The 115,343-nt window shown below is 43.2% G+C and carries 105 protein-coding genes (2 of these 105 only partly in view); 64 read left to right on the forward strand and 41 right to left on the reverse strand.

Annotated elements, in window-relative coordinates; translation table 11 throughout:
* The 4 genes from A0128_RS05790 to greA form a co-directional block, all read left to right on the forward strand.
* Positions 1 to 213, forward strand: the 3' end of a protein-coding gene (locus tag A0128_RS05790; protein WP_069606638.1) for a hypothetical protein. Its footprint begins 624 nt before the window's first position; 213 of the gene's 837 nt are visible here — the last part of the coding sequence; the start codon falls outside the window, past its left edge; it ends in the stop codon at positions 211 to 213.
* 285 nt (positions 214 to 498) lie between these two features.
* Positions 499 to 1,218, forward strand: a complete 720-nt coding sequence (flaA2, locus tag A0128_RS05795) for a flagellar filament outer layer protein FlaA2 (protein ID WP_069606639.1) — start codon at positions 499 to 501, stop codon at positions 1,216 to 1,218.
* Between the two features lie 22 nt (positions 1,219 to 1,240).
* Positions 1,241 to 2,188 carry a flagellar filament outer layer protein FlaA1 gene (gene flaA1 / locus A0128_RS05800; RefSeq protein ID WP_069609149.1) on the forward strand — a complete coding sequence of 316 codons (948 nt, stop codon included), beginning with the start codon at positions 1,241 to 1,243 and terminating at the stop codon, positions 2,186 to 2,188.
* A gap of 211 nt (positions 2,189 to 2,399) precedes the next feature.
* Complete coding sequence (gene greA, locus A0128_RS05805; RefSeq protein ID WP_069606640.1) at positions 2,400 to 5,177, forward strand: transcription elongation factor GreA; 2,778 nt, start codon at positions 2,400 to 2,402, stop codon at positions 5,175 to 5,177.
* Positions 5,178 to 5,275: 98 nt separating this feature from the next.
* Here greA and A0128_RS05810 read toward each other — a convergent pair whose 3' ends face one another.
* On the reverse strand, positions 5,276 to 5,527 hold the full coding sequence (locus tag A0128_RS05810; RefSeq protein WP_069606641.1) for a hypothetical protein: 252 nt from the start codon (positions 5,525 to 5,527) through the stop codon (positions 5,276 to 5,278).
* A gap of 196 nt (positions 5,528 to 5,723) precedes the next feature.
* On the opposite strand from A0128_RS05810, the gene A0128_RS05815 reads away from it, so the two are divergent.
* The 16 genes from A0128_RS05815 (at position 5,724) to A0128_RS05890 (ending at position 18,148) form a co-directional block, all read left to right on the forward strand.
* Positions 5,724 to 6,086 carry a MerR family transcriptional regulator gene (locus tag A0128_RS05815; RefSeq protein ID WP_069606642.1) on the forward strand — a complete coding sequence of 121 codons (363 nt, stop codon included), beginning with the start codon at positions 5,724 to 5,726 and terminating at the stop codon, positions 6,084 to 6,086.
* A gap of 459 nt (positions 6,087 to 6,545) precedes the next feature.
* Positions 6,546 to 7,070: a phage neck terminator protein gene (locus A0128_RS05820; protein WP_069606643.1), complete on the forward strand. Its 525-nt coding sequence runs from the start codon at positions 6,546 to 6,548 to the stop codon at positions 7,068 to 7,070.
* Positions 7,067 to 8,446, forward strand: a complete 1,380-nt coding sequence (locus A0128_RS05825) for a DUF3383 family protein (RefSeq protein WP_069606644.1) — start codon at positions 7,067 to 7,069, stop codon at positions 8,444 to 8,446. The genes A0128_RS05820 and A0128_RS05825 overlap by 4 nt, the downstream gene beginning before the upstream one ends.
* A gap of 11 nt (positions 8,447 to 8,457) precedes the next feature.
* Positions 8,458 to 8,868 (forward strand): phage structural protein, encoded by a 411-nt coding sequence (locus A0128_RS05830; protein WP_069606645.1) that lies wholly within the window; start codon positions 8,458 to 8,460, stop codon positions 8,866 to 8,868.
* On the forward strand, positions 8,865 to 9,254 hold the full coding sequence (locus A0128_RS05835; RefSeq protein ID WP_156781779.1) for an LIC_12613 family protein: 390 nt from the start codon (positions 8,865 to 8,867) through the stop codon (positions 9,252 to 9,254). Before A0128_RS05830 ends, A0128_RS05835 begins: the two co-directional genes overlap by 4 nt.
* Before the next feature lie 43 nt (positions 9,255 to 9,297).
* Positions 9,298 to 9,516 carry a hypothetical protein gene (locus tag A0128_RS05840; protein ID WP_069606646.1) on the forward strand — a complete coding sequence of 73 codons (219 nt, stop codon included), beginning with the start codon at positions 9,298 to 9,300 and terminating at the stop codon, positions 9,514 to 9,516.
* A gap of 43 nt (positions 9,517 to 9,559) precedes the next feature.
* Complete coding sequence (locus tag A0128_RS05845) at positions 9,560 to 11,371, forward strand: LIC12611 family phage tail protein (protein ID WP_069606647.1); 1,812 nt, start codon at positions 9,560 to 9,562, stop codon at positions 11,369 to 11,371.
* On the forward strand, positions 11,371 to 11,985 hold the full coding sequence (locus A0128_RS05850; RefSeq protein ID WP_069609151.1) for a phage baseplate protein: 615 nt from the start codon (positions 11,371 to 11,373) through the stop codon (positions 11,983 to 11,985). The genes A0128_RS05845 and A0128_RS05850 overlap by 1 nt, the downstream gene beginning before the upstream one ends.
* A gap of 16 nt (positions 11,986 to 12,001) precedes the next feature.
* The gene (locus A0128_RS05855; RefSeq protein ID WP_069606648.1) at positions 12,002 to 12,340 is read left to right on the forward strand and encodes a phage baseplate plug family protein; all 339 of its coding nucleotides are present in this window, start codon (positions 12,002 to 12,004) and stop codon (positions 12,338 to 12,340) included.
* Positions 12,337 to 13,155, forward strand: coding sequence for a phage protein (locus tag A0128_RS05860; RefSeq protein WP_069606649.1), 819 nt, complete (start codon positions 12,337 to 12,339; stop codon positions 13,153 to 13,155). The genes A0128_RS05855 and A0128_RS05860 overlap by 4 nt, the downstream gene beginning before the upstream one ends.
* Positions 13,152 to 13,835: a Gp138 family membrane-puncturing spike protein gene (locus A0128_RS05865; RefSeq protein WP_069606650.1), complete on the forward strand. Its 684-nt coding sequence runs from the start codon at positions 13,152 to 13,154 to the stop codon at positions 13,833 to 13,835. Before A0128_RS05860 ends, A0128_RS05865 begins: the two co-directional genes overlap by 4 nt.
* A complete protein-coding gene (locus tag A0128_RS05870; RefSeq protein ID WP_069606651.1) occupies positions 13,832 to 14,176 on the forward strand; it encodes a contractile injection system sheath initiator in 345 nt (114 codons plus the stop codon). The genes A0128_RS05865 and A0128_RS05870 overlap by 4 nt, the downstream gene beginning before the upstream one ends.
* Complete coding sequence (locus A0128_RS05875) at positions 14,176 to 15,390, forward strand: baseplate J/gp47 family protein (RefSeq protein WP_069606652.1); 1,215 nt, start codon at positions 14,176 to 14,178, stop codon at positions 15,388 to 15,390. The genes A0128_RS05870 and A0128_RS05875 overlap by 1 nt, the downstream gene beginning before the upstream one ends.
* The gene (locus A0128_RS05880; protein WP_069606653.1) at positions 15,387 to 16,361 is read left to right on the forward strand and encodes a phage tail protein; all 975 of its coding nucleotides are present in this window, start codon (positions 15,387 to 15,389) and stop codon (positions 16,359 to 16,361) included. Before A0128_RS05875 ends, A0128_RS05880 begins: the two co-directional genes overlap by 4 nt.
* Before the next feature lie 147 nt (positions 16,362 to 16,508).
* Positions 16,509 to 17,342: a hypothetical protein gene (locus A0128_RS05885; RefSeq protein ID WP_069606654.1), complete on the forward strand. Its 834-nt coding sequence runs from the start codon at positions 16,509 to 16,511 to the stop codon at positions 17,340 to 17,342.
* Positions 17,339 to 18,148, forward strand: a complete 810-nt coding sequence (locus A0128_RS05890) for a hypothetical protein (protein ID WP_069606655.1) — start codon at positions 17,339 to 17,341, stop codon at positions 18,146 to 18,148. The genes A0128_RS05885 and A0128_RS05890 overlap by 4 nt, the downstream gene beginning before the upstream one ends.
* A 306-nt stretch (positions 18,149 to 18,454) precedes the next feature.
* On the opposite strand, the gene A0128_RS05895 is transcribed toward A0128_RS05890, so the two are convergent.
* From A0128_RS05895 to A0128_RS05950, 12 genes are all read right to left on the reverse strand, one after another.
* Entirely contained in the window at positions 18,455 to 19,333 is an 879-nt protein-coding gene (locus A0128_RS05895; protein ID WP_069606656.1) for an alpha/beta fold hydrolase, read from the reverse strand.
* A 22-nt stretch (positions 19,334 to 19,355) separates the two neighbouring features.
* The gene (locus A0128_RS05900) at positions 19,356 to 20,657 is read right to left on the reverse strand and encodes an adenylate/guanylate cyclase domain-containing protein (protein WP_069606657.1); all 1,302 of its coding nucleotides are present in this window, start codon (positions 20,655 to 20,657) and stop codon (positions 19,356 to 19,358) included.
* A gap of 84 nt (positions 20,658 to 20,741) precedes the next feature.
* Complete coding sequence (locus tag A0128_RS05905) at positions 20,742 to 21,902, reverse strand: carboxylate--amine ligase (protein ID WP_245667205.1); 1,161 nt, start codon at positions 21,900 to 21,902, stop codon at positions 20,742 to 20,744.
* Positions 21,823 to 22,347, reverse strand: coding sequence for a hypothetical protein (locus A0128_RS05910; RefSeq protein ID WP_069606658.1), 525 nt, complete (start codon positions 22,345 to 22,347; stop codon positions 21,823 to 21,825). The genes A0128_RS05905 and A0128_RS05910 overlap by 80 nt, the downstream gene beginning before the upstream one ends.
* 132 nt (positions 22,348 to 22,479) lie before the next feature.
* Positions 22,480 to 23,070, reverse strand: coding sequence for an energy transducer TonB (locus tag A0128_RS05915; RefSeq protein ID WP_069606659.1), 591 nt, complete (start codon positions 23,068 to 23,070; stop codon positions 22,480 to 22,482).
* A 3-nt stretch (positions 23,071 to 23,073) separates the two neighbouring features.
* Positions 23,074 to 23,490, reverse strand: coding sequence for an ExbD/TolR family protein (locus A0128_RS05920; RefSeq protein WP_069606660.1), 417 nt, complete (start codon positions 23,488 to 23,490; stop codon positions 23,074 to 23,076).
* A 1-nt stretch (position 23,491) separates the two neighbouring features.
* Entirely contained in the window at positions 23,492 to 23,911 is a 420-nt protein-coding gene (locus A0128_RS05925) for an ExbD/TolR family protein (RefSeq protein ID WP_069606661.1), read from the reverse strand.
* 26 nt (positions 23,912 to 23,937) lie between these two features.
* The gene (locus A0128_RS05930) at positions 23,938 to 24,753 is read right to left on the reverse strand and encodes a MotA/TolQ/ExbB proton channel family protein (RefSeq protein WP_069606662.1); all 816 of its coding nucleotides are present in this window, start codon (positions 24,751 to 24,753) and stop codon (positions 23,938 to 23,940) included.
* A 333-nt stretch (positions 24,754 to 25,086) separates the two neighbouring features.
* Complete coding sequence (locus tag A0128_RS05935; protein WP_069606663.1) at positions 25,087 to 28,047, reverse strand: TonB-dependent receptor; 2,961 nt, start codon at positions 28,045 to 28,047, stop codon at positions 25,087 to 25,089.
* Entirely contained in the window at positions 28,044 to 28,664 is a 621-nt protein-coding gene (locus tag A0128_RS05940) for an LA3241 family PerA/PerB upregulated protein (protein ID WP_069606664.1), read from the reverse strand. The genes A0128_RS05935 and A0128_RS05940 overlap by 4 nt, the downstream gene beginning before the upstream one ends.
* Before the next feature lie 51 nt (positions 28,665 to 28,715).
* The gene (lipL48, locus tag A0128_RS05945) at positions 28,716 to 30,104 is read right to left on the reverse strand and encodes an oxidative stress response protein LipL48 (protein ID WP_069606665.1); all 1,389 of its coding nucleotides are present in this window, start codon (positions 30,102 to 30,104) and stop codon (positions 28,716 to 28,718) included.
* Positions 30,105 to 30,266: 162 nt separating this feature from the next.
* Positions 30,267 to 30,581, reverse strand: a complete 315-nt coding sequence (locus A0128_RS05950; protein ID WP_069606666.1) for a hypothetical protein — start codon at positions 30,579 to 30,581, stop codon at positions 30,267 to 30,269.
* Positions 30,582 to 31,468: 887 nt separating this feature from the next.
* Between A0128_RS05950 and A0128_RS05960 the strand changes: the two genes are divergently transcribed.
* Together A0128_RS05960 and A0128_RS05965 are read left to right on the forward strand one after the other, a co-directional pair.
* Complete coding sequence (locus A0128_RS05960; protein ID WP_069606668.1) at positions 31,469 to 32,074, forward strand: TetR/AcrR family transcriptional regulator; 606 nt, start codon at positions 31,469 to 31,471, stop codon at positions 32,072 to 32,074.
* A 37-nt stretch (positions 32,075 to 32,111) separates the two neighbouring features.
* Positions 32,112 to 33,224 carry an alkane 1-monooxygenase gene (locus A0128_RS05965; RefSeq protein ID WP_069606669.1) on the forward strand — a complete coding sequence of 371 codons (1,113 nt, stop codon included), beginning with the start codon at positions 32,112 to 32,114 and terminating at the stop codon, positions 33,222 to 33,224.
* A gap of 73 nt (positions 33,225 to 33,297) precedes the next feature.
* Here the strand turns inward: A0128_RS05965 and A0128_RS05970 are convergent, their stop codons facing one another.
* From A0128_RS05970 to A0128_RS05995, 4 genes are all read right to left on the reverse strand, one after another.
* Positions 33,298 to 33,537: a hypothetical protein gene (locus A0128_RS05970; protein ID WP_069606670.1), complete on the reverse strand. Its 240-nt coding sequence runs from the start codon at positions 33,535 to 33,537 to the stop codon at positions 33,298 to 33,300.
* Between the two features lie 978 nt (positions 33,538 to 34,515).
* Positions 34,516 to 37,041, reverse strand: a complete 2,526-nt coding sequence (gene pepN / locus A0128_RS05985) for an aminopeptidase N (RefSeq protein ID WP_069606673.1) — start codon at positions 37,039 to 37,041, stop codon at positions 34,516 to 34,518.
* A gap of 15 nt (positions 37,042 to 37,056) precedes the next feature.
* Entirely contained in the window at positions 37,057 to 38,313 is a 1,257-nt protein-coding gene (locus tag A0128_RS05990) for an MFS transporter (protein ID WP_069606674.1), read from the reverse strand.
* Between the two features lie 3 nt (positions 38,314 to 38,316).
* On the reverse strand, positions 38,317 to 38,895 hold the full coding sequence (locus tag A0128_RS05995; protein WP_069609153.1) for an NUDIX hydrolase: 579 nt from the start codon (positions 38,893 to 38,895) through the stop codon (positions 38,317 to 38,319).
* A gap of 899 nt (positions 38,896 to 39,794) precedes the next feature.
* Between A0128_RS05995 and A0128_RS06010 the strand changes: the two genes are divergently transcribed.
* Genes A0128_RS06010 through A0128_RS06025 form a run of 4 tightly spaced genes read left to right on the forward strand, consistent with a single transcriptional unit; the run spans position 39,795 to position 45,076 of the window.
* Positions 39,795 to 41,819, forward strand: a complete 2,025-nt coding sequence (locus tag A0128_RS06010) for an ATP-dependent helicase (protein WP_069606677.1) — start codon at positions 39,795 to 39,797, stop codon at positions 41,817 to 41,819.
* Between the two features lies 1 nt (position 41,820).
* Positions 41,821 to 42,468 (forward strand): tetratricopeptide repeat protein, encoded by a 648-nt coding sequence (locus tag A0128_RS06015; protein ID WP_069606678.1) that lies wholly within the window; start codon positions 41,821 to 41,823, stop codon positions 42,466 to 42,468.
* 23 nt (positions 42,469 to 42,491) lie between these two features.
* On the forward strand, positions 42,492 to 44,693 hold the full coding sequence (locus A0128_RS06020; protein ID WP_069606679.1) for an LIC_12586 family protein: 2,202 nt from the start codon (positions 42,492 to 42,494) through the stop codon (positions 44,691 to 44,693).
* Positions 44,663 to 45,076 (forward strand): hypothetical protein, encoded by a 414-nt coding sequence (locus A0128_RS06025; protein ID WP_069606680.1) that lies wholly within the window; start codon positions 44,663 to 44,665, stop codon positions 45,074 to 45,076. The genes A0128_RS06020 and A0128_RS06025 overlap by 31 nt, the downstream gene beginning before the upstream one ends.
* A gap of 160 nt (positions 45,077 to 45,236) precedes the next feature.
* On the opposite strand, the gene lpxB is transcribed toward A0128_RS06025, so the two are convergent.
* The 9 genes from lpxB to A0128_RS06075 all read right to left on the reverse strand — a co-directional run bounded on the left by lpxB (position 45,237) and on the right by A0128_RS06075 (position 55,315).
* Entirely contained in the window at positions 45,237 to 46,502 is a 1,266-nt protein-coding gene (gene lpxB / locus A0128_RS06030) for a lipid-A-disaccharide synthase (RefSeq protein WP_083244068.1), read from the reverse strand.
* Complete coding sequence (locus A0128_RS06035) at positions 46,456 to 47,304, reverse strand: LpxI family protein (RefSeq protein ID WP_069606682.1); 849 nt, start codon at positions 47,302 to 47,304, stop codon at positions 46,456 to 46,458. The genes lpxB and A0128_RS06035 overlap by 47 nt, the downstream gene beginning before the upstream one ends.
* Positions 47,305 to 47,311: 7 nt before the next feature.
* Entirely contained in the window at positions 47,312 to 47,554 is a 243-nt protein-coding gene (locus tag A0128_RS06040) for an FmdB family zinc ribbon protein (protein WP_069606683.1), read from the reverse strand.
* A gap of 42 nt (positions 47,555 to 47,596) precedes the next feature.
* Positions 47,597 to 49,030 carry an SH3 domain-containing protein gene (locus tag A0128_RS06045; protein WP_069606684.1) on the reverse strand — a complete coding sequence of 478 codons (1,434 nt, stop codon included), beginning with the start codon at positions 49,028 to 49,030 and terminating at the stop codon, positions 47,597 to 47,599.
* 19 nt (positions 49,031 to 49,049) lie between these two features.
* Positions 49,050 to 50,627 carry a TolC family protein gene (locus A0128_RS06050; RefSeq protein WP_069606685.1) on the reverse strand — a complete coding sequence of 526 codons (1,578 nt, stop codon included), beginning with the start codon at positions 50,625 to 50,627 and terminating at the stop codon, positions 49,050 to 49,052.
* Between the two features lie 45 nt (positions 50,628 to 50,672).
* Positions 50,673 to 51,548 carry a succinate--CoA ligase subunit alpha gene (gene sucD / locus A0128_RS06055; RefSeq protein ID WP_069606686.1) on the reverse strand — a complete coding sequence of 292 codons (876 nt, stop codon included), beginning with the start codon at positions 51,546 to 51,548 and terminating at the stop codon, positions 50,673 to 50,675.
* A 12-nt stretch (positions 51,549 to 51,560) separates the two neighbouring features.
* Positions 51,561 to 52,733 carry an ADP-forming succinate--CoA ligase subunit beta gene (gene sucC / locus A0128_RS06060; RefSeq protein ID WP_069606687.1) on the reverse strand — a complete coding sequence of 391 codons (1,173 nt, stop codon included), beginning with the start codon at positions 52,731 to 52,733 and terminating at the stop codon, positions 51,561 to 51,563.
* A gap of 411 nt (positions 52,734 to 53,144) precedes the next feature.
* A complete protein-coding gene (gene ruvA, locus A0128_RS06065) occupies positions 53,145 to 53,786 on the reverse strand; it encodes a Holliday junction branch migration protein RuvA (RefSeq protein WP_069606688.1) in 642 nt (213 codons plus the stop codon).
* A gap of 482 nt (positions 53,787 to 54,268) precedes the next feature.
* The gene (locus A0128_RS06075; RefSeq protein WP_162274097.1) at positions 54,269 to 55,315 is read right to left on the reverse strand and encodes an MBL fold metallo-hydrolase; all 1,047 of its coding nucleotides are present in this window, start codon (positions 55,313 to 55,315) and stop codon (positions 54,269 to 54,271) included.
* A gap of 329 nt (positions 55,316 to 55,644) precedes the next feature.
* Here A0128_RS06075 and A0128_RS06085 point away from each other — a divergent pair, with 329 nt between their 5' ends.
* The 6 genes from A0128_RS06085 (at position 55,645) to A0128_RS06110 (ending at position 60,605) form a co-directional block, all read left to right on the forward strand.
* Positions 55,645 to 55,914, forward strand: coding sequence for a hypothetical protein (locus A0128_RS06085; RefSeq protein WP_069606691.1), 270 nt, complete (start codon positions 55,645 to 55,647; stop codon positions 55,912 to 55,914).
* A gap of 417 nt (positions 55,915 to 56,331) precedes the next feature.
* Entirely contained in the window at positions 56,332 to 57,261 is a 930-nt protein-coding gene (locus A0128_RS06090; protein ID WP_069609155.1) for a fatty acid desaturase family protein, read from the forward strand.
* A 74-nt stretch (positions 57,262 to 57,335) separates the two neighbouring features.
* On the forward strand, positions 57,336 to 58,262 hold the full coding sequence (gene pyrB, locus A0128_RS06095) for an aspartate carbamoyltransferase (RefSeq protein ID WP_069606692.1): 927 nt from the start codon (positions 57,336 to 57,338) through the stop codon (positions 58,260 to 58,262).
* Between the two features lie 6 nt (positions 58,263 to 58,268).
* On the forward strand, positions 58,269 to 58,634 hold the full coding sequence (locus tag A0128_RS06100; RefSeq protein ID WP_069606693.1) for a DUF2203 domain-containing protein: 366 nt from the start codon (positions 58,269 to 58,271) through the stop codon (positions 58,632 to 58,634).
* Positions 58,618 to 59,844, forward strand: coding sequence for an LL-diaminopimelate aminotransferase (locus tag A0128_RS06105; RefSeq protein ID WP_069606694.1), 1,227 nt, complete (start codon positions 58,618 to 58,620; stop codon positions 59,842 to 59,844). Before A0128_RS06100 ends, A0128_RS06105 begins: the two co-directional genes overlap by 17 nt.
* A 452-nt stretch (positions 59,845 to 60,296) precedes the next feature.
* Entirely contained in the window at positions 60,297 to 60,605 is a 309-nt protein-coding gene (locus A0128_RS06110; RefSeq protein ID WP_069606695.1) for a hypothetical protein, read from the forward strand.
* Positions 60,606 to 61,009: 404 nt separating this feature from the next.
* On the opposite strand, the gene A0128_RS06115 is transcribed toward A0128_RS06110, so the two are convergent.
* The 4 genes from A0128_RS06115 to A0128_RS22025 form a co-directional block, all read right to left on the reverse strand.
* Positions 61,010 to 63,406: a right-handed parallel beta-helix repeat-containing protein gene (locus A0128_RS06115; protein WP_069606696.1), complete on the reverse strand. Its 2,397-nt coding sequence runs from the start codon at positions 63,404 to 63,406 to the stop codon at positions 61,010 to 61,012.
* A 371-nt stretch (positions 63,407 to 63,777) separates the two neighbouring features.
* Entirely contained in the window at positions 63,778 to 64,830 is a 1,053-nt protein-coding gene (locus A0128_RS06120) for an LVIVD repeat-containing protein (protein WP_069606697.1), read from the reverse strand.
* Positions 64,831 to 64,840: 10 nt separating this feature from the next.
* A complete protein-coding gene (locus tag A0128_RS06125) occupies positions 64,841 to 68,335 on the reverse strand; it encodes a TPR end-of-group domain-containing protein (RefSeq protein WP_069606698.1) in 3,495 nt (1,164 codons plus the stop codon).
* Positions 68,336 to 68,797: 462 nt separating this feature from the next.
* On the reverse strand, positions 68,798 to 68,968 hold the full coding sequence (locus A0128_RS22025; protein ID WP_156781781.1) for a hypothetical protein: 171 nt from the start codon (positions 68,966 to 68,968) through the stop codon (positions 68,798 to 68,800).
* Positions 68,969 to 69,864: 896 nt separating this feature from the next.
* Here A0128_RS22025 and A0128_RS06140 point away from each other — a divergent pair.
* The 5 genes from A0128_RS06140 to A0128_RS06160 all read left to right on the forward strand — a co-directional run bounded on the left by A0128_RS06140 (position 69,865) and on the right by A0128_RS06160 (position 73,897).
* Positions 69,865 to 71,037: a DNA-binding transcriptional response regulator gene (locus A0128_RS06140; protein WP_069606701.1), complete on the forward strand. Its 1,173-nt coding sequence runs from the start codon at positions 69,865 to 69,867 to the stop codon at positions 71,035 to 71,037.
* A 145-nt stretch (positions 71,038 to 71,182) separates the two neighbouring features.
* Positions 71,183 to 72,637: a transcription termination factor Rho gene (gene rho / locus A0128_RS06145; protein WP_069606702.1), complete on the forward strand. Its 1,455-nt coding sequence runs from the start codon at positions 71,183 to 71,185 to the stop codon at positions 72,635 to 72,637.
* A gap of 20 nt (positions 72,638 to 72,657) precedes the next feature.
* Complete coding sequence (gene rpmE, locus A0128_RS06150; RefSeq protein ID WP_069606703.1) at positions 72,658 to 72,861, forward strand: 50S ribosomal protein L31; 204 nt, start codon at positions 72,658 to 72,660, stop codon at positions 72,859 to 72,861.
* 59 nt (positions 72,862 to 72,920) lie between these two features.
* Positions 72,921 to 73,712, forward strand: coding sequence for a pentapeptide repeat-containing protein (locus tag A0128_RS06155; protein WP_069606704.1), 792 nt, complete (start codon positions 72,921 to 72,923; stop codon positions 73,710 to 73,712).
* A complete protein-coding gene (locus A0128_RS06160) occupies positions 73,709 to 73,897 on the forward strand; it encodes a hypothetical protein (protein ID WP_069606705.1) in 189 nt (62 codons plus the stop codon). Before A0128_RS06155 ends, A0128_RS06160 begins: the two co-directional genes overlap by 4 nt.
* Before the next feature lie 448 nt (positions 73,898 to 74,345).
* Here the strand turns inward: A0128_RS06160 and A0128_RS06165 are convergent, their stop codons facing one another.
* The 3 genes from A0128_RS06165 to ispG all read right to left on the reverse strand — a co-directional run bounded on the left by A0128_RS06165 (position 74,346) and on the right by ispG (position 80,016).
* Positions 74,346 to 75,626, reverse strand: coding sequence for a FecR family protein (locus A0128_RS06165; RefSeq protein WP_069606706.1), 1,281 nt, complete (start codon positions 75,624 to 75,626; stop codon positions 74,346 to 74,348).
* The gene (locus tag A0128_RS06170) at positions 75,623 to 77,428 is read right to left on the reverse strand and encodes an adenylate/guanylate cyclase domain-containing protein (protein WP_069606707.1); all 1,806 of its coding nucleotides are present in this window, start codon (positions 77,426 to 77,428) and stop codon (positions 75,623 to 75,625) included. Before A0128_RS06170 ends, A0128_RS06165 begins: the two co-directional genes overlap by 4 nt.
* A 596-nt stretch (positions 77,429 to 78,024) precedes the next feature.
* Positions 78,025 to 80,016: a (E)-4-hydroxy-3-methylbut-2-enyl-diphosphate synthase gene (gene ispG / locus A0128_RS06180; protein WP_069606709.1), complete on the reverse strand. Its 1,992-nt coding sequence runs from the start codon at positions 80,014 to 80,016 to the stop codon at positions 78,025 to 78,027.
* Between the two features lie 184 nt (positions 80,017 to 80,200).
* Between ispG and A0128_RS06185 the strand changes: the two genes are divergently transcribed.
* The 7 genes from A0128_RS06185 to A0128_RS06215 all read left to right on the forward strand — a co-directional run bounded on the left by A0128_RS06185 (position 80,201) and on the right by A0128_RS06215 (position 92,426).
* Positions 80,201 to 80,509, forward strand: coding sequence for a hypothetical protein (locus tag A0128_RS06185; RefSeq protein WP_083244069.1), 309 nt, complete (start codon positions 80,201 to 80,203; stop codon positions 80,507 to 80,509).
* Between the two features lie 1,076 nt (positions 80,510 to 81,585).
* Positions 81,586 to 82,887 (forward strand): hypothetical protein, encoded by a 1,302-nt coding sequence (locus tag A0128_RS06190; RefSeq protein WP_069606710.1) that lies wholly within the window; start codon positions 81,586 to 81,588, stop codon positions 82,885 to 82,887.
* A gap of 368 nt (positions 82,888 to 83,255) precedes the next feature.
* Positions 83,256 to 87,746 carry a glutamate synthase large subunit gene (gltB, locus tag A0128_RS06195; RefSeq protein WP_069606711.1) on the forward strand — a complete coding sequence of 1,497 codons (4,491 nt, stop codon included), beginning with the start codon at positions 83,256 to 83,258 and terminating at the stop codon, positions 87,744 to 87,746.
* A 149-nt stretch (positions 87,747 to 87,895) separates the two neighbouring features.
* The gene (locus A0128_RS06200; RefSeq protein ID WP_069606712.1) at positions 87,896 to 89,500 is read left to right on the forward strand and encodes an OpgD/OpgG family glucan biosynthesis protein; all 1,605 of its coding nucleotides are present in this window, start codon (positions 87,896 to 87,898) and stop codon (positions 89,498 to 89,500) included.
* Entirely contained in the window at positions 89,484 to 89,915 is a 432-nt protein-coding gene (locus A0128_RS06205; RefSeq protein WP_069606713.1) for a hypothetical protein, read from the forward strand. Before A0128_RS06200 ends, A0128_RS06205 begins: the two co-directional genes overlap by 17 nt.
* Positions 89,912 to 92,053, forward strand: coding sequence for a glucans biosynthesis glucosyltransferase MdoH (gene mdoH / locus A0128_RS06210; protein ID WP_069606714.1), 2,142 nt, complete (start codon positions 89,912 to 89,914; stop codon positions 92,051 to 92,053). Before A0128_RS06205 ends, mdoH begins: the two co-directional genes overlap by 4 nt.
* A 40-nt stretch (positions 92,054 to 92,093) precedes the next feature.
* Positions 92,094 to 92,426 carry a hypothetical protein gene (locus A0128_RS06215; protein WP_069606715.1) on the forward strand — a complete coding sequence of 111 codons (333 nt, stop codon included), beginning with the start codon at positions 92,094 to 92,096 and terminating at the stop codon, positions 92,424 to 92,426.
* A 12-nt stretch (positions 92,427 to 92,438) separates the two neighbouring features.
* On the opposite strand, the gene A0128_RS06220 is transcribed toward A0128_RS06215, so the two are convergent.
* The 5 genes from A0128_RS06220 to A0128_RS06240 all read right to left on the reverse strand — a co-directional run bounded on the left by A0128_RS06220 (position 92,439) and on the right by A0128_RS06240 (position 97,788).
* Entirely contained in the window at positions 92,439 to 93,566 is a 1,128-nt protein-coding gene (locus A0128_RS06220) for a sugar kinase (protein ID WP_069606716.1), read from the reverse strand.
* The gene (locus A0128_RS06225; RefSeq protein WP_069609157.1) at positions 93,563 to 94,396 is read right to left on the reverse strand and encodes a TrmH family RNA methyltransferase; all 834 of its coding nucleotides are present in this window, start codon (positions 94,394 to 94,396) and stop codon (positions 93,563 to 93,565) included. The genes A0128_RS06220 and A0128_RS06225 overlap by 4 nt, the downstream gene beginning before the upstream one ends.
* A complete protein-coding gene (locus A0128_RS06230) occupies positions 94,393 to 95,271 on the reverse strand; it encodes a class I SAM-dependent methyltransferase (protein ID WP_083244071.1) in 879 nt (292 codons plus the stop codon). Before A0128_RS06230 ends, A0128_RS06225 begins: the two co-directional genes overlap by 4 nt.
* Positions 95,249 to 96,412, reverse strand: a complete 1,164-nt coding sequence (locus tag A0128_RS06235) for a class I SAM-dependent rRNA methyltransferase (protein WP_427854343.1) — start codon at positions 96,410 to 96,412, stop codon at positions 95,249 to 95,251. Before A0128_RS06235 ends, A0128_RS06230 begins: the two co-directional genes overlap by 23 nt.
* A gap of 86 nt (positions 96,413 to 96,498) precedes the next feature.
* Positions 96,499 to 97,788, reverse strand: coding sequence for a citrate synthase (locus A0128_RS06240; protein ID WP_069606719.1), 1,290 nt, complete (start codon positions 97,786 to 97,788; stop codon positions 96,499 to 96,501).
* A gap of 240 nt (positions 97,789 to 98,028) precedes the next feature.
* On the opposite strand from A0128_RS06240, the gene A0128_RS06245 reads away from it, so the two are divergent.
* Together A0128_RS06245 and A0128_RS06250 are read left to right on the forward strand one after the other, a co-directional pair.
* A complete protein-coding gene (locus A0128_RS06245) occupies positions 98,029 to 98,274 on the forward strand; it encodes a DUF4160 domain-containing protein (RefSeq protein ID WP_069606720.1) in 246 nt (81 codons plus the stop codon).
* Entirely contained in the window at positions 98,255 to 98,518 is a 264-nt protein-coding gene (locus tag A0128_RS06250) for a DUF2442 domain-containing protein (protein WP_069606721.1), read from the forward strand. The genes A0128_RS06245 and A0128_RS06250 overlap by 20 nt, the downstream gene beginning before the upstream one ends.
* Here the strand turns inward: A0128_RS06250 and A0128_RS06255 are convergent.
* Positions 98,515 to 100,767 (reverse strand): lytic transglycosylase domain-containing protein, encoded by a 2,253-nt coding sequence (locus A0128_RS06255; RefSeq protein WP_069606722.1) that lies wholly within the window; start codon positions 100,765 to 100,767, stop codon positions 98,515 to 98,517. The two genes, A0128_RS06250 and A0128_RS06255, sit on opposite strands and share 4 nt — an antisense overlap.
* Positions 100,768 to 100,825: 58 nt before the next feature.
* Between A0128_RS06255 and A0128_RS06260 the strand changes: the two genes are divergently transcribed.
* From A0128_RS06260 to A0128_RS06295, 6 genes are all read left to right on the forward strand, one after another.
* Positions 100,826 to 102,130, forward strand: coding sequence for a tetratricopeptide repeat protein (locus A0128_RS06260; RefSeq protein WP_069606723.1), 1,305 nt, complete (start codon positions 100,826 to 100,828; stop codon positions 102,128 to 102,130).
* A gap of 691 nt (positions 102,131 to 102,821) precedes the next feature.
* Positions 102,822 to 103,592, forward strand: coding sequence for a hypothetical protein (locus tag A0128_RS06275; RefSeq protein WP_069606726.1), 771 nt, complete (start codon positions 102,822 to 102,824; stop codon positions 103,590 to 103,592).
* A 123-nt stretch (positions 103,593 to 103,715) separates the two neighbouring features.
* Positions 103,716 to 104,156 (forward strand): bactofilin family protein, encoded by a 441-nt coding sequence (locus A0128_RS06280; protein ID WP_069606727.1) that lies wholly within the window; start codon positions 103,716 to 103,718, stop codon positions 104,154 to 104,156.
* Between the two features lie 58 nt (positions 104,157 to 104,214).
* Complete coding sequence (locus A0128_RS06285; protein ID WP_069606728.1) at positions 104,215 to 105,186, forward strand: PdxA family dehydrogenase; 972 nt, start codon at positions 104,215 to 104,217, stop codon at positions 105,184 to 105,186.
* Between the two features lies 1 nt (position 105,187).
* Complete coding sequence (locus A0128_RS06290) at positions 105,188 to 105,631, forward strand: hypothetical protein (protein WP_069606729.1); 444 nt, start codon at positions 105,188 to 105,190, stop codon at positions 105,629 to 105,631.
* Positions 105,632 to 105,650: 19 nt separating this feature from the next.
* A complete protein-coding gene (locus A0128_RS06295; protein WP_069606730.1) occupies positions 105,651 to 106,151 on the forward strand; it encodes a tetratricopeptide repeat protein in 501 nt (166 codons plus the stop codon).
* Positions 106,152 to 106,572: 421 nt separating this feature from the next.
* On the opposite strand, the gene A0128_RS06305 is transcribed toward A0128_RS06295, so the two are convergent.
* Entirely contained in the window at positions 106,573 to 106,875 is a 303-nt protein-coding gene (locus A0128_RS06305) for a helix-turn-helix domain-containing protein (protein WP_069609158.1), read from the reverse strand.
* 190 nt (positions 106,876 to 107,065) lie between these two features.
* Here A0128_RS06305 and A0128_RS22030 point away from each other — a divergent pair, with 190 nt between their 5' ends.
* On the forward strand, positions 107,066 to 107,206 hold the full coding sequence (locus A0128_RS22030) for a hypothetical protein (RefSeq protein WP_156781782.1): 141 nt from the start codon (positions 107,066 to 107,068) through the stop codon (positions 107,204 to 107,206).
* A 525-nt stretch (positions 107,207 to 107,731) separates the two neighbouring features.
* On the opposite strand, the gene A0128_RS06310 is transcribed toward A0128_RS22030, so the two are convergent.
* A complete protein-coding gene (locus A0128_RS06310) occupies positions 107,732 to 108,763 on the reverse strand; it encodes an MraY family glycosyltransferase (RefSeq protein ID WP_069609160.1) in 1,032 nt (343 codons plus the stop codon).
* A 94-nt stretch (positions 108,764 to 108,857) separates the two neighbouring features.
* Between A0128_RS06310 and dapA the strand changes: the two genes are divergently transcribed.
* The 11 genes in view from dapA to pyrH are tightly spaced (at most 22 nt apart) and all read left to right on the forward strand, a layout consistent with a single transcriptional unit that may run on beyond the window.
* Positions 108,858 to 109,742: a 4-hydroxy-tetrahydrodipicolinate synthase gene (gene dapA, locus A0128_RS06315; RefSeq protein ID WP_069609159.1), complete on the forward strand. Its 885-nt coding sequence runs from the start codon at positions 108,858 to 108,860 to the stop codon at positions 109,740 to 109,742.
* 2 nt (positions 109,743 to 109,744) lie between these two features.
* Positions 109,745 to 110,554: a 4-hydroxy-tetrahydrodipicolinate reductase gene (gene dapB / locus A0128_RS06320; RefSeq protein WP_069606732.1), complete on the forward strand. Its 810-nt coding sequence runs from the start codon at positions 109,745 to 109,747 to the stop codon at positions 110,552 to 110,554.
* A gap of 15 nt (positions 110,555 to 110,569) precedes the next feature.
* Entirely contained in the window at positions 110,570 to 111,388 is an 819-nt protein-coding gene (gene cdaA / locus A0128_RS06325) for a diadenylate cyclase CdaA (protein ID WP_069606733.1), read from the forward strand.
* Positions 111,389 to 111,396: 8 nt separating this feature from the next.
* Positions 111,397 to 112,449, forward strand: coding sequence for a CdaR family protein (locus A0128_RS06330; RefSeq protein WP_156781904.1), 1,053 nt, complete (start codon positions 111,397 to 111,399; stop codon positions 112,447 to 112,449).
* Complete coding sequence (gene acpS, locus A0128_RS06335) at positions 112,446 to 112,826, forward strand: holo-ACP synthase (RefSeq protein WP_069606734.1); 381 nt, start codon at positions 112,446 to 112,448, stop codon at positions 112,824 to 112,826. Before A0128_RS06330 ends, acpS begins: the two co-directional genes overlap by 4 nt.
* A gap of 3 nt (positions 112,827 to 112,829) precedes the next feature.
* Positions 112,830 to 113,051, forward strand: a complete 222-nt coding sequence (locus tag A0128_RS06340) for a tetratricopeptide repeat protein (protein WP_069606735.1) — start codon at positions 112,830 to 112,832, stop codon at positions 113,049 to 113,051.
* 8 nt (positions 113,052 to 113,059) lie between these two features.
* A complete protein-coding gene (locus tag A0128_RS06345) occupies positions 113,060 to 113,437 on the forward strand; it encodes a bactofilin family protein (protein ID WP_069606736.1) in 378 nt (125 codons plus the stop codon).
* A 22-nt stretch (positions 113,438 to 113,459) separates the two neighbouring features.
* Positions 113,460 to 113,720 carry a hypothetical protein gene (locus tag A0128_RS06350; RefSeq protein ID WP_069606737.1) on the forward strand — a complete coding sequence of 87 codons (261 nt, stop codon included), beginning with the start codon at positions 113,460 to 113,462 and terminating at the stop codon, positions 113,718 to 113,720.
* Positions 113,721 to 113,723: 3 nt separating this feature from the next.
* Positions 113,724 to 114,647, forward strand: coding sequence for a 30S ribosomal protein S2 (rpsB, locus tag A0128_RS06355; protein WP_069606738.1), 924 nt, complete (start codon positions 113,724 to 113,726; stop codon positions 114,645 to 114,647).
* Positions 114,648 to 114,660: 13 nt separating this feature from the next.
* Positions 114,661 to 115,257 (forward strand): translation elongation factor Ts, encoded by a 597-nt coding sequence (gene tsf / locus A0128_RS06360; RefSeq protein WP_069606739.1) that lies wholly within the window; start codon positions 114,661 to 114,663, stop codon positions 115,255 to 115,257.
* 3 nt (positions 115,258 to 115,260) lie between these two features.
* Positions 115,261 to 115,343, forward strand: the beginning of a protein-coding gene (gene pyrH / locus A0128_RS06365) for a UMP kinase (RefSeq protein ID WP_069606740.1). It continues 664 nt past the right edge of the window; the window shows 83 of its 747 coding nt (coding positions 1–83); it begins with the start codon at positions 115,261 to 115,263; its stop codon lies beyond the right edge, outside the window.

Consider the following 115,343-nt stretch of genomic DNA (forward strand, 5'->3'; position numbering starts at 1 on the left):
TCCTTATACACCTACTATAAACTCGCAGTGCAAGAAGCAGGTAAGATCTATAAGTTTCCGATTGGAGACCGTCCAACCATCTTTCGCCCCATAGCCGACCCGGAAAAAAAGCTGGTTCGAGCGGGACTTTACGGGCTTTCGGGGCTTTTCTTCCTAAATTATTCCTGGTTTGTCTGCATATTTCTGGGTAAATTCTTCGGAAAAGGGAAATAATACGGGAAGAAAAAAATCTTCAATTCCCTAAAAAACTTTTTCGTTTGCTAATTTTGATCCTTTATCTTCCGATATTTATACAGAGACGGGTAGTAGAATCAGATTTTCCCTTTCTTCCGTGATACCTTTGAAAGAATTCAAAGAATGGAATATAAAGGCGATTCGGATCCTCGTGATGGCTCGGCGCTTCTCTTTCCTTTACGGATCGTGAAGCAGTTAAAAGAATCGGACCTAAGTCTCTAAACGATTTTTTATTTTCGTATTTTGTAACCAGGAGAAATTCTCATGAGGAAGAAGATCATCTTACTTGCCGGACTGCTCTGCATTCTTGCTGTACCAGGTGTCTATAGCCAGCAGACCGGAAACAATCAGGCTGGTGGAAATCAGCAAACAGGCGCGGCCCCAGACCCTCTTGAGAAACTCATTCTCGAGAATTTCGAAGAGGCCGAAGACTGGAGAGCTAAGTCAACGACTCCTCTTGGGGAAACCAAGGTTCTCAAAATGGTTCAACGCGGTTTGATGAGAGACGTATTCGACGAGAATACCGTCCCTGATAACGGCGGAGATCAGATCGAAAAGAATCACATCCTCGGAGTCAAAACTCATTATACCAACAGAGGTTTTGACAGAGTGGAAGTGTTTCCTCCTCACGAGTATATCGTAAAAGGAAAAGCTCGTCAGCTTTCGATTTGGGCTCTGGGAAGAAAATTCCGTCACACTCTCTTTGCAAAACTGAGAGACTACAGAGGAAATACTCATAACGTTCGCTTGGGAAGATTGGATTATTTCGGTTGGAGAAAACTGACTGCGACGATTCCGGGTTACGTTCCTCAAAGCACAAGATTCGCTCTTCTTGATAAGAATCTTCACTTCGTTTCTTTGTTCGCGGTAAGCGACGTGCACGAAGTGGGCGGACAATTCTACTTTTATGTGGATGATTTGGAAATTCGCGCCGATAAATCTGATGCGAAGTATCCCGGATCTGAAATTAAAGATAACTGGTAATTTTCGGAGAAAGGAAGCAGGTATGGGAAGATTCATGAACTCGTTCAAAATTACAGCGATCCTAACAACTATTCTCGGAGGAGCAATTCTTCTGGGAATGGTGAACGGACAAAACATCATCAAAGGCAAACGCGGACTCGATACTGCAACCGGAATCGACGTAAGCGGAATGGAACTCAGGTCCATCACCGTAGAATCCTGGGATAACCCGGCTTCCAGTGCGGCGTATGGTTGGGAAGTAATGACAGATAAGGATACGCAGCCACCGCAAAACGGACAACAACAAGCGTACCAAGCAACTGCTCAAAACGCTCAAGCACTTCGAGAAGTGAAATTGATTTCCGGAAAACCGGGAGATATCAAAAACGTGGATTCCGGAACTGCGAAAGTTCTCGGGATAAAATTCCAATTTACTTTTCCAGGAGAGAATGCGGTAACGATTCGTCCTCCGAGAGTTCCGGAATACGAAGTGCTTCGTACAAAAGCGTATCTGGATGCTAACAACCAAAGAAAGGTTTCTAAAATCTACGGCGTAGAATTTCCCGGCGTGAGTAAAGCGATCTCGGTTTGGGTTTGCGGAAGAGGAAACGAATACAATCTTGAAGGTTGGATCGAAGACTGGAAAGGAGATACTCATATCCTTCAGTTCGGATCTCTGGATTTTATCGGATGGAGACCACTTACCGTTTCCATTCCACAAGGAGTTCCACAGGACGTGAATTCTTATCCTCAAGTGAAGACGATCGTCTTCAAACAGTTTAAGATTCGTTCTCGCCCTGATACAAGCGGTGAAACCGTTTATCTTTTCTTTGACGAGCTTCGAGTTCTTTCCGACGTGTTTGAAGTTCACTTTGACGGAGCTTCCATCGACTTCGATGACGAGGATTGCAAGAGCAAACACAAACTCGATAAGATGCTCAAAACAAAAGTGGATAAGGAATGTAGTGGCGGCGGCAACGCGAATAAGTAAGACTTTCATCAACGGGATGCTCTAAAATCCCGTTTCTTCCTCTCGGCACGGTCAAAACGACGGCTTTGCCGGGAAATCCTCCTCTCTTTAAATTCTGGTTTACGGATAAGCCAACTTAGCTATAATTGATAAATACAGGGCTGTCAGAGAGGAATTTTACCCCAAACGTCCCAATTTTCATCAAGCCGAGACTCAATCGGTGGAGTATCCTATGTCTAACGAAATATCAGCAACTACGGAATCCAGACCGGCCAGCGATCTGGATAAGCTGACATCTCTTTTCAACGAAGAAATTTATGTTCGCACGGATGCGAATTCAATTCCAGCTTCCAAGTTCAAGATTTTCGACGATCTCATCGAATTTTACAAGTCTGCCGGAAAAATAGACGAAGCAAAACAAAAAATAGAAGAGTATCTTGCCGAACACGAGGACAGTATTTCCGCGCGTTATCTGCTTGGGATCCTTTCCTTGGAAAGAGGAGAGATCAGCGATTCCGGTTTATTAAAAAATCTATTAGAATCTTTTAAAGTTGCGGGTAAATGGGCGATCATCGAGCACATTACCGATCAAATTCTAAAATACGGGGACCAAAGACTCGCTCTGAAATACAAAGCGGAAGCCCTGGAAAAATTAAAGAAGAATAAAGAACTCAAAGTAGTTCTCGAAAAACTTGCGAAACACGATCGTAAGAATCCCGAAATTCTAAAAAAATACGCTCTTTCGATCTTAGACGAAAACAAAGAAAGAGCGATCACTTATCTCAAACAGGCGATTGAAACTTTTGCTAAGACAAAAGATTATCCTCAACTGGAAGAGATTTGGCCGATCATCGTAAGTAACAACCACGAAGATATTCAATTTTTCGAAAGAATTGAAAGAATCATGCTCGGTCACAGAGAGAGAACAAGACTCGTCGGTTATCTTTATCCGATCGTTGAGCCTTACAAACAACTCGAAGACTGGGACAAGGTCATCTATCTTTTAAAGAAGATTCTCGAACACGAAGCTTCTTCCAACAAAGCAAGAAACGAACTCATCCGCGCTTACAAAGCGAAGTATGCAAATCATTCTCTCTTGGAAGATTTTCTCAAGATGTCCGAGATCGGAAACAACCGCAAACCGATCAAGGTCTGCATTGCAAACTTCGAAAGAAACATCGTATTCGACACCAATAACTACGTTCTTCATAGAAACTGGGGAGTGGGTAAGATCACTTCGATTTCGCCTAACGGAGATTCTATCTTCGTCGATTTCAAAGACAAGAAGGATCATAAACTTTCCATTCAGATGGCGATTACGAGCTTAAAACCTCTGAAAAAAGATCATATCTGGGTGAAGTTTTACGAAAACAAAGAGGATATCGTTGATCTTTTCAAAAACAATATCCCCGACTTTTTCAAGGAACTCTTAACTTCTTTTGACAACCGAATGGTGACCGCGGACATCAAATCGGAAGTCTCCGGAAAATTCTTACCCTTAGCGGAATGGTCTAAGTGGTGGAACAAAGCAAAGAACGTAATCAAAAAAGAACCGAACATCGGTTTTGATCCTAAGAAAAAAGACGAACTCGTCTACAGAGAGAAAGCGATTTCTCTTTCCGAAGAACTTTCTGAAAAATTCACTCACCAAGCCGACGTAAACAAAAAACTCGATATCGCTATGGAAGCCCTGGACAACCGAGAGGATGCCGAAGGTGCGATCGAAGCTTTTAATCACTTTTACTTCGAGGAAGAAGAAGCCGCGGATCCGGTTCGTAAGTTAGTCGCTTATTTGTATCTTCAAGCGGCTTCCGAAGAACTCGGAGACGAAGAGATTCCCCGTCATATCACCGAAGCAAAGATCGCGGAGCTCATCAAGTCGCTTCCTACTGCAGCTCTTGTTGAAATTTCCACAAAGATCGGAAACGTAGAAATCAAAAAAGGTTATGTAAACCTTCTTCGTAAACACGCAAAAAATCCTGACGAAATTCTTACCGGAATTCTTTTTGAAGTTCCGATCAAGGTAAACAAATACATTTTCTCTATCTTGGAAGAAGAGGGGAAATTCGATCTTCTCAATGCGTTTATCAAATCTTCGGCTACGAGAGCGAAAGAAGTTCCGGAAGTTTTTATCTGGATTGCAAAATCCATTCTTACCAAAATTTGGGAAGGAGAATGGTTGGCGGCTGCGAAACAAGAAGAACGTCTGGATCTGATTCTCAGAGTTTTCCGTATGTTCAAACCTCTTGCGAAGATCGAAGACAAAGGAACCAAACTCAAAAATGCGTGTAAGGAAATCCTACACGGAAACGAAGACGAGGTTCTTAAAGAAGCGATTCACGGAGGAGATTCCGAATACATCCGTAAACTTTTCGCACTTTACAAAGAAGTTCCATACTTTACCGATCTCGAAAAGGATCGTCTCTACGCACTGATCATTGAGTTGAAACCCGACGTCGCTTGGGAAGAAGACGAGGATGAGGACGAAGAAGAAGACGATATTCTCACGAGAATTCCTGAAGGCGCGATTCTGGTTACAAGACGAGCTCTCAATCGTAAGAAAGACGAATTCGAACATTTACTCAACGTCGAGATGCCGGAAAACTCCAAAGATATCGGAGAGGCTCAGGAAAGAGGGGACTTGCGAGAAAACGCGGAATACAAGGCCGCTATGGAGAAACAAGTTCAGCTGCAAGCCGCTATCAAAAGACTGGAAGCTGAAATCAAGAGCGCGATCATCTTGGATCTTACCAACGTCAAAACCGATAAGATCAATATCGGCGCAACGGTGAAGATGAAAAACGAGTCTACGGGCGAAATCGTTACCTATTCCATTCTCGGCGCTTGGGACGCGGATACTGAAAAACACATTATCAGTTATCAGTCTCCGTTGGCTAAATCGCTTCTTAATAAGAAAGTGGGCGACTCTGCGGTTCTAAACCTCACCGGTGCGGAAACCAAGTTTACCGTTCTTGATATCGGACGATCAAACCTCAATCAAGAAGATTGAAATATTCAAATTTTTGAATGTGAAAATCCCGAATTGCCTGTGCGATTCGGGATTTTTTTTGCCCTTAACCTTGGGCGCGTTTTTATCAGTTTTTAAGTCTATGCCGATTTGGAATCGTATTCATTTTTTTCTCTTTCTCGATTTGCGTTTAGAATTTCGTTCGGAAGAAGATGTCTCTGAATATAGAGCGATAATTCTTCTGCGTTAAGTTTTTGTATCAACGGATCTGGAATTTTTTCCCAACATCGATCAAACGTCGTGATCGCATTTAAACCCTTTTCTTTGAGACTTCCAACTTGATCACAGAGAAATCGAATTCGGATTCGATCTCGTTTTGTTGTGTTCGCCATTCTTTCTTGCTCCTGATGTGATCTCTTTTCTTCTGAGGATCTATATTAACCGACACCCCTGACAAAAAACTTGGTTGCAGATTTTTTTTCTAAAACGTGGTCCCTTTTGTATTTAGAGTTTCTCTGAAATTTAGTTCAAAAACTTTGAATATACGTTCGGACTTGACAAAATCGAATTCATTCTTTCGTTAGGGTCATGCTTCAGAAAAGGGAAAACAAAGATCAAAACATTTCTCAGGAAAATAAAACAAAGACGATTACGGGTTATGCTCAAGATGGGTCCCTTTATAAAACCTCTTTGAATCAGAATTTGAAATCCGGTAGAACGTATCAAGGTCTTCCTTCGGATCCGGCGGTCCCAAAAGATCCAAAAGACACGATGACTCCGAAAGAGGTGGCCGCTCTTTTAAAAAGGACCATCCGAAGAGTCGGCGATTACAGAAGAGAAGGTTTGCTCGGTAAGTTTTGGAGACTCCGAGACGGAAGCGTCTTGTATTCCAGAATCGGCGTGGAAGAATTTTTTAGAAATCATTTCGTGGAAGTCGAAGAGGATCTATAGATCTTTTTTCTCTTTGTCTTTTATCAAAAGATATCCTTTCAGAGGTTTGGTTTTTTGATTCCTTCGCCAAGCCTTGACTAACAAAATAAGAACTTCCTTCTTGCGATCTGTTTTATTTTAGAATTTGTTCTCAATACTTTCGATTCTTCTTTTTTAAATGTCATTATAAATTATTAATATTCCTATATGATTTATTGAGGCTGGAATTGTTAGCCTCAACTGATTTATATCTATTAGTTCTCTTATTCTTTCTTTTCGCATCTTATCCGAATTCTATTTTAAGAATTCTCAAATTTTAAATTACGATATCTCGTTCGTATCTGGGACCGATAGGAAATTTCGTCCGATTGCGTTCATTTCAGACGTAGAATTTCAATCTTATCCGTTGTAAACTCACCGCAGTGAATGGGAGAAATCCGATTTGGATGTTCCTCCTCACCAAGGAAGTATTCGTATTTTATGAAATTTGAATATATTGAATCCGTAATGAACAAGATGGTCTTGGAAATTCTAAAACCGGATCCTCCGATTTCAATGATTTTGGCGGATCAGATTGTGACTTCTCCCGTCTATCCGTACGGAACCTATAAGGTTCTCGAATTGACTCAAGATTCTTCTAAAAACGCATCCAAATGGATTCAAAAAATCGATTCGGAAAGTTTTAAAGAGATCAGCCGCAAGAATCAAAAAACTTTAATCAGCGTTTCCTTTTTGCACGACGATTCTATCGCCACGTGCTGGGACCTCTGTGAAAAAGCGATGGATTGGTTTGATTCTTTAGACGGGTTGATCGAATGCGAAAAATTCGGAGCAACACCGGATGTAGTTTCGATAAGCGTTCAAGACAAAACCGTTTTAACGGATGCAAACGTCTACGAATACAAGGCCGGGTTCGATCTCCTTTTGAAATCGAGGAAATACAGTGAAAAACAAGGCGAATCAACTGCAAGCGCACCAACGGTTGAATTTCAGGAGGAAGCATGAGCGCACAAACAATCTCAAAAATAGAACCGATCAGTATCAATCTATTTCTTAGAAATACACCGGTCTCTCAAATGGGGTTCGGACTACCTTTGATTCTTGGAATCAAAGCTCCGACCTATTCTCTACAAGTCTCGAACGGTTCCGCAGGGCTCATTTGGAAATCCGCAACGAACGGAGTCGTTTTCATCCAAGTGATTTACGTTGTCGCAGGTAACAATACGGCCCTAAGCGTAGTTCGTAGCGGTACCGGAACTTCAAACGATCCCTATGTAATTACGGTTAACGTAGCTACGGATGCTTCCGGTTTGGCTACTTCGACTGCGCATCAGATCAAACTTGCGGCGGAAGCGGTTTCCAATATCGCCGGCGCAACCAAGATCGTGGACGTCGTCGAAGTCGCAAGTGCAGGCTCAGGTGTCGTTTCGTCTTTTGCTCAAGCCCCCTTGAATTACGAACGTTATATGGAGATCACTTCGACCGACGATCTTTTAGAACTCGGTTTTATTTCAACGGATAAAGAATATCTGCAAGCATTGAACGCTTTCAGACAAACTCCGAGACCTAAGACCATCGCCGTCTTTTTGTTAACCTCTTGGTCCAATGCTTCGGTCGAAATTTCGGATCTTAGAAACGGAGGAAAGGACGCTTGGTTTAAAACCACCGCGACCACTCACGACAAAACTGAATTACACGCGTTAGGTGACTATCTCGCTTCGATCGAAAAGATGTTTTTTGGATGCACGGACGACCCCACTACGTTGACCGGGAGAAATTCCATCTGGGAATACATCATGCTTCATAAGAATCCGAATTCTTTTCCTGAAGCGGCGTGGGTTGGAAATTCTTCCCCTCGAAGAGTCGGTTCCTATAACTACGCCTATCTTCCGTTAGACGGCGTTGAAAACTCGGGATACAGCAACTCACAGGTGAGTTCCATCTTTGCGGATAACGGTAATTTGATCGTGGACTTCGGCGGCAAACAAGTTCCTTATCCCGGAATTTCCACGGGCCAGGTTTATGCGGATGTTGTGGAAAATCGCGCCTGGTTGAAAGCTCGTTTGAAAGAAAACATCACAAGTCTCTTTCTAAATTCGGACGTTGTTCCTTATACGATTCAAGGAATTCAGATGATCGAGTCCAGAATGCGCGAGGTATTTGCGCAAGCCGGAGTTCAAGGGATCATCGCTCCCGTGGAAACGGAAACCGATAAAACACGATCTGATCTCGGCGACTATCAATACAAAATCAACTTGCCGGAAACGATCGATGAAATCCCAACCAACGATCGAAACAATCGAATCCTTCCGAACATCACCTTCTCATGCCGTTTGAGAGGAGCTATCAACGAAGTGGATATCGACGGCGAACTAACCTAAGGAGTAATGGAATGAATGGCATTTGGGATCCAAAGAAATTAAACGTTAACTGCAACGGACGCGACGTGTCCGGGATGAGTCAAGCGGACGGGTATTTTAAAATCGAACCGGTAACAAAAGAATACATCCTTTCGCAAGTTGGCATCAAAGGAGATTGGAATATCTCCGAGATCTACGACGGAAGAGTTAAACTCACGATCACCCTTTTGGGTGATTCTCCCGAGAACGAATTCTTTTTCGCATTGGGAGAAGGTCGACTTCCTTGCGTGTTTACCATGAAAGATAAGAGCGACGGCGGGATGCTCGGATTCTCGGCGCAAGGAAGAGTTTGGGAAAGACCAAACATCGAAAGAGGTAAGGAATACAAAGATCGTTCTTGGGTCTTTCTACTTCCTGATTACAAAGGAGTTTTGACAGCATGATCAACGAGACTACTCAACTCGATTCTACAAATAAGGAAAAAGCTTCCGGTAAAACGATCGTTTCGGAATCGGATGTTTCGGTTTCTCCAAGCGAACCGATTTTGGAGACAGTGGATGACGACGCAAGAGTTGCTCAGATTCATTTCGTAGACGGACGGAAATACAAACTTCAACATCCGGGGAATCGTAAGGCTCTTCGTTGGAGACAGGAATCGATTTCTCTAACGGAAGGACTCAATCAAGATAAACTCTTGGATAAGTTCTTTAAGTTTTGTGTGAAGGGTGTAGGGCACAGTTTCGAACCTACGTTAGACGTCATTGAGCCGAACCACGTGGAGGTGTGGCTGCATTTAGCGAATCGATTTCTTAAGTGGGAGTTGGAATAGTCGATTTCCTGAATTTGACGAGGCTCCGGCCGCCGAAGAATGGATGAAGTGGATCGATGAAGAAGTGGACCGCGAACTCTTTTTTTGGAAACCCTTCATCCTCGGTGTAGCGCATTTTACGAGTAAAGAACTCGAAAATGCCTCCACCGTCCTCTATATGAAGATGATGGAAGTAGTGGATCGTAGAAAGAAAAGAGAAGCCGAAGAGAAGGCGGAAGAATTGAAATTCTTAGCGAGGCTGATTCAAGGCTCGAGTCTTTGAGTTTTTGAAAAGAATATGATAAGGTTGGGGAAAGATTAAGAATATGGCTGCAAGAGAATTGAACATAACGATTAAAATCGGCGTGGATCCGGACGATCCCTTTTCGGGCATTCGAAAAGAATTGGAAGATTTGCGTTCTAAGCTAAAAGAATTTTCCGATTCAACAAATTTCATCTCCGAATCGGGAATTAAGGCTTGGGAATCTTTGGGTAGCTCTATGGCGGATTCGATTCGAGGAATGTCCGGTTTGGCTCTTCTTTCCGAAAGATTAGGAACAACGGAAGGTTCTCTTCGAAAATTGTATGCGAGTACGAAAGGGAATCCTCAACTTGAAAAAGAATTTTTCAACGTTGCGAAGGCCGCCGGTTTTACGGAAAAAGACGTCGCCAAGTTAAACTTTCAATTGAACGCAACGAGCAAAATCGCGGCTTTCGCCTCGGCCTCTCTCAAAACTCTTTCTTCGATCGGGTCCTTCGCCTTTAAGACAGTAATCGGACCCTTTTTGGAGGCGGGAATCGCATTAGAAAAACAGAATGAAGTTCTAAAAACCCTTTCCGGATCCGCATATCCAGGACTTCAATCCTCGATTGAGAATACGATTCGCAGTTCCAAAGGTTTGGCGACTCAAAATGATCTGACCGAAGCCGCAAATCAAGCGATCAAAGCCGGAGCCTCGGTAGACTTTATTTCGAAAAATCTTTCCGGTCTTCAGAAAACATCCAGACTCGCAGGAAACGATCTATCCTCTTCCATGAAGGAAGCTTTTGAGGCGATCAACGACGGCAATGGAGAATTTTTAAAAAAGAACGGAGCTTTGTTTTCGGATTATTCTCAAGAATTCAATCGGATCAATCAATCCGGCATGTCGGCCGCCGACAAAAGAATCGCAAGGGAAAAGTTGATTTCCTCAGCGTTGAATGAAAATAGTAAATTACAAAATTCTTATGGACAACACGTAAGGACCACTTCGGCGATTTTAGATCGATTCAGCGGAACGATACAAAATTTGAAAGAGAAGTTCGGTCTTTTGATCCTGGACGCACTCAATCCTATTTTAAATCTTTTTGTGGATCTATTTGAATATTTTACCGAAGGCGAAGAGGCCGCCGATAGACTGGAGGTCGCGTGTATCGTTTTGGGGAGTGTGTTAAGCGGCATTGTCGCGGCGCTAATCGCCGTGGGAGTGAACATGTTAATTACTTCCGGGTTTACATTTGCTTCCATGATTCCTGCTTTGATCGGTATGGCTACGGCCGGATGGGCGGCGATCGCTCCTTGGCTTCCATTTATCGCGATTGGAGTCGTCGTTGCAGTTGTGTTAGGCGGCATTGTCCTGATTATTCGAGATCTCTTTAAATGGATGAAAGGAGGAAAATCCGTCATAGGAGATTTTCTCGACGTCTTCGGTCTCATCAAAGCTAAGTTTGATAACCTGATGGATACGGTTCGTTCGTTCAAGGACGGCATCTTTCAATTCTTCAGCGACCTCGGACCAAAAATCCGCCAATTGATAAGCGACATGGTTCCTGCGGGTGTTTTAAAATTTTTAGGAATCGCTCCTGAAATCAAAGAACCTCCGACGACGGTGCAAGATGCCATTATCACCAAACACGGAAAAGTCATTCAATTTCATCCGGATGATAATATCGTTGCGGTAAAAGATTTGGGCATCTTGGGCGGATCCAAGGCCGGAAGCGGCAAAGGAATTTCCGTCAATATCGCCAACGTGACGTTAGGCTCCGGATCCACTCAAAAGGACGCTCAGATGTTCGGCGCCTACTTAGAAAAAGAACTTGAGAAGATTGCGCTGAGGATCGGTCTTCAATCCGGACTATCCCCGGAAGGAGCTGCATGATGGGAACGTTAACGAGTAGAGATACAATCGCACTCACAGACGGAGATACGGAAGTGGAAATGAACGTTTCCTTTGATATCCAGTATTCCTATCCTGCGGAGGTTACGGGGCATCCCATCGAGAGAGAGAAAGGGAAAGCTTCAATCGCGGATTATGTTATTCCCGGACAAAGGGGAATTACGTTAAGCGCTCTTTTATCCTCGTCTTCTTCCGTCCTGACCCTTTCAAGAATGTCAGTGGATGAGAAACTCGATACGTTGATCCGTTGGCAAACGAGTGGAACGTTTTTGACCTTATTGGGTTATGGGACGGGAGGTATTATCAACCGGATATTATCGATGCTTCCCTCCTTTTTTCGTTTTGTGGAACCGGATGATCCCGATCAAAGATATCTCGGAAGATCGGTGGACGAAATTCCGAATCTACTTCTCGGAGATATTACATTTTCTGAATCAAAGGAGAATGGAAACGACGTTCCCATCAACCTCTCGATCGTTCCGATTCTGGTTGCGGAGGCGAAGACAAGAGATGTAAAAGCTGTGAAATCGGGCGGTAAAAAGTCGACCCAAGAAGTCAATAAGTCGAGTAATCCTAATCCGGCAAAACAAAAGTAAAATAGGTTATTAGAATATGCCAATATTTAGATATTTACCAGTCGATGTCGATTCTCTTCCGATTCGAAATACATATCAGATCGGATCGAAAGAATTTGAATTCGAATTTACATACAACCAGGTCGGGGACTTTGTAACTGTTCTTGTGAGAGATCAAGACGGAATAGACTTGTTCTCCTCCTGTTTGATCTACGGGATTCCTTTGAATCATGTCGTGGTGGACGAATTTCCTGTTTCCGTCTCGCTCAAACCCTTGGACATCGATGATCTATATCGTGAAGAATTTGTCGAGATCCCGGTGAATCCGCAAACTCTCGGAGCCAAAGTTCAGATCTACATAGAAGGTGAAGAATGAGCGGAAATCCTAAACTTTTCGGTAGAGTGGTGTCCCTTGAGATTCTTCCGAAAGGTGGAATCGCCAAGGAATTTACTTATCCTCCGTTCGATATCGAATTTGAATCGGAGTTGAGTCCCTTGAATCTTACAACGGTGACGATGTATAACGTCAACGAGGACACGATGACTTTGGTTGGAGCAAAATCGCAAGAGGCCGGTTTTCAATACCCAAGCGTTTTTTTAAACGCGGGTTATAAGGATGAAAACGGCTTGGTTGCTTCCGGGAATGTCATTCGTCCTAAACTCAAACAGGATGGAGCGAATCGAATTTTAGAATTTCAGATCAATGCAAATGCAGGTTCTTGGTCTCGTTCTTATATAATGAAAACATATAGTAAACTTCCGGCTATGAGCGTGATTTTAGATATCTTAGAAAGAGGAAACGTTAAGCCCGGAAAAATTGTTCTCGGTGAAAACAAGGTGATCAGCTTTAGCGCAAACAGATCGTTAGGCGATTCTATTAAGAAATTCTGCGAGCTTACAAAATCTCAATATTGGTTTCAAGACGGCCTTTTGCACATTGATTCTCTAAAACCTAAGCAAAGACCAGGCGTCCTCTTTTTGGATAACACCTCCGGTCTGATCGGGATTCCGGAACAAGGTCAAAAAACTTGGAAGATAACAAGTCTGTTTCGACATAAGTTTAAGCAGAACATGGTCATCTCGATTCACGGAGGAAACTTAAACGGAGATTGCAGAATCGTCGGCGGAAAGCATAAGTTCTCAACGTTCCAGTCTGAAAATTATTCCGAATTGGAGGTCGTTCCTCTATGAACTTAGACGAGGTCATTCTTGCGGCGATGAACAACTCCCTCTCAAAGGTTCAGGTTGGTCTGCCGGGAATTGTAGATTCTTTTAATCCGAATGATATGACGGCTAACGTTAAAATTCCGTTTAAACAAAAAGACGGATCCGGAGAGGAAAAATTATTCCCCATTCTTTCAAACATTCGAGTGGGAACATTGTGGGCCGGTGATTTTTACATAAAGCCCGATTACAAACGTGGAGATAATGTTTGGATTTCTTTTTCCACATACGATACGTCGGATGCGGTAAGAGGAGTCAGTTCTTTGGTTTCGGATTCGTTATTCGATCTACAGAGCGCATGTGTCGTCTGCGGATACAAAGGTGATGAGGATTTACCCGCTGTGACCGCGAATCGTCCCGGTTTGCTGATCGGTAACAAAGAAGGAAAATCTTTTATTCAATTCGAAGACGATACGATTAAAATTCAAGGCGGTTTGATCGATCTCTCCGAAGCGGCGGTGTTAGGAGATACGCTTGCGCAGTTGATAAAACTAATCTTGGACGTTTTTATAAACAACGCCGCTTCCTTTACGACGAACGCAAATCCGGGCGTTCCTTCAGGCTTGGCCGCCGCGGTCGTAACTCAACTCAATTTGAGAAAGGGTGAAGTGGATCAGATTCTTTCAAAGAAGGTAAAAATAGGATGAAGGGTTTTAAAATTGAGAACGGGGACATCGTAAAAGTGAAAGGGCGGTCCGTAGTCTTGGAAGATTTAGAATACTATGCCCAAAGAATCAAACACGCGATTCGATTGTCCCTCGGAGAATCCGTTTATGAACCTCTGACCGGGATGGATTGGTTTACGATTTTTTCCACAAAAATTCCAAGGGAGAGGGTAGTGATTGAAATTAAGAAAATCCTTTTAAAGGATCCGGAAACGATCTCGATCGAAAAAATTGAAGTGATAGAGACGAACGATTCAAGCCGAAAAATATACATTCAATATTCTGCAAATACTAAATTTGGAACCGTCGTGGAGGAAATATAATGGCTGGAGTGACAGAACAAGGTTTTATTCGTAAGACTAAAGATCAGATTTTTTCCGACTTGGAAGAGAAATATAAAACAAATCTTGGTCAAGATATCGATTTGTCGATTTTGAGTGAGGACGGCATTCGGATGAGGATTCTTGCCGATGAATTGGATCTGATCCATCAGTTGGCCGAATCCGTATTCTATTCTAACTTTGCGCATACTGCAAGAGGTGTTTCGTTGGATCGGGTACTCAATCCTTTAGGAGCGGAACGTCAGCCCGCGAAACGATCGATCGTCGCATTAAAATTTTCGGGTTTGGATGGATCCTTTATAGAGGTCGGCACAATTTGCCAGACCGGAAACGGATACCAGTTTATTTCTATAGAATCGGGGACGATTGCGGGTGGCTTCGTAATTTTGAATGCCCAGGCGCTGAGTATCGATTATGGGATCAACGGGAATGTGGCAGCTAACACCATTAATACGATCAATACTGCGATTGCAGGAGTTGATTCGGTGATTAATCTCGAACCCGCGAGAGGAGGAAGAACGATTGAAACCGATCTTGAATATTTAAATCGTTTTATGGCTGAGGGAGTCAACGGAGGTTCATCTGCTGCGAATGTTCAAGGAGTTTTGAATCAGATCGAAGCGGTATTGAGCGCTGTAATTTATGAGAACAATACCGATTTTGCTGATATCGACGGGAGGCCGCCGCATTCTATGGAGGCTGTGATTGAAGGCGGTAGTTCGGAAGAAATTGGAGAAGCTTTTCTAAGAAATTGGCCGGGTGGTATCGAATCCTTCGGATCCGTTAATACGACGGTCATCGATAGCAAAGGAGTTGCTAGAACTTATTATTTCAATCGGCCGACCGATGTAACTATCTATGTAAAGATCGATATCGTTCAAGACTTAGCTCTTTGGGTTCCTGGGTCCGAATCCGTCGTGAAAACAAATTGTATCAAGGTAATAGGCGGAGTGGACACGATCAATACGATTTCAAAAACTTTTAAGGGAGACGGAACGGGCGCGGACGTATTTGCTTGGAAGCTTATCGCCGCTCAGAGCGGATTGAGTGAATACGAATCCATTAAGGTTTTAGGAATCAAATCGATGTCTGCGAAGGTAGGTTTGTCCGCTCCAGCAACGTTAGACGAACTTTCTATGAATAGTCGTCAGAGAGCGAAGTTAATTACTGCAAACATTCAGGTAAATTTTGTATGACAGAATTAGAAGTAGTTCTACAAAAATATCCTTCCTCACTTTTTACGCGCGCTTCGGAGTCTCAGATCGGGAAGCGATGGAACGCTGAAATAGAATTGTTAAACGAAGCCCGTACGGTCTTGGAGTCGATACGAGGAATCACCGATTTTCGAGTTCAAGAGGGCGCGCTTCTCGACTTGATTGGAAAAAATTTAAAACAATCAAGAGAGGGAATGGATGATTTCCGTTATCGAATTTTTCTCTCGATCGCGAGACAAAAAAGAAAATCTAAGGGCGATATTCATTCTATGAATGAAATTGGATCTCAAATTCTGGCCGGCACAGGAACCTTATATGAAATTCAAGAACTCTGTTATGGAGGAGTTCCTGAATTGCTCGACGGCTCCTTAACCTTAAATGGAGAATTTCCTCTTTCCGGCAACACGAAAAGACCGGCGACGATTCGAGTGATCTTTTCCGGATCAACGGATACTGTCGTGGTAACTCCCGAATTCAACAAAGCCATCGCACAGATTCGTGCAGGCGGAGTGAATGCGATCATCAACTATCGTTTCGAGACCTCTACCTTGTTTGGTCGTTTGTATGGTTCGGCAATTAGAACTTCATTCTTAGATGGAACCTGGGTATTCAATGGATTTACTCTATTTGAAGATTCTAATATTAGAATTTTACCCTATGAGATTGCATTTGGAATCGGAGGGCTGGTTTCAGGGGAGCCTCGGGTTCCTCTGCCTAGCGATACCGGGTTACAAAATGAAATTCTTAGAAAGTTAGTCGAAATTCAAGACAACCCAGACGGGACGAGGAACTTTAAAGTTACGATCAAACAATCGGAAGCGATTGGAGCCTCTATCAATGAACTCGGCTTATTTGACAACGACGGAAATCTGATGTTCCTCAAAACATTTCCTTCCAAACCGAAGGACAATTTGATTGTTTATGATTTTGTCATCAAGGAAGAGTTCTTATGATTTCCATATCGAATTGGGAGGAACATGTTTTATCGGATTGCAGACTTCAAGAAGATTGAGGGATTGTTTGATGTGGTCTTTGGCGGTTAACAATCGCTATAAATATATGAAATTTTATAATATTGGAATGGATTTTAAGGAGTGACGATGGCAGTATTCAACGCGACGAAAACAAGAACTTGGACGAAAAACACCCCGGCGGACGGGGATTTACTTGACGATGAGATTGATCGACAATATGCGAACGACCAATATCTAAAAGATCGGATTGATCAGACGGATTTAAATCTTTCCGGAGCTCAAGTTCCGCTTGGTGGTATTATAGAAGACAATTTGGATCAAGCAAACGTGTCCCTATTTAAAGAGGCGAATGCACAAGCGATTTCGAGAACTACATATTCGGTGCTCTGGAATCTGATTCACCGAAACGTAAGCGGTATCGCACCTTCTACAGACCGAGTCAGCGTAACTGCACACGGTCTTTTGGAAGGGAAGTTGGTTAAGTTTGCATTTACCGGAGGAGGAGTTACTGCCCTTACAAAATACTATGTGAGGAACCCAACTGCAAATGATTTTCAGATTTCATCCACGCCGACTGGGAGTATTTTAGATCTTACGTCTTCGCAGACGGGAGAGATGATCGTAAATACAGAATACGGATTTGGAGATGGTGCTACGACATACAACCTACCGGATCGAAGAGGGATTTTTGCAAGAGGTGCTGGAGTTCATGGAACAAGGACTAAGGCTGCCGGAGCGAATTATGATGCGGGTGCAATCGGATTCGAGGGACAGGACCAACTACAAGGATTTGTTATTCAAGCAGTGAGTAATGGTGGATCAGCAATTACTCCTGGTGGAAGTATTGGAACTGGAGGGCCTCAAATTCCTTCTAACGACGGGACTAATGGCAGCCCTCGTCTTGGAAGTGAAACAACTCCCGCGTACGTCGCAGTAAAATATAAAGTGAGGGTCGCATGAACTATATTATAGAAAAAGAAAGTAGCAAAGTTGTCTGGATAAACTCAGATTCTCAGAGATTAAGTGGAAAGGACGTTTGGTATCAGTTCGATCCGGATCAACATGAAATTGTTTACGCGGTAAATTACAACCCGCAGATTCAGGATATTTTTCAAGCGCCAATAGTGGAAGGAGTCGCCAAAAATTTTCAACCGAAGTCAGTCTATCGCAAGACAACGGGACAGGAAAGAGTTCTTCATGACTGGAATGATGATATCGATTCGGAAAATGAAACCGAGGAAAGACCTCTTCACGATGGAGAAGGAAATCAAATTCCTCATCAGATCTATACAAACTCAGGATGGAAGTTGGATCTTGATCAAAAAAGGAAAGAAACGATCGATCGAGTCAATCGAATCTGCGAAACGAAGATCGTAGCGAGTTTGACATCCGGTGCATTGGGCTCTTTGCATCTTTATAGCTTCGATCGAGACGATCAGCTCAACTTACTCGGCGCCGCATCTTTGGAAACGAATGTTTACTTTAAATGCAAAGATCTCTCCGCGATGGAAGATCTCTCCGCGATGGAAGATCTCTCCGCGATGGAAGATCTCTCCGCGATGGAAGATCTCTCCGCGATGGAAGATCTCTCCGCGATGGAAGATCTTAGAGTCCACACTCCATCTCAAATTCGCCAAGTCTTGGCTGATGGTATGAATCGAAAGGTGTATTTGCTTCAAAAGGTAAGGGAATTCAAAGCCAAGATGAATGCAGTCACTTCGATAGAGGAACTCCAAGAAATCGACATAAATTCTGGATGGGATTGAGAATAGAACTGAAGTAGTATTCAGTTGCGCGCGCCTATCTTAGGGGAGGGCGCACGCAACGGGACGGCTCGATCAATGGATTATTAAAATATTCTGATTTATAAATATTTTCACCAATAAATTCTTGCTTATTCATCGCTTAAGTTCGAAAGGAGAATGTTTTTAATCGGCTCCAATTTGTGGTTTCTGTATAAAATGCCTCTATTTATGATTCGGACCGATATGATTTCTTGAATGGGACAAACTTATTTTGAAATCTTACATTCTCTTTATGGATTTAAGTATCATCTGAAAATTAAAAAAAAATCATAAAAGGAATTCTAAAAGTGTCTTTCGTATTAAATCTTTTTGTGTCCAAGGGATGAAATGATTTTCGTCTTCCAAAGAAATCGTTTTGAGAAGTGTGTTTGAAAGTTGAGTCTGAAAGAATTCTAAATTTTGATAAGGAACGAGGGAATCTTTTTTTCCGTGGATGATAATCGTTTTGCAACGAATGTTTTTCCAAAAAGATTCGAGCTCTAAAAGTTGTTTTTTGAGCGGAAGCATTTCGGCGTTACTGTGATTGATCTCCGACGGAAGTAAGCTTTTGACCCATCCCCAATCCGCGATTCGATTGTACCACTGAATCTCTTCGGCATCCGCGCTGAGGGGGGCCGCTAAAAGTAGAAGTCCGTCGATTTTTAAATCACGCAAAGAGGCGATTCTTGCTGCAATTGGACCTCCATAGGAATGTCCTACTAAGATAATTTTTCCTTTGCCGGTCGCAGAGATCGATTTTTGAAATTCGAGAATGGCCTTAGCTAGAATGGAAGCCTGCCTTTCGACATCGGGAATACTGAGCTCAGCGTTTGATTTTCCAAATCCGGGTCTATCTATGGAAAGAATACAAAAGGAAGAAGTGAGAACTTTGTCTCCTAGATACCAGGAATAATTCTGCCATCCGCCGGGAGAACCGTGGATAAATATTATAATATTCTGATTTTCTGATCCACAACCGCTTGCGACTCCGTAAATCTGTATTCCTTCCGCCAAAAGTTGGATTTCTCGAGGATCGGCTCCTTCTTCTTTTAATTGTTGTAAACTTTCTTCCGGTTTTTTCTCTAGATCTTCCGGAATTCTACACGAAGATAAAACAACGAACACGAAAAGAAGGATTATGTTAAAGCGAAAAAGAGGAAGTGTCATGGAAAGTTCTTACCGAGTTTGTTTAAGAAACCGGAAATTCTCCCCTTTGCATTTGCCCATAAAAACGTAGGAATGTTTGATTGGGTAGAAAGGGATCGACAACGTCGAAGAGGCCTTCTCGAATTCCTTTAACGAGATACATATCGATTTCTCCTTTGTTCTTGGCTTTGATTTTTCCCCTGTGTTCGCAGATAAAAAAATCTTTGATGTGTTCATAGGTTTCGCTAGATATATTCACCTCGCCGGGAATTCCGGAACTTTCCATTCTACTCGCAGTGTTAACCGTATCTCCCCAAATATCGTAGGCAAACTTATCGGTCCCAACAACTCCCGCGACCACAGAGCCCGTATGGATTCCAAGTCTGAGTTCCCAGAAAGGAAGATTCTTACTTTCTCTTTCTTTTCTTTTGAGTTGCATAAATCTCTGAAACTCCAATCCGCAAAGAACCGCATCTACAAAGTGAGTTTTATTTTTTACCGGAAGGCCGCCCGCAGCCATATATGCGTCTCCGATCGTTTTTATTTTTTCCATACGATGGTTTTTAATGATAGAATCGAACTTACGGAAAAAAAGATCCAATTCGCTTAACAATTCTTCTGGAGACATCGTTTCTGCGATTTGAGTAAAACCGGCCATATCCGTAAAGAGTACGGTCACGCTTTCAAATCGAACCGGCGCCACGGAATCGTTTCTTTTTAATTCTTCCGCTACCGTTTCGGGGAGAATATTCAAAAGTAAAGAATCGGATTTCTTTCTTTCAATATTCAAATTTCGAGTAAGAATGAAGATTAAAAGTCCGGTAAGAATCTGTACAAAGAGATAGTTTCCTCCTGCGTCCAGATATCTTTCCGTTTCATTTGGATAGGCTTTGATCCATTCTCTATTAAAGAATTCGGTCGCATAGAGAAACGATGTCGCGGCCGCGTATACCAGATACACCATCCATACGTTATGATTTCTCAAAAGAATCGTAGCGATAACAAGGGCCGGAATGAAGTAATAGTGGTTTCCTCCGATGGACCCGCCGTTAAAAAACCACATAGAGGAGAGATAGAGGAGAATCGTAAGATTGAAAGGCCAAAAAAGAGCATAGTAAACACTTTTCATCCGAGAAACCAGATACATTCCCATCAGAAGAATTCCGGAAACGAAGTTCAAGAGGAAGATTACCATGAAATTTTCCAGATAGAACGAAGAGAACGCTCCGAAAATATTGAGAGCTCCATTCACAAACGCTACGGTGTTAAATAACCTATGTTCCAAAGAATTTTTCTTTGGATCTCCGAACATAAAATAAACGAACTTAAGAACTTGATCGGTCATGGTCGATATCCTAGATTTCCTTGGAATGGAAATAAATCATTTATTGCCATTCTGTTTACAAAAAGCAAAATTCTTTTCCCGCTATCAATCGGACCGATCGTTTACTTTTCGATCGCCCGCGTAGAATTGAAACAAAACCTGAACGATCTTATATAGGCTCGTTTTGGGAAATCCCAACTTCCGATTTTCGGAACCAATCCGGAAGAGAAGACTCCATTGCGCGAAAAGAATCGAATACATTTCAAAGAGTGAAAATTTCGGATCGTAGAGGTTTGTTGATTCCGAAGTGATTCCGTTCAATTCTACGATTCCAAAGTCTTTTCCTTCTTTTAGTTTTTCATCCGATCGATAACGGACGTCGTATCTTCCAAAGTAAAAACCCGAAAATGTCTGCGAGATCTGATCGATCTTTTCAATCAACGCCTCCGTGATGAGATCGCTCCCGTCCGTGAAGAGAGTTCCTTGACAGTGATTTCCCGCTTCCGCGAGTCTCATTCTTTCTCCTTTGGAAAGAATTTTTTTCCAATGTTCGGAATGCCTTTCCCTAAAAACTTTCCATTGATATCGAAACCTCGGATGATTCCAGATCAATTCTTCTAAGGAATTTTGGCCGTTTCCTTCGATTACGGGAAAGGTCTTTCTCGTGATCGAAAAGATCCGTCCTTTTTTTTCTTTCGGGAGACGATAGTAAAAGATTCCTGCTTCTTCAGGTCCGGGATGATATTCTTGTAATACGACGTCTATGTTTGTTTTCCGCAGATAGAGTAGGGCATCTTCTTCCTTTCTGATCAGTTTTACCCCGGATCCTCTTTGTCCTGCGTCCGGCTTTAGTATATAAGGATACTTGAATCTATTCTTCAGAAACGATTTTTTTAAGTTTTGAAAATCCGTTTCAGTATCGATTCTTAGTAATTTATGGAATTTTAATATACTATCCGATCGAATATTTTTAAGAATTTCATCCTTCGATTCTCCTACCAAACCTCCTAAGTAGATTCCGGGGTTGGCCGCGCAGATCGTACCAAAACCTTGATGACGAATCGTCAAATAGACGATGTATGGAACTAAGGGAATGTAAAAAAGCCAAGCCGGCCAAAACTCGGGTCGTAAAAATTTTCCGAGTGAGATCCTCCAGTAGGAAAATTCCCTCTTGGATTCCTTTTTATTACGCTTCTTTGTAGCTTGATTTTTTCTGGAATTGAAGGGTTGATAAGGCAACTCCAAAGTCTTTCGATAGAGAAACATTTTGTAAAAAGCACTCCGCGTATATTTTGATGATCGCCATGTGATGGATCGTGTGGTCCTGAACGTATAAGAATTCTCTTTTGAGATTGCTGATCGTTTTTCCTTCGAGTCCCGTTTCCGGATCCATAAGAAAAGAAAGCTCGATCATCTTATTCTCATCTATCAATTCGAGCTTGCTTAACAATTCGTAAATTTTGTCTCTTCCTGCGAGTGGGGAAGTTTCATAGAGGGAATTTCTTTTTCTTTGATCATAGGAGACGCTGGAGACTTCCATTCCGGAAACCAGATTCTCCAAAACTTCAATACAATGACGTACATGTTTCCCAATACTTGAGCCTTTGACCTGAGTAATTTCTCGAGAGTATTCGTTTTCTTCGATTATGGAAAGTAGGTCAGCGAGTTGATTGAATGTATGTTCTATATTTTTGAACTGAATGTGTAACATCGCAAAGTTCTTCGGGATAAAACTTTCGAAGTTACAAAGGAGATTCTATTTTTTCTAAATTGCAACTAAATAAAACCTAAAAAAGGAGACAGAGCCGCGAGCGGCCCTGCAGTTTTGCTTTTTAAGCGGGTATTAATAAAGGCTAAAGCGAACCGGAATTAGAACCTTAACAGTGATCGCTTTTCCTTCTAAGATGGAAGGAGAATATCTTTTTTTGTAAAAGGCTTCGATTGCTGCCTCATCCAAACCGAATCCGAGAGGTTTGCCAACAGAGCGCACTCTCAAAACCTGCCCATTTTCTGCGATGATCACTTCCAACGTAGTTGTGCCCGTTATTCCGGCGGATCTTGCCTCTGAGGAATATTCAGGAGTGATATTCGGAGTTAAATCGACGGGCGCGGTAGCACCCGAAATGATCGCGTCTTGCGCACCTGCGATCCGCGGATCTTCTTTCTTTTTAATCGTATCGGTAACTTCGAATTCTCCGTCGTCTGCCGCTTCTCCCACATTTGGATCTTGAATTACTAAATTATCGACAAATGCAACTTCGTCAACGAGTCTATCCAATCTGTTGAATTCGATGGAAGGTGTGTACCAGAAAAAGAGGATCAACATTTGAATTACGAAAGATGAGGATAGAAAAAATTCCATCCTGTAACGATCGATAAATCTTCTTAGTTTTCCTCTTTTAATTATTGTTAGTAGGGTGTTGGGTTGGTCCATTGTTCAAAGACCTCCGCCTTGAGTCGTCTTCGTTACGAGCGAAACCTTCAAAGCGCCCGCCTCTTTTAATAGTTCAAATGCACCATCTAAATCCGCGTAGGGAAGATCCTTGTCAGCATGAATCAGAACTTTGAGATCCGGTGTAGTGGTAAGCTTTGCTCTAACGTTGTTGATCGCCTCGTTCATAGGCATTCGAACCTGATTGAAATAGACTGCCTTGTCTTTATCGGCACTTAGGTATAAATTCGCAATTTTCTTATTTAGCTGTTCCCCTCCGGGAACATCCGGAAGCGCGATCGGTAAATCCGGATCTGTATCAAGCACGGAAGTGACCATAAAAAACACTAAAAGTAAAAAAGCGATATCGGCCATCGAACTAACAGGAATGGAAGGGGGATTCTTTTTCTTTTTTAAACTCATACTATTTCAGCCTTTTTACTGAGATCTGTTTGAATCCCCGGATTTGAACTGCGGATAACGCGTCTAACATGTTTCCGTATTTCGTTTCTCCGGTCGTTTTTATTAATGCGACTTTGTTTTCGATGTCTGGAATTTCCATCAGATTGAGTTGTTCTCTGAAATCGACCAGGTTGCGATAATCCTTTGTTCCAATGGATTTGTTCTTCATCTTAATCAAATCGCCTGTGACAAGAATCTCGTAGATATTGTCCCTAAGCACGAGAGTTGGATTAGAATTCTTTCTCGGGAGTTGAATATTCAATCCTTCCTTTACAAAGAATACCGCGGTTACCATGAAAAATACAAGAAGAAGGAATGCAATATCCGACATCGACGATGCCGAAATCTCTTCCAATACGCGTTTCTTTTTGATACGGATCATAATGATTCCTTCATTAAGAAAAGCAATTATGCTTTTTTAGAATTTCTTTTTAAGAATTCTTTATAAATTCTATTGGCCGCTTCTTCGATTTCGGAAGTAAAGCCGTCGATTCTGGAAGTAAGGTATTGGTGGAAGGTCATCGCAGGGATCGCGACGATCAAACCGGCCGCAGTCGTGATCAAGGCTTCTTTGATACCACCCGCCACAACTTTTGCGTTTACTTGGTCTGCGTTTGCAATTGCGTCGAATGCGTTGATCATACCGGATACGGTTCCTAAGAATCCGATCAAGGGTGCAATCGTTGAAACCGCCGCTAAGATGACGAGTCCTCTTTCGAGAACCGTGATCACTTCAGCTGCTTCCCGTTCTACACCTTTAGAAAAAATCTCAGCGTCTCCGGACGATACGTCGATTCCACCGGCTAACACTTGGGTGATCTTGTATTCTTTTCTTTCGTCCAAGAAACCTTGTACTGCGTCGAGGCCTTTTGTATCCATCGCTTCGCCGAGGTCGATATTGTAACCTTTAGGAAGCAGTTTTGCCGTGGCTAGGAAATAAAGTCTCTCGAATATGATTCCTAAAGCAATGATAGAGGAAAGCGCGAGCGGATACATTGTCCATCCACCGAGGAGAAAAAGGTCTACGAATCCCCAGCTTTTTTCAGTCTTTGCGGGGGTTGCGGTTGGCGTTTCTGTCTTCGCTTGCTCGGTGGTTTCCGCCTTGGTCGGCTCTGATACTTTGTCCTGCGCAAATATTACAGTGGTGGAAAGGGAAATTAGTCCCGATAGGATGAGCGCTGTTGTCACCCATTTGAATTCTTTTTTTAGGGAAGAAAATTTCATCGATATCTCCGATTAAAATATTCTTGTAATATACTTTTTAATTGTTACCGAATGATTACAAAGAAGTTACGGATCTAAAACTTCCATTCAAGTCCGAACGGATTTTTCTTCAAAATCAGAGTGATAAAATTTTCAAAAAAGGAATCTTCGAAGTTGTGTTACAATTGATTCTTAAAATTTCCCTATTTTAATCGGCGAAGTAAGCAAAATTCGAATCGGATTATGGAAAGTTCCAAGGGAACATGCGAAAGACGGAATGTGATGTAGGATCGAAAGAGTGGTCCAAAGGAACACGGATCCATTTCGATAACCGAAATCGATCCGTGTTTTTTGTTAGAGTTTATACGTAGCAGAGAAAGAAATATCCAATCCGGTTCTATATTTTTGGAACACATATTCCTGTCCTGTGAGAGGATCAGTTTGTGTTATCTTAAACTGGCTGTTCATTAAATTTCGAACGGAAGATCGGAAATCTAAACGGTCGTTGTGCTTGTAAGTATAGACGACATCCGAGGTTCCGGTTCCTTTTTGAATCGCGTTCGGAACTCCATCGGATCCGACCAAAGCGATTCTATCGCTAAAATAATTATAGTAGAATCCAATATTGTGCTTTTTGCTTTTTGTCGTGAATACGTCGATTCTAAGGTTTGCTACGAAGTCAGATTGACCTTGCAGCGGACGATTCAAGGTAGTAGGCGCATAGGCCGCATACGTCGAAGTCGGATCCACTTGTCCTGTCGCGATAAAGCCGTAGATGTTCGCGTCGATCACGTCTACTCTCGATTTGATAAAGAAGACGTTGGTTTCTACTCTCAACCACCACAACAATTCTTTACGATAATCCAATTCGATTCCTCGGATCGTGGCTTGCTGTGCGTTTGCATATTTGTAAACTAAGCTCGCGCTTCCCGCGACCGGTAAACCGATGAGCTCGATCGGGTTCGAAAGATTCTTAAAGAACGCACCCACTCCGATGTAATCAGTGTTGGTTAGGTAGTATTCCCATCGAACGTCGTAGTTGTGAATGTAAGTTCTTTGAAGGCTCGCGTTACCGAATATTCTATCAGCTTGAAAATATGCGGAAAATCCGAACGGAGACAATTCTCTCAAGTCGGGTCTTGTAAGCGTTTGAGAATATCCCAGACGAAGATTCATGTCTTTTGCAATTTCCCACGCGACGTTGGCCGAAGGAAGTTTGTCTTTTGTCCTGAGTTCCCCGATCCCGAGGTTATTTACGTCGCAAACATTAGATCTTACTAATAAAAGTCTTTCTTCTTCTGAGTTCGTTTTACAACCGTAGCTCGCATTGTATCCGCTCCAGCTGTTTTTGAGATCGTATGTTTGAGTCTTTTGGTAACTGTCTTCGTAACGGACCCCGACGATCGTTTTTAATTTCGCCATAATTGGGATCTCCGCCTGTGCGAACGCGGCTTTAAGGGCTTGTGTCGCATCATACGCATTGTTCCCGGAAGCGCGTTCGAAAATCTTTCTATCACCGTTCGCATAAGTTAGAGGATTATAGATGATTTCCCCTGGAACCGGATAGAGATAATCTCTATCGCTTCCGTTGAAGTTTCTTTGGGCGAATTCCCTAAATTCAAAGTGTTTGAAACGATCAAGATTACTAATTCCGAATTTTAATTTACTCTGAAGCCCGTCCCACTGACTGAATGGAATTTCATATTTAAGGGATTGGCTTCGAACAGTATCCGCAGTAGTCGAAAAGTATCTAGTTCCGTCGGGGTTGTTTCCTAATCTTCTAAATCCGTTTGCTAAATCATTTCCACCCTGGGACCAAGCTTGGTTTCTTGCATCGGGTTCGTCTCTTTCGGCGAGGGCGTAATTTAGATTCCATTCGACTTTATGAGGCCTCGCGCTGAAGGTTCTCAACTCGTGTTCGCCACCGAGAGTGTTGTTAAAGATCGTTCGACTGATATAACTCAAGTTAGTCGATTTAAAATTAAAATTGTCGATGTAGTTTGTTCCTTCACCTTCGCGAACTGTCTTATCCGATTGTGCAGAATAAAGGGTCTTGATAAAGAATTGCTGCCCAATTTTTGGTTCATACGCTAAGTTGAGGTTGTTTCCCCATAGAACTTCTTCAGTGTATAGTTTTAAGTTGTTCTGATTTAAAGGGCGGAGCATATTATAATCTTTTAAATAAAGCGAAACCGGGTTGCTTGCTTGAAAACGTGAATTCGTTTCTTCGCGATAGTTATAACTCCGGTTATATGTCGTTCCCGCTAAAACTCCGAATCTTCCCCATTTTTCCGAACGGAAGGAATTTCCTGCGGACAAACTGAAAGATTTGTTATAAGGAGAATCCGTTTCATTCGGAGACCATTGTTGATTGAAAGACAAGGCGCCGACTTTCATAAGATTGGTTGGTATTCCTCCAAATCGATCCCCCTCTACGAAAGGTATTACTTTCGGTAAACCTCCAATGAGATCCGGAAGTTCCTGTTTTTTTGAGACCAATCCGAAATCGTTATTCATATCTCCTTGGTTGAAAGTCTTGAATTTGTGACCTGCAACTTGAGTATTTTTTCCGACTCCCAAGGAAACGGATAGCAAGAGATTATCCGGATATTCTTTGGTTTCAATCTTTACGATTCCTCCTGAAAATTCAGCGGAGTCTTCCGCGGATGCGGTTTTTATTACCCGAATATTTTTGATTACACCCGCCGGAAACAAATCCAGTGGAACGATTCTTTTGTCAGGTTCAGGCGAAGGTATAAAGGAATCATTGAGGATCGTATTGGAATATCTTTCGCCGAGTCCTCGAACGAAGATGAATTTACCTCCGACGAGCGTGATACCAGTGACTCTTCGAAGGACGTCTCCAGCGGAAGAGTCCGGACTTTTTTTGATGGATTCTTCGCTGATTCCATCGGACACTACACCACTTTTTCTTTGCAGAGCCAATAAAGCAGACTCAGAGTTTTCGAGTCCGCGTCCCTTGACTTCCACAGTGTCCAAAACCTGAGCACCCAGAACGATGTTCATGGAAAGTTGTGATCCGGAGGTGATCGTCACCTTTTTGAATTGTGTCGCAAAGCCGATCATTTGATATTCCACATTATGTTCGCCAGGCGGTAGGTTTAATTCGTATTTTCCATCAAAGTCGCTTCGAGTCGCGGCCTTGATCGATCGAACGATCACGACCGCTCCAAAGACCGGATCTCCCGATTCCGAATCAACGACTTTTCCTCTGAGCTTCCCAGTAGCTTGTCCGAAGACCGGACTTGCTACGATTGAGAAGAAGAATAATAAACTAATTGTCTTGTTTTTCATGTTCCGTACGTACAAACTTTAAATTGATTTTTGTGTTCTATAATGAGTTTAATTTCATCGATATCGATGGTTCTTCGTTCCAATTGCACTTTAAATTCCTTTATAATGTAACCGTTGATGTTCGTGAGCTTTCTTACGTTGTAAGGTTTTGGAAGGGGAAGAATTTGAAGCGGACCTTTTGATCCTCTGAGATTTTGTCTGACTTTATCGATACCGGCTTTTCTTCTGATGAGTAAAAGATACATTGAATCTTCAATCTTAGAATTCGCGGTGATGTTATTCTGATCTATGTTGTTCGGGAGATAGATCTCTCTGATCTCTTTCGGATTGCACGAATATTTGAGCTGGTCGTCGTCTTTATCAGGAGAATCCCTGATTTCATTGATCGCCTTCGATAACGCTTCTTCAACGGAATGAGACGAGTTTAGTATTACGTAAGAATTTTTTATTTCCGATCTAAGGATGTCTTTGTCTTTTTGAATTTCTAAAGCGATTTTGGGATCCATGATTTCCTTGTCGAAATCCGGCCGCTGTCCGCTTTTTTTACATTCGAAAATCGAAAAAGATAAAAGAATAAAAAGAAGAATATGTAGAAATTTGAATGTGTTTTGGGACATGTTTAAGGTTCATAAGAGGATTCTCAAGCGAAGAGAATCCTCTTTTTTTAATTATTTCGCTCTATACACGGTCCATCCTGAAGCCCAGTTAGAACCGGAGATCATACCACCATAGGTAGTGTTATCGGTAAAAAATGAGTCAGAGGATTGTGCAGTTAGCGCAGATCCAGCTGCTGCGGCCGCTTCACCCGAAGGTTGATAATCAGGCTTGGTCGCGAAAGCGCAATTGTCTGAATCGCCGGAACCCAAAGAAACTACGGGAAGCGCTGTTAAGCCAGTAGTTGGAAGCGTACAGGCGGCAGTGTTTCCATTGGTTTTTGCGGCTTCTACTAAAACGTTAGCAAGAGTCGGAGCTGTTGCAGGACCGCCACCGGTTGCGTTTAATACGCAGTCGATATTTCCGGATTGGAATCCGTAAATAAGTCCATTGCTAAATTTTCCTTGAAGACCTTCTCTCAATCTTGCGCCAAATCCGTTGGAAACGTTTTTACCAAGAAGTGTGAAGTTAGAGAGTTTTACGTTAGTAGTAGTTTTTGCAGTTGCAGAAGCGGTTCCTGCACTGTGTGTTCCATCCATTTCAAATCCGTGAGGATCAGTGGATGCTGTTCCACCGCATGTAGTCGCGTATTTGTGGGAGATAACGAATTGAACTTTTCCTGTATAGGCTTCATCTAAATCCAAATCATCATCCATTCCACCGGTCATAAGGAGATATTTACCAGTCCAAGCTCCTCCCCAGGATTCAACGCCGTCATCTAAGTGTCTATGGACTTGAACGTGATCTAATGTAGTTCCGTTTCCTACAACATACATTGAAAGTCCGTTCAACTCGTCTCCGGTAGAAACTTCGTTTCCGGCGAATTCAACGATCGTGTAAGTAAAACTTCCAGAAGTTCCGTTATCATTCGCGCCGCTGTTATATTGAAGACCGGTTCCACCTTCCGTGTTCTGAGCGGCCGCTCTGGAACCAACACCGTCTCCTACGATCAAAATTCCACCCCAGTCTCCTGGAGCTCTGTTTCCGGAGGTTTTAGAAGAAGTAAAACAAACAGGAGCAGTCGCGTCCCCTTTGGTTATGATCTTTGCACCTTGCTCGATAATCAGAGCTGAACCAGCAGTTCCAAACACAACCGCGCCTCTTTCAAAAGTGAGCGTAGCGCCGGTCTTAACACGAACGATTCCACTGAGAGAAGTGGAAGAATACGTAGCAAAGCTTTGGCTTGAGGTAATGTTCCCAGTAAGAACAGTGTTTCCGCCTATGATAGAAGCACCGTCGCAAATTGCAGAACCGGCGTTTGAGTTACCTGCTCCCGATAGTAATGCGATTGCGAGCAATGCGGTGTTGTCTTTCTTGTCTTCTTTGCAATTTGCAAAAGAAGAAAGTAGTAGAGTGGCGCTTATGAATAAAAGCGTGACTCTTTTTGAATAAGTCGATTTCATCTTATGACTCCTTGAGAATAAAACCTTAAAAGGTTTACGGATAATGTAAGCGCAAGGCGTTACACCCGAGTTACAAACTGATTTAATTCCCGTAACTTTCATTTGATCTTCTGCGAGTCTCTTTGTGACATTTAAGGTATAGTTTCTGAATGCATCCGTTCATTAAGGAAGAGCGAAGAATAGAATTAAGAGAAATCCTAAAGAACCGAACGCGAAATAACGATCTCCCTTTGTTTCCTCTTTAGGTTCCTCTCCCTTTGTCCAAGCTACGTCTTTTTTCTCTATGGACACGACGTCCTTTTTGAAGCCTCGTTTAGTTCCATCCTCATACTCAACAATAATACCTTGTTCGTTTTCTGAAGTTTTTACGTTCTCTATTACTTCGCTCGTTTTAGTATTTTTAACTATGTCCGCAAACATTCCGGTAGGTGAGAATAATAGGAAGAGTAGAAGGGCTATCGATATTCTTGTTATCATTTTGTAATCATTTTCCTTTTGGAATGTCTACCGCATCTCATTGTTACATTTTCATACAAGACTAAAAACAAGAGAATTGTTACAATCGTGTTAAAGATTTGATTCGAAATGAAGGGAAATTAGATAAACTTAGAATCCCTATTAAAGAACATTGATAAAGATTAATGTTCTTTAATGATGGAAGCGCAAATAGTTTCGCACCCGTTCCCCCAAGGGTGGCGATCAAGGCGACGAGTAAAGTCCGAATGATCGTCTTTACGTTGTAGCCCGTGTTGATTACGTAATAAACGGATAAGGTAATCAAAGGAACGTGTGTTCCCGAGAAACGTTACTAAGAGAATTTTTGCAGTATAAGTTTTAAGCGGTTTAATTTTGGAAAGAGTTTCGTAAAGTCCAAGATTTCAGTTCAGTCATTTTTTGTTCCGTTTAGATTTAGAAAATTCTATCGCCTGTTTTTATCTCGACTCTGTCGTGCTTTGACTTTTTCGAGTTCGATGTTTGAAGATTTTTATTTTAAATAACGGCGTCTTTTGTTTCAGCTTAGAAATGGTGTTGTTCGCTTATCAATTTCTAAACCCGTTTTTAGAGACGAGCAAATCTTTTGATGTAAGCTTTGAGAAAACGAAAAAAGAATTCAAATTCTTAAGTTTTGTTTTGGATCCTTTCTCGAGAAGGGAAATCCAAACGAAAGTTTTAGATCCAGGGACCAACTCATTCTCTGTTTTGTCAAAGGTCTGAAAGGATGTCAGGGAACTGAGGACTTAGAATCGGGACTTTCCGTCTGAAAAACAGAATTCTTCAGATTTTTTTCTTGCCATTTCCCTGAATATTTTATATAATAACTGTTGTTCTATAAAAACGTTTGTTCGAAATTGAGGAGAATTGCCGTGCCCAAGGTTGTGGATCACGAAGTTTACAGAATTTCCATTCTAACAAGATGTTTGAGCCTTTTTGCCAAAAAGGGCTATGCGGTGGTTACAATGCGAGAGATTTCCAAGGAGCTTCGGGTTTCTACGGGGTCCCTCTATCATTATTTTCCGACCAAGGAAGTTTTGTTTGAGGAAATGGCGAAGTGGGTGGTTCGAGAGGACGCGAAGCAGTTGGTCGAAATCCGAGATCGAAATCGGGACAAAAACCCGGCTGAAAGACTCGAGCTGCTCTTTGAGTTCGTTCGAGAAAGGGAAGGACATTTTCAGGATTTGATTTTGCTCGCTTGCGATCTTTACAGAAGAGAAGACTCGGAGCCTGCAAAAGCGATTTTGAAAGAATGTTCGGTGATCTTTCGGGATGCGATCGAAAGCCATCTCGGTTTAAAAAATCCGGAGATAGAAAACCTTTTTTTCAGCGTTCTGATCGGAACCATTTTTCAAAGGATGATGGACGAGGGAACGGTCGACTTCGAAAAAACTTTCGGGATCGTAAGGGTCTTTGCTCCGTTTCTAACAAGCGCTCCGTTTATGGAATCGAAAAAGGTCGGAAACGATTCAAGATAGAATCGATCAATCAAAGAAAAATAGGGAGAGAAGTGATATGACCAATTTGAAACGTTACTCGTTCATTGTTTGTTTTTTAGTTCCCGCGTTTGCGGTGTTGGGTTTTTATTTAGGCGGAGCGTATAATTTTCTTACCTTCGCGATCGTGTTCGGAATATTACCGATTTTGGATTTAGCCGTCGGTTCCGATCCGTCGAACCCGGTCGAAGAGGAAGTTCCTTCTTTGCAGAACGAATTTTATTTTCGATTTCTTACTTATATGTGGGCCTGGGTTCAGATTGGCTTAGTTATTTGGGCTCTTTATGAAATTCAAAACAAGGAACTGACTGGTTTGGAATGGTTCGGCTTTGTTCTCGCGATCGGAATCAATACCGGAGGAATCGGAATCACCGTTGCACACGAGTTAGGTCATAAGAGTAAGAAGATCGAGCAGTGGTATTCAAAATTTATTCTGATGACCGTTTGTTATATGCACTTCTTTATCGAACACAATCGGGGACACCACGTAAACGTTTCGACTCACGAGGATCCGGCCTCTTCGAGAAAGGGAGAGTCCTTCTATCGATTCTATCCAAGAACCGTATTTGGTTCTTATTTCTCCGCTTGGAAGCTGGAAGAAAAAAGGCTTTCCAAACAAGGAAAGTCGGCTTGGTCTCTGGAGAATGAGATGATTTCTGCGAGTTTAATTACGCTTTTGTTCATCGGAGTTGTGACCGCGGGGCTCACTCTTTATACTGGAAAATTTTCTTGGGAAGTTCCGGCATTCTTTTTTGTTCAGAGTTTTATCGCATTCTCCCTTTTGGAATTGGTGAACTATATCGAACACTACGGCCTTCAGAGAAAGGAAATCGCTCCGGGAAAGTTTGAAAAGGTTCTACCGATTCATTCTTGGAATCAGAATTTTGCGGTAAGCAACGCATTTCTATTTCATCTTCAAAGACATTCGGATCACCACGCTAACGCGGGAAGACGTTACTCGGCATTGCGTCACTTTGAAGAGAGCCCTCAACTTCCTTACGGTTACGAAGTGATGGTTCTGGTGGCTCTGATTCCTCCTCTCTGGTATAAGATCATGGATTGGAGATTGGAAGACTGGAAGAAAAAATACTATGGGAATGCGAATTCCGAAGCGGTTAGAAACGCGGTATAAAAAAGTATTCAAAAAGTTTCATATAACAAAGCCCGGGTTTTTTCCGGGCTTTTTGTTTTTCGATTCTTAATTCTTAACGTTTTCGTCTTAATTCTATTCTGAATCCTAAGGGAACGTTACGCGAATCCGCTCCTAAGAGAATCTTTGGAACGCTGAGATCGGTATTGGCCGGATTTGTATCGATTCCGTTTGAGAGATCGAAACTTACGTTGATTTCGTAGTTTCGCGAAGCGTATCTTTTCTTTGATTCGTCGCTTTCTCCGTTGAACGTAAAAGTAAACGGTCCTTCATAAGGAACTAGAACTAAATTCAAATAATGTTTTCGTCTTGTTCCTTCTTCTACGAGAGAGAGAGGATAAAATTCGATTCCTCAGTAGATAAGGAACGGCTCGTGTTACCGATGGAAGGAATCGTATTTTGTTGGTTCCATTGGATTTCTACATTGACCGCGCTTGTCAGGATATCGTTTCGAATAAAGATCACGTGTATGGTGAAGTGAATCCTGTGAACGTAGGCTACTCTGTGTTATAAACGATTCCGGTGTGGAACATTGCGATTTCGAAAGGTCGCTTTCAACGTCTCGACCATTTTAGTTTTCTATAAGTTTTTTCTTTTCCGTGTTACTTCCGATTTTCAGAGGAGATGTGTGGCAAGTTTTCGGTTGGCCTCTGGAAATTTCTTGATAAGGAGGAGGAAAAAAGAAAGAATCTTGGGCGGATAAGGGGAGTGTAGGAAAAGGAAAAACGACGGAAGAATTATTTATGAGGTCGGGGCTTTTGAGAAAAATCGTTAAGAGTGCTTTGTCTGAGTTCCGACGATCCACCGTTCCTTGTTGCATAAACTTGCCCACAAGTTGAGGGGAACTTAAGAAAAACTGTCGGAACTACGACAATTTTTCCGTAAAAGTCGCGCGCCCCACTCAAATTTTGGGCGGAGGGGCGGGGTGGTGGAAAAATTTCGGAAACTTTCCTATATCACAAAATTCTAATTTTGCAAGTAAAAAGTCCCACGTAGGAACTCCTAAAAAATCCTTCCTTGTGGCTAAGGTTATGCCCTTATTGGATGAAGGAGGCGAGGCTTGTGGGGATTCAGGGCGAATTTTTTATATTAGAAAAACATTCTATTCTCAAATTCCAATTCGATTTAAAAATCTTAGTCGGAACTCCGACAAGGTCGTCCTAAAACTCCGTCTTTCAAAAGACGGAGTCCGTTTTCTCTGAGAAGTACTTTTTCGTATTCGAGAAGTGCGGGTTTTTCCGAAATGTTCGCTGACTCGGCTGAACCCGGCGGCTCATTGTTTGGAAAGAATTCTCACCGTCCTTTCTAAATCGTCTCTGTGTTGTTTGAGATCTTTTTTTAAAAGCGCAGGAATTTCTTTTTCCTCTTTTAGGAATCGATTTGTCTTATCGACTAAGCCTTGATTCGGTTCCACGCCTGGAAATAATATATTTCCAAATGCGGAAGAGAAATGAGAATCTCTTTCTTTGTAAACCTTGATAACGTTCTGAAAATATTTATCTTCGTAAGTTTTTAGAATCTCTTCTTGATGGTCCCAGTAAAAACCTCTCATTCCGTAACGAAGCATGTCTGTGGAATATTTTGTTTTCGGGTTATTAAATTCGTTCCAAGCGGACGCTTTTGACTTTACATCCGGAAACGCAACTTTGGCTCCGTATGCTTTTTTAGCGCCAAGATCCGAAGTATCGGATCTTTCTTCGTTTTCAATGAGAGATAACGCGTCTTTGATTCCGAAGGCGGAAAGCCTCGTTAATATACTCCATCTTCTTTCTTGATCGATTTTGATTCCGGGGATGTTGACTTTCCCGTCCAGAAGTTCTCGTAGATAGTTCAATTGATTTTGAGTTCGAGAAGTTCCTTCCAACATTCGATACCAAACGATTTTTTCCTCATCTTTTGTTTTGGAATCTAAGAGTTCTTTTTTCGCGAGGTCGTTGAGCTTTGTGGACCATTCTTCTCTATTTTCTTTTTTGAGATAACTAGCGGCGATCGAAGTGGCTTTGGTAAGAATATGACTGCTTCTTACTGAAAGATCCTCTTCTTGGATTCCTTGTGAGAATACGATTTCCAAAAAATCCTTCGGTGAAATTTCCGCGTCCCGCGTCATCTGCCACAGAGAACCCCAGAAGATTCTTCTGGCAAATCTGTCTTTTAGTTTGTTAAGCGAAGTCTTTAATAAAGCGATGGAATCCTTTGGTAGATACGTTTTAGCATACGCGTGGTCGTTTGTGTTTAATACGACGATCTCCGAATTTTCCGGATTGTGTTTATAAGGAAGAATCGTCTCTTTTCCTTTTACTACGATCCTGTTTTGCCAAACGCTCTCGAAAGAATCTCCTTTGAGAGAAAAGATCGTAACTTCCAACGCGTGAGTTCGATATAATCCGTTCTTTTCAGAAGGAAGTTGTCGAATCAGAATATGATCTTCTTTCCATTCTGGGAGGAGAGTGTTGACCCCGGTTGTGTCGAGCCATTCTTTGCTCCAGCCTCGGATATCGATCCCTGAAGTTTCGGACATCGTATCTAAGAAGTCGTTTTGAACCGTGTTCGAATTGGCGAACTTCTGAAAGTATTTCCGCATCGCTTTTCGAAAGGATTCTTCTCCGATATAATACATCAACTGACGCAGGACCGAAGCCCCTTTGGAATAAGAGATCCCGTCGAAGTTGCTGATCGCGTCTAACGTGTTTTCTGCGGTTCCCGCGATCGGATGTGTGGTAGAAAGTTGATCCTCTCTATAAGCCCATTCTTCCCTTACATAGAAGTGTTCGAGCGCGTCCGGAAAAAGTTTTCCGTGAGACATCGCGTAATAAGAAAGATAATCCGCAAAACTTTCGTTTAACCAGAGATCGTTCCACCATTTCATCGTGACAAGATTTCCAAACCACATGTGAACCATCTCGTGATAGATCGTATTGGCTCTTCCAAGATATTCGGAATAGATTCTCGGGCTTCTGAAAATATAATGTTCCGAAAACGTAACGGCTCCTACGTTTTCCATCGCTCCCATGTTGAATTCGGGGACAAAGATCTGATCGTATTTTCCATAGGGATAGGGAACTTCGAAATAAGATTCTAAGAATCCAAAGGATTCTTTCGTGATCGCGAAGATATTCTCCGCGTCCATAAACTTTGCCAAAGATTTTCTACAAAGAATTCTCAGAGGAATGTTTTTGTATTTGTCTTCCCAGACTTCATAAGGCCCGACGATCAACGCGAACAAGTAGGTGGAGAATAACGCAGTCTTTTGAAATTGAATTTCAATTCTTCCGTCTTTGGTTTCTTCTTTCGAAGCAAGGGTGTTGTGAATGTATTTCCATTCTTTCGGACCGCTCAGAGAAAGTTCATAGGTCGCCTTAAGATCGGGTTGATCAAAACAAGGAAACATTCTATGAGCTTCAAAGGGTTCAAAGTCCGTGTGTAAGTATTCGGAACCGTCGGCCGGATCTTGGAATTGATGAAAGCCGGATCCACTGTGATTGTATTCGTTTGTATATTTGATCTTAATTTCATTCTTTCCGGGTTTGAGTGATTCGCCCGGTAAGTCGAGGGTGGCGTCCGTCTTTGTATAACCTGAAAATTCTTTTCCGTTTAAAAAAATCACTTCGATCTTCTTTGTAACAAAATCGATCTTGAGCTTCCCCTTTCCTTTGCCCGTATAAAAAAATAGAATTTTTGTTTCTCCCTGATACGTCGGAGATCCCGCTTTCAAATCTAAATGGATAGAATAGCTGACTTGATTGACGAGACTTGCTCTTTCTAAAGCTTCTGTTTGCGTGAGTACGTTCGGAGCATCCATTCTATTACTTTTCCTTTACATGATGTCTTTGAGTTCCATCTTCCGGAGTCGAGGAGCGATGGCTCCCACAAAACCGACCGTCAAGAGCGTGAGCGCTCCGCCTGCTATGATGGATCTTCGGATTCCTAACAATTCAGCCGTAACACCGGATTCAAATTCTCCGATCTCATTGGAAGAACCGATGAAGATATGATTCACCGCAGATACTCTTCCTCTCATGTGATCCGGAGTATGCATCTGAACGATCGTATGACGGATCACGACGCTCACCATGTCAAAAGCGCCCGCCGCCATTAGACAGAGAAACGCAATTCTCCAGTCCGTAGAAAAACCGAAAAGAACGATACAAATTCCGAAACCAAAAACGCAGGAAAGTAGAATCCAACCCGAATTTTTTTTAGGAGGTCTCGCCGCGATGAAGAACGCGCACAAAACGGCGCCCACACCTTGAGCCGAACGAAGAATTCCAAAAATCTCAGGGCTCTGACCTAAAATTCTTTCCGTAAAAGAAGGGAGAAGTGCCACCGCTCCTCCAAAAAGGACCGCAAAAAGATCCAGAGAAATCGCTCCGAGAATGATCTGATGACTGGAAACAAATTTCCAACCAGAGCTGAGACTCTGCCAGATCGTTTCTCCGATCTCCGGTTTTTCAGGAACAGGTTTGTTTTTTACGAGAAGCATCATCAAAAATCCGGAACTCATCAAGATAAGATCCACTGAATAGGCGAAGTAAAGACCGAGGACGATCAACATTCCACCGGTGAGAGGACCGAGGACGAGAGACGTTTGCCAAGCGATTCCGCTCCAAGTCGCTGAGTTTGGAAACGTTTCCTTGTCCACGAGTTGGGTTTGAAAAGCTGCAACCGCGGGATTGAGAAAACCTCTTGCGATTCCCGAAAGAAAGATCACTCCGTAGATCGGATAAACCCCGAAGTCTTTTAGGATCCATTCCATATTCGGAACTACTAATATAAGAAGAAGAAGGGAACAGATGGAGAGAAGTCCGAGCGCCGAAGAGACGATTCTCTTTCTAGGAAAAGAATCGATGATAAGACCGGAAAACAAAGCCATTGTGATAGAAGGAATCGCTTCGGTAAGACCGATAAAACCTACGTGAAGATTGCTTCCGGTAAAGTGATACATCTGCCAGCCGACGACGGTCGTCTGGATACTGATCGAAAGAGTCACCATAAACTTTCCAAGAAGAAAGGAACGGAAGTCGGCGATTCTCAGGGCCTGAAAGGGATCGTGTTTTTTTTGAGTTTGGGTCATCGTTTAGTTTTGAATCGGATGTTTGATAAAATACATTCCCAGAGCCGCGACCATCATCCCGTGATGAAGGATGTTCTCCGAAATGAGTTTGGGAATATTCTCGAGAGGAGTTTCAAAGATTTCAATTTGTTCGCTTTCGTCCAAATCTTGCTCGTGGAGTTTACGAACATTTTTCGCCACAAATGTATGACACCAGTTGTTTAAGATCGCTGGATTGCCCGTGACCTTTCCGAGATATTCCCATTCTTCGGAAACGTAACCCGTTTCTTCCACGAGCTCGGCTTGGGCCGATTCCAAAAGTGTGGTTTTTTCCGCGATTCCTCCGGGGATTTCCAAACTAAAACGATGGATTCCGTGGCGATACTGATCGATGAGAAGAATTTTGTCTTCCGGAGTGAGAGCGATTACGTTGACCCAATCGAGAGATTCCAGATGAAAGAAATCTTTCGAAACTTTTTTATCAGGAGACGTGGTATGCCAGGAAACGAGTTTGAAAATGGGGGTCTGAATCAAATCTTTTCGATTTTTTTTGGACCAAAGATGGGAGAGCGGATCGTAAGATTCAGGATGAAAGGGTTTCATTGTTTTCCAGTTTTTCGGAATTGTTTGTGTGGTCGGAATTCCGACAAGATTTTTAGTTCTGAGTTTGATCTTGACAATATGCTGTTTTTCTGATAGAGGAATGTTGTCGTAAATTCCCACAAGGCCCGCCTCCTCCACCCAATGAGGGTGGGGGCAATCACGGTGGATCGTCGGAATTCCGACGAGGTTGAGGGGGCGTTTGTTTTCCTTGATATCATTTCAGCTTTTTGGATAGAGAAGGTTTTGCCGATTGTTTCCGCCAGACGATCCGCGGAGATTGGGATGGATCTTTGTAGGAGTTCCTACAAAAGAAGAGAAGAGACTTTTTGCTTGCAAGATTACGGTTTTCTGATATAGAAAAATCTCCCAAGTTTTCCCACCCCTCTCCCCACCACCCAAGATCAGGGTGGGGGCGCGCGACTTTCACGGAGGGTTGTCGTATTTCCGACAGATTTTTCAGGTGATTCCAGCGGCTTATTGATAAGAATCCAATCCCTCTGTCTATGCACACGCATGCGTTAGAAGATGTTTCAAAGAGCCCTTTTTTGTAGGAGTTCCTACAAAAAAAGAGGGGAGACTTTTTGCTTGCAAGATTACGGTTTTCTGATATAGAAAAATTTCCCGAGTTTTCCCGCCGCCACTCCCCACCACCCAAACCAGGGCGGGGCGCGCGACTTTTACGGAGGACGTCGGAATTCCGACAAGGTTTCCGTTGGTCATGTTTTTCCGGTGAAAACGGTTTCATCCTCGCTCCATTCTTTTCAGGGCGCTATTTTTCTCCAAGAGAGAAATCCGTCGAAAAGCGAAGGTCGGAACTCCGATTCTTTGCAATCGTTTTAACAATTCCAAACGTACAGGATTGACAGAATCTTTCCCACTCTAATTATGTCACATGTCCCATGAAGCTCAATCCTGAACAGGAAAAGGCGGTCCGCCACGTAGACGGTCCGATTCTTATATTTGCCGGCGCCGGATCCGGAAAGACCCGTGTTATCTCCAATCGAATCGCGCATTTGATCGAGAACTCGGGAGTTTCCGCCGGAAAGATTGTCGCGCTTTCTTTTACAAACAAGAGCGCGAGAGAAATGGAAGAACGGGTTCGGAAGATGATTCCGAGACAGAAGTTAAAAGGAATCGTTCTTTCCACCTTTCATTCCCTCGGTCTCAACATCCTTAAAAAACATATCGGGCTGATCGGTTATAAACATCCTTTTCTTCTTATGAATCAAAACGATCAGGAAGGTTTCGTAACTACATTACTGATCGCTAATAAAGTCGAGCTCAAGAAAACAAAGGTTTCCGAAATTCTTGGAAAAATTTCCCGGATCAAAAACTCGGGTCCAAGTTACAGAGAATATCTGGATTCTTCTCTTGTGGAATCGGATCAAATCGCGAATCTCATTTTTGACAGTTATCAGAATTCTCTCAAAGAGATGAATTCTTTAGACTTCGACGATCTCATTCTTCTCCCCGGAGTTTTGTTAAAAGAATTTCCGGAAGTAAGAGAAGAATATCATAAGAAGTTTCAATACTTCATGGTCGACGAGTTTCAAGATACAAACCAAACTCAATACGTATTTTTAAGAGCCCTCATGGGGGAAAATCGAAATCTCTGCGTGGTAGGCGACGACGATCAGTCCATTTATGCGTTTCGAGGATCGGATCTCAGTTTGATTTTAAACTTCGAGCAGGACTTTCCGGAAAGTAACGTTGTGCGTCTTTTGGAGAATTATCGTTCCACTCAGGTTATTATCCAAGGTGCGAATTCGCTTATCAAAAACAATCTTTCGAGAAGATCGAAGGAACTTTTCTCTTCCATTCCCGGTGGAAGAAAAATTCGTTATATAGAAAGAATGGACGAGAAGGACGAAGCTTCTTACGTCGTCGATTGTATTCGAGAAGAGATCATCAAGGACGCAAGAGTCGGAAGTCAGATCGCGATTCTATTTCGAACGAATTTTCAGACCAGGCCCTTTGAAGAAGAACTCAGAAGTAGATCGATCCCTTACAAACTCATAGGCGGATATAACTTCTTTGATCGAAAAGAAGTTCGAGATATGATCTCTTACATACGGCTCATCGCAAACACAAGGGACGACGCTTCTTTGCTAAGGGTTTTGAATTATCCAAAACGGGGAATCGGTCCGGGAAGTATTTCCTTGATCCACGAAAAAGCCGGAAACATGAAAGAATCCTTATACGAGATTCTTTTTCGAGTCTGCGAATCTCCCGATTTCATCCCAGGCTTACAAAAAAAGATCCAATCCGAAATTTATAATTTCGTAAACCTCATCGAACGGACCAAAAAGAAATTCGCGACGATGCCGAAGATGTTTCTGGCCTTCCGAGAATTCATTCAGGAAGTAGGAATCGAAAAGGAAATTCTTCTCGAGGAAAAAGACGAGAAGATCGCGAAGGCGCGGACCTTCAATCTTTCCGAACTCGTAAACATGATGTCCTATTTTGAGGAGAATCACGATTCTCCCGAGAAGCCGACGCTTTTTGATTTTATAAATCGACTCAATCTTCTTATGGAAGACGAAACTCCTTCCGATGACGACAAGGAAGACAATCGCGTTCAACTCCTTACGATTCATCAGTCGAAGGGTCTCGAGTTCGATTCTGTTTATGTCGCTGGATTGGAAGAGGGGATCCTGCCTAACTCTAGAGTGCTCACGGAAGAATCGTCCGTAGATGAGGAGAGACGCCTTCTCTATGTGGCTATGACCCGCGCGAGGAAGCATTTATGCTTGACAGGGGCCGCAAATCGACGCAAATTTGGGGAGCAAATGGCTACCCAGGCCTCCCGGTTCTTGACTGAAATCGATCCGGAAACATTGGACTGGGTTTCCAATGAAGAATCCAGAGAGCAGGAGACGGCAGACTTCTTCGCTGAGCTGGAAAAATTGAAAACAGGATCGTAGAATGGCTTTAGATAAAAAAATACTGACTCTGGTAACAATACTTGTTCTTACCGCCTGTGCAAGCGGTCAGAAATCCGTGGACAACGGCGTTTCTCAGGAATCGGCGGTTCGCGCGAAAATTCAAGGAATCGATTCCCAACTTTCCATTTCCTCTTTGGACGAAAAAAAACGTTCTTCCCTTCTGATGGAAAAGGCAAAACTTCTCCTGCAAATTGAATCTTATAAAGAAGCGTCAATCGTTTTAAAAGAGATCCAAAATTCTAAAGAAGGAAAGGGTCTGGAACACTTAGACCACTACCTCGGAACGGCATATCTTGGAATCAACGATACCGAGAATGCAATTGTTCACTTTAGAAAATCGGAAACAGTGGATAAGAATTACGAATCCACAATTCGCAGAAAGATGTATGCAAAGGCTCTTTACCAAGAGGAAAAATACGGTCTCGCTCTTGGGATTTTGGGACGCGCTTCGAGAGAGAAGGATTTTGAAAAAGACATTCTCTTTTACGAAACCGTAGCCAATAGTTTTATGAGAATCAAGGAATTCAAGAGATGCCAGATCGTTCTGGAAGAGGGTCTTCAGAAATTTCCGGAAAGCCCGGCTCTGAAAGAGATCCAGGAAAAACTTTCTCAGGTTCTTCCCAGATAATCCGTTTTCTTAACCTAACCACAATGAACCGGGTTTGGCAAAAGGCAAAGTCCTTGGCGCCCGGCGACTCCCTCCGTTTTCTCGGATCCTTTTTTGTTTTCTTAAAAGAAAATAGAAGAATCAGATTTATCCTCATCGCCTTTATTCTACTCCTGAGCGTTCACGCGATCGTGGTAGAATCGGTAGGTTACTACGTGCGAACCCGTCTTTTGGATCTCCGGGGTTTAAAAGAACTTTCTCGCAATTTTATCAATCAGGAACTCGGGCGTGCCGTAACACTCGGCGTTGTGGAATATGACTTTCCAAACGCGGTCGTCTTCGAAGATTTTCGGATCTCTTCGGAAGAAGACTTCGCGCTCAATCACATTCTTTTTCGAACCAATAAGATTCAATTTCGCCTCGGCGGTCTCTGGAAAGGACAACCTTATATCAAAGGAATCGTGGTCAAAGATTCTTCCATCAATCTGGATCTTCAGGACGCGATCGCGGGAGAATTGATCGGATACGTTCAAAAGATCAATATTCCCGAGATAAGATTGCTCAATACTACGATTACGATCTCCAAAGGCGGAGAAGAAGTTTTAAATGCGATCAAAGGAATCGACATCGTCATCACCAAACAACCCGAAGGTGTCATCGTAAAGGTAAGCGATTCTTTATTTCCGTTTCCGTATTCCAGGTTTATACAAGGAACCTTCGAAACAAAATTCAACTCCGAAGAATCGAAAAGTATATTCCGTTTTCAGAATGTAAAAGCCGAGAAAATACGAGGCCTCTATTCCTTATTTGGAAAGATGCTTTTGACCTCCGGCAAAATTTCAGGAGAATATGAAATTCTTCTCAACGGAAAAAAACTTTCGGTAACGGGAAAAAATCAGTTCACAAACGTTTCCGGTAAAATCCAACACGAGCTTCCTCTGGGATTGAAAATTCCAGATCTAAAAGACGCGGATCTCATACACGAGATGGATCTTAAACTCGATGAGACCGGAGAAAAACAGATTCATACGTTTACCAAAGAGGAGAATGTATTTCGTGTAACATACGGACTCAATCTCAAAAAACTCGCAACCTGGGAGATGAATGCGGATCTGAAAAATATCCGGGAATTAAAATCCATCTTTCAACTTCCGGGCGATTTGGAAATTCTCGAAGGTCAACTCAATCTAAAAGGAAAATGGGAAGAAACCGGAAATTACAACGACTGGATCAAGAGTAACGTTGTTTTTAGTCTTTTGGGATTTCACTGGAAGGATCCCTTTTTTGACGTTCGATTGGATCAGGTGATCGCAAACATTCTTCCCGGAAATCTTTTGGAGTTTAGCGCGAAAGGAAATCTCTTTCAAGAAACTCTCGCGACTCGAATCACCGGAAAAACCGGTTGGAAAAAATCTCCTCGTGCGAACGGCGCTTTCTTTTATCCTTTTTACAACGACTGGAAATGGGAATTGGAATTGGACCGAATCTCCGTAAAGGATTTTCTTCCGATCTATCATTCTTGGAAGAATTGGATACGAACCGATATCCGAACGAGACAGGAAAAACTCATTCCTGAAATTCGCTGGACCCGAACTCCATTTTACAAATATCTTTTGGAATATTTCACCGCCACGATTCACTGGAAGCTCAAGTCCTTTCGTTTTAAGGAAAAGGATTTGGGAAGGGCAACACTCGACGGCAAGATCGTTCCATTCTTTTCCAGATTGGATCTAAAAGGTTATCAGAGTGAGGCTCCGTATGTGGAAGGATTTGCGAACTTTACGTTCGGTCAGGACAATCCTTATATGGATTTGAGAATGAAAGTTACTGGAATGCCTTGGGAAGAACCGATCAACGGTTTCTGCGGTTCTTGGATCATTCCGGAATCCGTGACTTCCGATACTACGATTCGACTTTTTGGAGACGACTTTCTGGCTCTTCACAATTCTTTGAATGTTTTGCATAACGTGAGTTTTAACCGTTCCCGATTTCAAGACAAACGTTCTCTACCTCTGAATCTGAGAGAGCCCTTCGACTTCGGTTACGAACAAAATCTGCTTCCTACTTTGTCCTATTATAGAAATATTTTTTGGAAGAATGAGTCCGCGGATCTTACCGGTTACGGCGCCGTTGAAAACAATCGGATCCGAATCAGCGCGAACGGAAAACTCAACGAAGCTTTTATCAGCCGTAAATTTAGGGAGGAAGCAGGGGAATGCAAACTGGAATCAATCGGAGACAGATAATTCTCATTTCTTCCGGGGTCGCGCTTGCGATCCTTTTGTGTTTTGGAATCTATCTTTATTTTTTCGGATCCGCAAAGAAAGAATTCGGAGCTAAGTCTTCTTCGAAGGTAGATCTGATCGGAACCTGGAGAGTCGCGCCGATCCATCCGTTAGTTCAAATTCGATTCTTGAGCGAAAAGGAAGCGGTTCTTTTAGAAGAGGAAAGAGAAACAAAATTGTATCTCTTAGAAGACGGAGAAGGACTTCAACTCAGAAGAAGGGGAGAAGAAACCCCGAGCGGTTATTTTTTATTTCGCGAACTCAAATCCAATACGTGGCAAGGGCTCTGGGGAGAAGACCTCGTCGTCTTAAAAAGAATCTCCGCCGAAAACAATTCGCGTTAGTCTCGCAAGTTTATTTGTGAAGCGCTTTTGTTGTTATGACACAAAGGATTTCATCGTAAAAAAGATTTGTAACGGACTTTAAGTCCGTTTTCAAGTAGAATTACTGCGGAATTTTCTCTTTCGAGTTTTTCGCCTAAGACGGGGTGAACGAACTTCCGTTTTATTTTCTCGGAATTCCTTTGATCAGTTTTGTGATTTCTCTCGCCGCGTGACGGGAAGAATTTTCACTTCCAAGAGATTCTTTAACTTTGCGAATATCTTCAATCGTTTTGTTTCGATATTTTTTATTTTCTAAAAGTTGAATCGATTCTTCTACGATATGAGTCGGAGTACATTCCGCTTGAACCAATTCTCTGCAAATTTCTTTTCCGGATAAAATGTTTACGAGCCCGATGTTCGGGGTTCGGATAAAAAGAGAACCGATTGTGTACGTAAACATACTCACCTTGTAAAGGATGACCATCGGTTTTTCAAAATAAGCGACTTCTAAAGTGGCGGTCCCTGAAGTTACTAAAACGAGATCGGAGGCTTCGATGGCCCTCAGAGATCGATCGAAAAGATATTCGATGTTCAAGTGGGAATACTTCGTCTTTGCAAGTTCGATCCGTTCGAGAATATATAATTCTTCTTTTTGATTGATGTTTGGAAGTAAGAAACGGACTTTCTTTTTTTCCAGCTCATAGTGTTCGGAAAGTTGTCCTGCGGTTTCTAAAAGATCGTTTAAGATTCTTCTGATTTCTCCGCTTCTGGATCCGGGCATCAAAGTAACGATTGCGTGAAAATGAGTTTTGTCTTCCGGTTCCGAGATCGGAGCTTCTTTTCTTATTTTTTCTCGAAGACGAACCGCGAGCGGGTGCCCCACAAATTCGCAGGGAACTCCATAACGATCATAGATTTCTTTTTCAAAAGGAAATAGAACGAGCATCAAGTCGATCGTTTCACGAATTCCATAAATCCGGTTGAACTTCCAAGCCCAGAGTTGAGGAGAAACGTAAAAGACGACGGTGATTCCGAGCTTTTTCAATTCCTTTGCGAGTCGAAGATTGAATCCGGGATAATCGATGAGGATCGCGTGCGTGCAATTTTTTTCAACGGCGACGTCGAGAAGTCTTCCGATCAGAGCTTTTAAAAATCTATATTTGAAAAGGATTGCGGAGAAGCCGATGATGGAAAGTTCTTCCATGGATTCTATGGAATGAAATCCTTCCTCGAGCATTCTTTCCCCGCCGACTCCGAAGGTTTCCAATTCGGGAAAATTCTTTTTGAGCTCCCGAATCAATTCCCCGCCCAAGAGATCGCCCGAATGTTCTCCGGCGAGCATTAGAATTTTCGGATCTTCCCTTTTGAGAGTCGCGGTTTCGCGTTTGGGCGCGGGTTGGCTACTTGATTTTTTTGGTTGTAGAGTTGATTTTCGTAAGGTTGCCACTGCCGATACTCAAGATGTGAATTTTCAGTTTTTCTGCAAGGTTTATAAATTCTTTTGGATGGACGATGATCGTTTCTCCGGTTCTCAGAGCCAGAGTTCCACAGTTGCTCTCGTGCATGATTCTGAGAGTTTCTTCTCCCACCGTGGGAAGATCAAAACGATCGTCTTGGTGAAGTTTAGAACTCTTGCACACGATCGCTTTTCCCTTTCTTGCAAAAGATCCGCCTCTGCGAATCGCGAGGTCGGTTCCTTCAACGGCTTCGACGGCAAGAACCGATTTGTCCAGGACGACGACGGTTTGTCCGATATCGAGTCCCGCCATCTTTTCCGCGTATTCCATTCCGAAGGCGACGTCTTCCAATTCCTTTTTGTTTAAAGCCTTTTTTGTAAATCTTCCTTCGGGAAGAAAAAGAGATTTTAAGAAAGTCTTTTGAGAAATGATCGTGATCTTTTCTTTTGCGAACTCGTCCGAAACGGTCTTAAAGATAGAATAGTCGTGTTTGTTGACCATTCTCGCGAGAAGACTGATCGCCTTGAGATCGAATTTGAGATTTTTAAAGATGATTTCTTTTTTGACTTTCCCCAAAAGAAGAAGACGATCTATATTATGTTGTTTGCATATCTTCATCAAAGTCCCGATTTTTACGATATGAATCGGGAAATTGCGATCCGCGTATTCTCCGACTTCGAACTCGGATTCAATGATGGAGAGCAAAAGAGGATCCTCACCGGCGGAGAGGGCCTCTTTCATTCCGATATGCGGGAGTTCTCCAGCGCCGGCAAGAATTCCTAATCTTCCCAAGATAAACTTAGTCCGAGGAAGAAGCGGAGGAAGTTGTGGAACCAGAGGATTCTCCGGAGCCGCTTTTTTTGTAATCGGTTACGTAGAATCCGGTTCCTTTGAAGATAATTCCGGAACCGTTGGAAATCATTCGATCGACTTCTCCTTTTTTTCCGCAGAGGGGACAATCTTTGATCGGATCGTCCTTCATGGAATGGAATTCCTCGAACGTTTGTCCGCAGGCTTTACATTTGTAGTCGTATGTCGGCATTTTGATTCTCTCTATTAGAATTTTCTAATCTATGATTGCTCGTTACGGAACGAACTTGAACTGAAAAACGCTCACGCTCGAATCGCCGTTCTCTCTCGCCATGGGAAGACAAAGTCTCCACCGAATTCCGGAACTCGAGTCGATCGGTTCCAGGGAATCGATTCCCGAAAGAACTTTTTTTTCCGAAAGCGTAAGCCCGCTGTTAAAACTCGAACCCGTGCTTTGTATATTTAGACGGAATCTCTTTTTAGAAAAATTATCTCCGGTGATATAACGGTTTCGATTGATGGAAATACTTTCCTTATCGATTGAAATTTCAAAGGCTTTGTTTAGATCCCCGGGGGAACCGGCGAACAACGTGAAGACGGGAATACTTTCGTCCCCGCCCAAAAAGGAAACGTAAAATTCCAAATCGCGAAAAGGTTCCTCTACGGAACGACAAATAAAATCGTATTTGTTTTTAGAAGAATGAAGAACGATTCCCGTATCACCGTCTAACGCGATCTTTTCGGTGGGATGATATTCTCCCTGAAATCCGAAAGGAGGAGAGGATTCTTTCCAGGTTTCAAAATCCCAGACGGGAGCCCTGTCCATAGCGCGAAAAGATTCCTCCATCGTTTGAGAGATGGTTAGATCGGGAGCCAAGGTTTTTAAGAATCCGGAGAAGATCCAGCCGACCGCGCCGTTTCTGAGATCCAAAACTTGATTCCAGTTTCCACGTTTTCCGGCGATCGTTTCGGTCCGAGAATCCCGGTCCAAAATGAAAACGGTTTCTCCACCCTTGAATTGAAACGCGATCGGGTTTTCGGTTCCCGGACCCGTTCTTACGTTTAAATTCTTTCCTTCGATTTCCGCCTTACTCGCGCTAAACGGAGAATCTTCTCTTCCCGAAAAGTATTCGAGAATTTTGGAAAGTTTGGCTCTTCCATTCTCATCCAATTCTCTCGCAGAACCCGACGCGAGCGATTTGAGAAGGGCTTGGTTGTATTCGTTGTAAAGCGGAAGAGGGTTGGATGAAATCAGTTTTGTTAAATAGCGGGAAAGAATGTCCGAGGTTTCGTATTCTGCGCCGAGAGTTAATTTTTTACAAAGGGCTCTTGTTTTGAGAAAAGAGCCGTCCGGAAGAAAGGAAAAAAATCTGTCTTCAAACGTATAGATCGTTCTTCCGGAAACTTCCCGTTTGGAAAATTTGAGCCCCGATTTTTCGGAGAATTTCTGTGTGAGTTTTTCTTTTTTTTCGGCGGGAAGGACCAGCAAGGAAGAATTGAATTCCGCAAGCGCCATCGAAGCAAAGGAATAGTCTTCTAAATCCGGGTCTTTCTTTTTTAAGACCTCTAAGATCACGTCTTCCCAGTTTCCTTTGGAAAAATTCTTATAAACCGAATCGGTTTTCCGTGTCAGGAATTTCCAAGTAAGAAGACCGACGAGAATGGAAACAAAGACAAGGCCGAGGAAAACAAAAAAACTCTTTCTCAAGTCCTACCCCGGCTTTTGATTAATTTAGATCCGGAATCAGCTTATCTCGGTCCACTTGAAAGCGTTCGAGAAGCGCATTCTTCGCGAGATAATAACGCAAAAGATCGATGTTAAAATTCACTCTTGCTTGAGTCAGACGAAGCTGATCTTGCACATGAGTGTCTAACGCGTTTTTCACGGAAACGGCGTCGGCTCTACCTTGACGGAAACTTCTCAAAACTCCGTTGTAGTAGTTTTCAGTTTCTCTTTCCGTAACGATATTGTTTTTATAAATTCTATGGCTTGCTTCCAAAGCTTCGATTCTGGTTTTTACGTCGTCTCTGACTTCGTTTTTCAGATCTTCTTCTTTGAGAGTCGCTTGGCGCATGGAGATGTTTGCGTCTCTGACTCCCGCGTAGATTCCTTTGTCGGCCAATGGATAGACAAAATTCATTTGTCCTGTCCATTCTTTGTATTTCGCGCTTTGAATTCCTTGGCTGGTATCCGTGTAGTTTTCTTGCGGTGAAATGATGTTCTGAGACTGACTTGCGCCGGTTCCGGAAATCGTTAGAGTCGGAAGTCTGTCGTTGTTTGCGTTTTTCAGAGCCGATTCCGCGATTTCTTTTTGTTTGAGTGCGTTTAAAAAATCCGCTCTGTGTTTATAAGCATATTCTAAATCTTTTGGATAATCCGGTTTTTCAGTCAGTTCTTCTAAAAGATTGGTTTCTTCCGAGAGAGAAGTTCCGTCCGGAATTTTTAGAGAACGAACGAGTTTTCTCTTCGCTTCTTCTTTTTGAACCGTTGCCGTTTCCAATTGGTTTTCAGCCTGCGCGAGAAGTGCGTTCCACTGATTGACTTCGAAACTTTCGGAAAGTCCGAGTCCTTGTTTGCGGATGGTAAGATTGCGGATGTTTTTTGTATTCTCTACGAGTTGTTTGTAAGTTTTGACCGCTTGCGTTTTGATCGAGTAGTCCCAGAAATCAACGAGAGAATCTACGATCACTCCGGAGATTTGTTGAGATACTTGGTTCTTCGCCATTTCGGCTTGCGATTCTAAAATTTTGACTTCGTTTCTTCCCTTATAACCAAAAGAGTTTTTGAGAAGATCCTGGCTGATGGTCGCTCTTACAAATCCTGTATAAAGAGGAGGAATTCCTAAAGAAGAGAATCCTGCAGGAGTTGTGGATGCGTTTTCAAATGCGTTCGAGTCGAATCTTCTCGTTCCCGCTTCCACCTTAAAATAAGTTCCGGTTGTTTGGAGCGTCTTTTCGATCCCACCCTTGATGGTATCGTCGGAGATTTTAGTTCCTGAGAGGAGGTTCGCTTGGTTGAAAGGAAGAATCGACTGGCTGGATTTTCCATCGGCTACCAATCTCCAAGAATACTTCGAATCGTTTTTGAGGAAGTTCGTATCGGACTTCGCCAATTCGTAACGAAGGTTTTGTAAGCTATAATTACTTTCTAAGGCTCTCTTTACGGTTTCTTCCGTCGAGAGTCTGAGAGTCTCTTCCGCTGCGAGGGAGAAGGTTTGAAGAAGAACGAAACTTCCCAAGAGAATTCTCCCGAGGTTTTTTGTTCGTAGAATCCTTTGTTTCGAGTTTTGTACTTTTTGATCCATTTCGTTTCTCCTTCTGTTTTGGAACCCTTGTAAGATAGACCCTGGTTATCCCAGAGCCTTCTTCATTTTTTCTCCAACTTCTGCAATGGATTGGCAAACGTGGATTCCCGCTTCCTGCATCGCTTTCATTTTGGAAGAAGCTGTTCCCAGTCCCCCGCTGATGATCGCGCCCGCGTGTCCCATTCTTTTGCCCGGAGGAGCCGTTTGACCAGCAATAAAGCCTACAACCGGTTTTTTTACGTAATTCTTGATGTATTCAGCAGCTTCTTCTTCGGAAGTTCCGCCGATTTCACCGATCATTACGATTCCTTTTGTTTCAGGGTCTTCGTTTAAAAGTTTGATCGCTTCCGTGTGATTCATACCGGGAACTGGGTCTCCCCCGATTCCGATACAAGTGGACTGACCTAAACCTTGTTTTGTGATCTGTGCTACGGATTCGTAAGTCAAGGTTCCGGAACGGGAAACGATTCCCACAGAACCCGGGCTATGAATAAAACCAGGCATAATTCCCAGTTTTTGTTTTGCACGAGGAGTGATCACTCCCGGACAGTTTGGTCCCACGAGTCTGGTTTTAGAATTTCTAAGAACGCTATAAACTTTGAGCATATCGTGTGTAGGAATTCCTTCCGTGATACAAATCACGAGAGGAAGTTCTGCGAGAATTCCTTCGATGATCGCATCCGCCGCAAAAGCGGGAGGAACAAAAATCACAGCCGCGTTTACGCCTTCATTCTTAACGGAATCATGGATCGTGTTAAAAACGGGAACCTTGTCTTCCCATTTTGAACCGCCCTTTCCCGGGGTAACTCCGGCAACCACTTTGGTTCCGTAAGCTAACATCTGAGTTGCGTGGAAAGAACCTTCCTTACCGGTGATTCCTTGAACTACAACCTTTGTATTTTCATCAACTAATACTGCCATGTGTGTTCTCTCTTATTGAATCAGTTTGGCAATGGTATTTGCCGCTTCGCGGAGGTCGTCGACTCCGGTAATTTTGAGTCCGCTTTTATTGAGGACTTCTCTTCCGAGTTCCGAGTTGGTTCCTTGAAGACGAACCACGAGAGGAACTTTGAGATCCACAGCCTTCGCAGCTTCGATGATTCCTTCCGCGACCATGTCGCAACGAACGATTCCACCAAAAATGTTTACGAAGATTCCTTTTACGTTCGGGTCACCGAGGATGATTTTGAATCCGTTGGTAACGGTGGTCTTGCTCGCTCCACCTCCTACGTCGAGGAAGTTTGCAGGTTCCGCTCCTGCGATCTTAACGATGTCCATAGTCGCCATTGCAAGTCCGGCTCCGTTTACCATACAACCGATGTTTCCGTCTAACTTCACATAGTTGAGGTTGAACTCGGAAGCTTGCACTTCGAGAGGATCCTCTTCGGTTACGTCGCGAAAAGACGCGTTTTCCGGATGACGATAGAGAGCGTTTTCATCCAGATCCATCTTGCAGTCGCCCGCAATGATTTCATTCTGTTTGGTAAGAATGAGAGGATTGATTTCTAAAAGAGATGCATCTTCTTTGATATACGCGTCGTAGATCGCGAAAAGAAGACTTTGAAATGATTTATGAGATTCGATAGGAAGTCCAAGTTCGAAAGCGAGTTGTCTTGCTTGGTTAACTTGTAGTCCGATTCCGGGATCCACTGCTAGTTTCAGGATTTTATCCGGATGAGTTTCCGCAACTTCTTCGATTTCCATTCCACCTTCCGTAGAAGCCATGATGATGGTTTTACGAATGGAACGATCGAGGAGAATACTCAGATAGTATTCTTTTGCGATATCGATTCCTTGCTCCAGATATACTTTTAGGACTTTTTTTCCTTCGGGTCCGGTTTGAGGAGTAATGAGTTGCATGCCGAGGATTTTGTCGATTGCGGCTAATGCATCGTCTTTTGTTTTGGTGACCTTAACTCCGCCGCCTTTTCCGCGTCCACCGGCGTGGATTTGCGCTTTTACAACTACTACGGAACCTTCCGTTGCGTAGGTAACTTCGTCGTGGGCTTTGGATCCGTTTTCTTTACTATCGATAACGACCCCAAAAGGTACGTTGGCTTTATGCCTTCTCAGGATTTCTTTTGCCTGATACTCGTGAATTTTCATGAATTAACCTTCATTGAACTTAGTTCAGTGCTTTTAGTAGGAGGAACAGTTTTCTCTAAATTTATAATGTTTTCGGCGGGAACTTTGGTGTCAGTAAAAAATTCAGGAGAAGCCCGGCTTCTTTAGGGCTTTGGGAAAGGTCGGTTTTCCAACTTTCAGGAATTCTTTTGAAAGGAGAAGAATTGGGACGGAACTCCGTGAGTTTTCCGTAATACTTGAAAAGTATGAGTTCCTACTTTTCAGAGGTTGGCCGATAGGACCAAGGCGAGAAGGGGAAGTAAACTGAAATGGTAGTTCTTCAGAGAATTCTTTGTAAAACCAAGAAACGTAGGAACTCTCACAAAATGATTTCTCACTTGGAAAGATTCTCCAGATTCTTCTGAAGCGCCTAAAAAGTAGGAACTCTCACTTTTATAAACCTTTCAGAATCTCACGGATGATTTCACCGGGATCGGTTTCCGGAGAATTCTTCAAAACCTTTTCCACTTCTTTGATTGCGGCCTTCTCTTCAAAACCGAGTTGAATGAGCCCCAAAACCGCGATCTCCTTTCTTCGAGAGGCGGCCGCTTCTTCCGGGGTGGAAGTGGAAGAAGGAAGAGAGAGGGACATTCCCTTGGGGGGAGTTCCGGAGAGAAAGAGTTCCAACTTTTTTAGGTTCTGTTTTACTTCGAAAAAAATCTTCTCCGATGTTTTGCCTTTCACCTTTGGAATTTTTTCGAGTTCCTTGGCTTCTCCGGATTGTGCGATTCGATAGAGGTCCTCCGCCGAAAAGAAGGAAAGAATTTTGAGGGCCGTAAGTTCGCCGATTCCCTGGAGGCCTTTCATGACCTTGAAGAATTCTTTGTCTTGTTCCGTTAAGAATCCGAAAAGCCTCTGTCCTCTTTCGCTCATCGCGTGAAAGATATGAAGATAGATTTCTTTCGAAGAGGGGAGGCTCTTGAGTTCGAGATAGGTCTTGAAGGAAATTGTGATTTCGTAAGTGACTCCGCCGGTTTCTAAATGAGCGAATCCGACTTCCAATTTTCTAAGATTTCCTTTCAGGCCTGAGATCATAATCTTCCCATCCGTTCATCGGAAGTCTGATCGTAAAGATAAATTTCTCTCGGGAACTGAGCTTCGCCCTTGGGTCAGGGGTTATGGAGATGCTCCAGCTCCTTTTAACAGGGATTAAAAAATTTTCGAATTCTTCTACCTTTCGTCATTTTCCAGGCGTAGATGAACCTGAGATTAAAATTCCTATTTTTATAAATTACGGCGCTTATTTCTAAATCGATTCGATCGGAATATAAAAGAATTCTTATGTTTTTGAGAATAGGTTTGTCTCGCCGGGTTTTACTTGAAAACGGACTTCAAGTCCGTTTTCAAGGTTTTTTTCGAAACGATTTCCTATGTCGGAACAAGGGATTCGACATTTCGATACAACGGAGGATTTTTTTTTAGAGTTCTTCCACAATTCTTTTCCTCGAGAAAAACAAAAGTAGGAACTCACACAAATTTACTTCTTCAGAAATGCCTTTCCGGAAGAATTCTTCACATCACAAGTCGATGATCTCTCCCATCGTCCAAACTTTCAGAGGAAGTGATTCCTTCTTTTCAGAATGTAATTTTTTGAGATAGAGGGCGGCTTCCGAAGGAAGATCGTCTCCAAGGGAGAAGGTTCCCCAATGAACCGGAAGGAGCAGAGAAGACTGAAGAATTTTGCTCGCATCCAAGGCTTCTTTGGGTCCGATATGAGCCGGTTCCATAAACCATCTCGGCTTAAACGCCCCGATGGGAAGGACGGTCGCGGAAAAACCTTGCGGAAATTTCTTTCCAATTTCGGAAAAGTGTTTTGAGAATCCTGTATCGCCGCCAAAGTATATGCGAATATTCTCAAATTCGAATGCATAACTTCCCCAGTGATATTGATTCATATCGGTGAGACCCATTCTACTCCAGTGTTTGGCCGGAAGAAAATGAATCTTAGTTCCTGCGTATTCAAAGACGGACCACCATTCTTGAACTACGGTATTCTCAAAACCTTCGTCCTTTGCAAATTCTCCCATCCCGGAAGGAAGATGGATCGTAACTTCGGGAAAGAGTTTCTGAATTCTTTTGATAGAATCTATATCGAGATGATCTCTGTGCGCGTGGCTGACCGCGACGATATCCACACCGGGAAGATTTTCTGGTTGAATGGGAAGTTCCGTAAGTCGCTTAACAAAAGGGGGAACCCCTGTAAAGATCGGATCCGTAAGAATGTGCATTCTTTTTCCATGAAAATTTGCCGCGATCCAGACGGTCGCGTGGCCGAGCCAGATGATCCTCACCTTTCCTTCCGGAGCTAAGAAATCCTCTTTCGTTCTTGGTTGAACTTCAGGAATTTTTTCAACGTCCCCATCCACTGTGGGAGGCTCGTTCGGTCCCAGTAGCTTCCAACGAAGGACTGAGAAAAAACTTTTTCCCAGTTCTTCGTCTTCTTCGATATTGTGATACTTTCCGTCATGGAAGTGCGAAGAACGAACTCTTTCGGGGTCTACGGGAAAGCAGGATTGAAAGAGAAGAAGGATCGTTAGGAAGATAAAAAGAGATTTTATGTGCATTGGTTTGATGATTCGAACCCCGAGTAATTCCTCAGGTTCCGAAATCACTAGAGTTATAGCGAAGCTTCTTTCGAAAAAGGAAAAAACAAAGGCAAAAAGCGCGAAATTTCGAGCGGTAAAACCTTTGATTGTAAAGAGGAGGGAAAAAAATCTTCGGAAGTCATTTTTTTGAGGCTCTTAAATCGGATCCTGATCCTTGATTCCTGAAAAGAGATCGTTCATTCCTGAAGAGGATCTATTTCTCTTTTTCTATTTTCTTTCCTTTTGCGAGTGATATTCTTTTAGATTTGAGAGGGTTAACTTTTCCCTCTTTCAAAAGGAGACTTTTCGTGAAACTCATCACACTTTTTCAAATCTCACTGGTAACTTTTGCTCTTGCCTTTCTCTCTTGTTCCAACCTCGGTTTAGATCAGGACCAAGCTAAAAAAGAAGACGATAAGAAAAAATGCAATAGCGCCTTGGTTGCTTATCTCGGTTGTACTTCTTCCAATCCGACCATGGGTGCATGCGATTCTTTATATCTTGGCGTTCTTGGTATCTGCGGTAGCGCCGGCGGGTCCGGAGGATCTGGCGGTGGTGGAGGCGGCGGAGGGTATTGAGTTTCTTTTGAACGAAACTTTATAATTTAAGAGCATTGTAATATATAAATATTATAATGCTCTCTTGGATTAAGAATATTCTTGCTCTCTAAAATACTTTTTCTCGGTGATCGGCGCGTATTGTAAACCCGGGAAAAAGTTCTTCCCTTTTGGTCGCTTATAGAACACGTTCGAACATTCCCTTCAGTAAACTTCCGCGATCGTCGGTTTCCTTTCGGATGGAAAGAAACGTTTTGTTCTCATTTTAATTCAAAGAAGAATTCGGATTCCCCCGAAATTCTAATCCGGACGGACTTCAGTCCGATTTTAACATTTTTTCGGCGGACGATGGTTTGTGGGAACTTTGGAAAAAGACTCCGATTTTCAATTGTAGGATTTTGGCGCTCTTGGAAAAAGGAAAAACCGGTTTCAGAGAAAATGATAAGCGCTCCTCGAAGAAATCTCCCTGAAAAGAAAAACAGAATCGTCGCCTTTTTGTTAAGCTCATTCTTTTTGTCTCTCTACTTTGGAAACGAGCTCGGTCTTTTTCAATCTTCCTGGTTTATCGGAGTTCTTCTCTTTTTTTCGACGATTCTTTCTTATACTCTCTGGGCTCTCATTCACGAATGTGTTCACGGAAATTTTTCGAACTCAAGAGACGAAAGTCATCTGACCGGAAGAATTCTTTGTATCATTTTCGGAACTCCTTATCAAGTCGCAAAGACCGCTCATCTCATGCATCATAAATTCAATCGAAAGGAGGGGGATAGAATCGAATTCTTAGAACAAAACGGAACTCCGGTTTTCATTCAAAAATTCTTCTATTACTTAAAACTTTTACAGGGAACTTATATTTTAGAAGTCGCTGGCGGCTTTCTTCTTTCCTTGCCGCTTTCGTTTTCAATTCCATTTGCCGAGAAATATTTCTCCCGCCTTCCGGTGCAAAGAGCTTTTTTTAAACAGATTCAAAAACCGGAAATCATTCGAGAGTTGCGGATCGATTGTCTTTGGATTTTTTTCCTCTTTGGAATCGCTTTCTTTTTTTCGGGTTCCTTTTTTTGGATCTTAGGGATGATTTTGATTTTTAGAGGTTTTATCGTTTCTGTCTTGGATCATTCGTATCACTACGGGAAAGAGATCGATGATTCTTATTCTTCTTACAATCTGAGTGTTCCAAAAGTTATCTCCTTTCTCTTTCTAAATTTCAACTATCATAGGGTTCATCATTTCTTTCCGGGTTGTCCTTGGAATCGTCTTCCCGATCAGTTTACAAAGTCGAAAGATCGAATGGACCTTTCTCTCTTTCGACAGACCCTCAATCAATTTCAAGGTCTCTTGCCTCTTCCTGAGAATTCTAAAACTTTATAAGAAAGTCTAAATTTGCGACGGGCTACGCTTCAATTTGATTGTCAAAAGGGGCATTTTTTACATTCTGTCGCTTAATGTCCTATAATCATAAGAATGTCTTGGATACCGAGCAGTTCTCCAAAGCCGATCTGGATTTTCTCATCGGAAAAACGAGAGATATGGAACGCCTTGTAGAACAAAATAAGGCTTTTGGAATCTTAACTGGAAAACTTTTAGCTTCTCTCTTTTTTGAGGCTTCTACGAGAACACGTCTTTCTTTTGAAGCAGCGATGGAACGTCTTGGAGGAAGAGTGATTTCCACGGTGGGTTTTCAGTTCTCTTCCATTTCAAAGGGAGAAACATTGTATGACACCATGAAGATGATCGAAGCCTACGCGGATATCGCGGTGATTCGTCATCCAGTGGAAGGTTCTTCTCGAATCGCCGCGGGCGCCGTGAAAATTCCGGTGATCAACGCGGGTGACGGAGCCGGACAACATCCGACTCAGGCGCTTCTGGATCTTTACACGATCATTTCCGAAAAAGGAACGTTAGACGGTCTTACAATCGCTTTTATCGGAGATTTAAAATACGGAAGAACGATTCATTCGCTTATCAATTTGCTCAGACACTACAAGGTTCATCTTTATCTGATCTCTCCTCCCGAACTGGCGCTTCCGGAATCTTATAAAAAAGGTCTGGAAGGTTTTTCGATCACTTGGGAAGAAACCACCGATATCAAAGCGGTTTGGGAATGCGACGTCGCCTACGTTACGCGCATCCAAGAGGAAAGATTTCCCGATCACAAGGAATACGAAAGGCTCAAGGATCTTTTTAAGATCAACAAGGAGCTGATTCTTGCATCGAAGAAGGAGACGACGATCTTACATCCTCTTCCAAGAGTGAACGAACTTTCGACGGACGTGGACGATCTGCCAAACGCGGCCTATTTCAGACAGGCCAGATACGGAGTCGTGAGTAGGATGACTCTTCTTTGTCTTTGTTTGGGACAGGATTTCTAAATTTTTTTGGAACGTAAAATCTGGACATACGAAGAGGCGCGTAAAATTCTACCCACAGTAAGGGAGATTACGGAAGAATACTATTCTTATGTATCAGAACTGACGGCCGAGCTTAGGGACAAAATTCTTCCTGAGAATGAAATGGAACAAAAGGAAGAATCGGTTCGAAGTTCTATCTTCGAATGGTCTTCCAAAGTTCAAGAATACGGAATCGAAGTCAAAGGACTCTGGCTTATAGACTTTGATCACGGAAACGGATATTATTGCTGGCACCTCGGAGAAGAGGACCTTCTGTTCGAACACGGTTACGAAGAAGGTTTTGCCGGAAGAAAATTAATCGATAGGGAAAACGAAGATGGCGAACATCAATGAGAATTATTTAAAACTAAAAGCGGGTTATTTATTTCCTGAAATTTCCAAACGTGTAAAGGCTTATTCCGAAAAAAATCCTTCCGCAAAGATCATACGTTTGGGAATCGGAGACGTAACTCTTCCGATCGTCCCTTCCGTCGTGGAAGCAATGGTCGCGGCTTCCAAAGAAATGGGAACCTCAGGAGGTTTTCACGGTTACGGCCCGGAACAAGGATATTCATTTTTGCTAAAGTCCATTGCGGACAACGACTATGGAAGTTTGGGAATCAAGATCGACGAAAGCGAAATCTTTGTTTCAGACGGTTCTAAATGCGATTGTGGGAATATTCAAGAAATCTTTTCTACCGATGCGAAGATCGCGGTCGCGGATCCTGTTTATCCGGTCTACGTGGATACGAACGTGATGGCGGGAAGAACGGGTGAAATCGGATCCGATGGAAGATATTCCAATTTGATTTATATGCCCGCGACGAAGGAAAACGGTTTTCAGCCGGAGATTCCGAAAGAGAAAGCGGATATCATCTATCTTTGTTATCCGAACAACCCGACCGGAACCGTGACTACGAAAGAAGCTCTGAAAGCTTGGGTAGAATACGCGAAGAAAAACAATTCTATCATCTTGTATGATTCGGCTTACGAAGCCTTTATCGGCGAACCCGGCGTGCCTCGTTCCATCTACGAAGTGGAAGGTGCGAAGGAAGTTGCGATCGAGTTTCGTTCCTTTTCTAAAACTGCGGGTTTTACGGGACTTCGCTGTGCTTATATCGTGATTCCTAAAGAACTCAAAGGAAGAACAAAGTCCGGAGAAGAAGTTAGCATCAATTCTCTTTGGAGCAGAAGACATACTACTAAGTTCAACGGAGTTTCTTACGTTACTCAGAAGGGCGCGGAAGCTTGTTATTCTCCTCAAGGAAAAAAAGAAATTCAAGAATCCATCGCATACTATATGTCTAACGCGGCGAAGATCCGAGAAGGTTTGAAAAAAGCTGGATACGAAGTTTTCGGGGGCGTCAACGCTCCTTATATCTGGCTAAAGACCGCTGACAATCTTTCTTCTTGGGATTTCTTTGATCGTCTTTTAGACAAGGCTCAGGTGGTCGGAACTCCGGGCTCGGGTTTTGGTCCGGCTGGAGAAGGTTATTTCCGTCTTAGCGCCTTTGGAAAAAAAGAGGACGTAGAAGAAGCGATCGCAAGAATCTCCGCTCTCTAATCTCTAAATAAAATATTTTTTAACTTTAACGACCAACCCGGTTCCAACGAGTTTACGCGTTTGGGAAGGGTTGGTTTTTTAGTTTACCAATGTCTTCCTTTTTTATCTTTTGAATCCTTTTAGATTCTCATTCAGATTTCCTCATTCTCCGGAAGAACCGCACGATTCTTTTTTGCTTTTTCCTGATAACTTAAAAGTAGGAACTCATACTTTTAGAATTTATAAAATTTAGATTTATTTATAAAACTATTTCGATTATCAATTTTGATATGCGAAGTTTCATGATGAATCTTCTTCGGATTAAAATTCTCACTCAAAAAGAATTATAAAAATATAATAATCTTTCTTTACCATTCCGAGTCTTGAAAAAATCTGTTTTTCTAATGCGATAAAAATAAGCGAAATTATATTTTTTCGATAAAAAAAATGAGATCACTTAAGGAGTATTCTCAATGAAAAAAAGTCTTTTTGTCTGTATCGGTATTCTATTGTTAGTTGGTTGTTCCGTCACTACGCGGACTCTTAAGAAAACGGAAACAGAAGCTGTAATTCAAGGAATTGGAATGACCGAATTCGAAGCAAAAGAAGCGGCTCTCAAGGAAATTCAAGGAATTTTCTCCGAATACAAAGAAACAAAACCGACCGAGTGTAAACAGGAGTATTACGCTTCCGGTAGGACAATGGGAACCGGCGCGAATCAACAATATTCTGCTTCGGGAAGCACTTACTATAGTTGCATCGTGTTTGCTGCAAAAAAATAGTCAGAAAGAAATTCATTTCAGTTTAACTTAAATATAGAATGTTGTTCCTGATCTTGAAATAAAAACTTGGGTCGGAGCGAAACCTCCGGTCCGGGTAATCTTGTTGAATTTTCTGTTTTCCTTTTTCAAAAATTTTCTTCCCAATAACCTAAAAAGTAGGAACTCACACGTTTAGAATTTAACCCTCAAATTCCAAACGATTCCCTTACAAATGAACACCTATTCAAAAGAGATCGTATCGGATCCTTTGTTCCGACAAAGGATCCACGCAAAAACTTCTTGAAAGCCGTCTCCGATTTTAATTGCACGTGAAATTTGGTTAGGTTTTTTCAAATTACCATTTTTCAGGATTCTATTTATTATATAATAAAAATAGAATATTCTAAAATATGAAATTACCTAAATTACGGCGAACAATTTCCGTTGTATTCGAAGGCGCCAATGGAATAACCAAAAGAACCCGTGGGAACCGGGGCAGGAAGTAAATTCGAAGTTCTGAGTGCACCTCTTATATCGCGCCGATAGATCTGAGCAATTGCAGGAGGATAGGCGGGATCAACCCCGCCGTAAACTGAGTTGCATTTCGAATTTGAATTCAATAAAAAAACATCCAGATTTCCAAGTGGAGCAGGGAAGATCGGATCGTGACTAAAATTATTCTGAGTCGCATTTGTAAGAGGGGTGAGACAGAGAAAAGAATCCAACAACACATTGGGTTCGCTTCCACATACCTTAAACGGACCTCCGGGAGAAGAGTCGACCGCCGGATTACATCCAAGAAAATTATTTCCTCGGATGTCCGAGGCGGTATTAACGTTATTTACGTTGTAGTTTAGACAGATTCGGTTTGTAGCCGATGGATTTGTAAGAATCTGATTGTTGACTAAGTTTAAATTTAAGGCGCCGGTGCTTTGATGATGGATTCCGAACGATCTAGTAGTTCCCTTTCCGCCGTAGATCGTATTGTGAAAAACAAAGAAGTTCGGTGAATTGATCGATAAGGCCTGAATACCGCTGGATGTTGTAGCCGTGACGGACGGGGTCCCGTTGACGTGGAAAGAATTGATGATATTATTCGCGATCACAAGAGTCTGAGTCGTGTTATTGGCCGCGTTGTTGATCGCAATTCCTATCGAAGAATCAAGACCGTCGTTTAGATTTAGGTGCGAGCCTCCGCTGATCGAGTTGTTCAGGACAAAACCCTGAGTGTCGTTTAACAATCTTAATCCGACCGACATCGAATTACCGCTTCCACCTAGGATATAATTTCCCGTGATAAAAAAAGAATTTCTTATATTCGAAGCATAGATGCCCGACCTTGTGAGCAGCAAGCCGTAAGGCGCACTCGAAGCGGTTCCTATGATTATGTTTTTATCGATCGTAAGGGAAAATGCCCCCGTCGAAATATTGTCCAACCAAATGCCGGTGGAAACTCGGTTGTTAGGATTGGTAATGATCGTAAAGCCCTGAATTACAATATCGGAACCCAAAACCAAAGATCCGCCTGCGATCGGAGTGCACGAAGTGAGATCGCTTCCCCCACAAGCTCCAGCAGTAAGATTGTCTTGAATCGTTGTTTGATTCGCGGTGATATCTCGGGATTGAAAGTCCAAACTGAACCCGCCTAAGAGTTGGAGTTTGTCCTTTAAGATAATTCTATCGGAAAGAATGGAAATAGGATACGTTCCTTGAGAGACGAGAACAAAACATGGAGTAATCGTGTTACACTGATTCACCGCATATTGAATACTATTACAAGAGGTAGCGACCGTAGCGCAGGAACCTGCGTTGGTTCCGGTTCCGTTTACATATTTAATTTGATTTGTGACGGCATAACTTGCAGGCTGCGGAAGATTAAAAGGACGGTTGGTGCCCGCTTCCGTACATCCTGAAAGTTGAATACACTGTCTAAGACCGTTGTTCCAGTTCGGATTGGGTCGGATCGTAAACGTATTCGCGCTATAATCGGCGACGGTCGGAGCAAAAGCCGATGCGCTCATATTTCCCATGCAAGGAGAAGGCGGCGCCGAAAAATTACAGCTCATCGGAGTCACCGGTTTTGAGAATGTAAAAACCACATTGTCATTGGATCCGATCGCGGTTTCATTGACTGGCAACGAATCGATCAGACTCAAACAATTCACGTTAAGCGTCACTGGCGCTCCGTTCATCGTGCCTGAGGCTGGAGGAATCGTTTCTAACACGCAGGTATGTTTGTTCGGACTGGATAAAATCCCCGCAGAATAAGTGCCTAAATCCGGAACCTCAGCCGAAAATGAATAGGTTCCGTCGCCGGTAAGATTCAGAGTATCCACCGCTCCATTCCGAACCGAAAGAGTTCCCGTTGCCGAGCTTGCAATTCCGAAAACATTGAGATTGAGCTTAAAAAATTTCGTTCCACAGTTGATCTCTACAAGATTCGAGTCGGAACTAATAATTCCCGTAGGATTTGTGATTACGCATGCCTGACTCGGAATCGAGACCGGTTGTAAAAGAATCGAAACCGTAAATTCGGAATACTTTCTTTTCCTTCCCGCAAATTCAAAATCACCATTTCCGGTGATCAGAAGAGTTTCCGAATCTTGATTTCCTATTTTAAAGGAGGAACCATTTGCAAGCCCTTGCACTCGAATCTTTAAAGTAAGAGGGTCCTGCGCATTGGTGAGAAAATTGGAAAAGATTGCGGTATCAATGAGAGAGCTTCCATCCGGCTTTTGGATACAAGAGGAAAGAAACAAAAAGCTGAGTAGCAAAACTAAAAATGAAACAGGTAGATATCTGAATTTATAATATTTATTCATCGATTTATAAAGAGGTAGCTCGAGAGAACAACAAATGTAGGAGTTCTATTTTATTTCACTTTTTCAAGTTTGGATTCACATCTTATAGGAAAGGAATTCGCAAAAGATTTATAGAATCATCAGGGGAGTTTTTCAAAAAGAGATTCGGGTGGCGGATGCTCAGGTGAATTTAGGAAAGATGGGAGAATCGGCTTTTAAAGCCGTTTTGTAATCTTAGAATTTTTAATTTTTCTTCCCTCGCGTTTATTAAATCGGAGAAATAAAAATCGGGTCCGAGGAAAGAAAAAGATCTTTCCAAACCGTTTCTGTTTAGGATCCGATTTTCACAAGATCCGCTTACGAAAGAAAACTCCGAGTTGTGATCAAAAATATCATTCTAAGATTTTTTGAAACATGGAGTCCTCGGAAATGGAAAAGCTAAGAAAATCGCTTCCGTGGGTAGCAAACAGAAAGTTTCCTTTTTTGGAGACTGACTTTAAGGAATCAAAACAATACAATTCATTTCGACGAGAATCGTATTCTTCTTCCTCGCCCCCATCATCCGACTCCGAGGATCGTTTTAAGACTTTTGACGGGATCTCGACATATTCTTTTGATTCTCTTTTTTCAAAAAGTTCAAACAGAGGAAGGATCTTTTTTTCCTTTCGATCTACATAAGCGTACGAATAATCAAAACAACAAAGAATATTTCCATCCGAAAGAGGGAGGCAATTCACCGGACGATGGCGAATTGAAATCGGATCGCCGATCGCTTGTAGGTCCTTGTCCAAGAGAAGGAGAGAAGAAAATTCTTTTTTCCCTTTCTTTGTCTCGCCGTAGAGAACGATTTCCTCTCCGTTTAGAAATATTTTGGAGGGTTTAAAATCGGGGAAACTCCTTTTTTCTACTTCTTTCAAACGACCTTCCAACGTGGAAAACGTATATAAGAATTCACTGTTATTGCTGAGTAAAAAATGATCCCCAAAAGGAACCAGTTTTTCCACATAACCCTCGTCTATCTTTTGTCTCTGAAGCGGTTGAATCGAATCCGGCTTTTTTAAATCCACAATTCCGACTCCCTCCCAATTCATCGCGAGAATCGCTTGGTCCGATGAAATTTGCAGGTCATAGAGATCGTATCCCAATAAAATAAAGGATTCTAAAAACTTAGGATTTGAGATTTCGGTAAGATCGAATTCATGAAGCGCTCTTCGACTTTCCGTCGCGTAGAGTTTGTTTTCTTGGATCGCAAGGCTTCCAATTGCATTTTTAAATCGGATCGAACGGACGTGTTTTGGATCCGAGGGCTCGGTCAGATCGAGGATATGAATTTCACGAGCGCTTCCGTACAACTCGCAAACAAACGCGTGACTTTTATAAATTACGAATCGATTCGCGGAGCTAAGAGAAATTCTTTTTAAAAGTTTTAACTGTGCTTGATACATAGAACTATCCTCAATTGAGAGAGTTTAGAAATTCTTGATATGTTTGGTGTTCGCTGATCGCTGAAAAATCGGTTTCGGCGAGAATTTTTTTCCGATTGTAAACTTCTGGTTCGATTTGGACCGCTTCCCGCAAATGAACCACCGCTTCGGATGCGTCTTCCAGCCTCGAATACAAACAAGCCGCGTTGAATTTTGCCATAGCGAAGTATTTACGAAAAATCGTAGCGTATTGTTCGTTGATATCGGGTCCGAGAATTTTCTCCATGTCCAAAGCGGATTCGTCCTTTTGATAATCGAAACGACTCCAATCCATCGAAAAAAGATTTTGAAAGATGTCTTTCGCCTTTTCTAAATTTCCATTTTGGATATGGATCACTCCTAAGTTTCCGGCGATCAAAACGTATTCCGGTTTACGAGAATCCGTTTTTAGAAGGATTTGATCCGTAAGCTCTTCCAATTCTTTTAGGCGGTCCTCGTTTTGAAAGGCCCAGTAGACAGAGAGAAAACAATGGATGATCGTTTCGTTCTCCAGAGTTTTTACCGCTTTTACGATCGGCTTTGAATTTTTCTTTTCCTTTAAAAGAATGAAAAGATTTTTTGCGAGTTCTTTGGATGCTACGTCTTTGTAATTTCTGATAAAGTAAGAAAGATGATCTAAGAATAGCGGATGATCATAGAGTTTCTCTTTTAAAAAAGGATCTTGATAAAAAAGTTTTAAATAGGGGAATATCGCGCTTTCCTCGGTTTCCCATTCTAAAGCTTGAAAAATAGAAGATTCAAATTGTTTCGAATTTTTGATCAACTTGGAAACAAGAATCAAATTTAAGGAAGAATTTCCCGGTCTTAGATGTGAAATTATCTTTTCCGGAGAAAGTGTGTCTAACGTCGCTAAGGTCTTAAATTCTTCTGATTTTTCTTTTAGAAATTTTTCCTGTTCGGAGAGGACGATCTCTGAATATTCTTCCTCCAAGACCTTGGAAAACAAATCCATCCGAAAGGAACTGAGTTGCCCCGCAAATTTTCCATCGGTGTAAAAATGTTTCTCAAAAAGTTTGTTAGCCTTTTCGTAAAATGCATAGATTTCTTCCAAGGAGACGCGACTCCAATCCTGATGCGATTGCAGACAGAAGAGGAAAAAGGTTTTGTTGAGAACGTAATCCTCGTTCCAAAGAATCGGAAGGATCGTTTTCAATTCTTCCATCGCGTTTTTTAATCCGTATTTGCTTTCGATCGTCTTTGTTTTTAAAAAAAGTAAGAACGCATTTTTTGGTAACTCTTGGAGCGTTTGTTTGAGAATTTCCTCGGTGTTTTCCTTTGATTTTGCAAAGGCTTCGACTGCCTTCGCCGAAATTCCGAGTTCGAGGACCTCTTGTAATTCTTGAGTGAAAGAAATCTGCGGTTTTAGAAGAGTCAGGATCTCTGTGACTTCGGCGATAATTGAAAAGAAATTTTCTTCGTTCTTCTTCGCCGATTTCTTTTTGGATTCGAGGTAGAAGAGTGCGAATCTTTGCAAAAGATCGGAAGGTTTGTCTTTGAGAGCTTGGAGGAAAGCGTAAAAGATCGAATTTCTATCGTTTCTCTTTTCTATGTTTTCGTAATAGAGTTGAAACCCGGGTAAACTGTCATAGAGGAGTGATTCCCAGGTGGAAGATGAGTTGAGAGAATCCGAAGAATTTTCAGCAACTTCCGCGAAACGCTCCCATCGATTTGCGGGGGCCTGTTTGGACCACTTCGCGTAAAAGTCTTCCATATAAAATTCATTTCTTTTGTGAAGTTCGTGGATCAGAGGATGAATGTCTTCCGCTCCGATCTCGTAAAAAACGGGGGCGAGGTTTAGCGTAACGTCTTCGTTGTAGTGGTCCGAGTTGTATCTTTCCAAAACGTCGGTTAGAACGGGGACCACAACTTTGGCTTGTTTTCCGAGAACGGTAAGTCGGTCTTCGAAGATAAAATCCCAAGAATCGCCGAACCAAGGAAATTTTTCCGGCATACAGCGCACGAGACCGATTATCTGTTTTATATATTCTTCGGTGGCGTTTTTTAGAATGGGACTGGTTTTTGATTCCCAGTCGTCGAGGGTCAGACGAGTTCGAATTTCCATCGCTCTGAGTTTAAAACCCGGATGAGGAAGTTCCTGCAATCGATGAAGTGAGTTTTCAAAAGGAATCCGAAGTTCTTCTCTGTGTTTGTTCGGAATTCCCAAATAAGAATCCACGAGTGTATATGAGAATTCTTGAATGTATGGAAGCGCTTTTTCATACAAGTCTTCGAGGGGCTGCGGAGAATTTAGAAAGATTTCCTTTTGAAAATCTTTTGCGGTTTCTAAATGGAGATCCGGATTGAGATCCGCGAGTTGCCAAAAAAAACGGGAAAAATAAGAGGAAGGATAGAGTTGAACCTTTTTCCAAAACGCCGATAAGTCCAATTCTTTCAAACCAGGGTTTTGGATTTCGGCTGAGTTTAGATCGGAGTCTGTGATCTCATCGTTTACGGACGGTCTTTTCCAATCCGGTTTTCCGATCACGGTGTTTGTTCTTTGAAGAGATTGTTTTCCCGCCTGTAGGAGCAATTCTTTCCATTCCGGATGAGAGTTTACGAGTTCCAAAAGACTTTTGTATTCTTTGAGATCCGGTTCTTCCAAATACGCAAGAGCAAAAAGAAACTCTTCACTCGGAGACGCGGCGGCCCCCGTTCGTGAAACGGATTCGTAAATCGAAAAGTGCGGATTCTCTTTTAAGGACTCGAGTTCGATCGGTGGAATTACCTCCAAAAGAAAAGGTTTTCCCTTGTAGTCGTAACAGTCTTGAGAATCGATCAGAACGTAAAACGGAAACACTTTTGGAATTTTTGCAAATCGTTCTTCCGAAAAAAGGGCTTGGACGATCTCGCCGATCATCTTCGAAAACAAAAGAAGTTTTGTATGAACGTGAAGATCGTTTCCTTTTACTTTTTTTCCTCGGAAAGAAATCGGATATTTTCCTTTTTTGAGGTCATAAATAAAATCGTAATAATCGGAGGATTCTTCCGGAGGATAAGAATCTTCGTCCCAGATCATTTCATGGTTGAGGCCGAAAGCGGAAGAGGTCGTTTCTTCGGAGGGTTCAAAGTGAACGGAGTCCATAACCGCGTTGCAAAATTCATAATCGGACATTTTAAAAAGAAATCCATTGAACGGTTTAAAACGATGTTTGAGGAGATGGTCCTCCGTTAAACTTTCTTCCAGATTTTCTAAGATTCTTTCGATGCGGCTTGGCAGAGGCTCCGCAAAATGAAACGCGGAGTTCATCTCTTGGAAGTGTGTGGATAAATTCTTTATGGAGTTTGGATCTTCCTCGTAGTGAAAGTCGGCGGGTTTTCCTTTTTTTCTTTGGTTTCCCTCTTCTTCAAAAATGGAGGATAAGAATACAAACGCGCCCTCGAAGTCATAACGATCCAGAAGACGCCAATATTCCGTGTCGTAATCGGAAGCGGATTCATTCTTTGTAAGGGAAGGTTTTATAATCATTCGATAAGCCTCTTTGTCGTTTTAGAAAAATAAAATCCAGGTTCGAGTCCGATTTCTAACGTAACAACTCGAAGGTGGATTTCTTCTTCCGATTTTTTTTTAATCATTCTGAAAAATGAATTTCTATCGTAAGAATCATTGGAAAGAGGGAAGTAAAATTTGAATTTTTGAAAGGTGTGGAGACTATCGTTTTATCGCGTGTAAGAGACGGATAAGAAAATGCGTTTTCCGGAATTATCGATCGAGATATTGAATTACAATTTGATGAGAATGAATGGAGCTGGAGCCTTTAGGCTCATTGGGGACCGAACTCCGATAGTTCAGAAAAACAGAATGTATCAATTATCATACGGTACCTGTAACTTCAGAAAGAATGACTGATTTGTCTCAAAGAGAGTCGTCGAAAGACTGCCTTTCTTTTTATGAAATCGGATTCCGCATCCAAAGAAAGAAGTTTTGAATTTAAGGAACGATGATTTTTTTAAATATGTGATTGTCCGAAAAACCACCGACCCCATCTAAGACTCGATAAGAACTCACAACGATACAAGCGTTGTTGTATGTTCGAGTATCGAAGGTTTGCATTGTGGTGGAATGGGATCCGATCGAAACGGGGATGGGAGGTTCTTCCATACCGAGTTCAGTGTACGTGAATGGAGTCGGAGGAGTGGAACTGATTTCCTTAGAAGATTTCCCAAAAGAATTCGAAAGGAATCTTGGTATTTCGATCCTGCCTGACAGAACAGATCCAGACTCGCAAGGACGAGGATCGTCCCTGTTTGTAAAAGACGGGAACGAGAACGTTTTCGTGTAGGACGTTTTTGCTTAGAACCTTTTGTTTCTTTCATTCTGGTAAGCTTTTTTAGTAAGACAATTCTCAATTTTATGCCGTTTCCTATAAACACGATGGCTTTTGCCCTTGTTGCCTTGTGATCGGAATACGTTATTCGTCTTTGTAGGATATAAAAGAAATTGAATCCACTTTGTCCAATCCGAATTCAAGATTTATGGAAAGACGGTGAAGGAAAACTTGCCGTGGGTGCAAAACGTATTCCAAAAATAAAATATGATGATCTCATTGTAACTTAGTGATCTTTCTGAGCAGTGAACTCGTGGCAGAGAAGTTTATAATTTCCGGAAGGGCGTTTTTTTGGGATCGAGACAAGATTCTACATTGTAAATGGGCAATTGTCTTTCAAAAGTAGGAACTCCTGCAAATTGTCACTTGTAGAAAGATTGAGGATCGTTTTGTAAAACGTTGAAGTCGCAGGTCTTGCTTTGTTGAAAATGTAGGAACTCCAATCTTTTCTCCGAACACAGACAAAGACCACCTTTCCAATGTAGGAACTCCCGCAAAAAACCTCTGCACAAAAAAACACTTTTTGAGATCCCGCTTCGGCCCGGGTTTTCAACCCGAATCTTTTTCGGAAACCCGCATCTAACGCGAAAAAAGAGAGGAATTTTCTTCCCATCCGGAAAATAAGAGTATTCTGACGCCGATTCGGCATTTGAGAATCCCGCCATCCTGCATGAAAATAGAAGCGATTTATAGATACTTTCTCATCACTCCGGCGACTCATCTCCCGGTGATCAATGAGTCGGGAGATCTCATCGGTCTCTTGTCTCGCAAATTGATTCAGATGGAAATGGCCGACCTGAGTTCCTCCGACCGGGAATATGCACAACTTCCGGATTCTTTTTTAGAAACGGAAATCCCGGAATCCTTCTTTCAATACTTTCAGAGACAAAAATCGATTCCGGTTCTCGCCAAAACCGGGGAAAAAAAAGAAGAATGGGATAAGGTCCAGGTTATGGCCGGTCTCGGAAAACTCGTCTCTGAAAACCGCGCACCCGAACTTCCGACCGAAGAAAAAAAACAGGAATTAGAGCAGAGTTCTCGTTCTTGGTTTATGGAGTTGATCCTCCAGAATTTTCCGGACGGACTTTTGGCGACGGATCTCGAAGGGAGTTCTATTTTTTACAACGAAACCTTTGAACAGACGATTCTTACCAAAAAATATTTCCGGGATTCGATTCTCCAGGCGGAGAGATTGCTCAAGGAAATGAGTAAGAATCTTCTGGCCAATTATTTAAAGACCAACGAACTCCGCCTCGAAGGAAGTTCTCCTTTTTCCCTTCAGACCTACGTAAACGAACTCGAGTGCAACGTTCGGATCATCGTTCTCAAACAAGGACCGAAGATCGTAGGTTATCTTTATCATTTTGTATCTCCTCGTTCCGGGCTCGGACAACAGGATGCGAATGGTCTGGAATTTCCCTCCGTTAGCGACGCTTTCCTGCAAAAGCTTCCTCTGGAAACGATGCTCAAGGAAGTCGAGAGCGCGTTTATCTTTCATTCTCTCAAAGCCAACCAAGACAATATTTCTCATACCGCTCTGGCGCTCGGAGTTCCTCGAACCACACTTCAAAATCGGATCAAATTTTTAGAACTTCAGAACCGTTATTCGCTTCAGAGGGAGAATCCGATTCCCCGTAAAAAAGCGAATTCTTCCCCCGTTGTTGAAAGTGATTCTTTGGAAAAGGTCGCGAAGAATGGAGAATCTTCTTCCGGGCAGAAACCTTCTTCTCCATCTAAGAAAAAAGGGAAGAATGCTTCGAAGTCATCCTCTCCATCCAAGAAAGGTTCTTCTTCGAAGTCGGCGTTTTCCAAGACTCCGGCAAAAAAAAGAAAGCAACGTTGAATAATTTCGTTGACAACGTCCCCTTCGATCCTTTATCTCAAGAGTAGAGCCGGTCTTAACAGATCTCTCTTTCCACCCTGTATTCTCAAAAATAAAATCTCAAAAAGGCGAATCCTTCCCCTTTTTTAAACTCAAGTAGCTCCTTATGGCAACAGCAAGACGAGACAATAAAAACAGACACCACCACCAAAATAATAACCACAACCAAAACGATTCCGAAACAACCGAATCCTCTGCGGAAGAAGAAATCACCGGACAAGAGTCCCAAGATTTTGAATCCTCAGACAACGCGGATCATCGTGCTCGGAAACGCAAAAGAGGCGGTTATGACGGTCCCACTCCTTCTCCGATCGATCTTGTAGAACTCAAGAAAAAAGCAATCGGTGACTTAATCGAAGTCGCAAAAGGGTTGGGTGTTGAAAACACCGGTGGGCTCAAAAAGCAAAACTTAATCTTCGCCATTCTCCAAGCGCAAGCGGAAAGAGACGGTCAAGTGCACGCCGCGGGCGTCATGGAAAAACTTCCGGACGGTTACGGCTTTTTACGTTCTCCGGATTATAACTATGTTCCGGGTCCGGATGATATCTACGTTTCTCCTTCTCAGATCAAACTCTTTGGGTTGAGAACGGGAGATACGGTAGAAGGTCAGATCCGTCCCCCGAAAGAATCCGAAAGATTCTTCGCTATGCTCCGTGTGGAAACCGTAAACGGTTATACTCCGGATGTCGCGGGCAAACGTGCTCTTTTTGACAACTTAACTCCTCTCTATCCAAACGAAAGACTCAAGATGGAATACGATCCATCCATGTTGGATACGAGAATTCTCGATCTCATGTGTCCGATCGGAAAAGGACAAAGAGCTCTCATCGTAGCTCCTCCGAGAACCGGTAAAACGATTTTGATGCAGAATATCGCAAACGCGATCACATCCAATCATCCGGAATGTACTCTGATCGTTCTTCTTATCGACGAACGTCCGGAAGAAGTTACCGATATGGCGCGTCACGTCAGGGGAGAAGTTGTTTCTTCCACATTCGACGAACCCGCTCAGAGACACGTTCAGGTCGCCGAGATGGTCATCGAAAAAGCGAAACGTCTCGTAGAACACGGTAAAGACGTCGTCATTCTTCTGGATTCGATTACGAGATTGGCGAGAGCCTATAACCAAGTGATCCCGACTTCCGGTAAAATTCTTTCGGGTGGGGTGGATTCAAACGCGCTTCACAAACCGAAACGATTCTTTGGAGCCGCGAGAAACATCGAAGAGGGCGGTTCTCTTACCATCATCGCGACCGCTTTGATCGACACCGGATCCAAAATGGACGAGGTGATCTTTGAAGAATTCAAAGGGACCGGTAACATGGAGATCCACCTGGATCGGAAACTCTCCGACAAACGGATTTTCCCGGCCATCGACATCAACAAGTCCGGAACTCGTAAGGAAGAACTCCTGATCGCAAGAGACGTTCTTCAGAAAGTGTTTGTTCTGAGAAAAGTACTTTCTCCTATGAGCATCACGGAAAGCATGGAATTATTGCTGGAAAAAATGAGGCTTTCGAAGACAAATGATGCCTTTTTAGCCAGCATGAACACCCAGTAACCGCAAAAAAAAGGGAAACTATGAAAACTGGAATTCATCCAAACTATAGAGTAGCAAAAATCAGCTGCGCGTCTTGTGGAACCGTCTACGAAACTAGAACTTCCATAGGCGATATCAACATCGAAATTTGCGCCGCTTGCCACCCATTCTTTACCGGAAAATCCAAACTTGTGGATACGACGGGTAGGGTTGACAAGTTCAAGAAAAAATACAAAATGCAGTGAGAGTTTTTCACTCTCCCTTTCTTTTTTATGCCGTCTAAACACCGGGCAGGAGAAATTTCATGAGCGTAATGGACTTTGCACGGTATAAACAAATCAACGACGACCGCGTCAACTATCGTGAGATGGAAGACGCGACCGTGGTCTCTAATTACAGAAACGTTGGTTGCGGAGACGGCTACCGCATTTATCTCAAAATCGATCCTTCCGATCATATCACCGACGCAAGTTATACTACAACCGGTTGCGGTTTTGGAATCGTCGCGCTCGCGATGGCTACGGAATACGCAAAGGGCAAAACAGTAGATCAGATTAAGTCCGTAACTCCTTCCGACATCGAGCAGATGTTTGAGTTCCCGGAAAGAAGAAAGAATTATCCCGAGTCTGCGGTCGCAGCACTTTTACAAGCCGTGAAGGATTATGAAAGTGGAGAAGGGGTTCCGAAAGAAAAAAGAATCACCGCTTCGAAGGCTCTCGAAATTCTGAAAGAAAAAGGTTCTCTGAAAGGGGAAGATCTTTCCAGCATCATATTAGAAAAACAGAATTTTGACGGGGTCGATTTTTCAGGCGCCAATCTGGGTCACGCATTCTTACAAAATTCTTCCTTTGTGGGAGCCAATTTCGAAGGCGCAAAACTCAGAGGTTCTTTTTTAAACAACGCCGACCTGAGAAACTCGAACTTCAGAGGAGCCGATCTTCGTTGGGCAAAACTCGCGGGCGCGAACGTGGAAGGCGCCGATTTTACGGATGCGGTCTACGATATCGGAACTCGATTGGATCAAAAACAAATTCATCTCTTCAGTGTTATGAAAAAAGAAGGGAAAGATCTTTATCTCAATAAAGAGGCGGAATGAAACCGGGCGACAAAGTTAAAATCACCAAACGTACCTTTCTCCACAATGGAATTTTTGTTCATACCAATTCGATCGTAGAAGTCATTTCTTTTGAAAACGACAAACTCGTAGTTCTCTTTCACGACAAAGAAGGTTTTACTCACAATATCGAATCTCTCACGCCTGCGGATGTGGTTCCTGCCTAAAATTTTTCCATCTTTTCAATTCGTCTTTTAACCCTTAAGCTTCATTTTCTTATAAACGATTTTTTAGTTTGAAGACGGGTTCTTCTGAGAAGATCCTTGGATCCGCGCAGCGCGGTTAACGCGCCTTTCCTTTTTGTAGATTCTTAAAAGAGGATCGTTTTGCGTAAAAGAGGACTTTGCCGACGAGGTTGAAGCGTGAAAATGTAGGATGTCCCTCGTTTTACCCAAGAACGGACTTTAAGTCCGAGTCAGACTCTTTTTCAGACAGAACAACTTTGTCGGAAGAGCTTACGCAAGCCGAGTTTTGTCCGCATTTTTACGAAAGACAGTTTGTAGATTGAGTTTTAGAATGCGCCGATTTTGTTTTATTTCTCAAGAAGAGCTTGAGAGCGGCATCACAACGACCGCTTTCGCAGCGCCGACTAACTCGCTTTCCATGGATCGCGAGTTACATTCTCAAGAATTCCCTCTGTTCCTGGTCCTCGCGTTCCCTTCTGCGTTTTTCTTTTTCCTGTTTTTGAATTTCTTCCGGAGTCAATTCACGCGGAGGTTTCGGTTTTTTTACTTCTTGGTAAGTGGAAGAGCCGGACTTATTTTCAGTCGGAGATTCCGATTTAGAAGTTCCAGTTTTACTTTTGGGAGCGCTCGGATCCGATTTTTCTTGGATTTTATTTTGTTCGTATTTTTGTTTCTTTAAATAATCACCGGGATCGTATCCGGTTCTGGAAGACTCGCTTCCGTTGTTTTGATTGTTGCCGTTTTTATTTTCCGATTGCGTAGAAGAATTTCCGGAACTTGTTTTTTCCAATTTTAGACCGGACTTTGTGTTGAGTCCGTTTTGCCCATTGCCGGCCGGATTTCCGGAGTTGGAATTCGAATTAGAATTTCCGTTGGAACCGGTGGAGGTTCTATAATTCGGATTTCCGTTATCATACTTCCCATCGTTGGGATCGTTTATCGGATCCGAAGAATTTCTGGAAGAAGAAGGATTGGTTTTTGATGAGGAATTGGAAGTGCTCGCGCTTCCGGACGTATTATTATTGGAGTAGGAACTGCTCGAGGATCCCGTATTTCCTGAAGAAGAACTCACAGGAGTAGATTGAATCCCTTCCGTCGTCTGAAGGCTCGCGGAAATCGGAAATAATTTTTCAAAACCCTCTAAGGATTTTTTAGGATACAAAAGAATCGGATTGCTCGGATCGGCTTTGATACTTCCGGAAAGAACCGCGTATTCTAAATTCTTCTGATTCTTTTTCTTTTCAACGTTTACGATTCCTTCCACGAGTTTTAAAACCCCGTCTCCGGAACGAATTCCCAAAGAGGAAGGATTCGCCTTGTTTTCCGGTCGTCTCGTCACTTGGAGACCGCCCACTGAAATTTCGAGGTTGGCGCGGTTATCGAGATAGTCTATGAAGATCATAGAATTCTCTGCGATCATGATTTCGGTTCCGTCCAGAAGTCTCAGCTTTGCCTGAGAACCTTCCGTCGTTAAGATCGTGTCTCTGTTCTGAATGGAATTTCCCATCTCGATCTCTTTCCAAACGACTTCGGAATCGAACTTTCTCTGAATGCTATTGGATTTGAAAAGAATGGTCCCGATGACTTTCTGATTTCCTTTATAACCGTACCGAGTATAATCATATAAGAATACAGCCGTGAATAAGACTATATTAAAAATGAGAAGAACCAGAATGGCTCGATCGCCTGAAAGAAATCTTTCTTTCGTCATCCTAGTTTAGACCCGCCCGGTTTGAATTCCATGCCGATTTGTTTTCTGAGTTCTTTCAAATTCTTGGGGCAATTTTTATCTTTCGAATGTCCTAAGACCGCGTAGATGGTCTGAAGAGATTTTTTTCCTTTGACCTTGATCGGTTTTAACTTTTCTACTACGAAGATTCCTTTTACTTTTTCGTAAGAATTTCCGGTGATCAGAATATCGGCTCCGAAAACTTTTGTCAGAGATTCTACTCTGGAAGCGAGGTTTACCGTATCACCGATGACCGTGTATTCCAATCGATCTTCGGAACCGATCTGACCCGCGATGACTTCTCCGGTGTTGATTCCGATTCCGATAAAGATCTTCGGCTTTTTGTCGGTTCCCCGATTCTTATTAAATTGTACTAAACTCTTACGCATATCTAGCGCGGATTGAATCGCTTTTTCCGTATCGGATTCGGTATGTCCCAATTCTCCCCAGACCGCCATGATCGCGTCGCCGATATATTTGTTCACGCTTCCGCTGTTTGCGTTGATACATTTTACCATCGCGGTAAAGTATTGGTTTAAGAATTCGACGACGAGTTCCGGTTCAATCTTTTCAGAAAGAGAAGTGAAGTTTCTGATATCGGAAAAAAGAATCACACATTCTCTTTTGTCCCCTCCGAGTTTTACTTCTCCTTTGAGAACCATCTCCGCGATATCTTTGTTTACGAACTTCCCGAAGGCGTCCTTCATCTTGTCCCGATCGGAAAGTCCTTTTCCCATTTCTACGAAAGAGGTCGTGAGTTTTCCGATCTCGTCTCCGGATTCCGCTTCGAGAGTGAGTTGAAAATTTCCTTTTTCGATTTCTTTGGAAGCGTCTACGAGTTTGAGAATCGGTCTTGTCAATCTTCTGGAATAAAAGAACACGAATAGAATCGAAACGTTTACGACGACGAACATCAGATAGAGATTTCTCTTTTGAATGTTATAAACTTCTTCGAACGCTTTTTTTTCGGAAGTACTGGAAATCACTCCAAGGCCGGCGTATCCGATTCTTCTAAAAGAACCCAGATAGAATTGATTGTCTTTGCCCTTGTATCGGGTTTGTCCGTTGCTGATCGAACTTTCCAAAAGATTTTTTACGATCGGATCATCGGCTAAAATCGTAGGCTCGAGAATGAGTTTCGGATCGGAGTGCGCGATCAGTTTTCCATCGGCTCCCACGAGAAAGAACTGAGTGATTCCGGAAGTTTTAAAAGAATCTAAGATGGAATCCATTTTCACCAAGGAAACGATCACCGCCGAATTGACTCCGTCTCCCAAAGCGACTGAAAGAAAAAGAACCGGTTTGTGAAAGTCGGGAGAAACGTTGTAGACGACCGGTTTTCCGATCTGAGCTTTTTTCTGATTGTTCAAATACTTTCGAACGATCTTGTCGGCGTCTTCTCCGGAAATTTTGAATTCTTTGAGAGAGGTTTCGCTCGCGATTCTTTTTACCCCGTTGTAGTCTCCGTTTTCTTTTCGGAAAATTTTTAGATAAAAGATATCGTCTTCGCTTTCCAAGATATTGTTCGATTCTTCGGAGCCCGCGACAGATCTCGCGAGGAGCAAGGAGCGTTTTGTAAGAGAGGAAATATCCGATCTCACTTTTTGACTGATCACGTCCGTCAGCTTTAAGTTATTTTCTTTAATCCGAACTTCGTTATCCGATTTGAAAAAATAGGTAGCAAGAGCGATGATCACTCCCAAGGAAACCAAGATGATGAATGATATGATCACCATCAGCTTCTGACGGATGTTCCAATTATATAGATTGAGAAATGAATTCATAACGTTTCCGTTCGCATTTTACTTGTTAATAAATTGAGTCTATCTCAATCAGCCAAACTTATAAAACAACACTATTTTAGGGATTCCCTTAAAATGATCGGATTTTGGACTTTCGGAATCGAGTAAATAACTACTTATGACTAAGATTTGCGTCTTATAAGAAAAAGCTGATTTAAAAAATGGGTCATCGATGGAAAGGCCATTTGATTTTTTTTGTGTTCCGCACAATGAACGCGCGGTTCTAAGATCCGATCCTTCTCCGATTTTTTTTACCCTTTGGGCGGGGAAGAATGCAAAGCCCATTCTAAAATTCTCGCGGGGCCTGCGGACCTAAGATTGAATTCTTAAAAAGAAATCGATCTTAGGATGAGGAAATAAATTCTTTTGTTACAATGAGTGACTCCGGAGAGGGAATGAACGGCCCTATATTCGGAACGTCACTCGCTCTTTGCTGTCAAAAAGAAATTAACTGAGGGGCAGGGAGGAGGGTCGGGGAGCTGGGAGAAGGAAGGCTGGTAGGAGCTGGGCAGGGGGAGCTGGTTTCAGCTTCGCTGAAAGTCAACGCTTCGCTTCGCGGCTTTTGACAATCTCGCTTTCTATGGGGCGCTCGATTCCTGCCAGAGGCCGTTGTTTTTGATCAACTCCACGAGTTTTTCATCGGCGACTTCGCTCGGAACGTTTTTCATCACGATTTCCTTTCCTCTGTAGAGATGGACCTTGCCCGGTCCCGCTCCGACATAACCGAAGTCCGCGTCGGCCATTTCTCCCGGTCCGTTGACGATACAGCCCATTACGGCGATTTTGACGCCCTTGAGATGACCGGTTCTGGATTTGATTCTTGCGGTGGTTTCCTGAAGATCAAAGAGGGTTCTTCCGCAAGAAGGACAGGAAATGTATTCCGTTTTTGTTAAACGAAGTCGCGTTCCCTGAAGTAGATCGTAAGAGAGTTGAAAAATTTCTTCGAGATCGTTTGCTCCGGAGGTTTGAATCCGGATCTGATCTCCGATTCCGTCTATCAAAAGACCTCCGATTCCGATGGCGGAATCGTAAAGAGCGGATTCGGCGTCGGAAAACGACCCATGCAGAAGGATCGGAAATTCATAATGGCTCAAAATCGTTCCGAGCTTTCGATAGTCGTAGAGGATCTCTTTTGTTTCGAGGGAAAAAATGACGTTTTTGATTCCCATTTCGACTAACGTATCGGGAAGACCTTTGAGAGATTCGATTCTTTCTCCGCTCGTATGAATTTCAGTATAAAGTCCGGCGGCCTGTCTCTCCTTTAAAAAAGAGAGCATCTTTTCTCCGTCTTGAAATTGTAAGAACGGATCAAAGACTACTTTGGAAAAACGTCTGAGTTCTTTTTGAAATTTTTCATTCAGAGAAATATTTTTCCCGAGAAGAATTCCCACCGGAATCGAAAGCGCTCCTGCGGCTTCGGAAATTTCTTCGAGCTGATTCGGTTCGGGAGAATCCACCAAGATACTTTCCGGTTCTAAGGAAAGGGGTTTTCCGTATTGATAGAGTTTGGCGACGTTTGCTAAAAAAGAATTTGTGTCTTGAAAGGGAAGAACGGTCTCTACTCGCACCGGATGGTTGTCTCCGGCTTCTAAGCTTCCGATCCGGATCGGGCTGCTGTAGAATCTTTGATAAGTAAAAGGGTTTCGAAATTCGGAATATCCCTTTGTCTTTTGAACCTGGGTTTTTCTTCCGTTGAATTTATCGGCGAGAAGTTTTGCAACCGGCACTTCGAGCACGGGATCTTCCGTCAGAGAAACTCGGATCGTGTCTCCGAGTCCGTCTTCCAAAAGGGATCCGATTCCGATCGCGGATTTGATTCTTCCGTCCTTACCGTCTCCGGCCTCGGTGACTCCGAGGTGAAGAGGATAGTCCATACGGAGTTCTCCAAAGCGGGAAGCGAGCATTCGATAGGCTTGCACCATCACCTGAGGATTCGAGGCTTTCATACTTACAATAATATTATAATAATTTAAACTTTCGGCGATGCGGATAAATTCGATCGCGGATTCCACCATTCCCTGGGGTGTGTCCCCGTATCGGTTCATGATACGATCGGAAAGAGAACCGTGATTGGTTCCGATTCTCATCGCCACCCCGAGTTCCTTACAACGAAGAACGAGGGGGGAGAATACTTCGGAGATTCTTTCCAATTCTTCGTCATACTGAGAGTCGGTATAATCACGAACCGCGAACTTTTTTCTGTCAGCAAAGTTTCCGGGATTGATTCTTACCTTTTCGACATACTCGACGGCTTTCATCGCTACGCTCGGAGTAAAGTGAATGTCCGCGACGAGCGGAACTTTGCTTCCTTCTTTTTTGAGTTCGTTCCGGATGTGGACGAGGTTGTCGGCGTCTGCTTGAGAAGGAACCGTAAGCCTTACGATTTCGCAACCGGCGCGTTCGAGTTCGAGAATCTGCTTCACCGATTCCTTAGTATCGGTCGTATCGCTGTTGATCATCGACTGGATCCGAATCGGATTTTCGGCTCCGACTCCTACGTTTCCGATCATCACTTCTCTTGTTTTTCTTCTCTGATAACCAAAGGGGGTATGATTGTATCTAAAGTTCATTGCCGTTTAGAATTTCCGACTTTTTGTCGGATTTCCTCTCTTATTAAGACAGTCTTCCCGAGAATTCCCGCCCCGTCATTCTCGATTTTTGTAAGAATGGGGACTCTATTTTTTCATTCCGCGATTTGATTCGAGGGACCGCGACTCCGATATATACAAACACAGCTCCGGAAATAAATTGAATATGGATTTTCCTTCTTTGCAACCCAACGAGACTTACAGAATTCGTGTCACCGTCGCGATCTATCGCGGTAATATTCTGTCTTATAAAAACGACGTCATCATTCCTTCCGAATATTCTCGCAGAACCGAGGCGAGAGCTCATATTCAGAAAGAGCTTGGCGAGAGACTCTTGCATTCTAACTTCTTTCGTTCCCCAAGACCCGACTACGATCTGGTGCGTTATACGGAAGAGGCGACCTGCAATACATTCTTGCGTTACAGAATTCTTTCCCTCAAAACGGGAGAGAGTCTGATTAAGGAAAGAATTTAAGGATTTTTTCGAGTCAGAAAGTTTTTTCCGAAAAGGAGGAAGTGGAACCCAAGCACATCCTCGACCCTTGCTTGTTTAAGGGCGTTCATCGGAAGATCCTAAACTGTCGGTGTTCCTACGATTTTTCCGTAAAAGTCGTGCGGCCCTAGCAAATTGGTCATAACCTTACCCACAAGTTGAAAGCAACTGCAACGAGAATCATCCCACAAGGAAGGATTTTTAGGAGTTCCTACACGGGACTTTTTTCTTGCAAAATTAGAATTTTGTGATATAGGAAAGTTTCGGGAATTTTTCCACCACCCGCCCCGCCACTCAAAATTTGGGCGGGGCGCGCGACTTTTACGGAGAATTGTCGTAGTTCCGACGGTTTTTCTTAAGGCCCCTTAAACTGGTGGGTAAGGTTATGCTCTTGTTGGGTGGAGGAGGCGGGTCCGCGGGAAAAAATCGCAGAGATTTTGCTCTATCATAAAATTCATACATTTGCAAGTAAGAAAGTTCCGCAGGAGCTCCTACAAAAAAGACCGTATCGGATCGTTTATTCTTGCTTCGGTAGAAAACAGGAAGTGAGCTAGTTAGTCGGAATTCCTAAACTCCAAGGTCGGATCGCTCCGGACAACTCAATGCGTCGCTCTCTAAGGATCGCTCCGGACAACTCAATGCGTCGCTCTCTAAGGATCGCTCCGGACAACTCAATGCGTCGCTCTCTAAGGATCGCTCCGGACAACTCAATGCGTCGCTCTCTAAGGATCGCTCCGGACAACTCAATGCGTCGCTCTCTAAGGATCGCTCCGGACAACTCAATGCGTCGCTCTCTAAGGATCGCTCCGGACAACTCAATGCGTCGCTCTCTAAGGATCGCTCCGGACAACTCAATGCGTCGCTCTCTAAGGATCGCTCCGGACAACTCAATGCGTCGCTCTCTAAGGATCGCTCCGCATCCCGAAAAGTCTTGAATTCCTGAAAACGACGAGAAAACTGACGAGGGTTTCCTTTAAAACGTCGTTTGGCGCAATGAGAAGGGACGGATTGACTCGGGGAACTTTGAAAAGCGAGTCAATACTGAAATATAGAATCGTATGTCAGGAACTGAAAAGAAAATCATAGAACAGAATTCTCACGGTGAATATGAACTCACCGCGTACGGAGAATTTTTGAGTTATTTTCATACTCACGTTCAGTTGTTCAACGGCCTTATCTCCGGAAAAAAAATCTCACCTACGGACCAAGAAGCCCTCAAACAAAAAGTCCGTTCTTATATCGTAAACAATATTCAAAAAACGGAACAGTTCTTCGATCATCTACCGAAGTTTGCGGAGTATCTCGGCGTTTCTCAAACCGAACTTTCAGCGTTCATGAATAAAAATTTCATGAACACTCATACCGGAATCAAAAACAAACTCATAGAACAGGAAAAAGCTAACGCCGGTAAGCCGAGAAAGAAAAAATACGCTCGTATCTCCGAAGAAATCGTAGAGACGCTCGGCACGTTGGTTCCTCCCGGAAAACGTTTTATCGGAATGGAAGGTTACGTGGTTCTTCGAGACGACGCGACCGGAAAAGATCTGGAACCATCGGCTTCTTCTTTTGGAGAAGCTCCGAAAGCCGACGCACCCGGCGCTCCGAAAAGACCGGTTGCACCTCCGCCTCCTATGAAGAAGGGACCTGAAACTTTGATTCTTACGGAGATCGTAGAAAAGTTCGGCTCCGATTTTTCAGGCAAACCTCTGGTTCTTCAAAAAGAAGAATTGGATGAGGACGATTCTCCCGCTGCGGTTTCCGTTTCCGGCGGAGATGAATTGTTAAGCGACGTGGACGATCTTCAGTTCGGAGGTTTTGAAGAACCTTCCTTTGTCGAAGACGAACCCGTGGAGCCTTCCGAACCTCCGGTGATCATTCCATTTTCCAAATATATGGAAAGTATAAACCGTGTTCGTCAGTTTCAAAAAGACGGACAAGCCGACGCTTATAAGAAGTGGGTGATGACTCTTCCTCCGGAACTCAGTTCTCTCGTTCAACTTCATACTTATGTTTTGAAAGAGATGAAAAACGAACCCGTCGATTGGAACTCGATCCTTTCTTCGATCTCCTCTCGTAGCGGACTCAAAGAGTCGAGACTCTGGAAAGTTTTAGAACTCACTCGCACGTTCGCAGATCTCAGAGCCGGTCTCGAAAGAACGTTTGTGGCTTCGCGCACCGCCGGTCCCGGAATGGAAGAACTCGTAAAAAAAGCCTGGCCTCATATTCTCAAACTCTTTGAAGAATATCCGGATACGACTTCTCTTCGTCAAAAGATGGATCAACTCTTTACGAGAATCCCGGATGCGACTCAGAGAAAAAAACTCACCGACCTTTTTCTTCCGATCGTTCAGAAGCTCTAAAAACTTTTTCTCAAATTCTTTCTTCCTTTCTCTTGATCGGGATCAATGAAGTCTCTGTACCGTCTGCTTAAAGTTCGAGCAGTTTGTACCAAAGCAAAGGATTCTTTTTCATTCTTTCAAATGAATTTCAGTCTAAGGAGTGGCGATCTTATTTTTTTAGATCTGGATTGTCGTGCGGATTCGTGTTAACATCGCATTTGATCAGGAGGAATTTTATTTCAAACCTATCTTTTAAAAGAATGTTTTCAATTTACGCAACTCTCAATTTACTGGCTTGTAACTGGGGAATTTTGCTGAAATTTCAGCCATAGGCGTGCCCGACGCTTGTTTGTAAACCAGGGAATTAGGATCACGAGGGATTTCGGCAGATGAATGAAGTAAAAGAACAGCTACAACTCCAAAATTATCTAGAGGAAAACGGCCTTTATGAAAAGTCGTTCGAACATGATAACTGCGGGGTAGGATTTGTTGCCTCCTTTCAAGGAGAGAGCAGTCAAAGAATCGTATCTATGGGTCTCAAGGCCGTAGCCTGTTTGACACACAGAGGGGCTGTGGACGCGGACATGGTAACGGGTGACGGTGCCGGAATCATGATCCAGATTCCTAAGAAGTTGTTTGCGACATACATCGAAGATATGGGCCATCGTAGACCCGAAGAAGACTCCATCGGAGTCGGAATGATCTTTTTGCCGAGAGAAGATATCGATAAACAAGATATGTGCCGCAGTCTCATCGAGTCCGCGCTCATGGAGTTTAACTTTAAACTTTATGCATGGAGATACGTTCCCGTTAATCCGGAAGTTCTCGGACCAAAGGCGAATCAATCCAGACCTCAGATCGAACAAGTTCTCATCGGAAAACCGGAAGGCATGTCCGCGGACGACTTCGAAACGAAATTATTCTTAATTCAAAAGAAACTGATGAGAGACGCGGATCGTCTTTCCCTCGCGGGAGATTTGTATATCTGTTCTCTTTCTTCCGAAAGAATCGTCTTCAAAGGACTTTTTAACGGAAATCAGGTTTCTCAGTTCTACGAAGATCTCAACTCGGAAGATATGATTTCTCCGTATTGTATCTTTCACCAGAGATATTCCACAAACACGTTTCCTTCTTGGGCTCTCGCTCAACCTTTTAGAATTTTAGCTCACAACGGCGAGATCAACACGATCGTTGGAAATAGAATTTGGATGCTCGCGCGCGAAGAAGAACTCGAATGTAAAAAATGGGGAGAATATCAAAAAGAAATTCACCCGATCATTCGTCCTCACATGAGCGACTCCGCGAGTTTGGACAACGCGATGGAAGCCATCGTTCGTTCAGGCAAGGACGTTCTTCAGGCGAAAGCGATGTTAGTTCCGAACGCGTGGTCTAAAAACCTCACGATGTCCGAAGAGCTCAAAAGCTTTTACGAATATAATAATACTTTAATAGAACCTTGGGACGGTCCCGCCGCACTCGCATTTGCGGAAGGCGATTGGATCGGAGGCGCTCTGGATAGAAACGGTCTTCGTCCGGCGCGTTACGTGATCACCGAAGACGGACTTTTGATCATGGGATCCGAAGCCGGTCTTGTTCAGGTGGACGAGGAAATCATCACGAAAAAGGGACGTCTCGGTCCCGGCGAGATGATCGGGATCAACCTCAAAGAGAAAAAACTCTATCACAACGAAGACATCAACGCTCTTTTCGAAAAACGTTACGACTACAGAGAATGGTCCAAAGAGAACGTAACGTATCTCAACCAGGATCTGGATTCTTCCATGAAAGATACGATCACCTACAAAGGTGACGATCTCAAAAGAAGACAGGTGTTGTTTGCTTATTCTCCATTTAAACAAAAATCGGTGATCAAACCGCAGGCGAGTCTTGGAAAAGAAGCGATCAGTTCGATGGGAGACGATACCCCTCTGTCGATTCTTATGCTTTCCAGAATCGGACTTTATACGTATTTCCGTCAGAGATTCGCGCAGGTGACCAATCCTCCGATCGACTACATCCGTGAAAAAGGTGTGACCTCTCTTTACACTCGTCTTGTTAAAAAGATGAACCTGTTCGGAGACGAAAAACCCCAGAACTGTTTGGTTCTTTCTCATCCTTATCTCACGAACTTGGATCTGAAAAGAATCCGCGAGATGGACGGAAAACCTTACAAAATTCTCACGTTAGACGCTACTTTTGAAGCTCACGTAGAATCGAATACGGTTTTCAATTACTTGGAAAAAGCTCTGGATACACTTTTGGAGTCCGCTCTTCAAGCCGCGAAATCCGGCGCGAACATCCTGGTTCTTTCCGACAAAAAACTTTCGAAAGAAAGAGCTCCGATTCCGATGGAATTGGCGGTGGCCGCGGTTCACAACCATTTGATCCGCAACAAAACCCGTTCTGCGGTTTCGATTCTTGTGGAGACCGGATCTGCATTCGAAATTCATAATGTGGCCGTATTGCTCGGTTACGGAGCTTCCGGTGTAAACAGTTATCTGATCTGGGACACGTTATACGACATTTGGGAAAAGGGAGAATTCGATTCCGAAGAAGGACAACGTCCCGAGTTTCATACGATCTGCGGAAACTATCGTTACGGTGTGGACGACGGACTTCTGAAAATCATGTCTAAGATGGGAATTTCGATTCTTTCTTCTTACGTGGGCGGTCAGGTTTTCGAAGCCATCGGTCTTTCCAGAACTCTCGTTTCCAAATATTTCCCGGGAACGTATTCCAGAATTTCGGGAATCGGTCTGGGTGGAATCGAACAGAATATTCTCAGAAATCACGAACAAGCATTTTACAAAGAACTCAATCCTGAAGATTTTATCTCCGAAAAAGACGATCAACCTCACCGTTGGTCTCCGAGGGTCGTTAAGTTTTTAAGAAAGGCCGCGGTCGACAACGACTACGAAGCTTTTAAAGAAGCGACTAAAATTCTCAAAGAAAGCGATCCGATCAACATCCGAGATCTTTTTGATTTCGTAGCAAGAAAGCCGATCCCGATCGAAGAAGTGGAAACCGTCACCGAGATTCAAAAACGATTCTTAACTCCGGGAATGTCTCACGGCGCGCTTTCAATCGAAGCGCATACCGATCTTGCGATCGCCATGAACCGGTTAGGCGCTAAGTCTTCTTCCGGGGAAGGTGGGGAACATCCTTCTCGTTACGTCGTGAATGAAAACGGGGATCTCGCGAATTCTTCCATCAAGCAGATCGCTTCGGGAAGATTCGGCGTTACATCCGAGTATTTGAACTCAGCGACCGAGATCGAAATCAAAATCGCACAAGGTGCAAAACCGGGCGAGGGTGGTCAGCTTCCGGGTAAGAAGAATAACGAGGAGATCGCGACCAACCGTCACACTCCGATGGGAATCGATTTGATCTCTCCTCCTCCTCACCACGATATCTATTCGATCGAGGATTTATCTCAGCTCATCTACGACTTGAAGATGGCCAATCACAAGGCACAAGTTTCGGTAAAACTCGTTTCCGAGGCGGGTGTAGGAACGATCGCGGCCGGAGTTGCAAAAGCAAACGCGGACGTAATTCTTATCTCCGGTCACGTGGGTGGAACGGGAGCGGCTCCGATCACTTCGATCAAGTATGCGGGTTCTCCTTGGGAACTCGGTCTTTCCGAAACACATCAAGTTTTAGTAATGAACGGACTCAGAGACCGCGTCGTCCTTCGAACCGACGGTGGGATCGTTTCCGGAAGAGACGTGATCATCGCGGCTTGTTTGGGTGCGGAAGAATATGGAGTGGGAACTGCTTCGCTCGTTGCTCTTGGTTGTATCATGGCGAGAAAATGCCACTTGAACAACTGTCCTACCGGAATCGCGACTCAGGACATCAAGTTCCGCGCGAAATACAAAGGATCTCCCGATCAACTCGTGAACTTGTTCACTTGTTTGGCTCTGGAAGTCAGAGAGAATCTCGCAGAACTCGGATTCCGTTCCATCGACGAAGTCATCGGAAGAACGGACCTCTTAAAACAAATCACACGTTATGATAGAGACCGTTTGGATTCACTCGATCTCAATCCGATTTTGGTGCGTCTGCCTCTGTTTTACGATCCTGCGAAACAGAAAAAAGACAGATCGATTCGTAAAGAACCGATCGGAGAAGTATTGGATGATCGTATCATCAAAGACGCGGAGAAAGCGTTGGAAGGAAAATCTTCCATGGCTCTTTCTTATCTCGTGCGTAACACGAACAGAACCGTAGGCGCAAAGATCTCCGGTTTGATCGCGAGAAAATACGGATCGAAAGGACTTCCCGGAAAACTGGAAATCATTCTCGAAGGAACCGCGGGACAGTCTTTGGGAGCTTGGCTCGTCAAGGGTGTTCAGATCACTCTTTCCGGAGATGCGAACGATTACGTTGGCAAGGGTCTCTGCGGCGGTGTGATCGTTGTTAAAAAACATCGCAAGTCCAAACTCAAAGCGTATGACAATACGATTCTTGGAAACACGTGTCTCTACGGCGCGACCTCCGGAAAACTATTCTGTTCCGGAAGAGCGGGAGAACGTTTTGGAGTTCGTAACTCCGGAGCGGATGCCGTGGTCGGCGGAGCAGGGGATCACTTCCTGGAATATATGACCAGCGGAACCATCGTCTGCCTCGGAATCGTAGGTAAGAATATGGGAGCGGGAATGACCGGAGGTAGCGCGTATTTCTTCCAAAAGGGATGGGACATTCAACCTCTTTTGAATAAGGAATACGTGAAGACCGTGGATCTGGAACAAGGCGATTATGAGATCATCAAAAATATGATTTCAGAGCATTCTAAACTTACCGGATCCGATCTTTCCGAAGGAATTCTGAAAGACTTTGAAGGGAACAAAGGTTATTTCGTGAAGGTAGTTCCGAAATAACAACAAGAACGAACTCTTTCGGAAGAAGGTCTAATTGACGTTAGGCGATCTTCCGGAAGGGATCTTATTCTTTTTTTCGAATAGAATCTTCTCATTGAAGAATTTTCTAAGAAATTCGTAAACGCGGATTTCTTGTCCGGAAAAATACAATGTTAAGAATACACATCGCACTCGCTTTTTTTGCCACGATCCTTCTTTTTGCGGTCGCAAATCGGCAACAGAAAAAAGAAATCAATCCGATCGATTTTAAGTTTCCGGAAGCCGAAGGCGCGGTCTTGGATCCGATATCCGGAATCAAAATTCCAGTAACAAGATTCTCCTTTGCCGATCTCAAAAAAAAGGCGAGAAGTATGGCGCACGGACGTTATGTGAAACCGCAATTTGTTTCGACTCACTTCTTACAAGGGCTGAGTTGGGCGCAATATAAGAATATTCGATTTAAACCAGAATCTTCTCTCTGGAAAAAGGAAGGCAATCCGTTTCAGGTTCAATTCTTTCATCCGGGACATCTCTACAATACGAACGTTTCTTTGCACGAAGTCAGATCCGATTTTGCGAGAGAAATCCCTTACGACGAAAGTTATTTTGATCTTTCCAAATTAAAAATTTCGGGAGAGATTCCGCCTAACCTAGGTTATTCGGGCTTTAAAATCCACTATCCTCTCAACACGGAGGAACACACCGACGAGTTTACGGTCTTTCAAGGCGCGAGTTATTATAGAATGGTTTCTAAAAAACAGGTCTATGGACTTTCCGCGCGCGGAATCGCGATCAATACCGGAATGCCTTATCCCGAGGATTTTCCCGGCTTTACTCATTTCTGGATCGTTCATCCGGACAAAACCGATTCCACCATTTTCGTCTACGCATTGTTAGACGGCAGGACCGCGACCGGGGCTTATGAATTTCAGATCAGTCCGGGAAAGGTTTCTTCGGTTCACGTAAACGCGGAAGTCACCTTACGAAACAAAGTTGATCGTTTTGGAATCGCACCTCTGACTTCGATGTATTGGTATTCCGAAACAAAAGGGATTCCCGACGGACAAGCTTATCCGGAGTCTCACGATTCGGACGGGCTTATGGTTGAGTCCGGAAAGGGAGAATGGATTTGGAGACCGTTGGATAATCCAAGACGATCCACAATTTACAGTTTCTTGGATGAAAATCCGAGAGCGTTCGGATTGATTCAAAGAGATCGAAACTTTGCTTCTTACCAAGACAATACGATGAAGTATCATCTTCGTCCTTCCGCCTGGGTCGAACCCGAGGGAAATTGGGGAAAGGGAAGCGTTCAGCTGTTATTAAATCCTACGATTCAAGATTCGGACGACAACGTAGGCGCTTTTTGGGTTCCGGCTAACGTTCCGCAGCCGTTAGAACCGTATGAATTCAGTTATACCATACGCTGGTTAAACGACGATCCGCTTCCGGATTCGCTCGCAAAAACGGTTTCCACGAGAATCGCTCCCGTTCCCGGAGAATCCGATATGCGCGTCTTTTACGTCGATTTTTCCAATGACAAGTTGAAAGAATTGGACGCCTCCACTTATCTTCAGGCATCCATCGATACGGGAGAGAATGCAGAATTAGCGGATTATAATATTCAAAAAATAGAAGAGACTGGCGTTTGGAGACTTACCTTTCGAATCGTCCAAAAGAATAAAAATAAACCCGCCGAACTCAGAGCGGTTCTTAAAAAAAATCAGGAAGACCTCAGCGAAACCTGGACGTTCACTCTTGAATCCACGATCTGAGATCAAACCGAAATTCTCCAAAAATTCGGAAGCCCTTTCCCGAGTTTTTGCAAAAGTGGAATTGTATTGTATCGCCTCCGGGATCACGGATCCGATCGAACTGCACACAAAGCTCGGAATATTTCTTAGTCTTTTGGAAAGTCAAAGAACAAGTCTGGAAAAAAAAGACGAGGCTTCCTTTGAAACGGAGGCGATGAAACTCTTCTTAGATTCCGGAATTCTTGGATCTCAAAAAAATAAATCTCTTCAGCTTCCCGAGTTGGAACCCTCTCGGATGATTCCGAATCCGGTCGACTTTGGACCGTTAGGCGTTCTTGCCGAACCGAAGGAAAAATTGGAACCAATTCCTGTGATTCTTTCAGTCGTTTTTTGGGGCGGCGTGTATGCATTCTTACTCTACGGGCTTTTACGGTGAGACAGAACGAAAGAGAAACCGCCGGATTTCTGATCGATTCCAAAACTCTCAGTTACAGACGTTTGAGTTTTGGAGGTCTCGTTTTTTTCTTTGTCATTATCGGAGTTTTTTTAGAAGTTCAATTTCTTTCCTTTCAATCCATCAGCCCGTTTGAATGGGCGACGCTCATCCTATTTTGTGTTTTGTTTCCGATCATTTCCTTCGGGGCCGCTACGGCTCTGATCGGCTTTGTTCAAAGACTAAGAGGAGGCGATCCGCTTCGCATTTCTAGAATATTAGAAGAATATGATGTTTTAGAAGACGAAAACCCACCGGTCGCGATTGTAATGCCGATTCACTGCGAAGATGTTTCCCGTATTTTTGCCGGCGTCGAATTGATGCTAAAAGATATCGCGGAAAACGGTCTTTCACCTACGGTTGATTTTTTTATTCTCTCCGATACATCGGATCCGAACCTCTGGGCTCAAGAGGAAAAAGCCTTTTCAATTTTGAGTCAGAAGATCGAAAACAAGGATCGGATCTACTATCGAAAACGTAGACTTAACCTAAACAAAAAATCCGGAAACATCGCAGACTTCTGTAGAAGATGGGGCAAACGATACAAATACATGATCATCCTGGACGCCGATAGTATCGTCACGGGAGAATGTATGAAGAAGTTGATTCGTCTGATGGAAAAAATTCCGGACGCGGGCATCATCCAAACCGTTCCCGAAGTGATTCGGGCCCGTTCCATCTTTCAACGTCTTTCCGCGTTTGCCGCTTGGGTCGGCAATCCAGTGTTTGGTGCCGGTTCTTTTTTCTGGCAGCTGAGATCGGGTCCATTTTGGGGACACAATGCAATCATTCGTTTGCAGCCGTTTATGAAATATTGCGGTCTTCCCGGTTTGCCCGGAGAAAGCGCGATCGGTGGAAAGATCCTGAGCCACGATACGATCGAGGCGGCTCTGTTTCGAAAGGCGGGTTATAGCGTTTGGTTTGCGAGCGATCTCAAGGGTTCTTATGAAGAAGCGCCGCCTAACGTTCTCGAGGCGTTAAAGCGTGACAATCGCTGGTGCCAGGGAAACCTTCAGCACTTTTGGTTTCTGTTCGGAGGAAAGCTTCGTTTTTCGAGTCGTCTCCAAATTCTACTCGGAATTTTTTCTTATTTTAGTTCTCCACTTTGGGCCTTACTTTTGGTTTCTTCCTCTTTGACTACGATCGAAGACATCGACTTTTTTCGTCTCGCGTTGTTACCCGAAGATTGGATCGCGTTTCGAGACGATCTCTATCTTCCGGTAGCTTATGCTCTGCAAGGATATACTCTCTTGATTCTTTTTCTTCCACGAATCGTTTCTTTTATGGAAGTGATTTTGTTTCGAAGAAAGGAATGGAGGGGATCCGTTTTTTCTTGGTTGCTTTCTTTTTTTCTGGAATTCTTTCATTCCGTTTTGATGGCTCCGGTGTATATGGTTCAGTATACGAGGTTTATTCTTCTTACATTCTTAAATCGTAAAATAGAATGGGGACCTCAAAATCGAAATGCGTCTTCCGCTTTGGATTTGCAAGCGCTCGCTTATACGGTTTTGCCGGCTTCCTTTTATGGTTTTGGAATCGGGTCCTGGATGTTTTTTACATATCCGATTTTATTTTTTTGGTTCTTACCTTTGCTTCTGGGTTGGATCTTCGCCTATCCACTCGCGTTATTTACTTCTTATATTCCAAAAGAAAGAAAAAGAATTTCGATTTTGTCGAACCCTCCCGAAGTCTCCGAAAAGAAATTATTAAATCGGTTAGAACTGTTGGAACAAAATTACGGCGAGAATTTGGGTTCTTTCGAAAATCATCACGGAATTTTTTGGTCGATCGTCGATCCCTCTCTTAATGGATTCCATCTTTCGAGATTGAGAAAAAGAAAAAAGGAAACTCCCGGAAGAAAGGAATACCTGCGGAATCTTTGCGATCGAATGAAAAAGGAAGGTCCTTCTTCTTTTTCAAATCAGGAGTTGCAAAGATTGCTCTGGGATTACGATTCCGTTTCGGCTCTCCATCTTTGGTTTTGGACGGCGGATTTGGGAATTGCATCTTCTTGGTGGAAAGAATCCTTTTTAAAATATAAAAAAGAGATTTTGTTAAGCGAAGTAAGAAATTCCTTGTAAAATTGAATGTATCTTTCGGAAATTCTCTTCTGAAACTTTGATGAAACAGCAAATTATTCCTTATTACGTTCTGATTCTTTCCGTTGTAACGATCGGAGTTTCGCCGTTAAGATCGGGTGATTTCGAAGGAGTCTACAGGGTCGGCAATCAAAATTGCAGAGTGAAGCCTATCAAAATGGCCTTCGAAGTATATTGCGAGAATACCCGAAAAAAGGAAATTTATTTTTATCAGGGAGAGGAAAATAAGAATATAATATTCAAAAGTGATGATGGAACATTGTCCGGTCGTTTTATTTTTAAAGATTCTTCCTTGAAATCCGGAGTGTTTATCGGAGGCGACGGAATCCGATGGAAGGTAAAAAAAGATAAGTAACCTTTTTTTAGATTAGATTAATTTTAAAAATACGCTCACGGCGTGTTTCACGTCTTCTCTTCCGTCTCTCTCAAAAAGAGGAGATACTTTTCCTTTCCAGGCCTTTGCGCTTCCGATCGATTTTTCAAACTGAAACGAAAACAATTCTTCATTGGAAAGATAGGCCGATGGAATTTCTTCTTTGAGGGCTTGGTGCAGATAAGGAACCTCCGGAAAATTTCCCCGATCCGTATATAGAAGAGGAGTTTTGGCGTAAACGCTTTCGCTTAAAATTCCATAGCCCGGTTTTGTAATCACGAAATCACAAGCGGTCAAAAGATCCGGATAGTGGACGTTCGTAAAGCTAAGAATTCCTTCTCTTTGTTTTTCAGGGATCAGAGAAAGATCAAAGTCGGTTCCTCCTGAAATCACGATTCGATATCGATCGGAATCAAATTTTTTCCATTCAAAATGTTCAGTTTTGACTCCGTAGGCACCGAACGAAAAGAGAAGATTGATTTTGTCGTTCGGAAGTTTAAAAAATTCTTTCGCATTTGTTTTATCGAGGTTCGGTCGTCGACCGACGAGTCCGATGTTTTTTTGTTCTGCGAGAGAAGCCGCGGGGCAGGAGAAAGGCAGCAAAAGACCGAAGGTTGCTAGATAGTATTCTTCAAAAAGGACGGAGGCTGTTTGTGAAAAGAGTGGAGATTCTTTTTGATAACCTCCGTAGATAAAATCCCATGTAAAGTTTCCGATAAAGAGGGATGGAATTTTTAGTTTGTCCGCGACGTTAAACGGAAGAGAAGCGGAGTCCGAAATGATAAGTTCCGTTTCAAAGTCGAGACAGGATTCTATTTCCGATATTTGAAGATAGGATTTTTGAGAATCAAATTCTTCGATGGCCTGTTCTGTACCTTTGATATCGATGGAAAGGGAATCTTTTTGGACCATCCCTACGTCCATGGATTTTTTGCGAGTCGTAAGTCGCTTTAAATAAAGAGAATCACTTTCTCCGAGCGATAACGTCTTTAAGAATTCTTCCCGCGTCGTAACGAGGTCGATTTCTAGGTCCGGAAAACTTCGGAGCAGATAGAGAATGATTTCCATCGAACGGCTGATATGACCAAAGCCGTGCGAACTTACATAATACGTAATCTTCATTTGGAAGAACCCTGACGTATGACCTCGTACATTACGATTCCTGCGGACATCGCGAGGTTGAGAGAATCCGCTTCTCCGAACATCGGAAGGGAAATGTATTCGTCGGAATGACTTCTCGCAAAGGGAGAAAGTCCGTATTGTTCCGAACCAAAGACGAGTGCGATCTTTCCTCTGAGGTCGGAATCGAAGTATAACTTCTTTGCTTCCGGTGTTACGGCTAACGTTTTGTATCCGTTTTCTTTGAGAATGGAATAGATACTTTCCGTTTCTCCGAGATAAACTTCGAGACTAAAAAGCGCTCCCGTAGAAGCGCGTATGACGTTCGGATTAAAAAGATCCAGTCTCGGATCCGCGACTAGGACGGTATGAAAGCCCGCACCTTCCGCGGTCCGTAGGATCGTTCCGAGGTTTCCGGGTTTTTCCACGCCTTCGATGACGAGGATCGGTTTTCCTTTTTTGAGTTGAACCGATTCTTTTGGAAATGTGTCGATTCCGGTCGCAAAGAAGTGGGCGGTTGCGATGAGTCCGTCCGGTCGATCTCTGTACGAAATCTTTTCAAAAACTTTTTTAGGAACCTTGATTGCCTTGGCTCCGATTGCCCGGATGAGGTCGTATTCGTTTTCTCCTAAAAAACATTCGGGAGAATAGAGGACGTTTTGAAACTTTACCTTTCCCGATTTGGATGCGCGTGAGATTTCTCGGTAGCCTTCTATAAAAAAAAGTCCGTTTGTCTCTCGATGTTTTTTCTCTTTTAGATTGGAGATGTTCTTGAGTTTCTCGTTGGAGAAACTCGTGATCTCTAAAAAAGAAATTCCTTGTTCCGGGTTCAAAGCGAAAGTCTCTCCGATGTATAGATACAATTTGATCCGGAAGGATAGAGTTTTCCGCTCTGTTCCGGAATGGAAAGTTCTCCTAAGTAAAACTTTCCGTTATTCTTAATTCTACCTTGTAAAATTCTTTGTAAGGCGAGGGGACTAAAACCGGTGGAGTGACAAGTTAGAACGATAAAGTCCGGCTTGGATCCGCAGAGCTCCATGAGAAGATCCATGAGTTCGGGAAGATCTTTTTCGATCTTAAACACTTCACCGCTCGCTCCTCTTCCAAAGGTCGGCGGATCGAGGATAAATCCTCGATAGTCTTTTCCTCTTTTGATTTCTCGTTTTAAAAATTTCAAAACGTCTTCCACCATCCAACGGATTTTTTTATCCGCGAGTCCTGACGCGGTCGCATTCTCGCGGGCCCAGTCCACCATTCCTTTTGAGGCGTCCAAGTGACATGCGGAAGCTCCTCCATCCAAGACCGCGAGCGTAGAAATTCCGGAATAGGCGAAAAGATTGAGAACCTCTTCTTCTTTTTTGAGCTGAGAAGAAAGTTTTTGAATCTTTTTCCAGTTTTCCAACTGTTCCGCAAAAATCCCTAAGTGGCCGAAGGGAGTAAACTTTATTTTAATTGAATATTCTAATATTTGAACAAAGAATTCTTCTTCTACTTTTTTATTCCAGTTCCAAGCGCCTCCGCCCTTATCCGAGCGTACGTATTCTCCGTGGACGTTTTTCCAGAGAGCCGGTTTGGATTCCGGCCAAGCCGAAACCGGGGACGGACGGATGATGGTATAAGGACCGATTTGTTCGAGTTTACGAAAGTTTCCCGAGTCTAGGAGAGAATAGGTTCCGTCGAGGCTTTCAGCTTGTTTTACAATTTTCATAGATATGTACCTTAAAATAATTTCCTTCCGGAAACTGACTTCTTACCGGATGATCGTCTTCCGGTTTTAAACTTTCAAACTTCTCGTATTTCCAACCCTTGGACTGAAGAATGTTCTTTGCAAGAGATTCTAATTCTTCCGAACCGATTCTTCCGGAACAGGAGCAAAGAATGATCGTTCCCGATTCTTCCAGAGACGATAGAGAACTTCCGAACAGATGCGCGTAGGTCTTGAGCGCGTTCTTTTTCGACTTCGCATCCGGAGTCAGGTTCGGAGGATCGATTACGATCAGTCCGAATTTTTGATCCTTCAATACGTCTTCCAATTCTCTAAAAAGATTTTTCTGAACGAATCTGTGTTTGCAAGAACTTCCGTCTTTTTTTAAACTCAGAACTCTTTGAAATGCATCCAGAGCTTCTTTGGAACCGTCGACGGACGTCACGGAACGCGCTCCCGCAGAATCCATACAGATCGAAGTGAGTCCCGTATGCGAAAAAAGATGAAGACAATCTTTTCCTTTTGAGATTTCCTTTTTGTCCAAGAGAAATCTTCTAAGGTTTCGAAGATCCAAAAAGATACCTCCCTTTTGTCCGGGAAGTTCCACAGGAAATTTTACGTTTTGTAAAGTAATCGTTTCTCGGATCAGGATTGCGTCTTTTCCTTGTTTGGCGCCTCTCCAGATTCTTTCGGAGAGTTTTTTATCGTCTCCGGTTTTTTCGGGAGGATCGAAAAGAATTTTCGTGGGAAGAGGTTCTCCTACTTTAGAATTCTTGCATAGATCGTATAAGTTCCAGACGACCCATCGTCCGTATGCGAGAAGAGAGGAAGAATAGATCCTCACGACCCAGGTTCCGCCGATTTTATCCACGGTCACTCCGGGAAAGAGATCGTTTTCCCCGTGAAGGATCCGATAAGCGTTAGTCGTCTTTCGCAATTCTTTTCTTTTGTGAAGAGAAGAGATCAGATTCTCGCGAACTTTTTCCTTTGAGAATTCGGGGAGGTTTTGTATGACTCTGATTCGTATGAGTCCGTTCTTAGAATAGATTCCCGTTGCGATCGGATGATTTTCCGTAGAGAAAAGCGTCAGCCATTCTCCATTTGCAAAGGGTGTTACCGCGGAAGAAAGATTGCCGCTAAAGATCCAAGGATGTTTTCGTTTTACGGAGAGTTCGCTCTTCCGGTTCAGTTGATATCTTCGGAACCGGAAGGCGGGGGAAGAGGGAATGTTCAGGCTTTTTTCTTGGCCTCTTTGTAAGACGTCTCAGTAGCTCCTACATAGATTTGTCTTGGACGACCGATCTTCATATCGGTTGATTCTATCATTTCTTTCCACTGAGCGATCCAACCCGGAAGACGACCCATCGCAAACATAACGGTGAACATGTTCACTGGAATTCCTAATGCACGGTAGATGATTCCGGAATAGAAGTCCACGTTCGGATAGAGTTTTCTTTCCACGAAGTAAGGATCGTGAAGTGCGGCTTCCTCGAGTTCTTTAGCAATGTCTAATAGAGGATCTTGGATTCCGAGACGTTTGAGAACGGAGTCGCAGGCTTTTTTGATGATCTTTGCGCGTGGATCAAAATTCTTATAAACCCTGTGACCAAATCCGGAAAGACGGAAAGAATCGTTTTTGTCCTTCGCTTTTTCCACGATTTTTTTCACAGGCAATCCGCTCGCTTGGATTTCTTGTAGCATCTCCAATACTTCTTGGTTGGCACCTCCGTGTCTTGGTCCCCAGAGCGCGCAGATTCCCGCGGAAACGGCGCCGTAGAGATTTGCAAGAGAGGATCCCACCAAACGCACCGTAGACGTGGAACAGTTTTGTTCGTGGTCCGCGTGTAGAATCAAGAGTAAGTTGAGGGCCTTTACGATTTCAGGATCGATCTTATAGTCTTCGCTCGGAACTGAAAACATCATGTTCATGAAGTTTCCACAGTAGTCTAAACTATTCAATGGATGGATCGTCGGTTGGCCGATCGACTTCTTAAAAGCGAATGCGGCGATCGTTGGAAACTTCGCGAGAAGACGGATCATGGAGATATGTCTGTGTTCCGCGTTTTCAGGATCGTAAGAATCTTGGTAGTAAGTAGAAAGAGATCCGATCATCGAAGACATGATCGCCATCGGGTGACCGTCTTTTGGAAATCCGTTGTAGAGACGTTTGAGATCCTCGTGGATCAAAGTGTGCATGGTGAGTTCTTCGTTCCATGTTTTGAGTTCCGCGTCCGAAGGAAGTTTGCCGTAGATGAGTAGGTAGGCAACTTCGGTAAACGTGGAATTTTCGGCGAGTTGTTCGATCGGAATTCCTCTATATCTTAGAATTCCAAGTTCTCCATCCAGGAAAGTTACCGAACTCGTACAAGCTCCGGTATTGAGATAGCCGTTGTCCAAAGTGACATACCCGGTTTGTTGACGGAGTTTTGATATATCGACCGCTTTTTCGTTTTCGCTACCTACGACGATCGGGAGTTCGTATTCTTTCCCGTCTATCTTCAGAATTGCTACCTCAGCCATGTTCCTCTCCTGGAAAAATATAAATTATCATGCCGGATCTAATAGGGAGTCCGGTCGTTCAAGTGCGTTAAAATCGATTCAGATTCCTATCCTATTCTTTCTATCAGAGAGACAATCCAAAAAATCAAAACGAATAAGAACTTGTTCGGAAGATTCAATTTTCATTTTAGAAATTTTGAATACTAAACGGGTGATTAGTTTTTTGCTTGCGAAAAATTTGATAAACTATAAAGTCAAGTTGTGCCTAAGGTATTCGAAATCAACGGTTACAAATTTTTTTTCTTTGCGAATGAAGGAAATCCAAGAGAGTCCTTACATATTCATATCCGCAAAGGGGAAAGAGTTGCAAAATTTTGGATCGAACCTCAAGTCATGTTAGCCGAAAATTATGGATTTCGTTCTCAAGAATTGAGTTGGATTCAAGAAGAAATAGAAAGGAATCAAGTTTTGATACAAGGAAAATGGAATGATTTCTTCAACGCATGAAACTCGTGCTCAGAAAGTTTGGTTTGATACGGACAATCTTTGGGTGGCTTTGTATGATGGAAGAAAGCTCGCCGTACCTTTAACTTACTTTCCTCGTTTGCTCCAGGCAACCCCGGAGCAAAGAATGAAAGTTATAATCAGTGGCGGCGGAATCGGGCTTCACTGGGAAGAAATCGACGAAGATATAAGCGTAAGTGGACTTCTTTTGGGACTTGGAGATCAAACCAAAAAATCTTCACATTAGAGATTCTTATACCTTCTCAGGTTTTGATAATTGTAATAGTTGGAAGAAACGATTCTACAATAGTCGCGGGGTTCCTTGACCGGGAGTTCTTCCAAAAAATGATTGAAGTCCCCGTGGTAGTGATTGCGTTTCCATTTGCGGAGATTGCCGGGGCCGCCGTTGTAGGCGATGGATGCCCACTGCAAACTGTTGTCGTTCGAGGCCACTAAGTAACGTAAAAAACGAGCTCCCATTTCGATCGAAACTTCCGGATCAAAAAGGGAATAAGAATCCAGATTCATTCTTTTTGCGAGTTCTCTTCCGGTCGGTCCCATGATTTGCATGAGTCCCCTCGCGTTCGAAACCGAAGTCGCGTTTTCCTTGAAAAAAGATTCCTGACGCATGATCGCATAGACGATGTCTTCGTCGATTCCCACGTTTTTAGAAATGCTCGCAACCAAACCTCTATGAGGTCTTGGATAGATTCTCGCAGCGAGTTTGGATGGAAGAAGAATTACGTCGTCGCTGAGTTTTTCTTTTTTCATCAGCGCCCTCGTATGAAAGACAGTGAGATACGGAGTTCCGGTTTGTTCTCCCAGCGCTGCGAGAATTTCTTCCTTTTCGTTTTCTCCGATTCCCTGTTGAAGTTTGTATCTTTGGACGAGCGTGAGCGCGTGGCTCATCTCTCCGACTTCGAGATATTCTTTCGCCGATTGCAGATAACGATTCCCTCGAATCTTAGAATATGCGGAATCGATTCTCGCGCCGAGTTGGAACGCGGAAGCCTGCATAGCAAAGTCCAAGTCTCTTCCTAAAATTTTTCCGGAGAGATCTGGAATCCCCGCGGTAAGAGAAAGATATTCAAAAAGACTGTCGCGGTTTCGAGTCGGATTGGATGGAAGAGGAAGGTTTGCTATCTCTTCCTGAAATTCTTCCCGAATCACTCTTGTGTAATAAGATCCCGGGATATGTCTGTAATACGTTTTCAACCAATTGGTGAGTTCTTCCTTTCTTTCCGATTTTTTGAGAAGACGAAGATACCAATAGACGAGTCTTCCTTTTACGGGAAGATCCGGAATTTTTCGAAGAGCGTCCTGCCAATAAGCGTCCCCTAAAAAGTGTTCGTGATTTCCAGTGAGAAGATCGATGAGTTCGTCTTGTCGTATTAAATTCGTGGGACTTTTTTCGAGAGAGTCTATTAGATTTCTGAAATAGAGATCCTTGTGTCCCTGCTTTTTATATGCGCGCGCATAACTATAAAGAACTTCGTCGTTTTTTTCAGCTCCTGAGTCGTTTAACAATTCCAAACCTTTTCCGGGGAGGCTTTGGTTTGTAAGTTCTCTCGACATAGAAGCGGTGAAGTCGTGATGGGTTCGCGCGTGATTGGTATTCTTTCTAAAAAAACCGGGAAGAGATTCCGGTTCGACGGAGACGATGGCTCTCGCCGTATTTCGAAACGGTTCGGCTTTGGAAAAGGAAACACGTTCCAGATCTTTGAGAGAAAGAAGATGTTTTTTTTCGGAAGAATTGAGAAAGGGAAGAAAAAGAGCCGCGTGTTCCGGAGTTTGGGAAAGATAAAAATGAGTTCCCTTCCAAACCTGAAGATCTTCAAAGATAAATTTTTTGATTGAAGATACGATGGAAGGATCTTCCAGGATAAAATAAAAGATCGATTCAGCTTTTTCGGTGTTTCCGGATTTATAGAGAGATTTCGCATAACGATACAAAATCATCGGAGAAAAAATTTCAGCCTGTTCCTTGTCGCTGAAACTTTTCGCAAAGTCCAGACATTCCTGGATCATTCCGGCTTCGTAGTAGATTCTAAAAATTTCTGAGATCGCGTTTTGAGAGACGGGATCGTTTTCTCTCGGAAATTTTTTGAGAAGTCCCACGAGTTCCTCTTTTCCGAGAATCTTTCGACTAACCGATTCTTCATAGAGTTTCCAGAGGGAAAGTCTTGTGATCACGGAAGAAGAAGGCATCGGTGAAGAGATGATCTCGAGAAGATCCTGTCGTCCCGGAGACAAAACCATTCTTCCTTTGAGAAGGGAAACGAGATAGGCGAACTTTTTCTCGTGGCTTCCGTCAGGATGTTCTTCGTGATAACGAACCAAGGCGTAGACCTCGGATTCGGTTCCCGGGACCCGATCTCGGAAAATACGATGTATTTTTTGAAGACTATAGGATTTGATCAGGTATTTGAGATCATCGTTTGCGAGAAGACTGCCGAAAATCAAAAGGAGTAGGCTGATCAGTGCGAATTTTTTCATTCGTTGTTGCTCTATTACCTTTTCGGCCTAAGGATTCAATCGCAAGAAGGAAATTCCAATGCAGACCCTGGAAAAAGACAAAACAATCGGAGCGTGGCCGGAAATTACTCTCTCTTCCTTTACGGAGAAAATCGTTCCTAGAAAAAAAGGGCCCGAGGGTCCGGCTCCTAGGAATCCTGAAATCCTCAGACTCAAATCGAAAATTTTAGAATACTTCTCCGGCGCTCTCAACAAAGTACATTCTCCATTTTCTAATTTAAGAATCGATCTCTTTGGAGAATTTCGTTTTCACGCCGACGTAACTTCTCCCTTCGAAGAGGAAGGTCTTTCCGAGAGGGAAAAAAATCTTCTGAAAATCTTCTTTGAAGAATTGTATGAGAGGGCGATCGAAGATCATCAATCCGATCCTGAAATCTTTCAAGTTTTAGAATCGTATCTCCTCCACGAACAAGAGTTAGACGAATATCTCGAGCTGACTCACGTTTTCGACGAAGATCTTCCGTTTATCATAGAAGCGAGGCAGGTCCTCGCATTGATGGGAAAAATTGAATATTCAGATTCTCTAAAGAAGGAAGGAGATTCCCGTTTTCAAAAATACGGTTTTCGTTGGAAGTTCGGCGGTCTCGAGCTTGAGGATCGGGAAACGATCTACGATCTCGTCGTCACCGGAGAGGAACCCGGACTTTTGGGGCTCGCCTGGGTTTTATACAAACACGAAACTTCCGGCTTTAGAACCGTCTTCGCGATCGAAAGAAGAATCCTTTCCGTGATCGAGACGTTTACTTCCGAAGAGAAGGAATCTTTTTTCAAAGCGTATTCTTCCCGTCACGGTTATCTCGAAAATTATTTTGTCCTAAAGCAGTTTCGTCCAAGAGAATACAGAAAGGCCTGGCTCGAAGGAGAGAAAAAGAAAAACGGAAGATCCGTTTTGTTGGGTTCCTTGCAGGATAATATTCTCGAGGGTCAGGACGATTCTTTGGAGAAACGTTATGCGCTCTTGAAGGATAATCATCTCGTTTATACTTTATCTCCGTTCGAACTTTTGATTCTTCTGAATTCTACGGAGTCTTCGAACGTGGAGCACGAAATCGCGGGCGTGAAGGAAAAACTTCCGGATTCTTATCTTACAAAACGCGCTCAGCTTGTTCTTCGTTTTTTTAAAAAGAATTACGAAGAATTCCTGAATACGATCGAGCAGTGCGGTCGTTTTCGTTTTACTCCCGAGATGATCTATCTTCACGGGATCGCTTTGGTGGAAACCGGGAAGGGTGACGAGGGGATCGGACTTTTGGAAAGTCTTTTGTATCGTTTTCCGGATTCGGATTATCTGCGTCTGGTTTTGGAACGTTATAAGAAGAATTGAAATGTAGGAACTCCTTCGTTTGCGGGGTTTTGTGGTGAGACTTTTGAAATGTAGGAACTCCATCGTTTTCGGGGTTTTGCAGTGAGAGTTTTGAAATGTAGGAACTCCTTCGTTGCGGGGTTTTGGAGTGAGAGTTTTGAAATGTAGGAACTCCTTCGTTTTCGAGGATTTGCGGTGGGAGTTTTGAAATGTAGGAACTCCATCGTTTTCGAGATTTTGCAGTGAGAGTTTTGAAATGTAGGAACTCCATCGTTTTCGAGGTTTTGCAGTGAGAGTTTTGAAATGTAGGAACTCCATCGTTTTCGGGGTTTTGCAGTGAGAGTTTTGAAATGTAGGAACTCCATCGTTTTCGAGATTTTGCAGTGAGAGTTTTGAAATGTAGGAACTCTCACAAATTAAAAACTTCCTCAGCCCGGCTTCGTTGTTCCGAGAAAGGATTTCTCCGAAAAATTCTTCTTGAAAACGGGCTTGAAGTCCGCATTGCATAAAATACGGAAAAGCCTTTCTTTTCAAAAAGAAAGAAACAAATCACAAAATTCAAAACGATTGAGAAGAAGTAGGAACTCCTTGACAAACACCGATCCAACCGATAAAACTTGGAAAATTCTTCTAACAAGTCCCGAACAAGGCGCTCCTAAAAAAAGAAGGGCTTGTCCCGAATAGGACGAAGTCCGTATCGAGGAGAAACACAATGGCAATCAGTCACGAACAGATTCTTGAACTTCAAAAATACCAAAAGATGATTCATCAGTTGGAAAAAATTTCCAGAGGATCCAAGAACGACGAACAACGTTATCGAGTTTCTAGGGACCTCGAAAAATATAGAACTAAGATGAAGGACATTTCACCGGAAGGAATTCCCGATAACCTCGATGTCGCCGCGGAACAGATCAAACGATTCAAGGACAACCCTCACGAGGTCGGACACATTCTCGCCAAATACCCGGTCATGAAAATTTCTCCCAATTCGAACGACGCGGAAGTCAATCAGATCGGAACCTGGATCAACGTTATGGATCGGGAATACCTTCCGGTCCTAAACGAAACTCACGTAAGATTCGACTTTTCGCATACAAACGAAAAAGACGGGGTCGTAAAGTATATGGAGAATATTCGGAGAAACATCAAGGTTCTCACGGAAACCATAGAAGAATTTCACGCCGCGGAAAAGCAGGAGTTTAGAGAACAGCTCAGCCGGATGAAAAACAAACAGACTCGGATTTTTATCGCGGAAGCCTTTGAGATGTTCCAGAAATTCAACGAATTCTTAAACAAAGTCATGAAAGAGGCGAAGGAAGTCGGAGGAGTCATCATGAACATAGAAGATTCCATCCATTTCAATTCTAGATTCGAAAGGGCAACGGAGCTGGAAGGAAGGAGTATCATGGACGCGCTTCGAGAATTTCAGGATTTCACCGCGGAGGCCCTGGAAAGGATCAACGTTCCGAATATTCGGAATTGAGCTATTTTCCCATTCCGGCAATTTTCAAGCCGGAAGCCTGAAAAATTCTTTTCCCTCTGATGGGATCTGCATATTTAGTGAATTTAACTCCCTCCGGAAACTACATACAGGAAAGACAGGCGCATGGCACTCGTTAAAAATTCATCCGAAGTTACTAACTCCACCATCGGAGAAAATTCCTACTTCAGCGGAAAATTCTTTATCAACGGATCTCTCAAGATCGACGGAAAATTCGAAGGTAAATCTTTGCAGGCAGAACAGCTCTACATCGGTGTTACCGGAAAGGTAAAAACCAATATCACAGCCGCCAGCGTTATCATAGAAGGAATCGTAATCGGAAACATCACGGCAAGAAACCGAGTGATGCTTCTTCCCACTTCCAAAATTTTGGGGGATATTAGAACTCCGGAATTGATCATTCAGAACGGAGTGATTCTGGAAGGACGTTGTATGATTTCTAACGACCTCAAACATTCCGCAAAAGACCTGATCGACCTCGAATATTCCAAAGACGCTCTGAGCGTTGAAAAAATCTTCGGAAAACAATCCGGCGCGAAAGAATAATGAATCCAACTTTTGATACGGGGCTTCTTCTCGTATCAAAAGGAATTCTCTTAACAAAGTGAACCGGATCCTGATTACAGAAGGCGATCCCTGCGGAATCAGTCCGGAACTTTTCCTCACAACATTTTCATATCTCAAAAAAATCTCCAAGACAAGACCGGTTCTCTACTTTCACTGCGGACGGTATCCTCTTCCGAAAGACTTCATTCCCGTATCCACTTCTTCTCAAGTTGAGGAAAGAGGGCTTTATTCTATCGTTCCGGACTCTCTTTCCAAAAAGGAAACAGCTTCCTTTACACCGGGAAAACCTTCAGTTCTTTCCGGAAGGTCGGCTCTTGCTTCTCTTTCCTCTGCGATCGAATTTCAGAAAGAAGGGGGAGGGGATTTGATCACACTTCCTCTCAGCAAAGAATGGGTGATCGCGTCCGGAGCTTCTACGTTTCGAGGTCATACGGAATTTCTCGCCGACGCGTATCAAAAAAAAACGTATATGCTCATGTCCGGAAACGATTTGCAAGTGCTTCCTCTCACGACTCACGTTCCTCTGGTAACGGTGCCGGAACATCTTCGAAGAATCGACCTTCCTTCTCTGGCGGACGCGATTCTTTCCTGTGATCGGATCGATCGAAAAAAACCGGTAGCCTTTCTCGGACTCAACCCGCACGCGGGAGAAGGGGGAAAGGTTGGAAAGGAAGAATCTGAAATCTTGGAACCGATGATCCAATTCTTAAAAAAGAAAGGTTTGAAAGTGGAAGGTCCTCTCTCCGCCGATTCTATGTTTGGCGAACAGGAAAGAAAAAAATATGGACTTCATCTTGCGTGTTATCACGATCAAGGTCTCATTCCTTTTAAGATGTGGGAAGGGAAGAAGGGAGTGAATCTTACATTGGGTCTTTCCTTTCTTCGTGTTTCTCCGGATCATGGAACCGCGTTTGGGATTGCCGGGAAAGGGCTTGCAGATTCAGCCAGCTTTGTAGAATGTCTGCACCGGGTTCTGGGAAATCCGGATTCTATTTCTGAAACGAGGTAACATGCCGGGACTCTTAGAACAGATCGTATTTCCCATCTTCCTCTTCTGGTTCTGCGGACTTACCCTTGTGCTCTTTCGTTCCGATTTTGAATTTGTCTGGAAGATCATCTTTGTTTTTATTTTTATCTTTTACTTCTTCCAATACTTTCCGGAATTAAAGACGAGCTACGAACGTCTGACCTCGAGTTATCCCGTCGAAATTCTTTCCTGGATCTATGGAATGGGGAGGGGAACCTACTTTTTTCTTCTCTTTCTCTGGCCTGTTGCCTTGGTAAGAATCTTTTATTCCGCTTCTCCGCAAGTGAGCAAATCCTTAGCTAAGGCTCTTGTGAGCGTGACTCTGATCTATTGGGGCGGTTTTATTCTTTATAATAATTTCTCCCCGGAAGTGGACGGGTTTTTAAACGGAACGTTTCTGAAATTCTTGAAGTTTTCTTCCAAGTGAGGAAGGTCTAAGAGGTAGAATGAATCCAATCTACTTACAATCGTTCGGTGAATCGGAAGAAGCAAAGAAACATTTTTTGACCGCCTATGATTATCAAACCAAAGGCAATCTGAAGCTCGCGTCTTTGCATTATAGGAAGTCTATTTCTGCTAAACCGACTGCGGAAGCTTGGACTTTTTTGGGTTGGTCTTATTCTCTCGCGGGAAAATTGGATCGTGCGATCGAGTTTTGTAAGAAGGCGATCGAAACCGATTCCAGTCTCGGAAATCCTTTCAATGATATCGGAGTTTATCTTCTCCAACAAAAACGTTATGAGGAAGCCCTTCCTTGGTTTGAGAAAGCGAAGTTCGCTCCTCGATACGAAGTTCCGGTTTATCCTTATTTTAACGCAGGTTCTTGTCTGGAAATTTTAGGTCATATCGAATTGGCTCGTCTCGAGTATGAGAAGGCCGTGAAGGTTCAACCGAATTATCCTCCGGCGAATCTTGCTCTCAAAAGAATCTACGTTCGCTACAATTGATTTTTTTTCTTGTTAGTTCTATTTTGAAATCAATGTAGGAACTCCGTCTTTTTCGCTAAACCAAGGAAATTTATGAATTCTCGGCCATTGAACGGAAGTTTTGTGGATTTATGTGGGAACTCTTACAATTTTTCTTTCTGCGGAGCTCGACTTCGGACAGACCATTGTTTACTCTTGGAACAAAAGTAGGAACTCCTTCGTTTGGGTGGGTTCGGCAAAAACGAATCTTAGAATTTTTTTTAAAGAGGACCCTGGCTTTCCTGAGAAGTGTGGGAACTCTCACGGATTTCGTTTTCAAAGAAACTTCACCCCCGACCGGAGCATTTGTTTAATCCTAAAACAAAAAGAAGAATATGGCTGTTTGCTGAAATAACCGCGAAACTTCAAAAGTAGAAACTCACACCCCACCTGAAATCAGGACTCACTCCGGTTTTCTCTTTCGTTTCCCACTTGCAGCTCTGAGAGTTTTGGTTTTTTTCTCGAAAGCATCCGGTTTTTCATCGAAATGAAAATAGAACTCGAAAGGTTTTTCAAGAATCTTGAAAATTCTCCAGAACTCGATGACGTCGAGCCTTCGTTCCCCGGATTCGATTTTGGAAATATAAGACTGAGGTTCGCCCAAAAGATTTGCGACGTCGATCTGAGTCAAGCCCGCGGCTTTTCTCGCGGCAATCAGATTCTTACAAAAAATTTTAGCTTCCCTTGAATGCAGAGACTTGAACAAAACAGGATCCATTCTACATCCTGAAATGGAATATACCAAAATAGGATATTTTATAAAACGCTAAGACTTCAGTTTCAGAATTCTTTAGAATTTTAGATTCCAAATCTCCTCCGAATCAAAAAATAAGGATTTCAAATCTTGAATTCTATAACCTGAAAATCAAATTTTAAAAAGGAGAGCAAATTCGAAATTGAATTCTAAATTATATTTTTTGAATTTATTCAAAAATAACAAGAATCTCACGCTCGAAAGCCAGGGCTCTCCGGGTTACTTTTCAAAAAAAGAGAATGGACTTGCGATTCACGAAGGAAGAGTTCAGTTTTATTTTTAAGATCGAATTCTTGACCTATCGCTTCGACGTCGGAGGAACTCCAACCTCTCAAACTCCGATTTTTTGGAAAGACGATCTTGGAGCGAAGGGTTTGTCCCAAAACTATGAGAGAAGGAAAAAATCCCGTTTTAAAAAATTCGAATCTTCTGCGTGAGTTCCCACAAATTTCGCCATGTCCGCGTTCGATTGGGATTTTGAATCATTCTCTTTCACCCTGTTGAGGTGTGAGTTCCTACATTTTAATTTTTGAGACAGGTTTTCCTTCCAAAATCGGAAAGAAACACTGGGAAAGAATACAAAGACCTGCATTTTTCTAGCGTTCCCTTCTCGCGAGATGGGCCTTTCGATCTCAAACGTGTGAGTTCCCACAAATTTCGCCATGTCCGTGTTTGATTGGGATCTTGAATCATTCGCTTTCACCCTGTCGAGGTGTGAGTTCCTACATTTCAGGTTTTGGGAAAAGCATTGGAACGGTTTAAAGAAATCAGAATCGGTCGACGACCTAACTGCTCTTCGCCAAAGAGCTCAGATATTTTTAGCAGATTTAACTTTTCCAAAAATAAAGAAGTAAAGCGACGCGTAAACAGCAACTGAAATCCAAAAGATAAAACTTCCCGGAATACTCACCTCTCTGTGAATCCCAAAAAAAATCATCGCGGGTAAATTCGCGGCCGTGAAAGCAATCGACACCAGCCCTTTTTTTTCCGTTCTTACGGCAACGAGTTGATAGAGATGTCTTCTGTGTGCCCTCAGAATATTCTCCTTATCTTTTAGGCGAAGAAGAATCGTTAAAATCCCATCCACAAAAAAAACGGGAAGCAAGAAGAACGCGGAAGTGATCTCAAACGAAGGCCAATTCTTCTCGTTGATAAAAAGAAGCGGTAAAACGGCGATCGCGTAACCGAGAGGAAGCGAACCCGCGTCTCCCATAAACAGATGAGCCTTGGGAAGATTGAAAACGAGAAAACCGAAAACTCCGGCGCAGATCCAGAGATAGATCGGAGGCAAAGAAGAATGAAATAAAAACGGGAACGCAAAGACCGCGAGTAAAAAGTGAGAAGAAAGAAAAGAATCCAATCCATCCATGAAGTTGCATACGTTTACTACGAACAACACATAGACGATCAAAACGCACGTTGAGGCTCCTGGGATTCCGTCCAGTTTCCAACCGAGAAGAGTGAAGTTCACGGGCAAGAGTTGAAAGAAAAAAATCAAGAACGCGACTTCCAACAACAGACGAATTCCAGCGCCGAGGGAAAGTAGGTCGTCCGCGAGTCCGATTACAAAAAAGAAAACGAGGCCCGCGAAAAATAAGAGCACCTTGTCTTCCGCATTCTCAAAACCGCCGAACCAAACCAAGGCGATGGAAAATACCGAAAGAAAAATCCAGATCCCTCCTGACTTCTTGGTCACCCCGATGTGCATACTTCTCTCGTTGGAGACGTCTGCGATTCCAAACGACTCCGACCGGACGTAAATCCAGGAAAGGATTGCGGTGATAAGAAAGAGAAGGACGGAAAGAATTCCCGGATTCCAGAAGTTTGCGATTTGATCCACTGGCATTCCAGATTGGATGAAACCTTCTCTTTCGCAATCAGAAATCGAACCGATTTTGATTGCCAAATCAGGCCAAACTTGGGAACGTCACTATATGTTCCAGGGCGTCTATACAGCGATTATCACACCATTCAAAAACGGAAAAATTGATTACGATAGCTATTTCAAACTTCTGGAAAAACAAATCAAGGCCGGGATCAACGGAGTTGTTCCTTGTGGAACGACCGGAGAATCTCCGACTCTTTCCCACGTAGAACACGCGGAGCTCATCCGTGAAACCGTCAAGGCGGTGAAAAATAGAATCCAGGTCGTGGCCGGAACCGGTTCCAATTCCACTCAAGAAGCGATCGAACTCACCGAAGCGGCTTGTAAGGACGGAGTAGACGGGATTCTTTCCGTAAATCCGTATTACAACAAGCCGACCCAAGAAGGACTCTTTCAACACTTCAAAGCGATCGCGGAACATTCTTCCGTTCCGGTAATGCTTTATAATATTCCCGGAAGAACATCCGTAAACGTTCTCCCGGAAACGGTCCTTCGCTTAAGCGAAGTCAAAAATATCCGTTCGATGAAGGAAGCTACCGGGGATCTCGGTCAGATGTCCAAGCTGATTTCTCTCGTCGGTCACAAGATGACCGTTCTTTCCGGTGATGATAATCTTACACTTCCACTTCTTGCGATCGGCGGAGTCGGGGTTGTCTCCGTGGTTTCCAATTTATTTCCAAAGGCGTTGGTTGAGCTCGTTCAAAACTTTCACGACGGAAATATTGCGGAAGCCAGAAAGATTCATTATGATTTTATAGAAGTATTCTCTCTTGCGTTTATGGAAACCAATCCGATTCCGATCAAGGCGGCGATGAGTTGGTTCGGACATTGTTCTTCCGAGATTCGTCTTCCGATGACTCCTCTTACGCAAAATGAAACGAGCGCAAAATTTCGAAAAGTCCTCGAAGGTCTGAAAGAAAAAGGATACGAGTGATCATGTCCGAGAAAAAGTTTCAGATCGCTCTCATCGGAGGCTCTGGAAGAATGGGGCGCGCCATCATCACGGTTCTCTCCGCTTCTTCCAAGTCGGAATTGTCTTCTTCCGTCGTAAGTTCCGGTTCCGTTTTTTTGGGAATGGATTCCGGTTTGCATTCGGGGATCAAACAGAATGGAGTTTCTTTTACGTCGGATATTTACGCCGCCGTTCAAGGCGCCGATTGTGTCATCGATTTTAGCACACATCAAAATCTGGATTCCACTCTCAAGGCTTGTGTTTCTTTAAAAAAACCCGTGGTCGTCGGAATCACAGGACTTACGGAATTACAAAAGGATTCACTTCGAGTCGCATCCAAAGAAATCGCGATCGTCTATTCTCCGAACATGTCCATCGGCGTGAATCTTCTTTTTAAGTTAACCGAAATCGCGGCCAAGGTGATGGGCGAAATCTCCGACATTGAAATCCAAGACATTCATCATCGTCATAAAAAGGACGCTCCTTCCGGAACCGCCGAAAAATTAAAAAGTATTCTTCTCGAAACGTTAGGCAGAACAGAGAAGAATGTAGTGCACGGAAGACATGGAATTCTCAAAGAAAGGGATCCAAAGGAAATCGGAATTCATACTCTCCGCGCGGGAGAAGTGATCGGAGATCATACGGTTTATTTTTTTACACCCGAAGAAAGAATCGAAATCACTCACAAGGCTCAGGATCGTAAGACCTTCGCGGTCGGATCCGTTCACGCCGCTGAATTTTTAGTCGGTCATAAGCCCGGACTTTACGATATGTTTGCGGTTTTAGGATTGTAGGAAGAAGGGGAAGTTTTGTTTTTTTTCAAGAACATATCTCTTTTTCCTCTCGGTAAAAATCCTTTTATCATCATCCTCGACGTCCTGATCGTCAGCGTTCTCATCTATCAATTTTATACTACGATCCGAAGAACCCGCGGGATTCAACTTCTCCTCGGAGTCGCGCTTATCTGGCTCTTGGGAATTTTTGCGAGTTACTTCGAACTCGAACTCCTCGATTGGATCATAGAAAATATCCGTCCCGCGCTCGTCTTTGCGATCATCGTCTTACTTCAACCCGAACTCAGAAAGATCACCGCCGATCTTTCCAGGATGAAAATCTTTCAGCCCTTTTTGTTAAAGCAGATGACCGATCTGGAAGAAATTACCGAAGCCGTTAAGATTATGGCGAAGAATAAGACCGGTTCCCTCATCGCGATCGTTCGTGAAAACAGTCTGAAAGAAATCATCGATCAGTCCGTACAATTGGACGCGATCATCTCGACCAGTTTGCTCCTTACGATTTTTAAAAAGAATTCGGCGCTTCACGACGGAGCGGTGATCATAGAACAAAACAGAATCGCCTGTGCGGGTGCGTTCTTGCCGATGGCTCAGAATTTGGACGACGCGAGAATGGGCGCGAGACACAGGGCCGCCATCGGGATTTCGGAAGAATCGGATTCTATCGTCATCGTTACTTCGGAGGAGACCGGAGAAATTTCGGTTTGTTACGACGGAGAGATGACTCATCCGGTCAAACCGATAGAACTCAAAAATTTTGTGAATACGATTCTTCAGAAAAGAAATTCGGGCTCGGAAAAACACAGTCTTGCTTCCGACGATAAGACGGGTTAATGACGATGTTGAAAGCGATCTTCAATAACTGGCAGGCAAAACTCGGATCGATTCTTCTCGCGATCTTGTTTTATGTGAATTTACAAAATTCTAAAATACTCGTAAAAGAAATCAATATTCCGATCGAATATCCTAAGTTAGGCGGTTCTCTCGCAGTATCCAAGTCTTCGGACAAAACCTTTCCTGTAAAAGTGGAAGGCGTTCGGGAATACGTGAACTATTATTCTCAATTCTTAAAGGCTCACGTAAGCGCGTCCGATCTCAAACCCGGTGAAAATTCCGTTTCACTGTATCGAATCTCGGGCGCTCCGGCCGGACTTCGCATAACAAAACTCAAAGATAAGGTCAAGGTAATCGTAGAATCGAACTCCGGAAAATTTCTTCCGATCGACGTTAAGTTCACGGGAGACCTTCCGCCTAACTATGTAAAGACGGGGCCGTTTGTTTCTCCTTCGGTGATTCACGTCAGCGGTCCTCCGGGAGTTTTGGAGGATCTTGGAAGAATTTCTTTTCCTCCGATTTCTCTCAAAGACAAAACCGAATCCTTTACGATCAAACACAAACTTCCAGATTTTCCGGCAAGCGTGAAGGTGAGAGAAAACGTAAAGGAAATCACGATCCGAGTAAACATCTTTGCAAGCGCGTCTAACGCGGGCGAAACCCTTCTTCTCGGAATTCCGATCAAATGCCAGAGTTTGGATAAGAATCTGGAGGCTGAATTCTCAGAACCCGAAGTTTCCGTAAAACTCCAGTCGAAAACTCCTCTGAAAAGTATTCAAGTCATCAAGGGACTTTCCGCGAGCGTCGTCTGTTCTCATAAATACGATTCTAAGACCAAAAAAATTCTCCCGGACAATAAGCCCGTCTTTGCGAAGATCAAGTTGACCAAGGCTCCCGCGTTGAAAGCGGTCGATATTCTCGGAGTTTTTCCGGATCGAATTTCGATTCTTTATAAGGTCAAACCCGATAAGGACAAGTCCGGCGGCGAAGAAGGGGACAACGGAGAAGAAGAGAATACGATCGAACCCGATTCCAATCCGGAGCTCCTCGAAGAAGAATGAAAATTTCCGTCGGCAACGATATCGTTGAAAACCAGAGAATCCGAGAGCTTTTGGAAAAACACGGAGATCGTTTTTTAAAACGGGTCTTCTCGGAATCCGAAAGAGAATACTGTAGCAATCGTAAGGATCCGATTCCTCATCTCAGCGGAAGGTTTTGTGTAAAGGAAGCCTTTATCAAAGCGATCGAACCCGGAGATAAGGTGATTCTGGATATGCGTGAAATCGAACTTTTCGGAAAGGAATTCGGAAAAAAAGAATTGGTACTCCACGGAAAATCGAAAGAATTGTTTCTTACCAAAGGTTACAGCGGATGTTCGGTTTCGATCAGTCACGCTGAGAATTATTCCACCGCAGTCGTGGTGCTTTACAGGGAGTAAAAGATGATCTCTGAAACAATGAAACAGACCATTGTATTTTACAACGAAGGTCTGAGCTTATACAAAACCAGAAAGTTTGCAGAAGCCCTTGATAAGTTTAAGAAGGCGGCCGAACTTTCTCCGGAAGACGGTCCTTCTAAAAAATACATCGGCCGTTGCCAGGCATTTATCACAACTCCTCCTCCAGACGACTGGGACGGAGTTTTTGAAATGAAAACTAAATAAGAGAATCCATGTCTAAAAAACCCGTAACCAGAACCGCTCGTCCGATTACAGAATACGGAGCGATTTCCACAGTTCTCGGAAAAGAAACTTCCTTTTCCGGGATTCTAAACTTCCAAAAACCTCTCGAGATTTCGGGTGAGTTTCAAGGCGAGATCGAATCCGAAGGTTTTCTTCTCGTAAGCGAAGGAGCCAAAGTGCGCGCGAACATCAAAGCGGGCACCGTGATCGTCGGCGGCGAGATTACCGGTAACGTAATCGCGACTCAGAAGCTGGAAATGTTGTCTACGGGCAAGGTAAACGGGAATATCAAAACTTCCAAACTTCAAATTGCAGACGGAGTGATCTTTGACGGGAACTGTGAGATGATCCAGCCCAATAAAGATTGACCCACGCTTAAACCAGTAAAAAGTGGTATCTGCTAACCCGAAAAAGCCTACGGACAGGGCTGAGATAGGCAAAATCGCCCTCATTCTGCTCCTTGGATTTTTCGCAGGAGCCGTGACGGGAGTCATTCTCGATCGCCTAACAGGCGTTTCTTTTTTTTCTTCCTACCTGCTCCGAGAAGCAATCAAATTTGAACTCTACGTAATCAAGGTTGAGATACAATTTACCCCTGCTAGTCTGATAGGACTCGTAGCGACGTTGTATTTCATACTAAAAAAGGGGTAAAACATGTCAGTGATTTCAATGAAAAACCTTCTGGAAACCGGAGTACACTTCGGACACCAGACTCGCAAATGGAATCCCAAAATGGCGCCGTATGTATTTACGGCAAGAAACGGGATTCACATCATCGATCTTCAAAAGACCGTTCAAAAAGCAAAAGAAGCTTACGACGCTCTGAAAAAACAAACTTCAGACGGCAAAAAAGTTCTTTTTGTGGGAACGAAGAAACAAGCGAGAGGCGCGATCGAAAGAGAAGCCATCCGCTCTAATATGTTCTTTATCAATAACCGCTGGCCGGGCGGACTCTTAACCAACTGGAACACAGTGAAAAAGAGTATCGCTCGTCTCAAAAAACTCGAAGGAATGGAAGCGGACAACAGCTTCGAGAAAGAAGTAAAAACGAAAAAAGAAATCCTCACTCTGAGAAGAGAGTTGGATAAACTTCGTAAAACTCTTGGTGGAATCAAAGACATGGCTACCATTCCGGAAATCATGTTCGTGATCGATCCTAAGAAAGAGGAAATCGCCGTCAAAGAAGCGAGAAAACTCGGCCTTACGATCTTCGCGGTAGTGGACACCAACTGTGATCCTGAACTAATCGACTTCCCGATTCCAGGTAACGACGACGCGATCCGCGCGATCTCTCTCTTCCTCGAAACTATGGCCAACGCAGTGATCGAAGGAACGGGTGGAGTTGTAGAACAACCTCGATTCAGCGAAGACCTGGATTCCGAAGCTCTGGCTCTGGAATATCAGGGAGAATATGATGAAAGCGGAAAGTTCATCATGGACGAAGATCCTGAATCTAAAAAGTCTAAGGCTGCTGCGGCAGCTGCAGCAGCGGCTGCTTTAGAAGCCGGCACAACGACTCCGGTAGCAACTCCGGAAGAACCTGCAACTACTACGATCGAAGTAGACAAGAACGAGTAAGGAATTCTACGAAATGGCAGTATCTACAGATTTAATCAGAGAACTCAGAGAGAGAACGAGTGCAGGGATGATGGACTGCAAAAAAGCTCTCGAAGAAAACAACGCAGATATCGAAAAAGCGATTACTTGGCTCCGTGAGAAAGGAATCGCGAAGGCGGCTAAAAAAGCCGGAAGAGAAACCAAAGAAGGAAGAGTGGTTTCTTACATTCACGGGAACGGAAAGATCGGAGTTTTGGTTGAACTCAACTCCGAGACTGACTTCGTTTCTAAGAATGAAGACTTCGAAATCCTCGGAAAAGAAATCTGTATGCAGATCGCAGCGATGAACCCTCTTTATTTGAATGAAGAATCCATTCCTGCGGAAGATCTGGAAAAGGAAAAAGGAATCATGAGAGCGCAGCTGGAAGCCGAAGGCAAAAAAGCGGAGCAGATCGAAAAGATTCTTCCTGGAAAGATTAAGAAATATATTTCCGAAGCTTGTCTCGTAAACCAAGCGTTTTTCAAAGACGATTCTAAAACGATAGACGACCTGGTCAAGGAAGCGATCTCAAAATTCGGCGAGAATATTCTGATCGCTCGTTTTGTCCGCTTTCAGGTAGGTGGACTCTAAGTTTTGGCAGCAGAAGCGAAGTATAAAAGAATTCTGATCAAACTCTCCGGAGAGGCACTCGCCGGGGAGGGGGAATTCGGGATTGA

The sequence above is a fragment of the Leptospira tipperaryensis genome (assembly GCF_001729245.1).
Lineage (GTDB): Bacteria > Spirochaetota > Leptospiria > Leptospirales > Leptospiraceae > Leptospira > Leptospira tipperaryensis.

Bases quoted from the DNA above. Each gene is read 5' to 3' on its own strand.
- flaA2 (WP_069606639.1), top strand. From the start codon at position 499: ATGAGGAAGAAGATCATCTTACTTGCCGGACTGCTCTGCATTCTTGCT.
- flaA1 (WP_069609149.1), top strand. From the start codon at position 1,241: ATGGGAAGATTCATGAACTCGTTCAAAATTACAGCGATCCTAACAACT.
- greA (WP_069606640.1), top strand. From the start codon at position 2,400: ATGTCTAACGAAATATCAGCAACTACGGAATCCAGACCGGCCAGCGAT.
- A0128_RS05810 (WP_069606641.1), bottom strand. From the start codon at position 5,527: ATGGCGAACACAACAAAACGAGATCGAATCCGAATTCGATTTCTCTGT.
- A0128_RS05815 (WP_069606642.1), top strand. From the start codon at position 5,724: ATGCTTCAGAAAAGGGAAAACAAAGATCAAAACATTTCTCAGGAAAAT.
- A0128_RS05820 (WP_069606643.1), top strand. From the start codon at position 6,546: ATGAAATTTGAATATATTGAATCCGTAATGAACAAGATGGTCTTGGAA.
- A0128_RS05825 (WP_069606644.1), top strand. From the start codon at position 7,067: ATGAGCGCACAAACAATCTCAAAAATAGAACCGATCAGTATCAATCTA.
- A0128_RS05830 (WP_069606645.1), top strand. From the start codon at position 8,458: ATGAATGGCATTTGGGATCCAAAGAAATTAAACGTTAACTGCAACGGA.
- A0128_RS05835 (WP_156781779.1), top strand. From the start codon at position 8,865: ATGATCAACGAGACTACTCAACTCGATTCTACAAATAAGGAAAAAGCT.
- A0128_RS05840 (WP_069606646.1), top strand. From the start codon at position 9,298: ATGAAGTGGATCGATGAAGAAGTGGACCGCGAACTCTTTTTTTGGAAA.
- A0128_RS05845 (WP_069606647.1), top strand. From the start codon at position 9,560: ATGGCTGCAAGAGAATTGAACATAACGATTAAAATCGGCGTGGATCCG.
- A0128_RS05850 (WP_069609151.1), top strand. From the start codon at position 11,371: ATGGGAACGTTAACGAGTAGAGATACAATCGCACTCACAGACGGAGAT.
- A0128_RS05855 (WP_069606648.1), top strand. From the start codon at position 12,002: ATGCCAATATTTAGATATTTACCAGTCGATGTCGATTCTCTTCCGATT.
- A0128_RS05860 (WP_069606649.1), top strand. From the start codon at position 12,337: ATGAGCGGAAATCCTAAACTTTTCGGTAGAGTGGTGTCCCTTGAGATT.
- A0128_RS05865 (WP_069606650.1), top strand. From the start codon at position 13,152: ATGAACTTAGACGAGGTCATTCTTGCGGCGATGAACAACTCCCTCTCA.
- A0128_RS05870 (WP_069606651.1), top strand. From the start codon at position 13,832: ATGAAGGGTTTTAAAATTGAGAACGGGGACATCGTAAAAGTGAAAGGG.
- A0128_RS05875 (WP_069606652.1), top strand. From the start codon at position 14,176: ATGGCTGGAGTGACAGAACAAGGTTTTATTCGTAAGACTAAAGATCAG.
- A0128_RS05880 (WP_069606653.1), top strand. From the start codon at position 15,387: ATGACAGAATTAGAAGTAGTTCTACAAAAATATCCTTCCTCACTTTTT.
- A0128_RS05885 (WP_069606654.1), top strand. From the start codon at position 16,509: ATGGCAGTATTCAACGCGACGAAAACAAGAACTTGGACGAAAAACACC.
- A0128_RS05890 (WP_069606655.1), top strand. From the start codon at position 17,339: ATGAACTATATTATAGAAAAAGAAAGTAGCAAAGTTGTCTGGATAAAC.
- A0128_RS05895 (WP_069606656.1), bottom strand. From the start codon at position 19,333: ATGACACTTCCTCTTTTTCGCTTTAACATAATCCTTCTTTTCGTGTTC.
- A0128_RS05900 (WP_069606657.1), bottom strand. From the start codon at position 20,657: ATGACCGATCAAGTTCTTAAGTTCGTTTATTTTATGTTCGGAGATCCA.
- A0128_RS05905 (WP_245667205.1), bottom strand. From the start codon at position 21,902: ATGTTTCTCTATCGAAAGACTTTGGAGTTGCCTTATCAACCCTTCAAT.
- A0128_RS05910 (WP_069606658.1), bottom strand. From the start codon at position 22,347: ATGTTACACATTCAGTTCAAAAATATAGAACATACATTCAATCAACTC.
- A0128_RS05915 (WP_069606659.1), bottom strand. From the start codon at position 23,070: ATGGACCAACCCAACACCCTACTAACAATAATTAAAAGAGGAAAACTA.
- A0128_RS05920 (WP_069606660.1), bottom strand. From the start codon at position 23,490: ATGAGTTTAAAAAAGAAAAAGAATCCCCCTTCCATTCCTGTTAGTTCG.
- A0128_RS05925 (WP_069606661.1), bottom strand. From the start codon at position 23,911: ATGATCCGTATCAAAAAGAAACGCGTATTGGAAGAGATTTCGGCATCG.
- A0128_RS05930 (WP_069606662.1), bottom strand. From the start codon at position 24,753: ATGAAATTTTCTTCCCTAAAAAAAGAATTCAAATGGGTGACAACAGCG.
- A0128_RS05935 (WP_069606663.1), bottom strand. From the start codon at position 28,047: ATGAAAAACAAGACAATTAGTTTATTATTCTTCTTCTCAATCGTAGCA.
- A0128_RS05940 (WP_069606664.1), bottom strand. From the start codon at position 28,664: ATGTCCCAAAACACATTCAAATTTCTACATATTCTTCTTTTTATTCTT.
- lipL48 (WP_069606665.1), bottom strand. From the start codon at position 30,104: ATGAAATCGACTTATTCAAAAAGAGTCACGCTTTTATTCATAAGCGCC.
- A0128_RS05950 (WP_069606666.1), bottom strand. From the start codon at position 30,581: ATGATAACAAGAATATCGATAGCCCTTCTACTCTTCCTATTATTCTCA.
- A0128_RS05965 (WP_069606669.1), top strand. From the start codon at position 32,112: ATGACCAATTTGAAACGTTACTCGTTCATTGTTTGTTTTTTAGTTCCC.
- pepN (WP_069606673.1), bottom strand. From the start codon at position 37,041: ATGGATGCTCCGAACGTACTCACGCAAACAGAAGCTTTAGAAAGAGCA.
- A0128_RS05990 (WP_069606674.1), bottom strand. From the start codon at position 38,313: ATGACCCAAACTCAAAAAAAACACGATCCCTTTCAGGCCCTGAGAATC.
- A0128_RS05995 (WP_069609153.1), bottom strand. From the start codon at position 38,895: ATGAAACCCTTTCATCCTGAATCTTACGATCCGCTCTCCCATCTTTGG.
- A0128_RS06010 (WP_069606677.1), top strand. From the start codon at position 39,795: ATGAAGCTCAATCCTGAACAGGAAAAGGCGGTCCGCCACGTAGACGGT.
- A0128_RS06015 (WP_069606678.1), top strand. From the start codon at position 41,821: ATGGCTTTAGATAAAAAAATACTGACTCTGGTAACAATACTTGTTCTT.
- A0128_RS06020 (WP_069606679.1), top strand. From the start codon at position 42,492: ATGAACCGGGTTTGGCAAAAGGCAAAGTCCTTGGCGCCCGGCGACTCC.
- A0128_RS06025 (WP_069606680.1), top strand. From the start codon at position 44,663: ATGCAAACTGGAATCAATCGGAGACAGATAATTCTCATTTCTTCCGGG.
- A0128_RS06040 (WP_069606683.1), bottom strand. From the start codon at position 47,554: ATGCCGACATACGACTACAAATGTAAAGCCTGCGGACAAACGTTCGAG.
- A0128_RS06050 (WP_069606685.1), bottom strand. From the start codon at position 50,627: ATGGATCAAAAAGTACAAAACTCGAAACAAAGGATTCTACGAACAAAA.
- sucD (WP_069606686.1), bottom strand. From the start codon at position 51,548: ATGGCAGTATTAGTTGATGAAAATACAAAGGTTGTAGTTCAAGGAATC.
- sucC (WP_069606687.1), bottom strand. From the start codon at position 52,733: ATGAAAATTCACGAGTATCAGGCAAAAGAAATCCTGAGAAGGCATAAA.
- ruvA (WP_069606688.1), bottom strand. From the start codon at position 53,786: ATGATCTCAGGCCTGAAAGGAAATCTTAGAAAATTGGAAGTCGGATTC.
- A0128_RS06075 (WP_162274097.1), bottom strand. From the start codon at position 55,315: ATGCACATAAAATCTCTTTTTATCTTCCTAACGATCCTTCTTCTCTTT.
- A0128_RS06090 (WP_069609155.1), top strand. From the start codon at position 56,332: ATGATAAGCGCTCCTCGAAGAAATCTCCCTGAAAAGAAAAACAGAATC.
- pyrB (WP_069606692.1), top strand. From the start codon at position 57,336: ATGTCCTATAATCATAAGAATGTCTTGGATACCGAGCAGTTCTCCAAA.
- A0128_RS06105 (WP_069606694.1), top strand. From the start codon at position 58,618: ATGGCGAACATCAATGAGAATTATTTAAAACTAAAAGCGGGTTATTTA.
- A0128_RS06110 (WP_069606695.1), top strand. From the start codon at position 60,297: ATGAAAAAAAGTCTTTTTGTCTGTATCGGTATTCTATTGTTAGTTGGT.
- A0128_RS06115 (WP_069606696.1), bottom strand. From the start codon at position 63,406: ATGAATAAATATTATAAATTCAGATATCTACCTGTTTCATTTTTAGTT.
- A0128_RS06120 (WP_069606697.1), bottom strand. From the start codon at position 64,830: ATGTATCAAGCACAGTTAAAACTTTTAAAAAGAATTTCTCTTAGCTCC.
- A0128_RS06125 (WP_069606698.1), bottom strand. From the start codon at position 68,335: ATGATTATAAAACCTTCCCTTACAAAGAATGAATCCGCTTCCGATTAC.
- A0128_RS22025 (WP_156781781.1), bottom strand. From the start codon at position 68,968: ATGGAAGAACCTCCCATCCCCGTTTCGATCGGATCCCATTCCACCACA.
- A0128_RS06140 (WP_069606701.1), top strand. From the start codon at position 69,865: ATGAAAATAGAAGCGATTTATAGATACTTTCTCATCACTCCGGCGACT.
- rho (WP_069606702.1), top strand. From the start codon at position 71,183: ATGGCAACAGCAAGACGAGACAATAAAAACAGACACCACCACCAAAAT.
- rpmE (WP_069606703.1), top strand. From the start codon at position 72,658: ATGAAAACTGGAATTCATCCAAACTATAGAGTAGCAAAAATCAGCTGC.
- A0128_RS06155 (WP_069606704.1), top strand. From the start codon at position 72,921: ATGAGCGTAATGGACTTTGCACGGTATAAACAAATCAACGACGACCGC.
- A0128_RS06160 (WP_069606705.1), top strand. From the start codon at position 73,709: ATGAAACCGGGCGACAAAGTTAAAATCACCAAACGTACCTTTCTCCAC.
- A0128_RS06165 (WP_069606706.1), bottom strand. From the start codon at position 75,626: ATGACGAAAGAAAGATTTCTTTCAGGCGATCGAGCCATTCTGGTTCTT.
- A0128_RS06170 (WP_069606707.1), bottom strand. From the start codon at position 77,428: ATGAATTCATTTCTCAATCTATATAATTGGAACATCCGTCAGAAGCTG.
- ispG (WP_069606709.1), bottom strand. From the start codon at position 80,016: ATGAACTTTAGATACAATCATACCCCCTTTGGTTATCAGAGAAGAAAA.
- A0128_RS06185 (WP_083244069.1), top strand. From the start codon at position 80,201: ATGGATTTTCCTTCTTTGCAACCCAACGAGACTTACAGAATTCGTGTC.
- A0128_RS06190 (WP_069606710.1), top strand. From the start codon at position 81,586: ATGTCAGGAACTGAAAAGAAAATCATAGAACAGAATTCTCACGGTGAA.
- gltB (WP_069606711.1), top strand. From the start codon at position 83,256: ATGAATGAAGTAAAAGAACAGCTACAACTCCAAAATTATCTAGAGGAA.
- A0128_RS06200 (WP_069606712.1), top strand. From the start codon at position 87,896: ATGTTAAGAATACACATCGCACTCGCTTTTTTTGCCACGATCCTTCTT.
- A0128_RS06215 (WP_069606715.1), top strand. From the start codon at position 92,094: ATGAAACAGCAAATTATTCCTTATTACGTTCTGATTCTTTCCGTTGTA.
- A0128_RS06220 (WP_069606716.1), bottom strand. From the start codon at position 93,566: ATGAAGATTACGTATTATGTAAGTTCGCACGGCTTTGGTCATATCAGC.
- A0128_RS06230 (WP_083244071.1), bottom strand. From the start codon at position 95,271: ATGAAAATTGTAAAACAAGCTGAAAGCCTCGACGGAACCTATTCTCTC.
- A0128_RS06240 (WP_069606719.1), bottom strand. From the start codon at position 97,788: ATGGCTGAGGTAGCAATTCTGAAGATAGACGGGAAAGAATACGAACTC.
- A0128_RS06250 (WP_069606721.1), top strand. From the start codon at position 98,255: ATGATTTCTTCAACGCATGAAACTCGTGCTCAGAAAGTTTGGTTTGAT.
- A0128_RS06255 (WP_069606722.1), bottom strand. From the start codon at position 100,767: ATGAAAAAATTCGCACTGATCAGCCTACTCCTTTTGATTTTCGGCAGT.
- A0128_RS06260 (WP_069606723.1), top strand. From the start codon at position 100,826: ATGCAGACCCTGGAAAAAGACAAAACAATCGGAGCGTGGCCGGAAATT.
- A0128_RS06275 (WP_069606726.1), top strand. From the start codon at position 102,822: ATGGCAATCAGTCACGAACAGATTCTTGAACTTCAAAAATACCAAAAG.
- A0128_RS06280 (WP_069606727.1), top strand. From the start codon at position 103,716: ATGGCACTCGTTAAAAATTCATCCGAAGTTACTAACTCCACCATCGGA.
- A0128_RS06290 (WP_069606729.1), top strand. From the start codon at position 105,188: ATGCCGGGACTCTTAGAACAGATCGTATTTCCCATCTTCCTCTTCTGG.
- A0128_RS06295 (WP_069606730.1), top strand. From the start codon at position 105,651: ATGAATCCAATCTACTTACAATCGTTCGGTGAATCGGAAGAAGCAAAG.
- dapA (WP_069609159.1), top strand. From the start codon at position 108,858: ATGTTCCAGGGCGTCTATACAGCGATTATCACACCATTCAAAAACGGA.
- dapB (WP_069606732.1), top strand. From the start codon at position 109,745: ATGTCCGAGAAAAAGTTTCAGATCGCTCTCATCGGAGGCTCTGGAAGA.
- acpS (WP_069606734.1), top strand. From the start codon at position 112,446: ATGAAAATTTCCGTCGGCAACGATATCGTTGAAAACCAGAGAATCCGA.
- A0128_RS06340 (WP_069606735.1), top strand. From the start codon at position 112,830: ATGATCTCTGAAACAATGAAACAGACCATTGTATTTTACAACGAAGGT.
- A0128_RS06345 (WP_069606736.1), top strand. From the start codon at position 113,060: ATGTCTAAAAAACCCGTAACCAGAACCGCTCGTCCGATTACAGAATAC.
- rpsB (WP_069606738.1), top strand. From the start codon at position 113,724: ATGTCAGTGATTTCAATGAAAAACCTTCTGGAAACCGGAGTACACTTC.
- tsf (WP_069606739.1), top strand. From the start codon at position 114,661: ATGGCAGTATCTACAGATTTAATCAGAGAACTCAGAGAGAGAACGAGT.